Below are 115,343 nucleotides of genomic sequence, written 5' to 3'. Positions count from 1 at the left end.
GACTCGGGGACGTACCGCCAGGTCAACAGCAGCGCGGCCAGGCCGACCGGCAGATTGATCCAGAAGATCGCGCGCCAGCCGACCGATTCCACGAGGAGCCCGCCGATGATCGGGCCGGCGGCCATCGAGATGCCCACCACCGCACCCCAGATCCCGATCGCCCGCGCCCGCTCGCGCGGATCCGTGAACGTGTTGGTGATGATCGACATCGCGACCGGGTTGAGCATCGAGCCGCCGACCGCCTGCACCATCCGGAAGGCCACCAGCGATTCGAGGTTCGGGGCGAGGGAGCACAGCAGGGAGCCGATCGCGAAGACGACCAGGCCCGCCATGAAGACCCGCTTGCGGCCGATCCGGTCCGCGGTGGAGCCGGCCAGCATCAGCAGCGCGGCCAGGACCAGGGTGTAGGCGTCGATGGTCCACTGCAGACCGGCGAGGCTCGCGTCGAGGTCGCGCTGCATCGAGGGCAGGGCGACGTTCAGGACGGTGTTGTCCAGGCTCACGATCAGGAGGCTGGTGCAGCAGATCGCGAGCACCAGCAGACGGTGGCGGCGGCTGAGCTCGGGCATGCGCCCCATCGTACGCCTACTCAATAGTGCGCCTAACTAATGAATGGCGCCGGGCGGCGCGGGTGTGCGTCCGTGTGCGTGACAATGGGGAGATGTCCACGCCCTCGAACGCGCCCGCCCCGCCGCTCCGGATCGGCCCGCACACCGTCACCCCGCCCGTCGTCCTGGCCCCGATGGCCGGGATCACGAACGCGCCCTTCCGCACCCTGTGCAGGGAGTTCAGCGGCGGCAAGGGGCTGTTCGTCAGCGAGATGATCACCACCCGGGCGCTGGTCGAGCGCAACGAGAAGACCATGCAGCTGATCCACTTCGACGCGACCGAGAAGCCGCGCTCGATCCAGCTGTACGGGGTGGACCCGGCCACCGTCGGCAAGGCCGTCCGCATGATCGCGGAGGAGGGCCTCGCCGACCACATCGATCTCAACTTCGGCTGCCCGGTCCCGAAGGTGACGAGGAAGGGCGGCGGCTCCGCCCTCCCCTACAAGCGGAACCTCCTGCGCGCCATCCTCCGCGAGGCGGTCAGTGGCGCGGGCGACCTCCCGGTCACCATGAAGATGCGCAAGGGCATCGACGACGACCACATCACCTACCTCGACGCCGGCCGCATCGCCGTCGAGGAGGGCGTCACCGCGATCGCCCTGCACGGTCGCACCGCCGCCCAGCACTACGGCGGCACGGCCGACTGGGACGCCATCGCCCGCCTCAAGGAGCACGTCCCCGAGATCCCCGTCCTCGGCAACGGCGACATCTGGTCGGCGGAGGACGCGCTGCGGATGGTGCGCGAGACCGGCTGCGACGGAGTGGTCGTGGGGCGCGGCTGCCTCGGCCGCCCATGGCTGTTCGCGGACCTGGTGGCGGCCTTCGAGGGGCGCACCGAGGACATCGCGCGGCCCGTTCTCCGCGAGGTCGCCGACATCATGGTCCGGCACGCCACGCTCCTCGGCGAGTGGATCGGCGACGAGTCCAAGGGGGTCGTCGACTTCCGCAAGCACGTCGCCTGGTACCTCAAGGGCTTCGCGGTCGGCTCCGAGATGCGCAAGCGGCTCGCCATCACCTCCTCCCTCGCCGAACTGCGCGCCGGACTGGACGAGTTGGACCTCGACCAGCCCTGGCCCACCGGCGCCGACGGCCCGCGCGGCCGGACCTCCGGCAACAACCGCGTCGTCCTGCCGGACGGCTGGCTCAAGGACCCGTACGACTGCGCGGGCGTGGGCGAGGAGGCCGAACTCGACACGTCCGGCGGGTAGTTGCTCGGAACCATCCGTTCTGTCGGTGTTCCGGTCGTTGTGCGGCCGGTTTCCGTCATCTCGGAATGGGTGGGGAAATGTCCGGGTAGCGCCTTTTGGTGTGCGGAGCGAACGAGACACCGAAGAAGCCGGCCAGGGCAGCGTCGAAGCGGCCCTCGCGCAAACCGACGCCCCGGCCGACGCCCAGGCCATGTGAACCGGTCCGGCCGCCCGCCCCGCACACCCCGCCCCCGCCCCCGTCCTACGTCCCCCACTGCGCCCACCACGTCTCGTACGTCCTGACCGTCCTGGACCGGCTGGTCCCGGCCGGCACCCGCTGCGCGCTCATCGGGGCCCCGCTCCACTCCAACGTCGGCGACAGCGCGATCTGGCTCGGCCAGCGCGCCCTGCTCGGCGCGCTCGGCGCCGAGGTGCGCTACGCCTGCGACCTGATGTCGTACGACGCCGGGCAGTTGGCGGCCTGTCTCCCGGACGGCCCGATCATGCTGACGGGGGGCGGCACCCTCGGTGACCTGTGGGAGGACAGCCAACTCCTGCGGGAACGGGTGGTGCGCGACTTCCCGGACCGCCGGATCGTCCAGCTGCCGCAGTCCGTGCACTTCACGGACCGCGCCAACCTCACCCGGGCCCGCCGGGTCTTCGACGCTCACCCCGACCTGACGCTGCTGCTGCGCGACCGGCACAGCCTGCACCGCTGCCGCACCGTCTTCGAGGCCCCCTCGCTGCTCGCCCCCGACCTGGCCTTCGCCGTACCGAGGGACGCGCTCACGGGTGGCGTGGTCGCGCACGACGTGGTCTGGCTGGCCAGGGAGGACAAGGAATCGGCGAAGGGCCCACCGGCCGGGCGGGGCGCGGCCCGTGTGGGGCGCGGTGGCCCGTACGTCTTCGACTGGACCCGGGAGGGCGACGACACCGACTGGCGGCGGGCCAAGGAAGCGCTGTGGCGGAGCCGGGCCCGTGCCCTGTGCCGCGCCGGCTCGGGCGACCCGTCCGGCGCCGCGCCCGCGCTCCTCGCCGCCTACGACGGCCTCGCCCGCCTCCAACTAGCGCGCGGCTGCCGCCTGTTGACTGCCGGCCGCGTCGCCGTCACCGACCGCCTCCACGGCCACGTCCTCGCCCTCCTCCTCGGCCTCCCCCACGTCCTCCTCGCCGACCGCTACGGCAAGTCCCGCAGCCACTGGGACACCTGGACGACCCACCGCCCCCCGACAACGCAATGGGCCTGGACGGCAACGGAGGCGAGCCGGACAGCACAACGCCTACTGGAGACCGCCGGGGCCCCCTGAGGGGAAAGGCAAGGGGCGCAGCCCCTGCCTTTCAGGGGCGTGGGGAACTGCGCGAGAAGACCCACGCACCCGCACCCGCCGACGAACCCCCACCCCAACGGCCCCTAGGCACCCCGCCCCCGACGGAGTCCTACGCGCCGCCCACCGCCGTCAACAAAGCAAGCGGCGCCGCAGCGGACCGCGACTCCCGCACGCACGCGTGCGGATACGGCACCGGCGCCGGATGCGTGTCCCTCCCGTACCCGGCCAACACCTCCGGCAGCCGATGCCCGGCCGCCGACGCCGCGTCCACCATCCCGGAGGCCACCGCCCGCGCCTCGTCGTGCAGCCCGTACCGCGCCAGCCCCAGCGTGATCAGCGCGTTGTCGTGCGGCCACACCGACCCCCGGTGGTACGACAGCGGGTGGTACGCCGGCTGCCCGGCGGCCAGCGTCCGCACCCCCCACCCGGAGAAGAAGTCCGGCTCCAGCAGCCGCCGCCCCACCGCCTTCCCGTACTCCTTGTCCAGCAGCCCCGACCACAGCAGATGCCCCGCGTCCGAGGCGAGCGCGTCGACCTGCCCGCCCTCCGCGTCCAACGCCAGCGCGGGAAAACCGTGTCCGGGCATCCAGAAGTCCCGCTGGAACCGGTCGCGCAGATCACCCGCGGCCTGCTCCAGGAGGGCCGCGTACACCTCGTCCTCCCACACCGTGCGGGCCAGTACGGCGGTGCGGCGCAGCGCGTCGTACGCGTAGCCCTGCGCGCCGGCCGCCATCACCGGCCCGGCGACGGGCCGGCCGCCGTCGGCGGAGCAGATCGCGCCGGGGGAGTCCTTCCAGTTCTGGTTGGCGAGGCCGCCCTGGTCGGCGCGGTAGACGAGGTAGCCGCGCGAGGTGAGGCCGCCGTGGTCCAGCATCCAGCCGATCGCGGCCCGCGCGTGGGGTTCGAGCCGGCGGGCCAGGGTGACGTCCCCGGTCTGCTCGACGTACGTGCCGAGCAGGACGAGGAAGAGCGGCGTCGCGTCCACCGAGCCGTAGTAACGGCCGTACGGGACCTGCCCGAAGTGCGCCAGCTCTCCGTGGCGCATCTCGTGCACGATCTTGCCGGGCTGGGCCACCGAGTCGACGCCGACCTCGGTCGCCTGGGCGGCGGCGAGCGCGAGCAGGGTGGCGGCGGCCGGCTCCGGCCGGTAGGGCAGCGTGAAGAGAGAGGTCAGCAGGGCGTCCCGGCCGAGGAGGGTGAGGAACCAGGGCGCTCCGGCGGCGGGCACCCGTAGCGTCTCGCCGTCCGGACCGGTCGCCGGGACCTGGAGTGCGGCGAGATCGGCGAGGCCGCGCGCGCACGCGGCGGCCAGTTCGGGCCAGCCGGTGGGGAAGGCCACGCCCTCCACGAACTCGTCCTCCGCCGCGCGCAGTTGTTCGTGCACGGCGGCCGGCGAGCGCGGCACCCGCAGGGCCCGGCGGTCGCCGTGCGTCCGCGCCATCACCCGGCAGGTCAGCTCCGCCGAGCCGTGCGGCGCGACGTCGAGGGCCCAGACGAGCCGCCGCGCGCCCGTCCCGGTCTCCTCCACGCCGTCCGGCGCGGGTTCGGCCGTCACCGTCGTGCAGGACCGCCACTCGCCGCGCCGGTAGCTGAACTCCACCCCGTCGTCGAGGACTTCGCGCCTCCTGATGACGCCGCTCTTGGCGTACGTACGGAAGTCGGAGCGCAGCTCGAACTGGTCGGTGAAGTCGGCGTCGACGGTGATCGCGATCCGGACCGTCGTCGGCACCGGCCGGTTGCTGGTGACGCGCAGCGTCTCCACGAACGCGCTGTCGGAGACGGCCTGTTCACGGAAGAGCGTGTACGCGGGCGGCTCCCGGCGGCCGCCCCGGGGCACGAGCACACAGCGTGCGACGTCACCGTCCGTGACCGGGGTGAGCGTCTCGGGAACCGCGCCGTCGACGGTCAGCTGCCACCGGCTCAGATGCCGGGCGTCCCGGACGAACAGCCCGTCCGGTGAACTCCCGCCCCGCACCCCGCTGATGTCGCCGCCGTCGCTCACGGCGGCGAACGTCCCGCCGCGCACGAGCAGGTGATGCCGGTCCGTCATCCCCGGTCCCCTCCCTGGTCACTCATGCCGAACTTGGCCTCGTTGGTGTCGTGGTGCCGTGTCTGGTGCCGCTCCCGGCCGTGGTGGCGCTCCCGGGTGGGCGGGTGACCGTGGTCGTCCCGGTGCAGCAGGTCGAGGGTGAGCGCGGCCGTCCAGCCGAAGCCGGCCGCGCCGCAGGCCTCACCGGTGTACGGGTCCACGTACTCGGCGAACCCGGACGCCGCCGCCGTCTCCAGCAGCGCCGTGCGCAGCGCGTCGGCCCGCCCCGGCTCCCCGTGCAGCCTGAGTCCCCGCTCCAGCATCCAGTTGGTGTTGAACCAGGCGGGGCCGCGCCAGTAGCGGTGCGGATCGAAGGCCTCGCCGGTCAGGTCGTACGACGGTACGAGCAGGGTGGTGTCGCCGAGCCCGAAGTGCGGGCCGTGCATCGTGCGGACGAGGGCGGCGGCGATGTCCCGGGGCAGCCCCGGGAGCAGGAGGGGGATCAGACCGGAGACACCGCGCTCGGGCAGGAGGGTGCCGGTGGTGACGTCCCGGCAGAGGAACATGCCTTCCGCCGGGTCCCACAGCCGCTCCACCAGGGCCGCCGTCAGCCGTTCGGCGCGCGCGTGCCGGGCCGTCCCCGACGCGCCCAACTCCTTCGCGATCCGGGCGAGGGCGTGCTCGGAGGCGATGAGCAGCGCGTTGAACGCCGGATCCTCGACGGCGAACTCCCCCGCCCCGGCCCCGCTCTCCCTGCCCGGCCGATCCCCGCCTCCGCCGCCGACCCCGCCCCGGCTCCCCCCGCCCGGCCGATCCCGGTACCCCGCGTCCCGGTAGTCCGCCGCCAGTCGCACGTACCGCCCGTAGTCCAGATCCGTCGGCCGGTCCTCGGCCGCTCCGTGGTCGAGGTCGGCACGCCGGAAGGAACGGGCCGGGGCCGGGGTGATCCGGGCGAGGGGCGCGTCCCAGGCGGGGCTGTTGTCCATGCCCTGCTCCCAGGGGTGGACGACCGAGGCCAGTCCGCCCCCGCCCAGGTCACGGCGGTCCAGCAGATAGCGGTGCCAGGCGGCCAGCCCCGGATAGACGCGGGCCAGGAAGCCGCGCGCCCGGGACAGCTCCGGGTCGGCCAGGTGCACCAGCCACGCCGCCAGCGCGTGCACCGGCGGCTGCACGATGCCCGAGGTCTCGGTGGTGCGCGGGGCACCGGCGGCGCGCCCCGCGGTCGAGGAGCGCCAGAAGTCGGGGCTCGGGAAGTACGCGTCCAGCGGCACCGAGGGGTTGAAGACGATGTGCGGGATCCGCCCGTCCCCCCACCGCGCGGCGAGCAGCGTCTCCAGCTCGGTCTGCGCCCGCAGCGGCGACAGATGCCGCAGGCCGATCGCGATGAACGCCGAGTCCCACGACCACTGGTGCGGATACAGCGTGCGCGAGGGCACGGTGGACCGGCCCGTCCAGTTGGCCGCCAGCACCTCGGCCGCCGCGCGGTGCGTCGAACCGGGCGGATCGTATACGTCGACCCCGGCACGGATTCTCGTGCCGGGCCGGCGGGCGGTGAGCTGGGTTGTGCGGTCCACGCGGGGCTCCCTGAGGAGAAGGTGCCGACCAGTTCGGCGGTAGCTACCGTAGGGTTACGTCTACTTAACACGCAAAACTCAATATGTAATGCAGAGTTGGTGAACGCAAGAGGGTGAGCGGGAACGGATTCCCCGAGGGCCGCGACAATGGCGGCACCGAGGACGACAAGAGTGGAAGGGCCGTGAAGGTGGGCAGTCACGCCGGCGCAGGAGATCTGCTGGAGCTGGTCCGCAGCGGCCGGGCCACCACCCGTGGCGCGCTCCAGCAGGCCACGGGCCTCTCCAGGGCGACCGTGGGCCAGCGCCTGGATCGGCTCTTCCGCGCGGGCTGGCTCCGCGAGGGCGCCGGCGGCCCCGTCGACTCGCCGCTGGGCGGCCGCCCCTCCATCACCCTGGAGTTCGACGACGAGCACGCGGTCGTCCTCGCCGCCGACCTCGACACCCGCCACGCCCGCGCCGCCGTCCTCTCCCTCACGGGCGAGATCCAGGCCGAGCACACCGGCACCCTGGTCATCGAGGAGGGACCCGACGCCGTACTGGACGAACTGGGGCGCTGGTTCGCCGAGTTGCTGGAGAAGGCGGGCCGCCCGGCCGACGTGGTCTGCGGCATCGGCCTCGCCGTCCCCGGCCCGGTCGACATCGACACCGGCCGTGTCGTCCAGCCGCCGATCATGCCCGGCTGGGACGGCTACGACATAAGGGGCCGCCTGGCCCGCGCCTTCACCGACCACGCGTCCGGGCCCGCCGGGACACCGGTCCTCGTCGACAACGACGCCAACCTCATGGCGTACGGCGAACAGCGCGCGGGATACGCCGACTGCTCGGCGTTCGCGCTGGTCAAGGTCTCCACGGGTATCGGCGCCGGGGTCGTGGTCGGCGGCTCGATATACCGGGGGATCGACGGCGGCGCCGGCGACATCGGCCACATCCGGGTGCCGCAGGGCGCCGAGGCGCTGTGCAAGTGCGGCTCGTACGGCTGTCTGGCGGCGGTCGCGAGCGGCGGCGCGGTGGCCCGACGGCTGGCGGAGGCGGGGGTTCCGGCGGCGTCCGGCTCAGATGTGCGGGATCTGCTGGTCGCCGGCCACCCGGGGGCGACGGCGCTCGCACGGGAGGCGGGCCGGGCCGTGGGGGACGTCCTGGCGACGGTGGTGACCCTGCTGAACCCGGGCGTCCTGATGATCGCCGGCGATTTGGCCGGAACCCCCTTCCTCACGGGCGTCCGTGAACTGCTCTACCAGCGTGCCCTGCCCCGCTCCACGGCCCATCTGGACGTCGTGATCTCGAAGCTGGGGGAGCGGGCGGGTCTGGTGGGAGCGGGCGCACTGGTCGTCGAGCATCTGTACGCGCCGGAGCGGGCCGAGCAGCGGCTGGTCGCGCTGGGGGTGTGACGGGGGCGTTTCCGTCCCGTGGAGGGGTCCGCATGGTGAAATCGGGCCCTCTCGAACGGCGTGATTCTCGCCACCTCTGATAGCGGTTGCGCTCAGATGAGCGAATCGTGGGCGGCTCTGCGACTTCAAAGGGTGGCACTCGGTGCCACCCTTTGATCGTTCATCGAGCGAACTCAGGCGTGCCGAATGCCGCTCATGTGAGCGGAATGGTGGCCGAATGAGGGTGACCGCCTTCAAGAGGTGAACACATATCCGCTCCGTTCCTTGCCAAGCCTTGACTTTCGATCTCCTGGCGGACGGGTGGTTACAGGCGCATGACGCGCAAGTGGACGTACCCAGGTGCCTTCGATCTGGGTATGTTCCTCGCCGTCAGGGCAGCCACCGCGTCCTCAAGGAGTTGGGACCTGTGTCGGAAAACAAAGATCCCCACGTAGGCCACGTAGCTCAGAGCGTTGAGGGCGTGAAGTTTGTTTATGACTTCACCGAAGGCAACAAGGACCTCAAGGACCTCCTCGGCGGCAAGGGCGCGAACCTCGCCGAGATGACCAACCTCGGTCTCCCCGTGCCCCCCGGCTTCACCATCACCACCGAGGCCTGCAAGGTCTACCTCGACAGCGGCGACGAGCCCGCGGCACTCCGTGACGAGGTCACCGCCCACCTGGTCGCCCTCGAAGAGCGCATGGGCAAGAAGCTCGGCCAGGCCGACGACCCGCTCCTCGTCTCGGTCCGCTCCGGCGCGAAGTTCTCGATGCCCGGAATGATGGACACGGTCCTCAACATCGGCCTCTCCGACAAGTCGGTCCAGGGCCTGGCCAAGCAGGCCGGCGACGACCGCTTCGCCTGGGACTCCTACCGCCGCCTCATCCAGATGTTCGGCAAGACGGTGCTCGGCGTCGACGGCGACCTCTTCGAGGAGGCGCTGGAGGCGGCGAAGGCGGCCAAGAAGGTCACGGTCGACACCGAGCTGGAGGCGGCCGACCTCAAGAAGCTCGTCACCAAGTTCAAGAAGATCGTCAAGACCGAGGCCGGCCGGGACTTCCCGCAGGACCCGCGCGAGCAGATGGACCTCGCCATCCACGCGGTCTTCGACTCCTGGAACACCGACCGCGCCAAGCTGTACCGCCGCCAGGAGCGCATCCCCGGCGACCTCGGCACGGCGGTCAACGTCTGCTCGATGGTCTTCGGCAACCTGGGCCCGGACTCCGGCACCGGCGTCGCCTTCACCCGCGACCCGGCCTCCGGCCACCAGGGCGTCTACGGCGACTACCTGCAGAACGCCCAGGGCGAGGACGTGGTCGCGGGCATCCGTAACACCGTCCCCCTGGCCGAGCTGGAGTCGATCGACAAGAAGTCGTACGACCAGCTGATGCAGATCATGGAGACCCTGGAGAACCACTACAAGGATCTCTGCGACATCGAGTTCACCATCGAGCGCGGCCAGCTGTGGATGCTCCAGACGCGCGTGGGCAAGCGCACGGCCGGCGCGGCCTTCCGCATCGCGACCCAGCTGGTGGACCAGGGCCTGATCGACGAGGCGGAGGCCCTCCAGCGGGTCACCGGCGCCCAGCTCGCGCAGCTGATGTTCCCCCGCTTCGACGAGGACGCGAAGGTCGCCCAGGTCGGCCGTGGCATCGCCGCCTCCCCGGGCGCGGCGGTCGGCAAGGCGGTCTTCGACTCGTACACGGCCGTGAAGTGGTCGCGATCGGGCGAGAAGGTCATCCTGGTCCGCCGCGAGACCAACCCCGACGACCTCGACGGCATGATCGCGGCCGAGGGCATCCTGACCTCGCGCGGCGGCAAGACCTCCCACGCGGCCGTGGTCGCGCGCGGCATGGGCAAGACCTGTGTCTGCGGCGCGGAGGAGCTGGAGGTCGACACCAAGCGCCGCCGGATGACGGTGCCGGGCGGTCACGTGGTGGAGGAGGGCGACCTGATCTCCATCGACGGTTCGAGCGGCAAGGTCTACCTGGGCGAGGTGCCCGTCGTCCCCTCTCCGGTCGTGGAGTACTTCGAGGGCCGGATGCACGCGGGTGCGCAGGACGCCGACGAACTGGTCGAGGCGGTCCACCGCATCATGGCCTTCGCCGACCGCAAGCGCCGTCTCCGTGTCCGGGCGAACGCGGACAACGCCGAGGACGCGCTGCGCGCCCGCCGCTTCGGCGCCCAGGGCATCGGCCTGTGCCGTACGGAGCACATGTTCCTCGGCGACCGCCGTGAGCTGGTCGAACGCCTGATCCTGGCCGACACGGAGGTGGAGCGTGAGGAGTCCCTGAAGGCCCTGCTCCCGCTCCAGAAGCAGGACTTCGTCGAGCTCTTCTCCGCGATGGACGGCCTCCCGGTGACGGTCCGCCTCCTCGACCCGCCGCTGCACGAGTTCCTCCCCGACATCACGGAACTCTCGGTCCGCGTGGCCCTGGCGGAGTCCCGCCAGGAGCCCCACGAGAACGAACTGCGCCTGCTCCAGGCGGTCCACCGCCTGCACGAGCAGAACCCGATGCTGGGCCTGCGCGGTGTACGCCTCGGCCTGGTGATCCCCGGCCTGTTCACGATGCAGGTCCGCGCCATCGCGGAGGCGGCCGCCGAGCGCAAGAACGCCAAGGGCGACCCGCGCGCCGAGATCATGATCCCGCTCGTCGGCACGGTCCAGGAGCTGGAGATCGTCCGCGAGGAGGCCGACGCGGTGATCGCGGAGGTCGAGGCGGCGACGGGGGTGTCGCTGAAGCTGTCGATCGGCACGATGATCGAACTGCCGCGCGCCGCGCTGACCGCCGGTCAGATCGCGGAGGCGGCGGAGTTCTTCTCCTTCGGCACGAACGACCTGACGCAGACGGTGTGGGGCTTCAGCCGCGACGACGTCGAGGCGTCGTTCTTCACGGCGTACCTGGAGAAGGGCATCTTCGGGGTGTCGCCGTTCGAGACGATCGACAAGGACGGCGTGGGTTCCCTGGTGAAGCTGGCGGCGGAGGCGGGCCGCGCCACCCGCCCCGACCTCAAGCTCGGCGTCTGCGGCGAGCACGGCGGTGACCCGGAGTCGGTCCACTTCTTCCACGAGGTCGGCCTCGACTACGTCTCCTGCTCCCCGTTCCGCATCCCCGTGGCCCGCCTGGAGGCGGGGCGCGCGGCGTCGCAGTCGGTGGGGAGCGACCACCGGTAGCCTCCGGCTCCCACCAGCCCCGGAACCGCCGCTCGTCCCCGACCGACCCTCACCGATGGGCGGCGGCTCCGGCCCACGAAAAGAAGGCGGCACCCCGTGCGGGGGGTGCCGCCTTCTGTGTTGTGGGGCTTGGGGACTTTGGGTGGTTGTGCTTCTTGTGCTTCAAGATCACCTGTTTCGGTGGCGGTTGGGTAGATCGATCGTTTCTGTGTGAAGTTGGGGCGTTACAGTCCGTGATTCACGGTGGTTGTTGGGGCTGCCGGTCGACACGGAGGTACGCATGAAGAGGGCGATGGCCGGGGTTGTGGCTGCGGGGCTGCTTCTCGCGGGGGCGGGGGTCGCGCTTGCGGCGCAGCCGGAGCAGGGGAACATTCCGGTGCTCGATACGCGGGGCGTCAAATTCTTGGAGGGGCACTACAAGTTCAACCCGCCGGGCGTCAACCACGGATCTTTTGAGTGGACCGGGAAGCTCAGGGACGACAACGCGCGCGACGGACACAACGTGTACGTGCAGGTGAAGGTCGAGGGGCATGGCTGGGCCCGCTACTACGGGAAGCAGCGGAGGACGGTCGAGATGCATCACTCCAACTGGAGTGGCTCTCAGAGCTATACGGACGACGCGGACGTCCGAGTGTGCCGTGACCGCGGTTCTCTGCGCCCGGACAACTGCTCGCCGACCGTGAGCTTCCACTACAACCGCGACTGAGCTCTCCCGCACCCACAGCCCAGGCGATCCAGCCTGGGCTCCTGCACTTCCAAGGGGTATGAGATCAACACTTCAGAAGTACTTTCCGCCAAGGGGGTCGACCTGCTCTACGGGGAGACGCCCGCCGTCAGGGGTGCGGAGATCTCCCTGCGCCGGGGAGAGGTCGCGGCGATCACCGGGCAGAGCGGTTCGGGGAAGTCCTCCCTGTTGTACTGCCTGGCAGGAGTGTTGCCGGTGGCTCGGGGTGAGGTCCGCTTCGAGGGACGGCGTCTCGCGGAACTCGACGACGAGGAGCTCAGCCGGCTGCGCCGGGAGCGGTTCGGGTTCGTCTTCCAGTACGGCGAACTCCTCCCGGAGTTGACGGTGGAGGAGAACACCGCTCTTCCGCTGCGGCTCGCTGGACAGCGCAAGAAGGAGGCGCTCGCCACGGCTGGCGAGGTGCTCGGCCGCCTGGGTCTCGCGGACCTGCGGGAGCGACGGCCGTCCCAGGTGTCCGGCGGGCAGAGCCAACGTGTCGCTGTGGCACGGGCGTTGGTGCACCGGCCGGCAGTGGTATTCGCCGACGAGCCCACCGGCTCGCTCGACAGCTCCAACGCCACGGCTGTGCTGGAGGAGTTCCTTGCCCTTGCCCGGTCCCAGGGGACGGCGGTGGTGCTGGTGACACACGACTCCGAGGTCGCCTCCCGCGCGGACAGCCGCTTCACGATGTGCGACGGGGTGCTGTCGGCCGAGGTGCGGGAGGTGTCGTGAAGGAACTCCTCTTGGGGCTTCGGCTGCTCCTGGGGGCCGGGCGCGGGAGCCGGGTGCGCTTCCTCCTCATGGTCGGGGGCAGTGCGATCGGCGTGTGCTGTCTGGCTGTCGTCCTCGCCATCCCCGGAATCCTGGAAGCCCAGGACGCGCGCAAGGCGGCGCGTGTCCCGGACTGCAAGCGGGATGCCAGCGGGGTGAGGTGTGTGGTGACGGAGGGCGATCCCTTCGAAATCACCCGCATGGATCCCTATGGCTCGGAACCCCTCACCCGGGTCTTCGTGGCTCGGGGCACCAGGCGTATCGACCCTCCGCCGGGCCTGAGGGAACTCCCCGCCCCGGGCGAGATGTTCGTGTCCCCGCGGCTGCGCGAGGCACTTCAGCGGGAACCCGCGCTGGCCCAGCTTCTGCCAGGTGACGACAGCGGGACCATCAGCGCCCAGGGGTTGGCTCACCCCGACGAGCTGTATGCGTACGTGGGCGTCGGCCGGGAGGAACTCGAGGACGGTGGCGACCGTATGACGACCTTCGGCAGGGGCTACGCCGACTTTCCCACCCTGGAATCCTCGACGCTCGACATCGTGCGTTTCACTCTCGCCGGCGTCGTGCTCCTCCCCCTGGCCGTGTTCCTCTCCGTGTGTGCCAGGCTCTCGGCGGCGGCGCGCGCCAGGCGACTGGCCGCTCTGCGCTTGCTGGGCCTGAGCAGGAAGGGCACCCAGCGGGTCAACGCCGCCGAGACCGTCGCGGCCGCGTCGTTCGGTGCCGCGCTCGGACTGGGCGCCTACTCGATCACGAACCAGCTCGTTTCGCGCATCGGACTGCCCGGCTTCAAGTGGTACCCCGGCGACGGGGCGTTGTCGCTGTCCACGGTGTTGATCTGCGGCGTCGGCTGTCCGGCGCTCGCGTGGTACGTGGGCCGGGCCAGTGCGCGTAACGCGGCGGCGAACCCGCTGGCCGTCCGGCGGAGTGCCGTGGAGAAGGCCCCAGGGAAGTGGGGGCTGCTTCCACTGCTCCCGGGCATGGCGATCGTGATCGGTTACTGCGTGGCCGGGTTGACCGACAACGCACCCCGGGACACGACACTCTCGTCGTTCCTCATGCCCCTAGCCGTCGTTCTGGTCGGCACCGGGCTCGTGATGATGCTGCCGGTCTTCTCGCAGACCCTCTCGCAGCGGGTGGCCCGCGCCACCCACTCCGTCTCGCTCGGCCTTGCCATGCGGCGCAATGAGGTGGAACCCGGGGGCGCGTTGCGAGTGGCCACCGGTCTGGTGATGTTGGTCTTCGCGGCTTCGCTGGTGCAGGGCGTGCTGATCGAACTGGACCAGGTCTCGAAGAACACGTCCCCGATCCAGACCTACGACATCTCACTCGCGGGTACGACGGCAGACCGGCAGCGGGCCTGGGAGAACGTCGAGGGTGTTCGGGGACACGCGGTCGTCATGCAGTCGCGGTCGAGTTCCCAGTTCGGTCAGTTTGATCCGAGCCTGAATGTGGTGCTCGCCACGTGTGATCAGCTGCGGAAGCTGGTGAGCAAGGTCTCCGGCTGCGTGGACGGCCGCCCGATGCGGCTGTGGGACCCGAACCAGGTCGCGAACGAGCAGAGCAAGCCCGGAACTCGCTTCCGCTTCGATCTGCGGCACGAAGGCCATCGGCGCGTGATGCACGTGAAGGTGCCGCGAGAAGTCCTGCGGTACACCGACGACCACGAACTCCCGGTCATCGACAGCGGCTCCGTCCTGCTACCCCCCTCCGCAGTTCCCGCCGATCACCGCCCCGAGGCAGCCACCCTCACCCTCCTCAGCAGCTCCGCCCCCGAAACCGTCCGTGCCGTGCTCGACGGGATCGGGGGCGTGGATCCCACCACCGAGGTCGGTACGCCGGGGGTCGTCGTCACGTCTCTGCAGCAGATCACCGTGGTGAAGAGTCTGCTGGGCATCGGGATGGTGCTGGGGCTCGTCATCGGTGTCGCCGCATACCTCGTCGCCGCCACGGACCGCGCCGTGGAGCGGAAGCCCCAGGTCACCGCCCTGTCGCTGCTGGGGGCGCGGCCCCGTACGCTGCGGGCCGTCCAGGTCGCCCAGGTCGTCGTGCCGTTGGCCGTCGGCCTGGCCCTCGCCGTCGTGCTGGGCAAGCTCGCCGAGTCCAGCTACCTCGTGACCGGCGGCGGCGCCGTCTACTGGGACGGCGCCGGAATCCCCCTGTTGCTCGCCTGCGCACTCGGCGCGGTCGCCGTCGCCGCGCTCGGCGCCCTGCCGCTCGTCGGACGCCGTATCGACCCGGAACTGATCCGGCGGGATTGAACGACCGAAGGAACCACCGAAGGAATCACCGTCACCCAAGGAACACCCGAAGAGCACCGGAAGAGCCACCGAGGCTGAAGGGTCGGCCAGAGGCGGGCGGCGTCATCCACACAGGCGCCGCCCGCCGCCTTCCCCTCACCACCCGCTCACGACCGGCGCCCCCGGCTCGTGCCGCTGCCAGGCCTCGTTCAGGCGCCGGAGGCGGTCCGCCGCGGCGATGCCCCGCAGGGCCGCCACCTTGCCGTCCGCGACATCGAACGCCACCGCCCCCACGACCCGGCCCTCGACCACCGCGACGACGGCCGGCGAGCCGTTGACCGTCGCGATGTGCATCACCGGGGAACCGCCCGCCATCCGCCGCTTCGCCGCGGTCGGCTTGAAGCCGGCCCGCACGAGGGACGCGATCCGCTCCGGCGTCCTGTACCGCAGCAGCCGCCTGGCCAGCCCGGCCCCGTCCGAGACCGCGGTCGCGTCGGCGGTGAGCAGCGCCACCAGCCGTTCGGTGCGCCCCGACGTGGCCGCCGCCAGGAACTCTTCGACGACCCTGCGCGCGGACGCGGGATCCACCGCCTCGCCGCCGCGACGCTCGGCGGCGACCCGGCGCCGGGCCCGGTGCACATGCTGCTGGCTCGCGGACTCGGTGATGTCGAGGATCCCGGCGATCTCGGCGTGGGGGTACGAGAAGGCCTCGCGCAGGACATAGGCGGCCCGCTCCACCGGCGAGAGGCGTTCCATCAGGGTCAGCACGGCCAGGGACACCGATTCGCGCTGTTCGAAGGTCTCGGCGGGGCCGAGCATCGGGTCGCCCTCGAGGAGCGGCTCGGGCAACCAGTCTCCGACCGCGCGCTCGTGGCGGGCCTGCGCCGAGCGGAGCCGGTCCAGGCAGAGATGGGTGACGACCTTGGTCAGCCACGCCTCCGGCACCTGGATCCGGTCCCGGTCCGCGGCCTGCCAGCGCAGGAACGTGTCCTGCACGGCGTCCTCGGCGTCGGCCGCCGAGCCGAGCAGACGGTACGCGAGCGAGGCCAGCCGTCCCCGGCCGGCCTCGAATCGGTCAATGGCTGCGGTGTCCACGTACACGACCCTATGCGGCGGTCTTCACAGCAGTGCCTTCACCGCAGTGCCTGCACAACAGCGCCTTCATGGCAGTGCCTGCACAACAAGGCCTTCCTGTCGTGGTGTTCGCGTCGTCGGCCCTCACGCTGTCCCCGCCACGGTCACACCACTCCGGTCAGGTGCGGCCGTCAGCCGTCGCCCTCGCTTCGGTATGCCGAAGGTCGGGTGGGCGATGCCCAGAGCGGCTCCCCTGAGGACGCCCGCCTTGAGTCGGGCGGCGGTTCGGCCGCCCAGGTACCAGGACTTCGACCTGGCCTCCCCGTCCACCATCTGGAAGATCGCGTCCCGCTGCCCGAGGCTGATGTGGTTGCCGACGTACTTCAGCCCGACCGTCGGGACCTCACGGCCCGTCAGGCGCGCGATGATCGCGGCGGTCGCCTGCATGTTGGTGTAGCCGGCCGAGGCGCAGGACATCGGCAGCGGTCGGCCGTTGTCGCCGATCGCGTAGGCGCTGTCGCCGGCGGCGTAGACGTCCGGGTGCGACACCGAGCGCATGGTGCGGTCGACGACCAGTTGGCCGGTCTCGGCGACCCGCAGGCCGGCGGCGGCCGCGAGGGGGTGCACGGCGAATCCGGCCGACCAGACGGTCACGTCGGCCGCGAGGGACGTACCGTCGGCGCTGATCGCCCGTGTCGGCTCGACGGCGGTGATGTCGGTGTGCTCGTGGACGGTGACGCCCAGCCGGTCGAAGGCCCGGCGCAGGTGTCGGCGGGCCTTCGGGCTCAGCCAGGCGCCCAGCTCACCGCGGGCGGCGAGCGCGACCGAGAGGTCGGGCCGGGACTCGGCGAACTCGGTGGCGGTCTCGATGCCGGTCAGCCCCTCGCCGACGACCAGCACGGTGCCGCCCGCTTCCAGTTCGGCCAGGCGCTCCCGCAGCCGCACCGCCGAGGCCCTGCCGGTCACGTCGTAGGCGTGCTCGGCCACCCCGGGCACGCCGTGGTCGGCCACGGAGCTGCCGAGCGCGTAGAGCAGGGTGTCGTACGTGAGCCGGCCGTCCCCGGTCTCGCCCGTCACAGCGACCGTCCTGCTCTCGGGATCGATGCCGGTGACGCGCGCCACGCGCAGCCGCACCCCGGTGCCGGCGAACACCTGGGTGAGCGGGAGGGGCGTGAGGTCCCGTCCGCTCGCGAACTGGTGGAGCCGCATTCGCTCGACGAAGTCGGGCACGGCGTTGACGACGGTGATCTCGGTGTCGGCGGGGGAGAGCCGACGGGCCAGGTTCCCGGCGGCGAAGGCTCCGGCGTATCCGGCGCCGAGGACGACGATGCGGTGCTTCATGGCGATGCTCCTGTCTCGTTCGCGTGCCTCCTGAACGGGATGGCGCCCCGGTTGCTGACAGAAGTGGCGTGTGATGTGAGTCACAGGGTGTGGGTGGGCGGCCGAACCCCCGGGACGCCCGGCGCGGGCCGTATTTCCCGTGCCTCTCCCACCGCCGTGTCGGTAGTGTCGCCGCCCGGCGTGCCGAATCGCGGGCGCCGGGTTCGGAGAGTGGTGCGTTCCGTGAGCGGGCAGCGAGAGACGACGACCCTGTGGCGGCCGACCGGCCCCGTGGAGCTGGGATTGGTGCGGGAAGCCGGATGGCGGGCCTGGCCGCCCCGGCTCCCCGAGCAGCCGATCTTCTATCCGGTGCTCGACGAGGAGTACGCCGTCAAGATCGCTCGGGACTGGAACGTGAAGCACGACGGGGCGGGGTACGTCACGCGGTTCGAGGTCGAGACGGAGTTCCTGCGGCGGTACCCGGTGCGGCAGGCCGGCGGGCGGACGATTCTCGAGCTCTGGGTGCCGGCGGAGGAGCTGGAGGAGTTCAACGCGCACATCGTGGGCGAGATCGAGGTCGTGCACGAGTTCGGGTGAGGGGCGGTGGCGGCGGCAGGGCGACCGTTCGTCGCCTGCCGTCCGCCGTCCGCCGTCCGCCGCTCGCCCCCCGCCGCCCCTCGTCGTGGGGTCAGCTCCGCACAGTCGGCCTCTCCCGGGACGGGCGCGGGATGGGGACCGGCACGCTGTCCCGTTCGCCCGCGATCTCCCGTAGGACCCGTACGAGTTCGTCGTGGAGGGCGTCGCCGATCTCGTGTGCTTGGGGTGTGTCGACGTGCAGCATGTTGACGTGGAGGCCGGTCGCGGTGCGGTGGAACCAGTGGCTGATGCCGTTGCCGCGGGCCGCCCAGACGTGCAACATCGGCTTCCACAGTGGGTGTTGGGGCCCACCGGGGGTCCTGCGGAAGTCGATGTAGGAGAAGAAGTTCACCGGGTACGGCCAGTGGTGCAGCGCGAAGCTCTCCGGGGCCAGCAACTCCCACGCCCGTACGAAGGGGACCTCGGTGTGCCGCTGCAGCTCGCCGTACGCCGCGCGGGCCCGCGCGATGGTGGTGGCGTGGTCCGTGCCGCCCTCACCCACCCGGAACTCGATCGGCATCGTGTTCACGAACCAGCCGACGGAGTGCTGCCACGGGTTCGGCGCCGTTCCGTTCCGCCCCTCGTCCGTCCGTTCGCTGATGGGGAGCAGGCCCCGGTAGACCCCCGGCCCCCCGAAACGGTGCTGGGCCGTCGCCGCGGCGGCCAGTACGGCGGTGAAGACGCTGCCGCCCGAGGCGCGGGCACCCGCTGCCAGGGCTTCGGTGCGGTGCGGGTCAAGAAGGGGGAACGCCCGGTTCACCAGGGGGTACAGATCACCCTCCGGTACGCCCAGGTCGAAGGGGAACCGGGGGAAGAGGCCGCCGTTGCCGCGGATGAAGTCCTTCCAGTAGCGCAGGCGGTCGTCGTCGGGGCCGAGCGCGGCGTAGCGACGGCGCTGGTCGTCGGCGAAGGTCAAGTAGCTGGCGGCGGGCGGGAGTTCGGGGCTGCGCCCGGCCGAGAGGGCGGCGTACGAGGTCTGGAGTTCGTTCACGACGACGGGCATGGACAGGCCGTCGCACACGATGTGGTCGAAGCAGAGGTAGACCGTCGCGCCGTCCTCGCGGACCACCGCGCCCATCAGGAACAGCGGCCAGGAGAGCGTGTCGATGCTCTTGAACGTCTTGTCGAGGTGGATGTGCAGATCGTCCCCGCTGTGGAAGTGGCCGACCACTTCCGCCTCCAGGGCGATGGAGTCGGGCGCCAGCGCCGTGCAGTTCAGGTCACCGGCCAGACGCCGGAACCGGCTGCGGAGCACCTCGTGGCGCCGTACGAGGAGCAGCAGCGCCCCTTCGAGGGCGGCGGTGTCGGGTGCGCCCGCGATCTCGAAGGTGACCGTGATCGAACTGGCGATCCCGTCGCTCGTACTCCGGGTCGCCTCGGACGACGAATGGTGCTTGTCCTGATTGAACGAGGCCGATGTGCACGGGGCCGATTCGGTGGGGGAATTCCCCTCGTCGTGTGCGTCGTGGGGGGAGCGCCTCGTGTGCAGGGACCAGGAGATGACGGTCCCGGGCTCGATGGTGACGTCGGAGAAAGGGATTTGCAGCACTCGGGGGCTTTCTGTTCATGACTTGTGGGGGGAAGTCGAGGGGGAATTGACTGAGTTGAGTGGAGGGCGGGAGGGCGGGATCACCCGGCGTGGCCCAGTAGGGAATTCACCGCCGCGTCGACACCGTCCTCGGCCCGGACGAGGTGTGCGATCTCAGCCGCCCGGTGGGTCAGGTGGCGGTCCGTCACCGCCGTGCTGATCGCCTCCGCGAGCCCGGGCGCGGTGAGGGCGCGGGCGGTGAGGGGCGCGGGGGCGACGCCCAGGGCTCGCATCCGGGCGGACCAGTGGGTCTGGTCGCCCATGTGGGGGCAGAGGACCTGGGGGCGGCCCGCGGCGAGGGCGGCTCCCACCGTCCCCGGGCCGCCGTGGTGGACGATCGCGGCCGTACGCGGGAAGAGCCAGTCGTGCGGGGCCTGTTCGATCATCAGGATGTTCGACGGCAGCGGGGCGGAGTTCCTGGTCGGCGCGCCGATGCCGCCCCAGCCGGTCGCGACGACGGCCCGTACGCCGGTGCGGCGGACCGCCTCGGTGACCAGCGCGTGGTTCCGGCGGGCCCGGGTGCCGGTCATGCTGCCGAAGCCGATGTAGACGGGGGGCGGGCCCTCCTCCAGGAACCGGCTCAGCGCCCTGGGCGGCGTCCAGTCGGGGCGCGCCGGCAGATACCAGAACCCCGTGGTGCGTACGGACGCGCCCCACGCCGGGTCGACCGGGGTGATGTGCCGGCTGAACGGCTGGAACACCGGGCGCCGTCGGCCCTCGGGGTCCCGCAGCCACTGCCGGGCACCGTGCCGGCGTGGCGCCAGACCCAGTTCGCCCGTCCGCCAGCGTTCCACCTCGGGCGACCGCTGGGCCGCCGCGACCAGGGCGTACGTGCTCCGGTTCAGGAAGCGCGGCACCCGGGGGAGCGGCAGCAGCGGGCAGGGAAACGCGTCGGTGGGGATCCAGCCCGGCTGGAGCGCCACGACGACGGCCGGCACGCCCAGTATGTCGGCGACGTGCTGGACGGGGAACGCCGCCGAATGCACCACCGCCGCCACGTCACCGTGGTCGTGCGCGATGGCCGCCACGTCCCGCAGCGGGGCCAGCATCAGGTGTTTCAGCCGGGCGACGGTCCGCGCGGCCGCGATCTTCCCCCGCACCCCCGTCAGGCCGCCGTCGATGATCCGCCGGGTCGCCGTCTCGTCGAGGATCCGGGTCGGTCCGTCGTCGATCGCGGCGAATTCGACGCCGTACGCGGCCGCTTCGGGAGCGTATGCGGAAGGGGCCGCCAATAACGGCTGATGGCCGTGGCGACGCAGCGCCACGGCCAATGCGAGAAAGGGTTGTACATCCCCGCGAGTACCGCATGCAGCCAGAAGAACCTTGCGCGGACGGGCGCCGACTCCGAGGCTCTCCGGCCCCGATTCATTGGGCATGACCACGCGCTGAACCTAGCAGAAGGAAAATCGAACAAGTCTGGGATGACAATGAGTTCGATATTTCTTTCCGCGGTGTGTGTTTATGCGGTCCGGAAAGGACCCGTCACCTCGTACGTGATCCCGCCCGACGAACTGCCGCTGGTCCCGCGCTGGCTGGAGAAGTAGAGGCGGCGGCCGTCGGGGGAGAAGGCGGGACCGGTGATCTCGGAGGCGGACTGGCCTTCGACGCGGAGGAAGGGGGAGATCGTGTCGTTCGGGGTGATGAGGCAAATCTCCATGGAGCCGCCGTCCTCGGCGACGTAGAGGTCGCCCGAGGAGGTGCCCGTGACGTTGTCGACGCCGGTGAGCGGGGCCGTTCCACCGGTGACCAGCGAGTCGTCGTAGGCGAGTTCGATGGTCTGGGCGGCGGCGTTGTACTGCCAGACGCGGTTGTCGCCCTTCGTCGTGAACCAGCAGGTGTCGTCGGCGTAGTAGCAGCCCTCGCCGCCGTTGAAGCGCTTGGCGCCGGACACCTGGTTGCGGGTGGCGGTGGCACCGGTGGGGTCCGGGACCCGGGCCCAGGTCACCGGCCCGCTGGTGGCGCTGCCGGCCACCAGGACCTCCAGCGTGCCCGACGACAGGTTGCCCCAGGTCGTGGGCCGGAAGCGGTAGAAGCAGCCGTCGGTGACGTCCTCGGTCATGTAGACGACGCCCCGGGTGGGGTCGGCGGCCGCCGCCTCGTGCTTGAAACGGCCCATCGCGTCCCGGCGGACCGCCGCCTTCGTGCCCCACGGGTCCGTCTCGTAGACGTAGCCCCGGTCGACCTCCTCGCAGGACAGCCAGGTGTTCCAGGGCGTCTGCCCGCCGGCGCAGTTCTGCCGGGTGCCGGACAGGATGCGGTACGCCGACGTCACCGCGCCCGTCGACGAGAACCGCACCGCGCTCGCGCCCCCGGACGGATTGATCTCCGAGTTGGAGACATAGATCCACCCGGTGCCGTCCGCGTAACAGGCGCCGCCGTCAGGGGCGTTGTGCCAGGTGTACGACGTCCCGGGAACCGTCTGGCCGGAACGGGCGATCACCCGGCTGGTGAAGCCGCTCGGCAGCCGGATGCCGTTGGCGTCCGCCGAGCCGAGCGCCCCGTACGGGCCGGGACCGGGCTGGGCCGGCGCGGCGTACGCGGCGCCGCGCCACAGGGTGCCGCCGAAAGCGGTCGATGTGCCGCCGAGTACGGCCGCGCGCAGGAGAGTACGACGTTCCACAGTCGCTCCAAGGTGTGCCTTGACCGGCCCGCCGCACGGTCGGCGGCGGGGTCGCGCGCTGATGGAACTTAGGGGAGCAGTGTTGACGGGGCATGGACAATTCATGACGTCGTGGCGGACAGGGGCGCGACGGGGGCGCGAGGGGCAACGTCCGGGGCGCGACGGGGCTGGGGCGGGGGCGCGGGCGGTGTTCGCTCACGCCGGCAGCGGCGGGGCCTCACGGCGCCGTTGCCCCGGTCGGCCCCCGAACCCGTGCCCGTGCCCGTGGCCGTGGCCGTGGGCCGGTCCCGGCGGTTCGGCCGAGGGGAGGCGGACGACCGCGTCCAAGCCACCCGTGGCCGCCTCCCGCAGCGTCACCTCGCCCCCACTGGCGTGGGCGAGCCGTTGGACGAGGGAGAGGCCGAGCCCGGTGCCGCCCTTGGGTGCGCCGGGGGCGCGCCAGAAGCGGTCGAACGCGCGGGCGCGCTGCTCGGGCGTCATACCGGGGCCCTCGTCGGTGACATGCAGGTCGACCCAGCTGGGCCGGGCGTCGCGCAGTGCCCGGCGGGCGGGGACGAGGAGCCGTAGCTCCATGGTGACCGTGCTGCCGGCGGGGGAGGCGCGCAGGGCGTTGGAGAGGAGGTTGTCGAGGATCTGCTCCACGGCTCCGGGAACGGCCGTGACCGGGCCCACCACTCCGGCGAAGAGGACCAGGGACACCCCCTCGCGTTCGAACAACGGCCCCCACGTACGGTGCCGTTCCGCGCAGATCGCCCCCAGGTCGACCGGGGCGGGGATGGCCGCCGACTCCTCCAGGCGGGCCATCGCCAGCAGCCCCTCGACCATCCGGGCCAGCCGGTCGGTCTCGGTGACGGCCGCGTCGAGGCTCGGCCGGGCGCGCCGGGCGATGTCCGGTTCCAGGTTCTCCAGCCGCAGCCGCAGGGCCGCCAGCGGGGTCTTCAGCTGGTGCGAGGCCTCGCCGGCGAACGCCCGCTGGGAGGCCAGCAGATGTTCGAGGCGCGCCGCGGTCGTGTTGAAGGCCGCCGCGAGACTCCGCACCTCAGGCGGGCCGGAGGTGACCACCACACTGGTCGCCCTGCCGCCCTCGGCCAACCGGTGCGTGGCCTCCTCCAACTGACGGATGGGGCGCCCCGTCCAGCGCGCGAACGCGAACGCCACGGCGGCGACGCCGGTGAGCACGGCGAGCCCGACCAGCGCCAGCAGCAGCCACACCGCGAACACCCGGGCGTGCACCATCGTGGTCGGCAGCGTGATCCGCACGGCGCCCTGCGCGGCGGCGGCCGACGCGGTGTCCGAGCGGGTGGTCGTGAGGGGGCGGGTGGTGGCGTCCGAGCCGGCGGTCGTGAGGGGGCCGGTGTTCGAGACTGAGCCGGCGTAGGAGACCGGGGCGGTGCCCGAGCCGGGATCGCCTTCCGCGCCCGAGCCAGGCTCGCCCTCCGTGCCCGAGCCCGGGCCCGAGTCGTCTTCCGTGCCCGCGTCGGGGTCCGCTGTCGCGTGGCCCACCGGGGCCGCCACGGACAGATAGTGGACGCCGCCGGTCGTCGTCGTACGGACGTCCGTCGTGGCGCGGCCCCGGAGCGCGGACGAGATCTCGGGGAGGGAGGCGAGGGACTCCTTCTCCTCGGCGGACAAGGAGTGGGAGGACGCCAGCAGTTCACCGTCCGCGTCGACGATGACGACCTTGCCGCCGATGCGCTCGGCGCAGTGTCTGGCCCGTTCGGCGAGTTCGTCCGGACGGTGGGCGGCGAGCGACAGCGCGGCGAACGCGGCGACGGACTCGGCCTCGTTGTTGGCGGAGTTGACGATCCGCTCGCGCTCGGCCCGGGAGTAGACGAAACCCAGCGGGATCTCCAGGCCGAGCAGGACCAGGGCGGCGAGGCTGAGGTAACTCAGCAGCAGGCGCCGGGTCATGACGCCCTGGCCTCGGGTGTGCGGTGCCTCCCCGGCCCCTGCCCGGGCGTGCGTACGGCGAGCCGGAAGCCCACGCCGCGCAGGGTCTGGATCCACGCCGGGTCGCCCAACTTGCGGCGCAGCGTGGCGACATGCACGTCCAGCGTCTTGGTGGGGCCCTGATAGTGGTCGTCCCAGACCCGGTTGAGGATCTGCTGCCGCGAGTAGACGGCCCCGGGATCCTCGGTGAGCAGCGCCAGCAGCTCGAACTCCTTCGGCGTCAGCGCGACGGGCACCTCGCCCACCCACACCTGCCGGGTCCGCCGGTCCACGACGAGAGGACCGGGCGGCGGGGCCGACCCGTCCCCGGCCGCCGTGGTGCCGGACGGGGCACGGGGTTCGGGCGGGGCCTGCTCGTACATGGGGGGTTCGTAGACGGGGGGCTCGTACGCCGGGGGCTCGTAGGCGGGGCTGCCGTACGCCGGGGTGCCGTACGCCGTGCCGCCGGGGGCGGATGCGCCGGGCGCGGGGCTTCCGAAGACGGGGGTGCTGTGCGGCGGGCCGGCGTACGTGGGTGTCCCGTGCGCCGGGGTCTCGTACGGGGCCGACCAGTCGTACTCGGCTCCGGCGCCGACACTCGCTGCTCGACCGCCGGGCCCCGTGGCGTCGACATCCGTACCCGCCGCGTCGGCACCGGCTTCCCGGCGACCGTCCCCGATGCCCGAGCGACCCGCGCCGTCGTCCCCGACACGGCCCGAGCCCTCGCTTCCGAAGGCGTCTCCTGGCCGGTAGCGGTCCTCCGCCCGGTAGCGGCCCTCCGCCCCGACGTCACCGACGGCCGAGAAGTCGCTGCCGGCCCCGAAACGGCTTCCGGCCCGGTCCCTGCCCCCGAAGCCGGCCCCGGCCGCCGACCCCCGCCGACCCGAGGAGTCCGGCGCGGACTCCGGCGCGGACGCCGACCATGTGCCGTACGCCGAACTCCCGCCCAGGGTCCCGCCCAGCGCGTCGAACTCGGCCGCCCCAGCAGCCCCAGCCCCACTCCCAGCCCCGGCCCCAAGCCCAGATCCGTCACCAAATCCGGCCCCGAAGCTGTCCCCAACCCCGGCCCGGACCCCAGCCGTTCCCTCGGCGGCGGTCGCCCTCCCGACCTCCGCCAGGACCACCCCGGCCACCACTTCGCCCGTGACTCCGTCGCCTCCGTTGCCGGGGCGCTGGTGGCGGCGCGACACCGCCCGTATCCGGGCGACCAGCTCCCGGATGCTGAATGGTTTCGCCAGGTAGTCGTCGGCGCCGAGTTCGAGGCCCAGCACGCGGTCGGCCTCCTCGCCGCGCGCGCTGAGGATGATGATGGGGACGTCGGAGGTCCGGCGGATACCGCGACAGACGTCGATGCCGTCCATGTCGGGCAGGCCGAGGTCCAGCAGGACGACATCGCCGTGCGGACCTCTCAACCCGTCCGCGCCGGTCGCCACGTGGTGGACCGTCAGGCCGAAGTGCCGCAGCCCGTCGGCGAGCGGTTCGGCGATCGTCTCGTCGTCCTCGATGAGCAGCACTCGTACGCCCATGGCCGCCTGTCTCTCCAGAAAGTCGGGACAACACGAGAGCCGTGCTGTGGGGCGCCACGCTACAAGAGAACGAACAGCTGTGCGCAGGGAATCCGGAGCATTGTGAAATGACCCTCAGAAACCGCTTGTATTCGGTCGCCCGACCTGCGGTGAAGGGGTTGCTAGCCGAAAGATGTGGAGAATCTGGTCGCGCTTTAGTGTTCTCTTAACCTTCCTCTGTTCATCGCCCCTCTACGGTCGTAAGGGCTGGTCAGAGTCGTTGCAGGGAGGCATGATGAAGGCGTTGCTGGATCGCGCACGGTCGTTCAAGCGGCGGGTGGACTTCGAGAGCGACGAATATCGGAAACTCGCCGTCGGGCAATTCCCCGAGGCGCTGTTCATTACCTGCTCGGACTCGCGGGTGATTCCCGCCCTGATCACCGGGGCGCGGCCCGGCGAGATATTCGAGCTGCGAAATGCGGGCAACATCGTGCCGCCGCACGACGCGTACGGGGCCGCCTCCGGCGAGGCCGCCACCATCGAGTACGCGCTGGAGGTGCTCGGCGTTCAGGACATCGTGGTGTGTGGTCATTCCCACTGCGGTGCGATGGGCGCGTTGAAGTACGGCGCCGATCTGTCCGGCCTGCCCAGGGTGGACGCGTGGCTCGACTACGCCAGGCCCGCGCTCGAACCGGTCCTGGGGGCCGGAACGGGCGAGAACGGCACCGCCGGGGGCGACACCGGAAGCGGCGGCTCCGGGAGCGGTGACACCGGTAGCGGCGACTCCGGAAGCGGCGGCTCCGGCAGGGCCAGCGCCTCGTCCGAGGATCCCGGGCTGCGCGAGGTCGTCCAGCTCAACATCCGCAACCAGCTCGCCGTCCTGCGGGAGTACCCGGTCGCCCGGCAGCAACTCGACGCCGGACGGCTCCGGTTGCACGGCTGGTACTACGAGATCGACACCGGCAAGGTCCACGAGCTGGACGCGGACGGCGCCTTCCAGGTGCACGGCTCATGAGCGGCGCGCACGGCCGCCGGCACGCGGCGGGCGGCGGCGCCCACCGCTCCCGAGGGAACGGCCAGAGCGGCGGGCCAGGATTACCCGGGCACATCCCCGGCCCGCCCCCTTACGCGCCGGGCTTCCCCCCGAACCCCGCCCAGGGCGACGCCGATCCCCCGGAGTGGGCCGTCACCGAGTCCCTGGGCTGGGATCGTCCGCCCCCCGATGGCACCCCCGATGGCACCCCCGATGGACCCCCAGAGGCCGCCTCCGATGCCAAGGGCCCCCGCCCCGGAGCCTCCGCCGGGCGCGTCGACTTCGCCACCGAGATCACCGCCTCCCTCGTCGTCTTCCTGGTCGCGCTGCCGCTCTGCATCGGTGTGGCCGTCGCCTCCGGTGTGCCGGCCGAGCTGGGCATCATCTCCGGGGTGATCGGCGGTCTGGTGGTCGGCGCCGTGCGGGGCAGCACCCTCCAGGTCAGTGGCCCGGCGGCCGGGCTCGCGGCGCTCGTCGCGGAGACGGTCATGGAGTTCGGCGTCGCGATGCTCGGCGTGATCGTCCTCTTCTCCGGCATCCTCCAGATCGTGCTGGGCCTGGTGAAGCTGGGCCGGATGTTCCAGGCGATCTCCATCGCCGTCGTGCAGGGCATGCTCGCCGGCATCGGGCTGCCGCTGATGTTCAGCCAGCTGTATCCGATGTCCGACGCGAAGGCGCCGGGCACCCCCCTGGAGAACATGGCGGGCGTCCCCGGACTGATCGCCGACACCGTGACGAACCCGCAGGCGCTGATCGCGGCCGGGCTCGGGATCGTCACGATCGTGCTGAGCTTCGTGTGGAAGCAGGTGCCGGGGCCGGCCAAGAAGATCCCGGCCGCGCTCGTGGCCGTCGGGATCGGCATCGCGGTCGCCTCGCTGCCCGGCGTCGAGGTGAAGACGCTCCAGGTCGGCAATCTGCTGGCGTCCGTGGACGTACCCGGGCCGGACCAGCTGGCCGGGCTCGCCGACGTCGGGATCATCACGGCGATCCTCACCTTCACCGTGATCGCGTCGGCGGAGAGCCTGTTCACCGCCGCCGCCGTGGACCGGATGCACAACGGTCCGCGCACCCGCTACAACACCGAGCTCATCGCCCAGGGCGCGGGCAACACCGTCGCCGGCGTCCTCGGCGCGCTGCCCATCACGGCGGTCGTCGCGCGCAGCTCGGCGAACGTGCAGGCCGGTGCCAAGACCCGCCTCTCCCGTACGCTGCACGGCCTGTGGCTGCTCGCCTTCGCGCTGCTGCTGCCGCAGGTGCTGGCGCTGATCCCGATCTCGGTGCTCGCGGGTGTCCTCGTGCACAGCGGGTGGAAGCTGTTCGCGCCGGAGCAGTTCCCGAAGATGTGGCGGCAGGACCGGGGCGAGTTCGCGGTCATGACGCTGACGACGCTGGTCATCACGGCGACCGCGCTGCTCGAAGGGGTGCTGTTCGGGCTGGCGGCGGGTGTGGTGCTGGCCGCGCTGCGGATGTCGCAGACGGTCATCCGGCAGCACATCGAGGACGACACGGCGAAGGTCGTCATGGCGGGCAACGCGACGTTCCTGCGGCTGCCGAAGCTGATCGACGCGCTGGAGGGAGCGGCCGCGTCCGGCAAGCCGCGCATCCGGCTGGACCTGCTCGGGGTGACCCACCTCGACCATGCGTGCCGCAGCCAGATCGAGGAGTTCGTGGCGCAGCAGCGGGGGGCCGGGCTGCGGGTGGAGCTGCTGATGCCGGACCTCACGAAGGTGCCGGCGGCGGCGGAGCCGGGGGGCGCGGAGGAGGAGCCGGCGTTCACGGAGGCGCCGGGGCCGGTGTCGACGGAGGTGTGGGACTACGCGACGGTCGGTACGGCGGCGGTGGGGGGTACGGGGCCGATGCCGGGCGGGGGCGGGCCGGGGCCCGACGCCGAGTGGTTCTACCTGGACACTCGCCCGATGCCGGGGGCACCGGAGGCCCGGCCGCCGTTGTTGCGCCGGGGGCGCGACTGGGGGGAGTGACTGGGGGCTCTTGGGCGGGTGCGGGTCCGGTGGGGGCTGATCGCGCAGTTCCCCGCGCCCCCAAAAGACCAGGCCCTGCGGGCCTGAAAAGCACGGGGCGCAGCCCCGGCTTTTCAGGGGCGCGGGGAACTGCGCGACCAGCCCCCACCGACCCGCAGTCGCCCCACCTCCCGCAACCCCCCCACCCGGTCTACGCTGGAGCACACCCCAGGAACCCCTCGGGAAGGCGGCGGCGGTCATGACCGGCTGGAACGTGCGTGACATCCCCGATCAGCACGGCCGCTCCGCCGTCGTCACCGGTGCCAACAGCGGTATCGGATACGCGGCCGCCAGAGCGCTGGCCAGCCGTGGCGCGCATGTCGTCCTCGCCTGCCGGAGCGCGGAGCGCGGCGCCGCCGCGTTGGAGCGGATGAGTTCCGAAGTCCCGGACGGAAGCGTCGAGTTGATGCGCCTCGACCTCGGCGACCTGCGCTCCGTGCGGGAGTTCGCGGACGCCTACGCGCAGACGAGCGACCGGCTGGACCTGCTCGTCAACAACGCGGGTGTGATGGCCGTGGCCCGGAGCCGTACGGCCGACGGCTTCGAGACGCAGTTCGGGACCAACCACCTCGGGCACTTCGCCCTCACCGGTCTGCTCCTGCCGGCCCTCCTCGCCACCCCCGGCGCCCGCGTCGTGACCGTCTCCAGCCTGATGCACCTGCGGGCGAACATCGACATCGGTGACCTCAACAGCGAGCGCGGATACGGGCGTTGGCTCGCCTACGGCCGCTCCAAGACCGCCAACCTGCTGTTCACCCATGAACTGGCCCGGCGGCTCGCGGCGAACGGCTCGGACGTCGTCGCCGCGGCCGCGCACCCCGGCTACGCGTCGACCAACCTCCAGACGGCCGGCCCCAGCGCCGAGGGCCGCAAGGGCGTCGAACGCTTCATGCGAGTCGGCAACCGCTTCTTCGCCCAGTCCGCCGAGGGCGGCGCCCTGCCCACCCTCTACGCGGCGACCGCCCCCGACGTACGCCCCGACTCCTTCACCGGCCCGTCCTTCGCGATGTGGCGCGGCAGCCCCGCACCCTCCCTCCGGGCCCCCTGGAGCCGCGACGACCGCGCGAGCGAACGCCTCTGGACCGCCTCGGAGCACCTCACCGGCGTCACGTACGACGCACTGAAGGCCTGACGCCACGGCCGAGGCACCAGACGAGGCACGAGACGAGGCACCAGAACGCGCGCGGCGCGCGGACGTCCGTACCCTCGTACGGTCGTCCGCGCGCCACGCGCGACTGACGGGTGAGCGGCGACGGGCTACGCGGCCCGTACCTCGTACGCCGTGATCCGGACCGTCTCGTCGTCCAGGCACTGCCCGGTCTCCAGGTCGAAGCGCTGCTTCAGGAGCGGGGAGGCGACGAAGGGGCGGCCCTGGTGGCTGCCGGTGAGGCCCCGGGAGAGGACGGCGGCGCCGCCGAAGGGGTCGCGGTTGTCGATGGCGTACAGCTTGCCCGCGCGGTCCATGAAGAGCGCGGCCTGGTTGCCGTCGGGGAGCAGGGCCGCAACACCCCGGCCCGGGATCAGCAGGGCGAGGTCGCAGACCGTGAACCAGCCGTCCGCCAGCCGCAGTTGGACCTTGACGTCGATCTTCTCGGGGGCGAGGGTCATCGCTGGGCGCTTCCTTCCAGGACATCGGCGGGCCGCAGGCCGATGGACAGCAGGGGCAGGTCGGGCTTGATCTGGTCGCGCTCGGGGACGAAGCCGACGACCGGGTCCGGGGTGTCGGGGGCGTTGACGAAGGACACGAACCGGGCGAGCTTCTCGGGGTCGTTGATGGTGGAGGCCCACTCGTCGGCGTAGTGCGAGACGTGGTCCGCCATCAGGGACTCCAGCTCCTCGCAGATGCCGAGGGAGTCCTCCACGACCACGTCCCGGACGTGGTCCAGGCCGCCGGGGATCCGCTCCAGCCACGTCGAGGTGCGCTCCAGGCGGTCGGCGGTGCGGATGTAGAACATCAGGAACCGGTCGATCAGCTTGATGAGCTGGGCGTCGTCGAGGTCCTGGGCCAGCAGGTCCGCGTGGCGCGGGGTGGCGCCGCCGTTGCCGCCGACGTAGAGGTTCCAGCCGTTGGAGGTGGCGATGACGCCGAAGTCCTTCGACTGGGCCTCGGCGCACTCGCGGGCGCAGCCGGAGACCGCCGACTTCAGCTTGTGCGGGGAACGCAGGCCCCGGTAGCGCAGCTCCAGGTCGATCGCCATGCGGACCGAGTCCTGGACGCCGTAGCGGCACCAGGTCTGGCCGACGCAGGACTTCACCGTACGCAGCGACTTGCCGTAGGCGTGGCCCGACTCGAAGCCGGCGTCCACCAACCGGGTCCAGATGACGGGCAGTTGCTCGACCCGGGCACCGAACATGTCGATCCGCTGGCCACCCGTGATCTTCGTGTAGAGACCGAAGTCGCGGGCGATCTCGCCGATCACGATGAGGCCCTCGGGGGTGATCTCACCGCCGGGGATGCGCGGGACGACCGAGTACGAGCCGTTCTTCTGCAGGTTGGCGAGGAAGTGGTCGTTGCTGTCCTGCAGGGCCGCCTGCTCGCCCTCCAGGACGTAGCCGCTGGCGCCGATGGTCGGGGCGAGGGAGGCGATGATCGAGCCGACCGCCGGCTTGCAGATCTCGCAGCCGTCGCCGCCCTTGGCCTCGTCGCGGCCGTACCGGTCCAGCAGGCCCTGGTACGTGTTGATGCGCAGGGCGAGGACGATCTCGTACAGCTCCTCGCGGGTCTGCGAGAAGCAGCCGCACAGGCCCTTGTCGACCTCGACGCCGGACGCCTCCAGCTCGGCGGTGACCAGCTGGCCCAGCACCTTCACACAGCTGCCGCAGCCCGTGCCGGCCTTGGTGCACTTCTTGACCTCGGGCACCGTGGTGCACTGGTGGTCGGTGACCGCGCCGCGGATCGCGCCCTTGGACACGTTGTGGCAGGAGCAGATGATCGCGTCGTCGGGCAGCGCCGTCGGACCGAGCTGGGCGCCGCCGCCGGAGCCCGCCGGGAGCACCAGCGACTCGGGGGAGACCGGCGGGACGGACCCGGTGAAGGCCTTCAGCGTGCCGTACGCGTCCGCGTCGCCGACCAGGATGCCGCCGAGCAGTTCGCCGTCGCGGCCGATGACCAGCTTCTTGTAGATGCCGGAGCGGGAGTCGGAGTACACGACGTCCAGGCAGTCGGCGGTCGCGCCGTGCGCGTCACCGAAGGAGGCGACGTCGACGCCGAGCAGCTTCAGCTTGGTGGACATGTCGGCGCCGGTGAAGGCGGCCTCGTCGGCGGCGATCGTCGCGGCGGCCGTCTCGGCCTGCTCGTAACCGGGGGCCACCAGACCGTAGACCCGGCCGTCGGAGGCCAGCGCGCACTCGCCGATCGCGAAGACGTGCGGGTCGTTGACGGTCCGGCACTGCTCGTCGACGCTGATGCCGCCGCGCTCGCCGACCGTCAGACCGCAGTCGCGGGCGAGCTGGTCGCGGGGGCGGACACCGGCGGAGAACACCACCATGTCGGTGGCGAGTTCGGAGCCGTCGGAGAGCTTCATGCCGGTGACCGCGCCGTCCTCGCCGACGACGATCTCCTGCGTGCCCACACCGGTGTGGACCGACAGGCCCATGTCCTCGATGGTGCGCAGCAGCGCGGCGCCACCGCCGTCGTCCACCTGCACCGGCATCAGCCGGGGAGCGAACTCCACGATGTGGGAGGTGAGTCCGAGACCCTTCAGCGCGCCCGCCGCCTCGAGACCGAGCAGACCGCCGCCGACCACGGCACCGACCTCGGCCGTCTTCGCGTACTCCTCGATCGCGAGCAGGTCCTCGATCGTGCGGTAGACGAAGCAGCCGGCCGCGTCCTTGTTGGGGACCGGCGGCACGAAGGGGAACGAGCCGGTGGCGAGGACGAGGATGTCGTACTCGAAGACCTGCCCGGAGCGGGCGGTGACCTTCTTCGCCTCACGGTCGATCGTCTCGGCCGGGTCGCCGACGAACAGCTCGATGCCGTGCGTCTCGATGAACTCCATGTCGGTCATGGAGAGGTCCTCGGGCGTCTTGCCCGCGAAGTACGAGGTCAGTGCCACGCGGTCGTACGCCGGGCGGGGCTCCTCGCACAGCACGACCACGCGGTGCGTGGCGGTCAGGCCGCGCTCGGCGAGCGCTTCGAGGAAGCGCTGGCCGACCATGCCGTGGCCGACGAGCACGATCGTGGGGGTGGCCCCCAGGGTGGCGGACATTCAGGAGCCTCCATCGTTGGTGAGCAGGTGGAGCAGGGGAGCGCCGTTCGCGGGGAGCGGCTCCGCTCCCTCCCAGGCGCGGGCGAGCGCGCCCACGGTGCCGAGTTCGCCGACGAGCACCCCGCCGACCAGGCGGTCGTCGCGGACGACGACCTTGCGGTAGGTGCCGCGCGTGGCGTCGGCCAGTTGGATGACGTCGTCACCGGGCAGCGGCTCGGGCTCGCCGAACGCGGCGAGGTCGAGGAAGTCCGCTCCGGCGAGCGTCAGCCGGGTCAGGGCGCGGGTGCCGGTGTACCGGGAGTCGGTGTTCCCCGCGAGCAACTCGGCCAGCACATCGGCCTGTTCGAGCGCCGGGGTGGCGAGCCCGTACACCGTGCCCTCGAACTGGGCGCAGTCGCCGATGGCGTGGATGCGGGGGTCGGAGCTGCGCAGCTCCTCGTCGACGATGACGCCCTTGTGCACCGCGAGCCCCGCCTCCTGGGCGAGACCCACCCGGGGGTGGACGCCGCAGGCGATGACCACGAGGTCCGCGTCGAGCGCGTACCCGTCGGCCATCGACACCGACCGCACGGTCCCGCCGACGCTGCGCACGGCACGTACGCGCGTCTCGGTGTGCACCTCGACGCCGAGGTCGGTGAGATGCCGGCGGACCAACTTCGAGGCGGACGGGTCGAGTTGACGTTCCATCAAGCGCTCGCCCTGCTGGGCGAGGACGACCTGGGCGCCGCGCAGGGCGAGCGCGCGGGCGGCGGAGACCCCGAGGAGCCCACCGCCGATGACGACGGCCCGCGCGCCCGGCCGTACGGCCTTCGACAGCCGCATGCAGTCGTCCATGGTCCGGAAGGCGTGCACCCCGTCGGGGAACTCGTGCCGCTCCGGGTCCCAGAGGCCGCGCAGCGGCGGCAGCACCGGGTTCGAGCCGGTCGCGAGGACCAGCCTGTCGTACGGGATCTCCGCACCGTCCGCGAGATGTACGGCTCGCATCTCGCGGTCGATACGGACCACCCGGCCGCGCGTCAGCTCGGCCGGGGCGGGCAACGCGATGACCTCGGGCGCGTACCGCCCGGCCAGCACCTCGGCGAGCAGCACACGGTTGTACGGTGTGTGCTCCTCCTCGCCCACCAGCGTGGCGGGCATGCCGAGCTCTCCCAGCCGCCGGGCGAGACGTACACCCGCGAGGCCGGAGCCGATCACCACCACACGCTCATTCGAGGTCATGTCCTTGAGCGTGCGGTGCCGGTGTTACCCGACCGCATCGCATCTGTTTCCCACGAGGAACGCTGCCCTCCTCGTGGCCCCGAGCGGAGTGTGAGGGGTTTCCGTAAGGGCCGGGTGGGGTGTGAGGACGCCCGGCATCACCGCGCTGACCTGGCGATACGAGACTCATGCGGGCGTATACGGGAGCCGGGCCCGCCCCACCGGCGGCGAGGGCCCCGCCCCGTCGCGGTGCCGTAGGTCACGTTCGAGAGCCGCCACCGCCGAAACATTCCCCCGGCCTGCGCGCGCTACGGCTCCGCCGAGTGCGCGTGGGCCGGCTGCTGCGCGCCGGCTGTTCGCTCCTCGGCTGTCCACCCGGCGGCCGTCAGCCCCTCCGCTCCCCGGTGGCCTGTGACGGCTCGGTGGTGCGGTGGCCCGTGAGGTGGGCGAAGACGACCACGTTCCCCTGGTAGCCGGTCGCCCGCGAGTATCCGCCGCCGCAGGTGATGACCCGCAGCTCGGGCCTCGACGCGGCCCCGTACACCTTCTCGTCGGGGAAGTCCCGCGCGTCGTACACCTCCACCGCGTCCACCGTGAACAGGGCGGTCCCGCCGTCCCGCCGGTCCACCTCGACGGTCGCGCCCCGCCGCAGCGCGCCGAGCCGGTAGAACACGGCGGCACCGTCGGCGTTGTCCACATGCCCGGCGACGATCGCGGTACCCCGTTCACCCGGCGTCGTGCCGGCCTCGTACCAGCCCGCGAGATTCTCCTTCTCGGCGGGAGGGACGTCGAGGCTGCCGGTGGGTGTGAGGCCGAGCCCCATCAGCGGCGCGTCGACGTGGAGGGAGGGGATCCGGATCCGAGCCGGCGGGGAGGGCGGCAGCGCGGCGGCCGCCGGTCCGTCGCCCCCGGCCTTGCGCGACGTGTCCGACGTGCCTGACGTGCCCGCCGTCCCGGACGCACCCCCGGACCGGCTGTGGGCCTGCGCGGCCGACGGCTGCGGCGGCGCGTGCGACGCGGTGCCGCCGCGCAGCAACCATGCTCCCGTACAGAGGGCCACCACGGTGACCCCGGCTATGACGGCATTGGCGACCCGACGCACAGAAACCTCCTCAGGGGCCGACGGCGCCCGGCAGGGCACGCCGCGAGCTGGGTGCCCCCTGATTCCTCCCCTCCGGGTCGAGGGGCGTCGGGCCCGGAGGGGAGGAGGGGGCGGCGGTACCGGCGGACGGACGGCGGAGGGTGTCCGTCAGATCCCGTCGCCTCTCGCCCGGCGATGCAGGAGCCAGGTACCGCCCGCGGCGGCGACGGCCAGTGCCGCCACACCCGCCGCGGTCTGCACGGGGTCGGGGCCGAGTGCGCCACCGACCCCCGTCTTCACACTGCCTCTCGGATACGTCGGCTGCTGCCCGGTCAGGGTGCCGTTGAGCGAGACCACCAGGTCGCCGGTGATCCGGCCGTCCCCGTCCGTGCAGGCCGCGACGATCTCGTAGGTCCCCGGCTGCGCGCTGGGCGGCACCTCGAACCGCCCGCCGAGCCGCTGCCCGGCGACGGGGGTGAGCGAGAAGGAGCCGGCGCCGACCGCGCTGGCGTCCCCCGTCGCGGTACCGCCCGCGCCGCAGGCCCCCGTACGGACGGTGACCTCGTCACCGGGGACGACGGTGGCGGGGGACAGTTCCAGCAACTCGGTGCCCACACCGCCGTACGCGGGGGTGGTGGCGAGGGCCGCGACGGCGAGGGCGAGCGCGGTCGTGGTCAGCGGCCGGGCGGTACGTCGCATCGTGCTGCCTCCTCCGAGAGTCCTCCGTTCCCCTCCGAGGTAAGTGGCTCTCCGGCCCACGCGCTTGCTGATGGGCCATCAGAAAGGGGGTGGAAATGAGGTGAATGGGTGTCAGGGGGTGGGCGGGAAAAGCCGGGAGGGCGGGCGTTTGGGCAGGTCATAGGGGTGCGGGCGAGGGGCGCGAGGAAGGGGGAGGTGCTGGGTGACCGCTGAGGCTGTGAATGGGTGACCGAGGGGCGGGGGCGCGAGGCGAGGCGGCGTATGGAGACGGACTCGCGCAAGTCGGCGACGCGCCTTGACCTCAATCAAACTTGAGGTACCACGCTGATAGCCATGCAGACAGTCACGCACACCCACACGGAATCCACTCCGACGCCCGCCGCCGCTCCGTCCTCCGCAACGCCGGTGCGGGTGACGCTGGTCATCGGCAGCAACCGCACCGGCCGCTTCGGGTCGGTGATCGCCGACTGGCTGCTGGGCCGGGTCCGGGAGCACGACGGCTTCGAGGTCGACGTGGTGGACGTCGCCGAGGCGGACCTGCCGACGACGTTCGCGCCGACCGCCGAGGCCACGGCTCGGCTCGCCGAGATCACCCCGAAGCTGGCGGGGGCGGAGGCGTTCATCGTGGTGACCCCCGAGTACAACCACTCGTACCCGGCGGCCCTCAAGAACCTCATCGACTGGCACTACCAGGAGTGGCGAGCCAAACCGGTGGCCCTGGTCTCGTACGGCGGCATCTCGGGGGGTCTGCGCGCGGCCGAGCACCTCCGTCAGGTCTTCGCCGAACTCCACGCGACCACGGTCCGGGACACGGTCTCCTTCCACCACGCCCACACCGCCTTCGACGACACCGGCCACCCCCACGACCCGACCGCCCCCAACAAGGCGGCCCAACTGATGCTGGACCAACTCTCCTGGTGGGCCCAGGCCCTCCGAGAGGCGAAGAAGAGGCGCCCGTACGGCGAGTGACCCCCGGCTGCGCCCGCTCAGGGGTGCGGGCAACTGCGCGAGCAACCACGCACCCCCCGCCCACCCCCGAGGCACAGCCGGCACCAACCGAATGACGAACGCCGCGAAGGGGAGGTGAGGGGCACGGCTTCTGGGGAAGCGGGGCCGAGGCGCGGTGTTTGGGGAACCGGGCCGAGGCACGGCCTTTGGGGAACGGGGGAGAGGCACGGCCTTGGGGAGCGGGGGCGAGGCGCGGCCTTTGGGGAGCGGGGGCGAGGCGCGGCCTCTGAAAACGGAGGGCGGAGGGGCAGCGGGGCACCGCCCCCAGGGAGGGGGCCAAAAGGCACCGCTCTGAGGAACGGGAGGTCGAAGAGGCGACCTCCCTGGGAAGGGAGGTCGAAGGGGCACAGTCCCTGGGGAAGGGGGCGAGAAGCACTGCCCCTGAGGGACGGGGGCGAAGGGGCGCAGCCCCTAGGCGCGGTGGACTGAAGGGACGGCGTACCCCCTCGGGCTCGGGCGGGGGGTCGAAGGGGCGCAGCCCTTGGGGATGGGACGGGTAGGGGCGGCGGGGGCGAGAAAACCACACGCCCGCCCCACCGCCACCCCCACGACATCAACAACCGCCTCCAGGCCCCCCGACCCCACTCCCCGGATCCTCCGGCAACGGCTCCCCAGGCGGCGCAGCCTCCCCGCCCCCCGGCTCAACCACATCCGGCGGACCAGGCTCGTCCTCTACAGGTGGTTCCTCGACGGGCGGGGCTTCTTCCACGGGCGGTTCCACCACAGGGGGTTCCACCACGGGCGGCGCCTCCTCTACGGGTGGCTCCAGGACAGGCGGCCCCTCCTCCTCAGGCGGTTCCACCACGGGAGGTCCCTCCTCAGCCGGCGGCTCCACGACGGGCGGGGCTTCATCCACGGGTGGTTCCACGACAGGGGGTTCCACCACGGGCGGCGGCTGCTCTACGGGCGGCTCCACGACAGGCGGTTCCACCACGGGAGGACCCTCCTCAACCGGCGGTTCCACGACGGGCGGGGCTTCATCCACGGGCGGTTCCACCACAGGGGGTTCCACCACGGGCGGCGGCTGCTCTACGGGCGGCTCCACGACAGGCGGCTCCACCACGGGAGGACCCTCCTCAACCGGCGGCTCGACGACAGGCGGCACCTCCTCCACCGGCGGCTCCACCACAGGCCCAGCCGGCTCGGCAGGCCCCGACTCCTCACCCCCCGGCTCCTCAGCCCCCGGTTCCTCAGCCCCTGGTTCCTGGGCCCCCGGCTCCTCAACCCCCGGCTCCCCGCCCCCAGGTTCCTCCCCAGCCGCTTCCTCACCCCCCGGCGCCGCCACGACCTCCTCCTCATCCGCCCCCCGAACCGCCCCCCGCTCCACGGCCCCGCCGTCACCCTCCACCGCAGTCGAGTCGACCGCGTCCGTGAGGGCCCCCCGGCGCTCGACGACGTCAGGAGACGCGGCCTCGGGCCGATGCGGTGCGGGCGCCTGCGCGACCGGAACGCGCTGCGCGGGACCCGCCCCCGAGTCGAGGGGCCCGAGCACGATCCCGGCCACCACGGCGGCGGCAGCCGCGGCCGCCCCGACCGCCGCGACGGTGGGCACCTTCACCCCACCCACCCCGCCGGCCCCACGCCCCCCACTCGCCACCTGCCGCACGGCATGCAGCAACCCGCTACTCCCATGCGCACCCGCGGACCCGAACACCGCGGCCGTACCGGCGGAGCCCCCCGTGAGGGCCATCAGCACCTTGCCCCCACCCCCGCCCACGACGAACACCAGCAGAGCCGGACCGACGAGCGCGGGCAGCCGGTCGTTCGTGCGCATCAGCACGGCGAGCCGCGCCCGGCAGTCGTCGCAGGCGTCCACATGGCTGAGCAGTTGCTCGGACTGCCGGGCGGTCGCGGTACCGCGCACATACGCCGGCATGCGCCCCCAACGCACCTGACACGCCGGATCGATCGGCGCCCCGGGCTGCTCGCGCAGAAACGCCTGGCGCATCCCCTCGCGCGCCCGGTGCAGCAGGACCGCCGTCGCGCCCTGCTTCGCACCGATGCGCTGCCCGACCGCCTCCAGCGGCTGCCCCTCCGCCTCGGCCAGCCACAGCGCCTGGACCCACCGCTCGGGCAGCTGCCCCAGCACCCGCACCAACAGATCGACGGAGGAGACCTGTTCGGCGGGATCGGCGGCGTCGGCCACCCGCACATCGCCCTCGGCCCGCTCGGGAGCCGTCGGATCCAGCGGCGTCTCCCGCGTGGCGGTGGAGCCCACCGCCGCCGCGAGATGCCGCACGGTCGTCATCAGATACGCGGGCACGTTGTCGATCTCGTGCCCCCCGGAGAGCCGCCGCCACACCCGGAAGTGGGCCTCGGCGACGAGGTCCTCGGCGGTCCAGGAGTTCCGGGTGAGGGAGCGCGCGTACGCGACGAGGCGCGGGTGCTGCTCCTCGTAGATCCGGGTGTACGCGGCGGTCGCGGACCCGGAGAGGCCGTCGGTCATGGCGGGAAGGCTCTCCAGTCGCCTGCTGATGGGGTGACGACGATTTTGTATGCGGAGATGACAAAAATCTCAAGTAATTACACAAAGTGACTCGCGTCACAGCGGGTGACGTCCAAAGCGGCGTAATACATGGGGGCTTGGCGCGGTCGACAGGGTGTGACGCCCGAAGAAACATCTGACGAACGCATGAACCCGCAACAACCGAGCATCCGATGAGCCCGAACCCCGTGAAGAAGTCGAAGTGCCGCCCGCAGCGCCGTCCGAAGCGCCCGAACTGGAGACCGCCCATGCCCACCGCCCGGCCCGCCCGCCCGACGCCTCCCGCCCTCGAACAGACCGCCCGCGCCCGCCTGATCACCCCCGACTACGACGAGATCCCGGTCCGCACCACCCTGCGTTACATCGCCGAGGATCCCTTCGCCGTGCACATCGACTTCCCCTCCGGCGCCTCCGCCGACGACGCGGAGGTGACGTGGGCGTTCGCCCGCACCCTCCTGGCGGAGGGCCTGGCCGCCCCGGCCGGGATCGGCGACGTACACCTGTGGCCCTGCGGCCCGGCGCACACCGTCGTGGAACTCCACTCCCCGTACGGCATGGCCATGATCCGTTTCGACACCCCCTCGCTCCGCCGCTTCCTGCACCGCTCGTACGCCGTGGTGGCGCTCGGCGACGAGGACCTGGAGCCGGCGCTGGACGACGGCCTCACGTCTCTGCTGGGCGGGGTCTGACGCGTCGGTCCGGAGCGCCCGCTATGTTCGATCCGATCGTCCGGATATTCGGAGTGGACATGCAGAAGGCAACTGGACCGTGACCGACGCGCCCCCCGACACGAAGACGCCCCCGAACGCCGCGCCCCCGGCGCACGCGGATCACCCCCACCACCCCGACCAACCCGGCGAGCCCGACCAACCTGGCGAGCTAGACCAACCCGGCGAGCCCGACCACCCAGGCTCCACCTGGCCCCGGCACTGGCCCCTGCTGCTCCTCGGCGCGGCCGTCGTCCCCGGTGTCGTGCTGTTCGCGGTGGGGCGGTGGCTGGAGGATCCGGCGGTCCAGGCGTGGCGGACCGTCTGTCTCTCCATCACCGTGCAGGCGCTGCCGTTCCTGCTGCTCGGAACGGCCCTGTCGGGTGCCATCAACGCCTTCGTCCCGGCACGGGTGTTCACCCGGGTGCTACCCAGGAGACCGGCACTCGCGGTCCCGGTCGCCGGTGCCGCCGGCGTCGTGCTGCCGGGCTGCGAATGCGCCTCGGTGCCGGTCGCGCAGAGCCTGATACGCCGGGGAGTCGACCCGGCCGCCGCCTTCGCGTTCCTCCTCTCCGCCCCGGCCATCAACCCGATCGTCCTGACGGCCACGGCCATCGCCTTCCCCGGCAGCCCCGCGATGGTGCTGGCCCGGCTGCTCGCCTCCCTCGTCACCGCCGCCGCGATGGGCTGGCTGTGGCTCTGGCTCGGGCGCGCGGAGTGGCTCAAACCGGTCGCGCGGCACACGGGACACCGGCCCGGGCTGAGCCGCTGGGACGAGTTCCGGACCGGCTTCCAGCACGACTTCCTGCACGCGGGCGGCTTCCTGGTCGTGGGCGCGATGGCGGCGGCCACCTTCAACGTCCTCGTCCCGCGCACCGTGCTCGACACCTTCGCCGACTCGCCCTGGCTGTCGGTGCTCTTCCTCGCGGCGCTCGCCATCCTCCTGTCGGTGTGCTCCGAGGCGGACGCCTTCGTCGCCGCCTCCCTCACCGGGTTCTCACCCACCGCGCGGTTGACCTTCATGGTGGTCGGCCCCATGGTCGACCTGAAGCTGATCGCCCTGCAGACGGGCACCTTCGGCCGGGCCTTCGCGGTCCGCTTCTCCGCCGCGACGGTCGTCGTCGCGATCCTGTGCAGCGTGCTGATCGGAGCCGTACTCCTGTGAAACGACCCCTCCAGGCGCTCCTGCTCCTCCTCAGCGGCCTCGGCCTCCTGCACGCCACCGTCGTCACCGACCACTACCTGCGCTACGTCAAGCCGGGCATGCACCTCCTTCTCGTGGCCTCGGGCGCGCTGCTGCTCGTGCTGGGCGCGGCGGAGGCGTGGTCACTGTGGAGGAAGGCCAGGGACGAAGGTGAAGCCGGAGACGACCGACAAGCGGCCCCCACCCACGACGAAGCCGCCACCCACGACGAAGCCGTCACCCACGACGAAGCCGTCACCCACGACGAAGCCGTCACTCACGACGAAGCCGTCACTCACGACGAAGCCCACGCCCACGGCCACGACCACTCCACCCCGCCCCGAGTCGCCTGGCTCCTGCTCCTCCCCGCGCTGAGCCTGCTCTTCTACGCCCCGCCGGCGATCGGCGCGTACACGGCCTCCCGGGAGGCGCCCAAAGCGGTGGCGGTCACGGACCAGGACGACTTCGACCCCCTGCCGAAGACCTCACCGCTCCCGATCACCCTCACCGACTTCACCACCCGGGTGCAGCAGGACCGCGACCGGGCCATCGACGGCCGCACCGTGGAGATGACCGGCTTCGTCACCCCTGACAAGGGAGCATCCGCCGAGGGCGGCGGTGGTGACGAGGCCACCAGCTGGTACCTGACCCGCGCCATCGTCAGCTGCTGCGCCGCCGACGCCCAGTTCGTGAAGGTACGCGTCCACGGCGCCCCGCCCCCACCCGCCGACACCTGGGTCACCCTCACCGGCACCTGGCACCCCTCCGGCACCCTCGGCACGCGTACCGCCGAGGCCGCCCTGGACGCCCACACCGTGAAGAAGGCCCCCCGCCCACCCAACGCCTACGCCGACGCCGTCCCTCTCACCAACTGACCTTCACCTCTGATCCCTACGCACGCACCCGGGACTCGCAGACGATGGAAACGATCACGTACAGGCCGGGCCTGCTCCAGTCCGCGCTGCCCGTCGTGCTGGGGTTCCTGGGCGGCACGGCGCTGCTGTGGGCCGCCCTCGCCCTGACCCCCGACCCCATGGGCGGCGACTCGCTGCGGCAGTGCGTCGCGGGGGCGTTGACCGCCACCGCGGTCGTCGTGGTCCTGCGCCGGGGCGACGGGGTGACCCTGGCCGAGGACGCTCTCGTGGTGCGGGGCCTCCGGCGCCGGCGCATCCCCTGGACCGGCATCCGGCACCTGGAGGTCCGTCGCGTCGTCGGCGTACGCCAGATCACCGTTCACACCGCCGACGGCCACCGCACCACCCTGCGCACCCCGACGTCCCTCCTGGACAGGGAGTTCGACCGGAAGGTCGAGATCCTCACCCGGTGGTGGCACGCGCGACGCTGAGCCCTACCGGCTCGGCGCCGCGTATGCCAGCCCATCAGCCCATCAGCCCACCGCCACCGCACTCCACGCAGCCCCCACCGCGTCGTGCTCGGCGCTCCCCGCCCCGTACAGGTCGCGGGCCGCGTTCAGGGTCGCCGTACGCGCCCCGGCGTAGTCCGTGGACGAGGTCATGTAGACGGTCAGGGCCCGGTACCAGATCGCGCCCAGCTTGTCCTTGCCGATGCCGGTCACCGTCGAGCCGTCGCAGGTGGTGCTGGAGTGGCGAACGCCGCCGATGGTCCTGGTGCCGCTGCCCTCCGCGAGGAGATACGCGAAGTGGTTGGCGACGCCCGAGGAGTAGTGGACGTCCAGGTTCCGCACCGCCGTGCTCCAGCAGTCCACCGAGGAGCCGTCCTTGCTGGGCTGGTCCATGAACCGGAGCGCCGGCCTTCCGAGGCCGGGGCGGACGACCTTCTCGCCGACGAGCCAGTCCCCGGGGTCGGAGGCGTTCTCCGCGGAGAACTCGACGAGTGTGCCGAATATGTCCGAGGTGGCCTCGTTGAGGCCGCCCGGCTCGCCCGAGTACGTCAGGTCGGCCGTCGCGGAGGTGACACCGTGGGTCATCTCATGACCGGCCACGTCCAGCGAGACGAGCGGGCCGAGCAGGTTCCCGTCACCGTCGCCGTACGTCATGCAGAAGCAACTGTCGTCCCAGAAGGCGTTGTTGTAGCCGTTGCCGTAGTGGACCCGGTTGTACGAGCCCCGGCCGTCGCCGGCGATGCCGTTCCGGCCGTGGACCTCCTTGAAGTAGTCCCAGGTGGTGTCGGTGCCGTACTGCGCGTCGACGGCCGCGGTGGCGCGGTCCGTGGTCGTGCCCGTGCCCCAGTGGTTGTCGGCGTCGGTGAGGAGCGTCGCGGGCGCCCGCTGGACGCAGATGCCGAGGAGGCACAGGTCGGTCTGGTTCGCGGCGTCCCCGGTGTACGTGTCGCCGCGGGTCGGATCCTTCAGCTGGTACGTCGACCCGGAGACGGTCGTCTCCAGCGGGACCGTGCCGCCGTAGAGCGACCTGCCGTCGCCCGCGGCGCTCTCCAGCGCGTCCCAGGCGTCGATCTGCCTGCCCGTCGAGGCGTCCGTCACGACCGTGCGGGCGACCGGGTTGCCGGCCTCGTCCCGGGCGAGCGCATCCGTCCGCCAGGCCAGCCGGGGGGTGCCGTGCAGGGCGTCGACGACCAGTCGGGGCTTGGACGTCAGCCCGCGCAGCGTCTCGCCGACGTTCGCGGCGCGCAGCGCGGCGGCGGCGATGTCGGCGGCCCGGGGCGCCTTGACCGTGGGCGTGACGCTGGGGATGTCGAGGGCGCGGGCGGTCGCCCTGTTCGCACTTCGGAACTCGCCGCCGGGGTTGAGATGGACGACGAAGTCGCCGCCGAGGACCGGGAGTTCGCGGTAGGTCCGGTCGTAGCGCACGTGCTGCGCGCCGTCCGCGTCCACGATCACGTCCCGTACGGTGGTCTCCTGGGCGGAGGTGAGCCCCAGACTCGCCGCACGGTCCCGCAGGACGTCGGCGGCATGGGCGATCGCGGTGCTCCGGTCAGGTCTGTCGGCGGCACCCGCGGTGGGGGTGAGCGTCGCCGCCAGCAGCGCGGCGGCCGTGACGGCGGTGCCGGTGGTGGCGAGGTGCGGGCGTCGAAGGTGCCGTGCTCGGCGCATCTGTCTCCCAGGGACGAGGGGCGACGGTGGTCGTCGGGCCGACCACGATCTCGTCAGATTTAAGTGGGCATGACAGGTGCGGTCCAGGGGCGTCGGCGGGGGGAAGTGTGAGGGGTGAGAATCGTTTCTGCAAAGAGTCCCGATCCCCTCGGAGAGGAGAGGCGAGCCCGGTGCTGCCCTTCTTCGTCTACGGCACCCTCCGCCCCGGCGAGCCCAACCACGACCTCTTCCTGTGCGGCCGCACCGTCGCGGAGGAACCGGCCCGGATGCGCGGCATGGCGCTCTACGACGGCCCGGGGTACCCGTACGCGGTGGAGAGCCTCGGCGACGGTGCCGGGGAGGGGCGCGGGGGAGCGGTCGAGGTGAGCGGCGAGATCGTCACCGCCGCCCCCGAGGACTACGCCGAACTCCTGCGCGTGCTGGACCGGTTGGAGGAGTACGCCCCGGGCGACCCGGCGAACCTCTACGAGCGGGTGGAACGCCCGGCCATCCTCGCCGACGGCACCGCCGTACGGGCCTGGGTCTACGTCGCCGCACCGACCGTCGCGGCCGGACTGCGGGCCAGGGGGAAGCTCATCGAGAGCGGTGACTGGCGACTGCGTGGATGACGCCGGGGCCGCAGAGCCGCCGGGCCGCCGACACAGGATCCACGCCGACACAGGATCCACGCATCCGACGCGTGAATGTTCAAGTCAGTGGGGTAACGATGCTGATCACGACAGCGGCACCTGAGCCGCGAGCACGAGGAGCCCCCACATGCACGAGACAGCCCCGAACGCGACAGCCCCGAACGCGACCGTCCTGAACGAGACGGCGCCGCGCGAAACAGCCCTGAACGAGACGGCCCCGAACGCGACCGCCCTGAACGAGACCGTCCTGAAGAACGCGCGCCCCGAAGTGGAGGCGTGGCTCGCCGAGTTCGTCGAGCGCAACGGTGGCTTCGCCGGCTCCGTCCACCTCTCCGAGCCCGCCGAGGAGGGCGAGATCGTCCTCGTCGCCGCCTACAACCTGCCGGTCTCGGTGCGCAACGGCACCGCCGTGATCCCGATCGGCAAGGGCATGGCCGGGACGGCCGCGCAGCGCCGCGAGCCCGTCGCCGTCCCCGACTTCCAGACCGACACGACCGGCGTCGCCGTCCGCGCGGGCCGCGCCGCCGGCTCCCTGGGCTCCCTCACCCTCCCCGTCTTCGACCCGGCGGACGAGACCCTCGTCGCCGTCGTCGGCCTGGGCTTCACGGAACGCCGTGACTTCACCCCCGAGGAGACTGCGAAGTACGCCGAGGACGCGGCCACGGTGCGCATGACCCTCTGAGCCGCGCTCCGAGACCGCTCTCGACGGGCCGCGCCGCTCCGCCCTACTTCCCCACGGCCTCCACCCGCACCGCGCACGTCTTGAACTCCGGCATGCGGGAGGTGGGGTCGAGGGCGGGGTTGGTGAGGGAGTTGGCGCGGCCCTCGCCCGGCCAGTGGAACGGCATGAAGACCGTGTCGGGGCGGATGGCGGTCGTGATGCGGGCCGGGGCGACGGCCCGCCCCCGGCGGGAGACCACGGCCACCGGGTCGCCCTCCGCCGCGCCGAGCCGCTCGGCCAGCCGGGGGTGCAGTTCCACGAACGGCCCCGGCGCGGCGGCGTTCAGCTCGTCGACCCGCCGGGTCTGGGCGCCCGACTGGTACTGGGCGACCACCCGCCCGGTGGTGAGCAGCACCGGGTACTCGGCGTCCGGTTCCTCGGCCGCCGCCCGATGCGAGACGGGCGCGAACCGGGCCCGGCCGTCCTCCGTGGCGAACCGGTCGAGGAAGAGCCGCGGGGTGCCGGGGTGTACGTCCGGGACGGGCGCCGGTTCCGGCGCGGCGTCCGGCGCGGGCGCGGAGACCGGCGTGGGGCAGGGCCAGAACACCCCGTTCTCCTCGGCCAGTCGCCGGTAGGTGATGCCCGAGTAGTCGGCGGGCCCGCCCGCGCTCGCCCGGCGCAGCTCCTCGAAGACCTCCTCGGCGTCGGTCGGGAAGCCCTTCTCGACGCCCAGCCGGTCGGCCAGCTCGTGCATGATCTCCAGGTCGCTGCGGACCCCGTCGGGAGGTGTGATCGCGCGCCGCCGCAGCAGCACCCGGCCCTCCAGGTTGGTCATCGTGCCGGTCTCCTCCGCCCACTGCGTCACCGGCAGGACGACGTCCGCGAGGGCCGCCGTCTCCGACAGCACGACGTCGCACACGGCCAGGAAGTCCAGCGACTTGATCCGGTCCTCGATGTGCGCGGCGCGCGGCGCCGACACCACCGGGTTGGAGGCCATCAGCAGCAGGGACTTGATGTCGGTGCCGAGCGCGTCGAGCAGCTCGTACGCGCTGCGGCCCGGCCCGGGCAGGCTGTCCGGGTCGACGCCCCAGACCTCGGCGACGTGGCGCCGCGCCTCGGGGTCGACCAGCTTGCGGTAGCCGGGCAGCTGGTCGGCCTTCTGGCCGTGCTCGCGCCCGCCCTGCCCGTTGCCCTGCCCGGTGAGACACCCGTACCCGGACAGCGGCCGGCCGGCGCGGCCCGTCGCCAGCGTGAGGTTGATCCACGCGCCGACGGTGTCCGTGCCCTTGGACTGCTGCTCGGGCCCGCGCGCCGTGAGCACCATCGCGTGCTCGGGCTCGCAGAACAGCCGTACCGCCTCGCGGAGTTCGGGAACGGACACCCCCGTGATCCGTTCCACGTACTCCGGCCAGTGCGCCATGGCCGCCGCCCGCGCCTCCTCCCAACCGCTGGTCCGCTCGCGGATGTACTCCTCGTCCACCCGCCCCTCGGCCACGATCAGGTGCAGCAGACCGAGGGCGAGGGCGAGGTCGGTGCCCGGGCGCGGGGACAGGTGCAGGTCGGCCTGTTCGGCCGTACGGGTGCGGCGCGGATCGATGACGATCAGCGTGCCGCCGTTCTCCTTCAGCTCGGTGAGGTAGCGCAGCGCCGGCGGCATGGTCTCCGCGAGGTTGGACCCTACGAGGATCACGCACCCCGTCCTCGGGATGTCCTCCAGCGGGAACGGCAGCCCCCGGTCCAGCCCGAACGCCTTCGTCCCGGCGGCGGCCGCCGAGGACATGCAGAAGCGGCCGTTGTAGTCGATCTGCGAGGTGCCGAGGACGATCCGCGCGAACTTGCCGAGCAGATACGCCTTCTCGTTGGTCAGCCCGCCGCCGCCGAACACTCCGCACGCGTCCGGGCCATGTTCCGTCCGCGTGCGGGTGAGCCCCTCGGCGATCCGGTCGAGTGCCTCGTCCCAGGAGGCGGGTTCCAGGTTGCCCGCCCTTCTGACCAAGGGACTGGTCAGCCTGACCCGGGACGAGAGCACCGCCGGCGCCGTACGGCCCTTGCCGCACAGCGCTCCCCGGTTCACCGGGAAGTCCGCGCGCTCCGTGACCACTACGACCCCTTCGGTCCCGTCCGCACCGGGCGTCAGGTTCATCCCGCACTGCAGGGCGCAGTACGGGCAGTGGGTGGGCGTCGCGGAGTTCGGCATACCGTCCAGCGTGCGTCGCACGTGTTACGCGCCGGGGCGCCCCTCGTTACGCGACCGGCACGGGGACCTCCCGGCGGCATCGGCCCCGGCGTGAGGAAGTGTGCGGCGGGATGTCGCGCAGGCGTGTCGCCGAATGTCGAGGAGCGTGCCGCCGGATGTCGCGATTCTGTCACCGTATGCGGTCGCGTCACCGCTTTCCGTCCACCCGTTCGGGCCCCGCGTGCTAAGAACTACGGGCGCCACAGACACGGGGGTCGTGCCGCGAACCCCGTGTGGCGTACGACCTGTCACCCGGCCCGCACGCGGGCCGCAGGGGGAAGAGGACCATCACGTGAACCGTATGCGCACCACCGCCGCCGTCCTGGGTGCCGTCGGCGCCCTGACCGCCACTCAGCTTGGCCTCGCCGGAGCCGCCTCCGCCGCGCCGCAGGCCGCCGGCTGCCCGCTCGAACTCAGCTCGCCGAAGAACTTCACCCTGGACTCGAAGAACCGGGTGCAGGGCGGCCTCTACTTCGCGCTCAAGAACAAGAGCAAGACCGCGAGCTTCAAGGACGTCAGCCTGAAGGTCAGCAAGCCCGTCAACCTGACCTTCACCTACGCCACCGCCACCAAGGGCAGCAAGATCACCAAGCGGACCTCGAAGGTCGCCACCGTCTACACCAAGAAACTGAAGGCGAAGGGCACCACCGGTCTGCGCATCAGCGCCTACATGACCAACCGCAAGAAGCCCTACGAGGTCCGCTTCACCGTCCACGGCAAGACCGCCGCGGGCAAGCAGTGGGGCTGCGCCGTGGACCAGGGCTGGTGGGGCTCCATCAAGCACTGAGGCCCTCCCGCACCAAGGCGCGCTAAGCACCAAGGCCCGCGAAGCACCAAGGCCTTCGAGCACTAAGGCGCTTCCTCAGGGCTTCGCCCCGCCGACGCGAGTGCCTTCTCGACCCCCGTTTCCTCCGGTCCGAGGAAGCGGGGGTCCGGCTCGAACAGGGCGTCCAGGGAGGCCTTGCCCGCCGCGAACAGCTCCCGGGTGGCCCCGTAGTACCAGGTCGCGTCGTGCCGGTCCTGCACACCGACGCCGTACGACTCGACGCCCGCCTCCTCGCACAGCGCGACCGCCCGGCGTATGTGGAAGCCCTGGCTGACGAGGACCGCCCGGTCCACGCCGAAGATCTTCTTGGCGCGGACGCAGGAGTCCCAGGTGTCGAACCCGGCGTAGTCGCTGACGATCCGGTCGTCGGGCACGCCGTGCTCGGTGAGGTAGCCGCGCATCGCGTCCGGCTCGTCGTACTCCACGCGGCTGTTGTCGCCGGTGACCAGGACCACCTTGATCCTGCCCGACCGGTACAACTCGGCCGCCGCGTCCAGCCGGCGCGCGAGATACGGCGACGGCTCGCCCTGCCACAGCCCGGCGCCGAACACCACCGCGACCTCCGTGCGCGGCGCGTCGGCCGTGGTCCGCAGCCGGTCACCCGCCGCCGTGAACATCCAGGTCGACGGCAGCAGCGCCAGCACGCACAGCAGCATCACCACCTGCACGGCCCGCCGCCGCCCCGCCCGCGTACGCGGCAGCCGAACGGCGCGCACGACCCGCCCGATACGCCTCACTGCGCCCCCGTCCCGCCGAACCCGCTCTGTGTCCTGCTGCGCGTCCCGCCATGTGTCCTGCGTGTTTCCGGCGGACCCGTCCCGTGCCCGCTCTCCCGACCAACGAAGACGTCATCCGCGGAGATCCGGTTCACCGCCCAGCGTGACAAGCTTCACTCGAACGAGTCGAAATGCCAGGTCACGGAGGTTCACAGGCGCCTACCGCGCACGGTGAAGGGCCGGAAAAGACCCGTCACCACCGCGCAACGGGTAGGCAACGTCCTCCCGGCACCATCGGTGCATGACGGCGACGACGAGCAAGTCGAACGCGGACCTCGACAGTACGGCGCACATCATGAACCTGATCAGTGACCAGCTGGCCACCCAGCTCAGCCTCGTCTCCCGCGACGGAACCCGGCGCCCCGCCCCACCGGCGCTCGTCCTGGTCGCCCACGGCAGCCGCGACCCACGCGCCCTGGCGACCGTACGCACCCTCATGGAGCGCGTCCGCGAGCAGCGCCCCGGCCTCGCCGTGCACCTCGGCCACATCGAGCTGAACGAACCGCTGCTCCCCGACACCCTCGCCGCCCTCGGCGACCGGGAAGCGGTGCTCGTCCCCCTCCTCCTCAGCCGTGGCTACCACGTCAAGCAGGACATCCCCGAGATGGCCGCGGCCGCCGAGGCCCGCACCCGCCTGGCCGCGCCGCTCGGCCCGCACGCCCTCCTCGTCGAGACCCTGCACGCCCGCCTCGTCGAGGCGGGCTGGCGCACCCGGATGAGCGAGGCGCGCCGCCGCACGAGCGCCGTGGTGCTGGCCGCCGCGGGCTCCCGCGACCCCGAGGCCGCCGAGGACACCGGCCGCACGGCCCGCCTCCTCGCCGACCGCCTGGGCGTCCCGGTGATCCCCGCCTACGCCTCGGCCGCCGCCCCCACGGTCCCCGAAGCCGTCCGCACCCTCACCGCCCAGGGCCGCACCCGCATAGCCCTCGCCTCCTACTTCACGGCCCCCGGCCGCTTCGCCAGGGAGTGCGCGGAAGCGGCCCCGGGCATCACGGCGGCCCCCCTGGGCGCCCACCCGTCGATGGCGAGCCTGATCCTGCACCGCTACGACGAGGCACTGGCCGCCCCCGGGACGACGACGGAACGAGCCCTGGCAGTGGCATAGGGGCCCTGTGACTTCCGGCCCGCGGCAGCGCCCCTCCAGGGGCGCGGGGCTGTCTCGATATGCGGCTCCGCCGCGTGGGCGCGACCAGCCACATCCCACGCGCACCCGCCAAAGAACCGAACCCGGCAGACGAGTAGGCACCCGTTTGTCACCCCCTCCCCGTACTGTCGAATCATGGAAGGCACCACACCCCCCAGCCCTGCCACCCCGCCCACCCACGACACCCCGGCCGCCTACCCCCCGCCCTCCGCGGAGCGCTACGCCCCGGAGCCCGACAAACGCCCCGGCCGCACCGCCTTCCAACGCGACCGCGCCCGCGTACTGCACTCCGCGGCCCTGCGCAGACTCGCCGGCAAGACCCAGGTCGTCACCCCCGGCACCCGCAGCCAGGTCTGGGACGCGAGCCCCCGCACCCGCCTCACCCACTCCCTGGAGTGCGCCCAGGTGGGCCGCGAGCTGGGCGCCGCCCTCGGCTGCGACCCCGACCTCGTGGAGGCGGCCTGCCTCTCCCACGACCTCGGCCACCCCCCTTTCGGCCACAACGGCGAACAGGCGCTCAACGAATTCGCCGAGGACTGCGGCGGTTTCGAGGGCAACGCCCAGTCCCTGCGCCTCCTGACCCGCATCGAGCCCAAGCGCTTCGTGCGCTCCCCGGAGTCGGGCGACCTCGTCAGCGTCGGCCTCAACCTCACCCGCGCCGCGCTGGACGCCGCCACCAAGTACCCCTGGCCGCGCGGCGGTCACCCCACCGACCCCGCGTCGCCCAAGTTCGGCGTGTACGACGACGACCGGCCCGTCTTCGACTGGGTCCGCAAGGACGCCCCCGGCACCAGCACGACCTTCGAGGCCCAGGTCATGGACTGGTCCGACGACGTGGCGTACTCCGTGCACGACGTCGAGGACGGCCTGCACGCCGGCCACATCGACCCCAACTGCCTGCACGCGGAACCCGAACGCCAGGCGGTGTTCGAGGTGGCCCGCGGCCGGTACGTCCCCGCGGACACCGACCCGGCCGAACTCGCCGCCGCCCTCGACCGCCTCCTCGACCAGGAGTGGTGGCCGCACGGCTACGACGGAACGGCCGTCGCACAGGCCCGGTTGAAGGACGCCACCAGCCAGCTCATCGGCCGCTTCTGCCTCGCCGCCGAAGGTGCCACCCGGCAGGCGTACGGCAGCGGCCCCCTCACCCGGTACGCCGCCGAACTGGTCGTCCCGCGCGAGGCGCGGCTGGAGTGCGCCGTGCTGAAGGCCGTCGCCGACCGCTATGTGATGCAGCGGGCCGAGCAGGAGCGCCTCCGCGCCGACCAGCGGATCGTCGTCGCCGAACTGGCCGAGGCGCTCACCGCCCGCGCACCGGAGGGACTCGAACCCCAGTTCCGCGCGCTGTTCGACGCGGCCTCGGACGACCGCGCCCGCAAGCGGGTGATCGTCGACCAGATCGCTTCCCTGACCGACACCTCCGCCCGCGCGCTGCACGCGAGGCTGACGGGTCGGATGTGACAAAAACGTGACCCTCCGTGGCCTGATCGGGTCACTACCTCTTCCCGCATCACGCTCCGTGCGGGACGCTCGCATGTGGACGCACCCTTAAGAGGAGGCATCAAGTGGTCGACGCGGATCAGACATTCGTCATCGTCGGAGGCGGTCTCGCCGGCGCGAAGGCGGCCGAGACGCTCCGAGCGGAGGGCTTCACCGGCCGCGTGATACTGATCTGCGACGAACGCGACCACCCCTACGAGCGTCCGCCGCTCTCCAAGGGCTACCTGCTCGGCAAGGAGGAGCGCGACAGCGTCTTCGTCCACGAGCCGTCCTGGTACGCGCGCCACGACATCGAGCTCCACCTCGGCCAGACCGTCGACGCGATCGACCGCACGGCCAGGACCGTCCGCTTCGGCGACGACGGCACCCTCGTCCACTACGACAAACTGCTGCTCGCGACCGGCGCCGAGCCCCGCCGCCTGGACATCCCGGGCACCGATCTCGCGGGCGTCCACCATCTGCGCCGCCTCGCCCACGCCGAGCGCCTGAAGGGAGTCCTCGGGGCCCTCGGCCGGGACAACGGCCACCTGGTCATCGCCGGCGCCGGCTGGATCGGCCTGGAAGTGGCGGCGGCGGCCCGCGAGTACGGCGCGGAGGTCACCGTCGTCGAGCCGGAACCGACGCCGCTGCACGGCGTCCTCGGCCCCGAACTCGGCAACCTCTTCGCGGAACTGCACCGCGAGCACGGCGTCCGCTTCCACTTCGGGGCAAGGCTCACGGAGATCGTCGGCCAGGACGGGATGGTCCTCGCGGCCCGCACGGACACGGGGGAGGAGCACCCGGCGCACGACGTCCTCGCGGCCATCGGCGCCGCCCCGCGCACCGGCCTGGCGGAGGCCGCCGGGCTGGAGATCGCGGACCGCGCCCACGGCGGGGGCATCGTGGTGGACGCGGGGCTCCGCACGTCCGACCCCTCCATCTACGCGGCCGGTGACGTCGTGTCCTTCCCGCACGCCCTCTTCGGCACCCGGCTCCGCGTCGAGCACTGGGCCAACGCGCTCAACGGCGGCCCCGCCGCCGCCCGCTCGATGCTCGGCAAGGACGTCACGTACGACCGGGTGCCCTACTTCTTCTCCGACCAGTACGACCTGGGGATGGAGTACTCGGGATGGGCGCCGCCCGGCTCGTACGACCAGGTGCTGATCCGGGGCGACGCGGGGAAGCGGGAGTTCATCGCGTTCTGGGTGAAGGAGGGGCGGGTGCTGGCCGGGATGAACGTGAACGTGTGGGATGTCACTGAGCCGATCCAGAAACTGATCCGGTCCCGGGCGCGGGTCGACGTGGACGCGCTCTCGAATCCTCAGGTACCGCTGGAGAGTCTGATCGCCTAGACATCCGCGGGGTGGGGCGCGAGGGCGAGTGCGGGTGGTGTGTGGTTGCTCGCGCAGTTCCCCGCGCCCCCTTCGGGGCGCTGCCCTTGCCCCGAAGCTGTCAGTGGACCACCGTAGAATCTCCGCGTGGCAGGACGGATCAACGACGAGGACGTGAAGGCGGTACGGGACGCGGTCCCGATCGACGCCGTGGTGTCCGAGTACCTCCAGCTGCGCAACGCGGGCGGCGGGAACCTCAAGGGCCTCTGCCCGTTCCACGACGAGAAGTCGCCGTCCTTCCAGGTCAGCCCCAGCAAGGGGCTCTTCCACTGCTTCGGCTGCCAGGAGGGCGGCGACACCATCACGTTCGTGATGAAGGTCGACCACCTGTCCTTCTCGGAGGCCGTCGAGCGCCTGGCCGGTCAGGCCGGCATCACCCTGCGCTACGAGGAGGGCGGGTACAACCCCTCCCACCAGCGCGGCGAACGGATCCGCCTCGTCGAGGCGCACAAGATCGCCGCCGAGTGGTACGCGGAGCAGCTCGCCACCAGCCCCGAGGCCGACACCGGCCGGATCTTCCTCGCCGAGCGCGGCTTCGACCAGGCAGCCGCCGTCCACTTCGGCGTCGGCTACAGCCCCCAGGGCTGGGACCACCTCACCCGCTTCCTGCGCGGCAAGGGTTTCACCGACAAGGAACTGCTGCTGTCCGGCCTCTCCCAGGAGGGCCGCCGGGGCCCGATCGACCGCTTCCGGGGCCGCCTGATGTGGCCCATCCGCGACATCGGCGGGGACGTGGTCGGCTTCGGCGCGCGGAAACTGTACGAGTCGGACAACGGGCCCAAGTACCTCAACACCCCCGACACGGCGATCTACCGCAAGTCCCAGGTCCTGTACGGCATCGACCTCGCCAAGAAGGACATCGCCAAGGCCAGCCGGGCCGTCGTGGTCGAGGGCTACACCGACGTCATGGCCTGCCACCTCGCCGGCGTCACCACCGCCATCGCCACCTGCGGCACGGCCTTCGGCGGCGAGCACATCAAGATCCTCCGCCGGCTGCTGATGGACAACGGCAGCGCACGCGTGATCTTCACCTTCGACGGCGACGCGGCCGGCCAGAAGGCGGCCCTGCGCGCCTTCGAGGACGACCAGAAGTTCGCCGCCGAGACGTACATCGCGATCGCCCCCGACGGCATGGACCCCTGCGAACTCCGCCTGGCCAAGGGCGACGAGGCCGTCGCCGAACTGGCCGAACCCCGCACCCCGCTCTTCGAGTTCGCCCTCCGCCAGATCGTCGCCCGCTACGACCTGGAGACCCCCGCCGGCCGCGCCGCCGCCCTCGACGAGGCCGCGCCGATCGTGGCCCGCATCAAGAACAGCGGCGCCCAGCACGAGGTCGCCGTGCAGCTCGCCGGCATGCTCGGCATCCTCGACACCCAGTTCGTCGTCAAGCGCGTCGCCCAGCTGGCCCGCTGGGCCCGCGAGCGCGGCGGCCAGGGCCCGGCCCCGGCCGCCCAGCGCGGGGCGGCGCCCTACGAGTCCACGGCCCGGCCCCCGTCCGGCCCGGCCCTCACCCTGCGCAACCCGGTCTTCGCCACCGAACGCGAACTCCTCAAACTCGCCCTCCAGCGCCCCGAGTTGGTCGCCCCGGCGTTCGACGCGTACGGCGTCGACGAGTTCACCGCCGCCCCGTACGCGGCCGTCCGTGAGGCGATCATCGAGGCGGGCGGCGTGGAGTACGGCGCCGAGGACCCGCAGGAGTACCTGGTCCGCGTCCGCGAGGCCGCGCCGGACGACACCGTGCGGGCCATGGTGACGGAGCTGGCGGTCGAGGCGATCATGCGCAAGACGGTCGACGACGTCTACGCGGGCGCACAACTGGTCACCGTGCGCCGCCGGGCCGTGGAACGCCGGGTGCGCGACGTCCAGGGCAGCCTGGCGCGGGCCGCCGCCCAGGGCGACCCCGCCCAGCTGGCCGCCGTACAGAACGAGTTGTGGGTCCTCCAGCAGTACGACCAGGCGTTGCGGGAGCGGGGCGCGGAGGCGCTCTGAACCGGTGCCGGTGCGCGCCCCCGGCCGTGCACGTCCCCGGAGCACATGCCAATCCGCGCCGGAGCCACCCCGGTCCGTACGGCCTTCAAGCTGTTTGCGACCCGGCCAGCAGCGCACTCGTGGAACAGGTAACCGTGAGGTCACGGGCCGGACGCAAAAAGTCACCGCACGCCCCTCGTGGCGGCTGTGTGTCGTACTCCACACTGGGTTCCGGTGCCTGAGTCCTCGGAGCGCGGCCGACCCGTCCCCCATGGGTCCGAGATCCCCGCGGTTCCGCTCGATGAGTACGGGATGGACGGCGGAGAGGCCGCCCGCGCCATCCCAGACGTACCGCTGCCGTACGCCCTGGCAGCGACATTCCTGGAGGTCGCCCCCGTGCAGACCCAGACCCTCATACAGAACGACACCAGTACGGCCATCGGTACCGACGGCTCGGAGCCGGCCGAGGAGACCGATGTCATCACCGCGGTGCCCGCCCAGAGCCGCGCCGCGCACCACCCCGAGGCGGCCCCGGACGGCCCGCCCGACCTGGACGAACCGCCTGCCGCGGTGGTCGAGGCCCTGGAGACGGCCGAGCCTCCCGAGCCCGTGGAGCTGCCACGCGCCCGCCCGGACACCAGCGGACCCTCCTCCGACCTCTTCCGCCAGTACCTGCGTGAGATCGGCCGTATCCCGCTCCTGACGGCCGCGGAGGAGGTGGAGCTGGCCCGCCGCGTCGAGGCCGGCCTCTTCGCCGAGGAGCGGCTCGGCCACGCCCGCGACCTCGACACCCAGCTCGCCCTCGACCTCGACAAGCTGGTCGTCATGGGCCGCATGGCCAAACGCCGCCTGATCGAGGCGAACCTGCGGCTCGTCGTCTCCGTGGCGAAGCGTTACGTCGGCCGCGGCCTGACCATGCTGGACCTGGTCCAGGAAGGAAACCTGGGCCTGATCAGGGCCGTCGAGAAGTTCGACTACGCGCGCGGCTACAAGTTCTCGACCTACGCCACCTGGTGGATCCGCCAGGCCATGTCCCGAGCCCTGGCCGACCAGGCCCGCACCATCCGGGTCCCGGTCCACGTGGTCGAGTTGATCAACCGGGTCGTCCGCGTCCAACGCCGCATGCTCCAGGAACGGGGCTACGAGCCCACGCCCGAGGAGGTCGCCGCCCACCTCGACCTGGCGCCCGAGCGCGTCAGCGAGGTCCTCCGCCTCGCCCAGGAACCGGTCTCGCTCCACGCGCCCGTGGGCGAGGAGGACGACGTGGCCCTCGGCGACCTCATCGAGGACGGCGACGCGGCGAGCCCCGTGGAGTCGGCCGCGTTCCTGCTGCTCAGGGAGCATCTGGAGGCGGTCCTCTCCACCCTGGGCGAGCGGGAACGCAAGGTGGTCCAACTCCGCTACGGCCTCGCGGACGGCCGCCCCCGCACGCTGGAGGAGATAGGCCGCATCTTCGGCGTCACCCGGGAACGGATACGCCAGATCGAGTCCAAGACCCTGAACAAACTCAGGGACCACGCCTTCGCGGACCAGCTGCGGGGGTACTTGGACTGAGGGGACGCGTCGTCGGGCGGGGCTTCGGTGAGCCTGAAAAGCAGTGGGCGCAGCCCCTGCTTTTCAGGGGCGCGGGGAACTGCGCGAGCAGCCCCACCGGGCCCGCACCCGACAACGCACCCCAACCAGCCCCCACCCCTCAGTCCACCTCCGCCACCGCCTCCGCGAACTGCGCCTTGTACAACCGCGCATACGCCCCGTCCGCCGCCAACAACTCCTCGTGCGCCCCCTGCTCCACGATGGCCCCGTTCTCCATCACCAGGATCGTGTCGGCGTCCCGAATCGTCGACAGCCGGTGCGCGATCACGAACGACGTCCGCCCATGCGCCAGCTTCGCCATCGCCTTCTGGATCAACACCTCCGTGCGCGTGTCCACAGAGGACGTCGCCTCGTCCAGCACCAGGATCACCGGATCCGACAGGAACGCCCGGGCGATCGTGATGAGCTGCTTCTCACCCGCGCTCACCCCGCTCCCCTCGTCGTCGATCACGGTGTCGTACCCGTCCGGCAGCGTCCGGATGAACCGGTCCGCGTGCGCGGCCCGAGCCGCCTCCTCGATCTCGCCCCGCGTCACCTTCCGCGCGGCGGACGCCCCGTACGCGATGTTCTCCGCGATCGTCCCCCCGAACAGCCAGGTGTCCTGGAGCACCATCCCTATCCCGTCGCGCAGTTCGTCCCGCGACATGGACGCCACATCGACCCCGTCGAGCGTGATCCGCCCCCCGGTGACCTCGTAGAACCGCATCAACAGGTTCACCAGAGTGGTCTTGCCCGCACCCGTCGGCCCCACGATCGCCACCGTGTGCCCCGGCTCCACCACCAGCGACAGATCCTCGATCAGCGGCTTGTCGGCCTCGTACCGGAAGGACACGCCCTCCAGCGCCACCCGCCCCCGCAGCTCCTCGGGCCGCACCCCGGGCACCGCGTCGGCCTCCTGCTCCTCCGCGTCGAGCAGTTCGAAGATCCGCTCGGCGGACGCGACCCCCGACTGCACCAGGTTCGCCATCGACGCGACCTGCGTCAGCGGCATCGAGAACTGCCGCGAGTACTGGATGAAGGCCTGCACTTCACCGATGGACAGGGCGCCCGTAGCCACCCGCAGTCCACCCACCACCGCGACCAGCACATAGTTGATGTTGGACACGAAGAACATCAGCGGCTGCATGATCCCGCTGTTGAACTGGGCCTTGAACCCGGCCTCGTACAGCCGCTCGTTCTCCTCGGCGAACCGCCGCGCGGACTCCTCCTGCCGCCCGAAGACCTTCACGAGCGTGTGCCCGGTGTACATCTCCTCGATGTGCGCGTTGAGCTTGCCGGTCACCCGCCACTGCGCCACGAAGTGCGGCTGCGACCGCTTGCCGACCCGTGTGGCCACCAGGAACGACACCGGCACGGTCACCAGCGCGACCAGCGCCAGCAGCGGCGACACCCAGAACATCATCACCAGCACACCGATGATGGTGAGCAGCGAGTTGATGAGCTGCCCCATCGACTGCTGCAGCGTCTGCCCGATGTTGTCGATGTCGTTGGTCGCCCGGCTCAGCACCTCACCGCGCTGCCGCTTGTCGAAGTACGACAACGGCAGCCGCGACAGCTTCGCCTGGAGCTCCTCGCGCATGTGGTAGACGGTCCGGTTGATGGCCCGGTTGGAGAGTCGCGTGGCCGCCGCCATCAGCAGCCCCGCCACCAGGAAGATGCCGAGGGCAACCAGCAGTACCGTGCCGACGGCCTCGAAATCGATGCCCTTGCCCGGCGTGAAGTCCGTTCCCGCCAGCATGTCGGCGACCGCGCCGTCCCCACGCTCGCGCATGGACGCGAGGACCTCGGCCTTGGTGGCGCCCGCCGGCATCTCCCGCCCGACGACACCCGCGAACACCAGGTCGGTCGCCCTGCCGAGGATCCACGGCCCGAGCACCGACAGCCCGACGCTGAGCACCGCGCACACGACCATCGCGTACATCGTGAACCGCTCGGGCCTGAACTGCGCGAGCAGCCGCTTCCCGGACCCCTTGAAGTCCATGGAGTGCTGGTCGGGGGCCCCGGCCCCCGCCATCCGTGCCAACGGCCCGGCCATCAGGCTGCCTCCGCTTCCGTGAGCTGGGAGAGGACGATCTCCCGGTAGGTCTCGTTGTCCGCCATCAGCTCGTGGTGCCGGCCCGTGCCGACGACCCGGCCCTCGTCGAGGACGACGATCCGGTCGGCGTCCCGGATGGTCGCCACCCGTTGGGCCACGATCACCACGGTCGCGTCGGCGGTCTCCCGCGCCAGCGCCGCCCGCAGCGCGGCGTCGGTCGCGTAGTCGAGCGCGGAGAAGGAGTCGTCGAACAGATAGATCTCCGGCCGCTGCACCAGCGTCCGCGCGATCGCGAGCCGCTGCCGCTGCCCGCCCGACACGTTCGTCCCGCCCTGCGCGATGGGGGAGTCCAGCCCGTTCTCCAGCCGCTCCACGAACTCCTTGGCCTGCGCCACCTCCAGCGCGTGCCACAACTCCTCGTCCGTGGCGTCCGGATTGCCGTACCGCAGGTTCGTCGCCACGGTCCCGGAGAACAGATACGGCTTCTGCGGCACCAGACCCACCGTCCTCGCCAGCAGCTTCGGGTCGAGCGTCCGTACGTCGACGCCGTCCACCAGCACCTCGCCCTCGGTGACGTCGAACAGCCGGGGCACCAGCCCGAGCAGCGTCGACTTCCCGCTGCCCGTGGACCCGATGACGGCCGTCGTCTCACCGGGCCGCGCCACGACCTCGATCGACCTGAGCACCGGCTCCTCGGCACCCGGATAGCGGAACCCCGCGCCCCGGACCTCCAGGAACCCGTGGCGCCGCAGCTCCCGTACGGGCTCGACCGGCGGCACCACGCTCGTGTCGGTGTCCAGCACCTCCTGGATGCGCTCGGCGCACACCTCGGCGCGCGGCATCATCATGAACATGAAGGTGGCCATCATCACAGCCATCACGATCTGCATCAGATAGGCGAGGAACGCCGTGAGCGCGCCGATCTCCATCCCACCGCTGTCGATCCGATGGGCACCGAACCACACCACCGCGATCGACGACAGGTTGATCACCGTCATCACGATCGGGAACATCAGCGCGAGCATCCGCCCGGTTCCCAGCGACACGTCCGTCAGCTCGACGTTCGCCTTCCGGAACCGGTCCTTCTCGTAGTCGTCCCGCACGAAGGCCCGGATCACCCGGTTGCCGGTGATCTGCTCCCGCAGCACCCGGTTCACGGTGTCCAACCGCTCCTGCATCGTGCGGAACAGGGGGCGCAGCCGGCGCACGATCAGGCTGACGGAGATCCCGAGCACCGGTACGACGGCGAGCAGCACCCCCGACAGCGGCACGTCCAGCCCGAGCGCCAGCACGATGCCGCCGACGCACATGATCGGCGCCGACACCACCAGCGTGAACGTCATGAGCACCAGCATCTGCACCTGCTGCACATCGTTCGTGGTCCGGGTGATCAGCGACGGCGCCCCGAAGTGACCGACCTCACGCGCCGAGAACGACTGCACCCGGTCGAACACGGCGGCCCGGATGTCCCGGCCGACCGCCGACGCGGTGCGGGCGCCGTAGTACACGGCCCCGATGTTGCAGACGACCTGCACCAGCGAGATGCCGATCATCAGCGCGCCGAAGGACAGGATGTAGCCCGTGTCCCCCTTCACCACGCCCTCGTCGATGATGTCCGCGTTCAGAGTGGGCAGGTAGAGCGTGGCGCACGTCTGCACGAACTGCAGCAGCACCAGCAGGGTGATCGGTGTCCGGTAGGGACGTAGATGACTTCTCAGCAGACGTATGAGCACGCGAGATCTCTCGGAGTCGACGACGGGGTTCGGGACGCACCAGCACCCATCGTCGAACACTCCACCCGCGTTACCTCAACCGAATTAACCCGACGGTGAGGAATCGATGGCCGAACCATGTAGGTCGACCCGAGGTGCTCAGGTCCGGAACGCCCCGGGATGGGTCTGTTCCCGGACCGCCACGTACTGCTGCCGGACCGCCTGCCCCACCGCCAGCTCGTCCCCCGGCTCCAGCACCTGCGCCGCCGCCCCCGGCCACATCGGAGGCGTACGCGGATCGAGCGCCCCCTGCGAGACCCCGAGCGCCCACGCCGCCTGCCGGGCCGCGCCCACCGCCGCGTAGTCCGCCGGCTGCGGCACCACCACCTGCACCCCGAAGAGCGCCGGCGCCGCCGCCTGCACGGCCGGCAGCTCCGCCGCAGCACCCAGCAGGAAGATCCGCCGTACGTCCACGCCGCGCCCGCGCAGCACGTCCAGCGCGTCCGCGAGCCCGCACAGCATGCCCTCGAACGCGGCCCGCGCCAGGTGCTCCGGCTTCATCGACTCCCGCCGCAGCCCGGCGAGCGTCCCCGCCGTGTGCGGCAGGTTCGGCGTCCGCTCGCCCTCCAGGTAGGGCAGCATCACCAGTCCGTGCGAGCCGGGCGTCGACTTCATCGCCAGGTCGGAGAGCGCCTCCAGATCGGCCACGCCCAGCAGTTCGGCGGCCCCGCGCAGCGTCCGTACGGCGTTGAGCGTGGTGACGACCGGCAGATGCATGCCCGTGGCGTCGGCCAGCGAGGTGATCATCCCGGAGGAGTCCACGAGTGCCTGGGTGTGAACGGCCATGACGGACCCGGAGGCCCCCAGCGACACCACCGCGTCCCCGAGCCCGATGCCGAGCCCGAAGGCGGCAGCCATGGTCTCGCCGGTGCCGGCGGAGATGAGGAGCCCCTCCGGCGTCGTCCCGGCGGCGTCCGAGGGGCCGAGCACCTCGGGGAGCATCACCTGGTGTCCGAGCGCCATCTCGACGAGATCCGTGCGGTACTGGCCGGTCGCCGCGTTCCAGTACCCGGTCCCGGACGCCCCGCCCCGGTCCGTCGTCCTTCTGACCGGCCGCCCGAGCAGCTGCCAGACCAGCCAGTCGTGCGCCTGGAGCAGTACGGCCGTCCGCATCGCGGCGTCCGGTTCCGTACGGCTCATCCAGCGCAGCTTGGTCACCGGCTGCGCGGCCCCCGGCACACAGCCGACGGCCTCCGCCCACGAGCCGCGCCCCCCGAGCGCGTCGACGAGGTCGGCGGCCGCCACCTGGGTCCGCCTGTCGCCGCCGACCATCGCCGGACGCACGGTGTTGCCCTGTGCGTCCAGCGCGATCAGCCCGTTCTGCTGGGACGAGACCCCGATGGCCTGCACGCCCTCCAGCAGCCCGCCGCCGGCCGCCTCGCCCAGGGACAGCAGCCAGGCCTGCGGATCGACGTCCGCCGGGCGCCCCCCGCCCTCCGCCGGCTCCAACGGGTGCGGGGCATACCCCTGCCTGAGCACGGCCCCTGTGTCCGAGTCACAGACGACAATGCGCGTAAAATCGGGCGAACTGTCCAGCCCGGCGACTATCCCCATGGCAGAAATTCTGCCGCACGGGAAGGGGTGGGAGCGCCGCGCGCGGGTCCGACGGCTGCGATGGGGCCCCTATGTGTTGCTGGTGCCCCAGTCGTCCCCGGCCGAGCCGTTGGCGTTGCGTGCCCGCAGCGAACGGACCCGCTCGGCCACCAGATCGGGCATACGGTCACCCACCTTCTCGCTGACCACGTGGTAGGCCTTGCCGGCGTAGACCCGCCCCTGCTGGGCGGCCGACTCGGCGGTGTTCCGCACGGCGGGGTTCTGCGCGACCTGCCGTGCCGACTTCTTCAACTGCTCGTAGCGTTCGCGACCGGCCTTCGTGCCGAGCACGTACCCCAGGGCCAGTCCGGCAAAGAACGTGAGCCGATAGCGCATGGCGACCACCCTTCCCTTACGTCTGCGTCGGTCCCTTGCGTTGCCCTGCGCGGGCGACGGGCGCGGGGGATACCGATTGGCGGAGCACCCCCCTGCTTGCGCTAATGTATGTGTCGCAGCGAGCGCACGCCCCCTGGCGAATACCCAGGGAGGTACGTTCGATGCAGCGAGGCAATCCTCCGTAGCTCAATTGGCAGAGCAGCCGGCTGTTAACCGGCAGGTTACTGGTTCGAGTCCAGTCGGGGGAGCTTCGATCTTCCGTAGCTCAATTGGCAGAGCAGCCGGCTGTTAACCGGCAGGTTACTGGTTCGAGTCCAGTCGGGAGAGCCAACGAGGATGGACCGAGGAAGGACCCCGTGGGGGTCCTTTTTCATGTGCGGGGGAACCGTGTGCGCCGCGCAGAGGTCTTCAAGGTCAAGAAGCGCATGCGAAGGCCGACCATCCGAAGCAGGAGATCGTATGAGCGGCTATGCTGCGGCAGACGGCGCGCACACATGTACGCGACACGCCGTACGGGGCGGTAGCTCAGCCGGTTAGAGCAGCGGACTCATAATCCGTCGGCCGTGGGTTCGAGTCCCACCCGCCCCACCAGTGCAGGACTCTGACCTGTGGAAACGTTCCTTCGTGGCTGTCGGAGCGTCAACTGCGGCTGAACGGATTGAATCCGCTGCTCGCGAATTTGCCGCCAGGTCGGATTGGGCTTGCTGGAAACCTTCTGAGCTGCGCGGATGCGCGCGGGTGGGCAGTCGGCGAGACGGGCGGCGGAAGAGTCGCCGCGGCAAGCAGCCCGGGTGCCGGTGGTGTCGCCTCGAGGGGCCGTTCCGAGGTGTCGGCAACGCACTCATGGTGACGCAGGATCTCCGTGCGGCTGCACCGGGGAGTGGCTCGAACCGGAAACGGTCGCATCCCTGCGTGCGTGATCCGGAGCGCGATCGCCTCGCTCTCTGTTGGTGATGTACCGCAGGCATGTACATCATGGATGCTGGAGGTGTCCGAGGTCGGTGACCCAGATTGATCTCGATGACGAGGCGCTCGCGGAAGCCATGCGGCTCATGGGCACGACCACGAAGAAGGAGACTGTCAACGCGGCTCTGCGGGACTACGTGGCACGGATCAAGCGGCTTGAGGCGGCAGAGAAGCTGGCTGCGCGGGGCGCGCGGGGTGAGTTCGAGCAGGCGTCGGCGGCGCATGACGCGCAGAAGCGTGTGCGGCGAGCGGCCTTCGAATGATCACGTACCTGCTGGACACCTCTGCCCTGTGGCATCTGTTCCGCATCCCAGGTGCGCTGCGGCCCTGGGAGGGGCACATCGCCGCCGGCGTGTTCCACATCTGCGAGCCGACGCGAACCGAGTTCCTCTACTCCGCGACCAGTCCCGCTCACCGGGACGAGCTTGCCGAGGAGTTGGATGCTCTCTGTCTGCTCTCGCCGGTTTCGAAGAACGCCTGGCGCTGGGTCGAGACCGCCCAGTACAAGCTCACGCAACAAGGCCGGCATCGGGCAGCTGGGGCGCTCGATCTGCTGGTGTGCGCGACCGCGGTGCATCACGGGCACACCGTGCTCCACGTGGACAACGTCTTTGCGACGGTCGCCGAGGTGGTCAAGGAGGTCCAGCAACGCGACGTGCGTACCTGACACGGTGACGCGCAGTCAGCCCCGCACTTGGTGCAGCCGCTCCTGGTCCGCCGGTTCTGGGCGCAGGAGGCGAAAAGGGCGGCGCCGTCTGCTCACGGGCTGCGGAGGCTGCACGTTGTACGTGCCCGATCCTCTGTCTCCCGGACCCCCGAAGCGCAGTGACCATCGGCAGTCGGATGCCGGGGCGAGGCCGAAACGCTGATCTCCTCCTGCTGTCAAGAAGACCTCCGGCTCAGCGGCGCAAGGTGGTCTCCCGCTCCAGACGCGACAGCTTCTCGGGATTGCGCACGGCGTAGAGGCCGGTGACGAGGCCGTCGTCGATGCGCATCGCCAGGACAGTGTCGATCTCGCCGCCCAGCCGGACGATCAGTGCCGGGTCGCCGTTGACCAGTGTCGGCTGCAGCGACATCACGGCGGCGATCCTGCCCAGCACGTGGGCCACCTGGTCGGCCCCCACGACAGGCGCCAGTGCGGCCTGCACGACCCCACCGCCGTCGGTCAGCAGGACGACGTCCGGCGCGAGGATGTCGAGCAGACGTTGCAGGTCGCCCGTTTCGACCGCCCGCTGAAACGCCTCGACCGTGCGGCGAGTCTCGGCAGCGGAAGCGACCCCGCGCGGTCGGCGCGCGGCGACGTGGGCCCGGGCCCGGTGGGCGATCTGACGGACCGAAGCCGGGCTCTTGTCGACGGCCTCGGCGATCTCGTCGTACCCGAAGTCGAACACCTCGCGCAGCACGAACACCGCCCGCTCGGTCGGGGCGAGGCTCTCCAGAACCAGCAGCATCGCCATCGAGACGCTGTCGGCCAACTCGACGTCCTCGGCCACGTCGGGCGCGGTCAGCAGCGGCTCGGGCAGCCAGGGGCCGACGTAGGACTCCTTGCGCCGGCCGAGCGAACGCAGATGACTCAGTGCCTGCCGCGTGGTGACCCGGACCAGGTACGCGCGCTGGTCCCGCACGGTGTCGAGATCGACGCTTGCCCACCGTAACCAGGCCTCCTGCAGGGCGTCCTCGGCGTCTGCGGCCGAGCCGAGCATCTCGTAGGCGACGGTGAACAGCAGGTTGCGGTGGGCGACGAACGCCTGGGTGACACTTTCCATGCGGTCGCCACGAGTGCCCGCCTCGGATGAGTCCCTTGTCCAGTCGCTCATGGTTCGGTCCTTCATCGCCGGCTCCTGCCCGTTCGCTCTCCCCGCGCCGTACACCAGACGCCGGCCGCCACCGCTTTGTGACACCCGTGACCTGTGACCCACGCCACATCGCCGCGCTGTCACACGGATCGGGCCGTCGGCATCTTGTGTTCGTCCAGTGCAGCAGCACGGGAACACGCGACATCACGAGTGAGGACGACGTCATGGAGCCCCGTTTCAACCTGTTCGACAGCCCGACCGCCGCGAAGGTCGCCAAGCGGTTCTACAACACCTCGTTGGTCCTGGAAGGTTCTTCGCTGCCGAAGGCCCTGCGGGAACTGGTGGAGCTGAGGGTCGGCCAGATCAACGGCTGCGGTTTCTGCGTCGACGTACACACCAAGGAGGCCTCGGCCGCCGGTGAAACCGCGCTCCGGCTCAACCTGGTCGCCGCCTGGCGGCACAGCACCGTGTTCACCGAGGCCGAGCGGGCCGCGCTGGCGCTCGCCGAGGAAGGCACCCGGCTCGGTGACCACGGCGTGTCCGACGAGACCTGGGCCGAGGTGCGCAAGCACTACGACGACGACCAGGTCGGTGCGCTGGTCTGCCTGGTCTCCCTGATCAACGCGGCCACCCGGATGAACGTGATCGTGCACAACCCGGGGGGCTCGTACGAGCCCGGCATGTTCGCCAGTACGTCGAGCTGACCGCCATGCGAAACGCGGCCCGTCCCAGGATCGTTCGATCCGGGCCGGGACCGCGCATGCCACAGACGAAAAGGACGCGCACCGTCCCTTCTGCGAAAGGAATGGTCAGTTGGCCTACCAGGTGGTGGCGATCTTCAAGTTGGACTCGGCCGGGTGCGGGGGCCATCGGAGGAGCCGGCCGAGCTGAAGGCCCGCTCAGCCCCCACTCGGTACGCGCGGACGCAGACCGCTGTGTTCCGGCCTGTCAGGTGAGCCAACTCGCATGCAGGACAGGATGGTTGGAAGGATGGCCAGCAGGTCCGAGGGCCCCGCACTCCGCTGGGCCGCCCTGTGTCTCACGTAGAAGGAACGCGGTGGACGACGTAACTCAGCACACGACCATGACGGACACGACCGACAGGGATTCGGCGAGAGAGGAGCCCGCGTTCCGCCTCGAGGGCCTGCACAAGGTGTTCGGCGACTACACGGCGGCGGATCACGTGGATCTCACCGTCCGGCCCGGTTCCTTCTACGGCCTTGTCGGACCGAACGGTGCGGGCAAGACCACCACCCTCTCGATGGCCGTCGGCCTCCTGCGGCCCGACGCGGGCACGGCCAAGGTCCACGGCGTCGACATCTGGGAGGAGCCGCTGAAGGCGCGCCGCCTGCTGGGCGTCCTGCCCGACGGGCTGGCCATGCCCGAGCGGCTCACCGGCCGTGAACTGCTCACCTACCTCGGCCAGTTACACGGACTCGACGCCGCCGAGGTGGACCAGCGCGCCGACGAGCTCCTCGCCGTCATGGAACTCGACGGTTCAGCCGAACGCACCCTGGTCGTGGACTACTCCACCGGCATGCGCAAGAAGGTCGGCCTGGCCACGGCCCTGCTGCACGCCCCCCGGATGCTGGTGCTCGACGAGCCCTTCGAGGCGGTCGACCCGGTCTCCGCCGCCACCATCAAGCAGATCCTGCGGCGGTTCGTGGACCGCGGCGGTTCGGTGCTGATCTCCAGTCACGTCATGGCACTCGTCGAAGAGCTGTGCGACACCGTCGGTGTGATGGCCCGGGGCCGCGTCGTCGCGGAGGGACCGCTGGACGACGTGCGCGGCGGCCGCACGCTCGAGGAGACCTTCGTCGAGCTCGTCGGCGTGACGATCGGCGGCGGGGAGGGACTGTCGTGGTTGGCGTCCTGATCCGTATGAAACTGGCCGTGCTCCGCCACAGCACGTCCGACTCCAAGATGGCCCTGAGCGGCCTCGGCTGGTCCGCCGGGATCTGTCTCGCCGTCACCACCGTCATCCTGGCGTTCCTCGACTTCTCCCAGCCGCGGCTGCTGATGGACGTCCTGGCGGTCACCTTCGCGCTGTGGGCGCTGGGCTGGATCGTCGGGCCGATCTTCGCGGGCGAACCACCCCTCAACGGCGAGCACTTCCACCGCCAGCCGATCCCGCGCCGCACCCTGGCCATGGGCCTGCTCGCCGCCGCGCTGGTCGCCGTCACCACCGCGATCACCGTGCTGGCGTTCGGCGCGATGATCGCCTTCGCCGCCCGGCTGAGCTGGCAGGCCGTCCTGGTGTCGATCCCCGCGGTGGTCCTGCTCCTGCTGCTCGTGGTGCTGCTGTCCCGGGTGGTCACCCTGCTGTTCCGCGCCCTGGCCCGCTCCCGGATCGGCGGCGCCATCACCGCGACCGTCACCGCCGCGATCGTCTCCCTGTGCTCCTTCTCCTGGGTCCTGATGATCGGGATCTACCTGCTGCTCGAGTACGGCTTCCCGCCCACCTTCTCCACCGTGGTGCGGGCGCTGCCCTCCAGCTGGGGTCTGCTCGCCGTCGAGGCGGCGGGCCGCGGCGACTGGCTGTGGACGTTCGGGCCGCTGCTCGCGCTGGCCGTGCTGGTGGCGGCGCTGTTCGCCGCGTGGAGCGCGCTCCTCGGACCGCAGCGGCTGGCCCGCCCGGTCGTCCGGGGCTCCTCCGCACGCGAGGCCGTACGGCGTCCCCGGCTGTTCCGCGGCGACGTGGGGACGATCTGCCTCAAGGAACTGCGCACCTGGTGGCGCGACCCGATGCGCACCCAGAGCATCGTGCTCGGCCCGGCCTTCGCGGTCATCACCGCGCTGTTCCCGCTGATCTTCGACTTCACCGCAGCGTTCCCCTTCGTCGGCGCGGCCGGCGCGCTGATGGCCGCGGCGACCTGCGCCAACCTCTACGGCCAGGACGGCACCGCGCTCTGGCTGACCCTGACGGTGCCCGGGAAGGAGAAGGCCGACGTCCGCGCACGCCAGCTCGCCTGGCTGGTCGTCTTCGGCCCGCTCACGCTGCTCCTGACGCTCGCCGGATCGCTCCTGCACGGTGACCCCGACCTGGTGCCGTGGGCGCTCGCGGGTAACCTCGCCGCACTCGGCGGCGGTTCCGGCCTGCTGATCTGGGCCTCCGTCGCGGTCCTGGTGCCCGGCCCGGACCCGCACAAGAGCAAGAACTCGCCGATGGACCACGGCGACGTCACGGGCCAGTCGTTCCTGATGTTCTTCCTGGTCGCGCTGGCCATGTGCCCCGCGCTCGGGGTCGCCTGGGCGGGCCACGCGCTGGAGCAGCCCGCGCTGCTGTGGGCGAGCCTCCCGGTCGCCCTGCTCACGGGTGTGCTCAGCCATGTGCTGCTCGGCTCGGTGGCGGCGAAGAAGCTCCGGGACAACGGCCCGGAACTGCTGCACCTGATGCGCTCGGGCGCCCCCTCTTCGACGGCCGTCAGTGAGGAGGAGGCAGGCAAGTCCCCGTTCGAGACGATGTCCGCCGCACGCCAGACCCTCCTGTGGACGGCCATGGCCGTCGGCATCCTCGGCCTGTTCCCCCAGGGCCTGGCACCGCTGGGCATCAAACTCAGCGGCTCCACGGACAAGGTCTGGTTCCTCGCGCTGCACGTCTCCGACCCGTGGCAGTGGCCGGTGATCGTCGCCATGGTCCTGATCGGCGTCACGGGCTTCTGGGCCGCCTACTGGCTCTACCGCGCCGAGAAGAACCGCATCCGGTCGGCCGCGTGACCCGCGCCGCCCGTGCCGCGCACCCCTGAGCCGGCCGTGCCGCCGCCCCCTGGGCCAGGTGGTTCAAAGGGCCTCGTTGAGGCCTCGTCGAGGCCGCAAGGACAGGCACAGACTGACAGGGGGTGAGAAGCATCAGCAGAGGTTCACGTCTCTGACCTGCAAAGAAGCCGTACCGCTCGAAGTCGCCGTTGCTGATCACCGTGCGGCGCCTGAGACGGTCTCGGTCTCGGTCCCGGCCAGGCCCGCAGCGGGCGCCGATCCTCAGCAGTGGCTGCGCAACTCCTGCGTGGCCCGGCGCATCTCGTTCGCCAACCGCGTCAGGACCGCGGGGAGCGGAGCGTCGTCATGAGCCGTCCACGGCCGCCGCGCGTCTGCGGCGGCCTCGAGGTCCTGGCAGAGTTCCGCCGCGCGGGTGGCTCCCACGGTCGCGCAGCTGCCTTTGAGACGGTGCGCCAACAGGCGCGCCGCATCGAAGTCCCCGGTCTCCAGCGCCTCCCGCAGCCGACCGAGGACCTCGGGGGTCGAGGCCGCGAACGCGTCCGCGATGTCCGCGATGTCGTCGGCGGGCAGGCCGTCGAGCTCCGCCGGTAGGTTCCAGGTGTTCGGAGCGGCGGATTCGGCGGGCGGTTCCGTCGCCGTCCAGACGGCGACGCGGGCGAGCACCTGCGTCCAGTCCACCGGTTTGGTGAGGTGGTCGTCCATGCCCGCCTCGATGCACCGGATCCGGTCGTCCGGCATGGCCGCCGCCGTCATGGCGATGATCGGGACGCGCTCGGATCCGGCCTGGCGCCGCCTGATCTCGGCCGTCGCGGCGAGGCCGTCGAGTCCCGGCAGCTGGCAGTCCATGAGGACGAGGTCGTACCGGTCGCGGAGCACGGCTCGCACCGCGCGTTGCCCGTCGTCGACCACGTCGACATGGTGGCCCGCTTTCTGCAGGACGAGCCGTGCGACCTGGGAACTGACGTCGTCGTCCTCGACGACGAGGACACGGACCGGGCGTGCCGCGACGTCGGCATGATCGTGTGCTCCGCCGTCGTACCGGTGGGGGAGCGGCGCGGCGGGCTCGGGGGCGCCCGCCGTGCCGAGCGCGTTCTGCGCCGCCGCCAGCAGACGGCGCCGGCTCAGCGGGAGGGTCACCGACTGGACGATCCGGTCCTTGGTCCGGGAAGCGGCGGGCCATGCGGCACCGGTGCGTCCCGGAGTGATCAGCACGATGACGTTGGTCGCGTGGAGCTGGGGATCGGCGAGGACGGCGTCGGCGAGCGACCCGTTCTCGTCGTCATCCGGCCGGGCCGGACGCGTACTGTTTCCGGCGAGTGACATGTGGAGATCGATGACGGCCAGGTCGAACGGCGACTGATCGGCTGCGGCGGCCCGTAGCGCGGCTGTGGCTGCCGCGGCGTCCGCCGTTTCCTCCACCACCAGACCGGCTCCGGACAGCATGCGGCGCGCCAGCTCCCGGTTCTCCTCGTCCGCGTCGGCGATGAGGACGCGGCGACCGTTCAGTTCCTCGTGGGCGGGGGCGGTCCGGGCGAGGACGTCCATGGGCAGGGTCACCCAGAAACGGCTGCCGACGCCCTTCACGCTGTCCAGCCCGATCCTGCCGCCCATGAGCTCGACCAGCTGCCGGCTGATGGCAAGCCCCAGTCCGCTGCCGCCGGTGCGGCGCGTGATGGGGGAGTCGAGCCGACGGAAGGTCTCGAAGACCCGGTCCCGGTCCTCGGGGCCGACGCCGATGCCGGTGTCGCGGACGGTGAACCGCAAGGTCGCCCGGTCAGCGGTCGACGGGGCACCTTGATCGCGGTCGGGTTCCAGGGCGACCTCCAGGTCGATCCCGCCCTGGACGGTGAACTTCATGGCGTTGCCGAGGATGTTGGTCAGCACCTGCCGGAGCCGGACGGGATCGCCGACCACGTGCTGGGGGAGGGCCTCGGCCAGGTGGAGCGCCAGCCACAGGCCCTGCCGGTAGGCGTGCGGGGCGAACAGGGCCACGACCTCGTCGCACAGCCGGGGCAGGTCGAAGGCCACCTTCTCGATCCTCAGGCGGCCCGCCTCGACCTTCGACAGATCGAGGAAGTCGTCCAGCAGGCGGAGCAGGTTCTGTGCGGATTCCTGCACGGTGCTCGCGTAGTGCCGCTGCTCGTCGTCCATGCGGGTGTCGAGAAGGAGGGTGTTCATGCCCAGGACGCCGTTGACCGGCGTGCGGATCTCGTGGCTGACCTTGGCCAGGAACTCGGACTTGGCGGCCGAGGCCCGCACCGCCTCGTCCCGCGCCGTGGCGAGCGCGTCCGCGTACCGCGCCAGGGTCCGCTGCGCCCGTCGACGGCTACGGCTGGTGTGGATCTGGAAGCCGAGCCCGGCCAGGATCAAGGCGGTGAGCAGGACGGCCATGAACAGCACCCGGTCGCGCAGATGCGCTGCCGAGGCCAGTGCCTCGGCGGCGGGCACCTCGGCGGTGACCGTCCAGCCGATGCCCGGGATGGGTTCGGACGCCGAGAGCACCGCCCCCTCGTCACCGCGCCAGTTGGTGAAGACCCTGCGGCCGGCCAGCGCCGCGTCCACCCGGGCGTCCTCCCGCAGGGAGGTGAGCGCGAACAGGCGGCCCGCCGGGTCCGCCACCAGAACCCCTGCCCGGTCCGTGATCAGCAACCGGATCCCTTGCGCCTCGGCGGCCTCCGACGCGTACGCCTGGATCGCGTCCAGGCTGTAGACGGCGGTCAGGATGCCCAGCAGTTCATGGCCGTCCTCGCCCGGGATCGGCGCCGCGACGGCCACGGCACGGGAGACGCCCCGCATGGTGGGGGTGAACGCCTGCGACACGTACGGCTGCATGTCGTCGCGTACCGCGCGGTACCAGTCGGTTCCGCTGACGTCCTGGAACAGCTTGAGCGAGGGCTGGGCGTCGATCAGCCGGCCGTCGGGCGCGGCCATGATCACTCCGCTGATCCCGGGCCGCATCCGGGCCAGTTCCGCCAGCGCGTCGGGCAGACCGGACGCGGCCGCCCGGTCACCGGAGGTGACCGAGGAGCGTATGTCGGGCCGCTGGGCGTAGGCGCTGACGAGCTGCTTCAGCGAGCCCATCTGCTGCTCCACGACCACCCGGCTCACCGAGGCGGTCGTCTCCACCCGGTCCCGAACCTCGCTGCGGACAGCCTGATCGGACAGCGTCACACTCGTCGAGGTCAGCAGCCCGAGCGGCAGCAGGCCGAGCAGGGCCCACAGCCCGGCCACCGCGAACAACCAACCCCGGTCGCTGTCACCGCGGCGCGGGGACCACCGCAGACGCCGTCCGGTCCTGGAGAGTCGCCCTCCCAGCGCGCTCACCTCCAGGTGATCAGGCGAGTCATCGAGATGCCGCCGCAGTACAGAGTGGTTGACGGAAGGAAAAATAGTAGGTCGAGCGGTTGAAAGAGACATATGTGGTGAGCACAATGCACAAAATGCCGAGGGGACACCGCGTCGATTGGGAATCTGTGGGGTCGTCTGGACGGTCGCCGAAACGAGGAGCGTGGCGATGGCGTCGAAGGAGATAACCCTTCTGATTGTGGACGACGACCCTGTCGTCACCACCGCCCTACGGGCGCAGGTCAACCGGATCTCCGGGTTCCGGGTCGTGGCCGTCGCCCACACCGGACGCGAGGCGCTGGCCGCCACGCGCCGGTTCGCACCGCGCCTGGTGCTCCTTGATCTGCATCTGCCCGACATACCCGGCCTGGACGTGGCCCACCAGCTCCGGCGTCCCGACTACCCGCCGACGGACGTCATCGTGATCTCGGGCAGGAGGGAGTCCACCGCCGTACAGGCGGCGATGCAGCGCGGCGCCCTCTACTACCTGATCAAGCCCGCCCGGACGGGCACCGTGGAGCAGACCCTCCTCAGATACGCGGCGGCGTCGGCCCATCTGTCGGCCGGCGGCCAGATGGTGGAGCAGCGCGCGATCGACCGCGTCTTCCGTTCCCTGCACCTCGACGCGGTGGTCCGCCCCACCGGCATCTCGCCCACCACCGAGCAGGTGGTGCTGGACGCGCTGGCCGCCGCGGGACGGGACCTCTCGGCGCACGAGACCGCCGAGGCGGTCGGTATCAGCAGGGCCACCGCCAGGCGGTATCTCGAGTACCTCGCCGACCGTGGGGACGTCGTGGCGAACCTGCGCTACGGGTCGGCGGGGCGGCCGCAGCACCGCTACCGCTTCTGCGATTCATGACCTCCCGTCGCTCGATGCTGGCCGCGCTGACCTGTCTGGTGCTCGGCGCCTGCGGCCTGCCGGGGCCGGACTCCGGGGCACGGTTCCCCGAAGGCTCGACCATGGCCCGCGTCGCGGACCGGGGCGTGTTCACCGTCGGCATCAAGTTCGACCATCCGCTCTTCGGCTACAAAGATCCCTCCACCGGCCGGATCACCGGATTCGACGCGGAGATCGCCCGCATGGTGGCGAAGGACCTCACCGGCAGCGAGCGCGACATCCGGTTCATCGAGACCATGCCGCGCAACCGCGAGGACTTCCTCCGCCGTGGTGTCGTGGACATCGTCGTGGCGACGTACTCGATCAGCGAAGAGCGCCGCAAGCTGGTGGACTTCACGGACCCGTACTACTACTCCCGGCAGGACGTGCTGGTCCGCAGCGACGAGCGGGGCATCCGCGACCTCGCCGACCTCGCCGGCCGGGAGGTGTGCACGGCGGCGGGCTCCACGTCCGCGCAGCGGCTGCGGGGCGAGGTCTCGCGCGCCCGGCTGGTGATCGTCGACACCTACAGTGAGTGTGTGTCGGCGCTGGTCGACGGGCGGATCGACGCGATCAGCACGGACGAGTCCATCCTGCTGGGCGTGATGAGCCAGTACCCGGACACGGTCCGACTCGTCGGCAGGCCGTTCGGCAGGGAGCCGTACGGCATCGGTGTGCGCCGGGGCGACACCCGCTTCCGCGACCATCTCAACGGGCTGATCCGGCAGTACGTGAGCGACGGCCGTTGGGACGAGGCGTTCCGGGACACCATCGGCGTGATGAGCGTGTCCGCGAAGACGGCCAAGCCGTCCATCTCCCCCTCCTCACCCCCCACTTCCTCACCGTCCCGCTGAGCACAAAGCGCACAAGCCCTTCGCGGCGGTGCGCTCCTCCTACGGTTTCGCCATCGCCGCCGAGAACGGCACTGCGGCCGGCGAATCCGAGGAAGGGAGGGACGTGTTCCCATGATCGAAGTCATGTCCGCGACGCATCAGCGGGCGGTGCCGGGTAACCACCTGGTGGTGCTCGACAAGGTCAACAAGCACTACGGGCAACTGCATGTGCTGAAGGACATCGACCTGGCCGTGAGCCGCGGTGAGGTCGTCGTGCTGATCGGTCCCTCCGGGTCCGGCAAGTCCACGCTCTGCCGCACCATCAACCGGCTGGAGACGATCGACTCCGGCACCATCACCGTCGACGGAACGCCGTTGCCCTCCGAAGGCAGGCAGCTGGCACGACTGCGCGCCGAAGTCGGCATGGTCTTCCAGAGCTTCAATCTCTTCGCCCACAAGACCGTCCTGGACAACGTCACCCTCGCCCCGGTCAAGGTCTTGAAGCAGAACCGGAGGGCCGCCGAACAGCGCGCCCACGAACTCCTCGACCGGGTCGGCATCGGGGCCCAGGCCCACAAGTACCCGGCCCAGCTGTCCGGAGGGCAGCAGCAGCGGGTGGCCATCGCCCGGGCCCTGGCCATGGACCCGAAGGTGATCCTCTTCGACGAGCCGACCTCCGCCCTCGACCCCGAGATGGTCAACGAGGTACTGGACGTGATGACGGCCCTCGCCCGGGACGGCATGACGATGGTCGTGGTGACGCACGAGATGGGCTTCGCCCGCCGGGCCGCCGATCGCGTCGTGTTCATGGCCGACGGCCAGATCGTCGAGGAGAACACCCCCCACGAGTTCTTCGACCGCCCGCGCAGCGAACGCGCCCAGTCGTTCCTCGCCAAGATCCTCACCCACTGACACCGGGACCCGCCGGCCGTCCGAGGGCCGGGCGCCCCCGCACCTCCAGACCCTCTTCCCGTCTGCCCTCTCCCCGTCTGCCATCGAAGGATTCAGCATGTCCAAGAGACTGATCGGCGTCGCCCTCACCTCCGTGATCGTCGCACTGAGCGTCGGCGCCTGCGGAAACGGCGGCGACGACACCGGATCGTCCGTCGTCGACCGGGCCGCGAAGGACAAGAAGCTCGTCATCGGCGTGAAGGCCGATCAGCCGGGGCTCGGCCTGCGCACCCCGGACGGGACCTTCACCGGCTTCGACGTCGACGTCGCCAAGTACGTCGCCAAGGAGCTCGGAGTCGACGAGAAGGACATCACCTTCAAGGAGGCCGTGTCGGCCAACAGGGAGGCGTTCCTCCAGCAGGGCCAGGTCGACATGGTCGTCGCCACCTACTCCATCAACGACGCCCGCAAGCAGAAGGTCTCCTTCGCCGGGCCCTACCTGGTCGCCGGCCAGGACCTGCTGGTCCGCGAGGACAACAAGGACATCACCGGTCCGCAGTCGCTCAACGGCAAGAAGCTGTGCTCGGTCGCGGGCTCGACCTCCGCGCAGTTGATCAAGGACAAGTACGCCAAGGACGTCCAGCTCCAGGAGGAACGCACCTACTCCGCCTGCGTGGACCGGGTGCTCACCGGCCAGTTGGACGCGGTCACCACCGACAACTCCATCCTCTACGGCTACGCCGCCCAGCACCCCGACAAGTTGAGGGTCGTCGACTCGCCCTTCAGCGAGGAGAAGTACGGCATCGGGCTGAAGAAGGACGACAAGGTGGGCCGGGAAGCGGTCAACGACGCACTGGACAAGATGGTTTCCGACGGCTCCTGGAAGGTCGCGCTCAAGGCCAACCTCTCCGCCTCCGGATTCACCGTCCCGAGCCTCGAGCGGTACTGACGACGACATGGACGCACTGTTCACCGAGCGAGCAACGATCCTCGCCGCGTTCTGGATGACCCTGCGGCTCACCGCCGTCAGCGCGCTCGGCTCACTCGTGCTGGGCACCGTACTGACCGGGATGCGCGTCTCGCCCCTCCCGGTGCTGCGCACCGCCTCCCAGGCCTACGTGACGGTGGCCCGCAACACCCCGCTGACCCTGGTCCTGCTTTTCACCAGCCTGGGCGTGGGCGCCAATCTCGGTGTGGAGTTCTCCGCACAGATCAGCGTCAACAACTACTGGCTCGCCGTTCTCGGCCTGACGGCGTACACGTCGGCGTTCGTGTGCGAGGCCCTGCGGTCGGGCATCAACACCGTCCCCGTCGGGCAGGCGGAGGCGGCCAGGGCGGTGGGGCTCGGATTCGGTCAGATCCTGGGCTCCGTCGTTCTGCCCCAGGCGTTCCGGGCGGTGATCCCGCCGCTCGGCAGCATTCTGATCGCGCTGACCAAGAACACCACCGTCGCCCTCGTCGCAGGGGTGGCGGAAGCCTCCGTCCGGATGCGGGAGATGATCGAGATCTACGGCGACCAAGTGATCCAGATCTTCCTCGGCTTCGCGGCGGGCTTCGTGGCGCTGTGCCTGCCGACCGGCCTGCTGTTCGGCTGGCTCTCGCGTCGCCTGGCGGTGGCCCGATGAGCGGCTACTCGAATCTGTACGAGGTCCCCGGCCGCCGGGGAGTCATCCGCAACCGGGTGCTGGCGGCGGTGATCACCGTCGTCTTCGGCTGGCTCGGATACGTGGTGTACGCGCGGTTCGACGAGCGTGACCAGTGGGCGGCGGAGAAATGGCAGCCCCTGCTGCGCGCCGACGTCTGGACGACGTTCATCCTGCCGGGCCTGGAAGGCACTCTCAAGGCCGCGGGGCTGGGGATCGTGCTCGCGGGCGCCTTCGGGCTGGTCTTCGCGACGGCTCGGATGTCCGAACACGCCTGGATCCGTGTGCCCGCCGCGGCGGTCGTCGAGTTCTTCCGGGCCGTTCCCCTCCTGCTGCTCATCTTCTGCGCGTTCTTCGGCTCCTTCGCGATCACCGGAACGACCGTTTCCCCGTTCGCCGCCGTGGTCCTCGGCCTCACCCTCTACAACGGGTCGGTCATCGCGGAGACGCTCCGGGCCGGAGTGAACAGTCTTCCCAAGGGACAGGCGGAGGCCGCACAGGCGCTCGGCATGCGCAGGGGCCAGACGATGGTGCTCGTCCTGATGCCTCAGGCGATCGTGGCCATGATGCCGGCCATCGTCAGCCAGTTCGTCGTCCTGCTGAAGGACTCCGCCCTGGGATTCATCGTCGGCTACGACGAACTCGTCGACCGTGGCCTGAACGGCATCGCCGCCAACTTCTCCAACGTGATCCCGGCCGCCCTGCTCGTCGCGGCGATATTCATCGCGATCAACACGGCGCTCGACGCGTTGGCGCACTGGCTGCGGCGGCGGGTCAGCAAGGGCAGAAAGGTGACGCGCGAGCCCGGCGAGGGCACGGTCGTACCACCGTCCGCTGCCGTGGACAACGCGCTCGCCAAGCAGCTCTGACACCGGCGCGGGCGCGGAACCCCGGGGCCCCGGGGCCCCTCGCAGCCCACCGGACCACGGGGACGGGGGTCCCGACTCAGCCACCGCGCCGCCGGCCTGTCCCGAAGCCGGCGGCAGGACCAGCGGTGATCCGCCCAGATCAGGAGTACAACCCTTCATGGACGAGCAGTTCCGCTACGAACACGACCTCCTCGGCGACCTACCGGTGCCCCGGTACGCCTACTTCGGCATCCACACCCTCCGGGCGGTGCACAACTTCCCCATCACCGGCACCCGTATCTCCACCCACCGCGACCTGGTCGACGGGCTGGCGGCCGTCAAGCAGGCCGCGGCGCTGGCCAACCGCGACCTGGGGCTCCTGGACGCCGACAAGGCCGAGGCCATCGTCGCCGCCTGCGAGGAGATCCGCTCCGGCGAGCTTCACGACCAGTTCGTCGTGGACGTCATCCAGGGTGGCGCGGGCACCTCCACCAACATGAACGCGAACGAGGTCATAGCCAACAGGGCCCTGGAAATTCTCGGTCACCACCGCGGCGCCTACCACCACCTGCATCCCCTCGACGACGTGAACGCCGGGCAGAGCACCAACGACGCGTACCCGACGGCGGTCAAGGTGGCCCTGCAGGCAGGAGCTCACCGTCTCCAACAGGCCATGGCCACCCTGCGGCAAGCCTTCCGGGCCAAGGCCGACGAGTTCGCCGACGTCGTCAAGACCGGCCGCACGCAACTCCAGGACGCGGTACCCATGACCCTCGGCCAGGAGTTCGGCGCGTACGCGGTGATGCTGGCCGAGGACGAACAGCGCCTGGCCGAGGCGACCGCCCTGATCCGGGAGATCAACCTCGGAGGTACGGCCATCGGTACCGGCCTCAACTCCCACCCCCGCTACGCGGCACTGGCCTGCGCACACCTCAGCACCATCACCGGTGTGCCCCTGTCCACCGCCGCCGACCTGGTGGAGGCGACCCAGGACGCCGGAGCGTTCGTCCAGCTCTCCGGGGTGCTCAAGCGCATCGCCGTCAAGCTCTCCAAGACCTGCAACGACCTGCGTCTGCTGTCCTCCGGGCCTCGGGCGGGCCTCGGCGAGATCAACCTGCCCGCCGTACAGGCCGGCTCCAGCATCATGCCCGGCAAGGTCAACCCGGTGATCCCCGAGGTCGTCAACCAGATCGCCTTCAGGGCCATCGGCAACGACATCACCATCACCATGGCCGCCGAAGCGGGCCAGCTCCAGCTCAACGCCTTCGAACCGGTCATCGCCCACTGCCTGTTCGAGAGCCTGGGTCAGCTGGAGGCCGGTTGCCTGACGCTGGCCGACCGCTGCGTGAACGGCATCACCGCCAACCGCGAGCACCTGCGCGCGGTCGTGCACAACACCATCGGGATCGTCACCGCCCTCACCCCCGTCATCGGCTACGCGCAGGCCAGTGCCGCCGCACAGGAGGCACTGGACAGAAGCCTGCCCGTGGCCGACGTGATCCTGGCACGGGAACTGCTCACCGCCGACGAACTCCAGCGCGCTCTGCGTCCCGAGACGCTCGCCAAGAGCAATGACCGGGAGTCCTATGCCCGCGCGTCGGACTGACCTGCCGCCCTGCACGGACGCGGCCCGCCACACCGCGAGCACCATCACCACGAAGGCCCCGGCCCGAGGAACGCCGGCGCTTCCGCTCCTCCCGCACGGCGAGCTTGCTCCTCATGCCTACAAAACGGTCTCGATCCCAGCCGATGCTTGGGCGCCGACGGTCGCCCGGCAATCATGTGGCCATGCACCGGCCGCTCAGCCTCCACACCCCCGAGTGGTTCACGGCCGACGACTCGACCCTGAACGTCGCGCTCGTGTACCCGATGCAGGGGCCTGCCGGGATCTTCGGTCCCGCCTGCGAGGCGTGCGCGCGGCTGGCCGCCGAGGAGATCAACAAGGCCGGCGGTGTGCTCGGCAAGGAGCTCCGGCTGCTGGGGGTCGACGGGGGCGCCGACCCGCGGCAGGTCGCCGACGAGGTCGAGGCCCTGGTGGCGACCGGTGTGGTGCACGGTGTCACCGGCTGGCACATCTCTTCGGTCCGGCAGGCGGTGGCGCCGCGCGTCGCGCACCTGGTGCCGTACGTCTACACCGCCCTGTACGAGGGCGGGGAGCGCACCGACGGTGTCTTCATGACCAGCGAGACGCCCGACTGGCAGCTGCTGCCCGCCATGCGGCTCCTGGCCGAGACGCGTCGGGTGCGGCGATGGTTCGTCGTCGGCAACAACTACGTCTGGCCCCGGCGCACGGCCCGGGCGGCCCGTCGCTACGCCCGCGCCTGCGGGGGCGGGCGGGTCTGCGGTGAGGCGTATCTCCCGCTGGGCGCCGAGGACTTCCGTGACGTGCTGCGGCGCATCGAGCACGCGGACGCGGACGGCGTGCTGATGCTGCTGGTCGGCAGTGACGCGGTCCGCTTCAACCGGGCCTTCGCCGCCTCCGGCATCGACCAGCGGTGCCTCAGGCTGAGCACGCTGATGGACGAGAACATGCTGATGGCCAGCGGTCCGGAGGCGACCGGTGACCTCTTCAGCACGGCCGGGTTCTTCGCCTCGCTGGCGAACCAGGACACCCTGGACTTCCACGGCCAGTACGCCGACCGCTTCGGCATCGAGGCCCCGGCCCCCGGAAGCCTCGGTGAATCCTGTTACGAGGGCGTGCTGCTGCTCGCCTCACTCATCGAGCGGGCCCGCACCCTGGACGTCTCCGCGATCTCGGCCGCCGCCGAGACCGTCTCCTACGAAGGGCCGCGCGGTCTGCTCCACCTCCACGACCGGCATGTGCGCCAGCGCATCTACCTGGCGGAGGCGGACGGGCTCGACTTCAACGTGCTCGCCCAACTCCGCGCTCCGCACGACCTGGTGTGACACCGCCAGAGACGGTGGCGCCCCGGCCCGAGGCGCCCGGACCTTCCAGGGCCTCGGCCAGCCGTGCGAGCAGTTCGTCCAGCTCCTCGCTGGGGAGCGACTGCTCCAAGTCCACCCAGTCGGCCCGTACTTCACGGAGCAGCAACTGCCACCGCTGCATGCCTCGCGGAGTGAGGTGGGCCAGCACCCGACGCCGGTCCGCGGGGTCGACGCGGCGGTAGACCCAGTTCTGGTCGACGAGTTGGTCGACCAGCTTGGTGAGGGTCGGGGCCGGCAGGAAGGCGTGGTCGGCGAGGGCCGTCATGTTGTGCCCCTGTCCGTCGGACAGCAGGTCGAGCACCCTCCATGCCTCCACCGAGCAGTCGAACTCGTCCAGTACGGACTGCACTCGGCGCACGGCGAGACGTTCGGCCCGGGTCAGGAGGTGGAGCAGTTGCTGGGGCTGCCTCGCCATCGTGCTTCTCCGCTCGTGCTGTCGGCCGGTGTCCGAGCCTACCTGTGATCACCTGGCGCTTGACAAGAGGAACCGAGAAAACTGATCCTTTCTGCAGGAAGCATTAATTGCCGTCGCAGGGATGCCGTCAAACGCGCGTCGCCAGCGGGGGCCTTTTTGTTTTGCCCGCAATGTTGCTTCCACTGGAAACCATTCTTCAATTGCCGTGCAACGCACCGGAAACAGTTTCCTCGCAGGCTGTGGTCGCACTTCAGCGACCAGCCCGGACGCCACCCCGGAACGGCTGGGGAACCCGTGCGTCAACGCCGCCGCTTCTGAAGCGTGTCCCTCCCCTTCCCTCCCACGGCTCTTTCGAGCCACTCCGCTCTTTCGCTTCGCCCTTCGGGGCAAGGAGGTTGTGCATGTCCGGGCTCAGCATCAGCAGACGCGGTCTTCTGGCCGGCATATCGGCCGCCGGCGCGTCCGCCGCCCTCAGCGCCTGTGGCGCCAAGACCGGCACCGAGACGTCGTCGGGATCCGGCGCCACGGCGGACACGTCCGGCAGCACGGTCAAGGTCGGTCTGCTCAACTCACTGTCGGGCACGATGGCCATCAGCGAGGTCACGGTCCACAACTCGCTGCTGCTCGCCATCAAGGAGATCAACGCCTCCGGCGGTGTCCTGGGCAAGAAGCTCAAGCCCATCAGCCAGGACGGCGCCTCCGACTGGCCGACGTTCGCCGAGAAGGCCGAGGCACTCATCACCGACGACAAGGTCGCGGCCACCTTCGGCTGCTGGACCTCGGCCAGCCGCAAGGCCGTCAAGCCGGTCTTCGAGCGGTACAAGTCGCTGCTCTTCTACCCCGTGCAATACGAGGGCCTGGAGGAGTCGCCGTACATCTTCTACATCGGCGCCACCACCAACCAGCAGATCGTGCCCGCCCTCGACTACCTGAAGAAGCAGGGTCTGACCAAGCTGTACCTGGTCGGCAGCGACTACGTCTTCCCGCGCACCGCCAACAAGATCATCAAGGCGTACGCGAAGGCCAAGGGTCTGACGGTGGTCGGCGAGGACTACGCGCCGCTCGGCTCCACGGAGTTCAGCACCATCGTCAACAAGGTCAAGGGCTCCGGAGCCGACGCGGTGTTCAACACCCTCAACGGTGACAGCAACGTGGCCTTCTTCAAGGAGTACAAGTCCGCGGGCCTCACGGCCAAGAGCCTGCCGGTGCTCTCCGTCTCGATCGCCGAGGAGGAGGTCAAGAGCATCGGAACGCAGTACCTGGACGGCCAGTTGACGGCCTGGAACTACTACCAGACCACACCTGGCGCCGCGAACGAGAAGTTCGTCGCGGCCTACCAGGCGGCCTACGGAAAGGACAAGCCGACCTCCGACCCGATGGAGGCCGCCTACATCTCCGTCTACCTCTGGAAGGCGATGGTCGAGAAGGCCGGCTCCTTCGACGTCGCCAAGGTGAAGGCCGCCTCCGACGGCATCGTCTTCGACGCCCCCGAGGGCAAGGTCACCGTCGACGGCGCCACCCAGCACGTCTACAAGACGGCCCGCATCGGCAAGGTCGGCTCCGACGGCCTGATCGAGGAGGTCTGGAACTCGGGCAAGCCGATCAAGCCGGACCCGTACCTCAAGGGCTACTCCTGGGCCTCCGGCCTGTCCTGAGCCACGCCCCGCCCCATGGGATCGACCCGGCTCCGTGACGGGGCCGGGTCACGCCCATGGCGAGCCGGCACGTCGCCAGCCCGCACGTCCGTACCCGACCCGGAGCCGCTTTCATGACGGTCGTCCTCAACCAGTCCTTCACCGGCATCAGCATCGGTGCCGTCCTGCTTCTCATCGCGCTCGGCCTGACCCTGACGTTCGGTCAGATGGGCGTGATCAACATGGCGCACGGAGAGTTCATCATGGCCGGCGCCTACACGACGTACGTCCTGCAGAAGTCCATCAGCAGCGCCGGGGTCTCCCTCCTCGTCGCCCTGCCGCTCGCGTTCCTGGTCGCGGGAGCCATGGGCGCGCTGCTGGAATGGCTGCTCATCCGGCGGCTCTACACGCGCCCGCTGGACACCCTGCTGGTCACCTGGGGCGTCTCGCTGATGCTCCAGCAGCTGGCCCGGGACGTCTTCGGTGCCCCCAACGTGCAGACGGCCGCGCCCGACCTCCTCACCGGCAACATCTCGGCGGGCCCGGTCACCTTCGCCAACAACCGCCTGTTCATCCTGGGACTGGCGCTTCTCTGTGTCCTCGGCCTGACCCTGGTCCTGCGGTTCACCCCGCTCGGCCGCCGCATCCGGGCCGTCGTGCAGAACCGCGACCTCGCCGAGGTCTCCGGCATCGCCACCGGACAGGTCGACCGGATCACCTTCTTCATCGGCTCCGGCCTGGCCGGCGTGGCCGGCGTCGCGCTCACCCTGGTCGGGCCGATCGGCCCGACGATGGGCACCAACTACATCGTCGACGCCTTCCTGGTCGTGGTCGTCGGCGGCATCGGACAGCTGAAGGGCGCCGTCATCACGGCGTTCGCGCTGGGCGTGCTGCAGTCCGTCCTCGAGTACTCGACCACCGTCAGCGTCGCCAAGGTCGTGGTGCTGGTGGCGATCGTCGCCTTCCTCCAGTGGCGACCCCAGGGCCTGTACACACTGCGCACCCGGAGCCTGGCATGACGACCACGACCACGCCCCCCGCCACCGTGACCCCGCCCTCCACGCCCCTGCTGAACCGCTTCCGCGTGCCCGCAGGCTTCGCCCTCGGAGCCGTACTCCTGCTCGGCGTCGCCCCGCTCGCCCTCTCCGACTTCCGCCTCTCCCTCCTCGCGAAGTACCTGTGCTACGCGATCGTGGCCGTCGGTGTCAGCCTGGCCTGGGGCCGCGGCGGCCTCATGGTCCTCGGCCAGGGCGTCTTCTTCGGCCTCGGCGGCTACGCCATGGCCATGCACCTCAAGCTCACCGACGCCGCCGCCACCGGCGAGACGCTGCCGGACTTCATGCAGCTGTACGGCACCGGCGACGCGCTGCCCTGGTGGTGGAAGCCCTTCGCCGACCCCGGCTTCGCGCTCGCCATGACCGTGCTGCTGCCCATGGCGGTCGCCGCGCTGCTCGGCTTCCTCGTCTTCCGACGCAGGGTGAAGGGCGCCTACTTCGCGATCCTCAGCCAGGCCCTCGCCGCCGCCCTCTCCATCTGGCTGGTCGGCCAGCAGGCGACCACGGGCGGCACCAACGGCCTCACCGACATCCAGGGCTTCTTCGGCTACTCGCTGGACGACCCGGTCAACCAGCGGATGGTGTACTTCATCATCGCCGCCGTGCTGCTCCTGCTGATGGCCCTCGCCCGCCAGCTGTTCGTCAGCCGCTACGGCGAACTCCTCGTCGCCGTACGGGACTCCGAGGAGCGGGTGCGTTTCCTCGGCTACAACCCGGCGAACATCAAGCTCGTCGCGTACGTCGTCGCCGCAGGCATGGCGGGCCTCGCGGGAGCCCTCTTCGTCCCGGCCGTCGGGATCATCTCCCCGGCGCTGATCGGCATCGTGCCCTCCATCGGCTTCGTCATCGGCGCGGCGGTCGGCGGACGGGCCTCCCTGGTGGGAGCGGTGCTCGGCGCGGTCGCCGTGGCCTGGGCGCAGAGCACGCTGTCCGACGAGTTCCCCGCCGCGTGGACCTACCTCCAGGGACTGCTGTTCGTGCTGGCGGTCGGCTTCCTGCCCGGCGGCCTGGCCTCCCTGGGCGCCGTCCTGCGCAAGCGCCGCACCGGCGGCGGCACCCGATCCCGTACCTCTGGGGAGACAGCATGAGCGGCGACGGACTGACCGTCCGCGACCTACGGGTGACGTTCGACGGGTTCACCGCCGTCGACGGCGTCGACCTGGACATCCGCCCCGGTGACCTGCGCTTCCTCATCGGCCCGAACGGCGCGGGCAAGACCACGCTGGTCGACGCGATCACCGGCCTGGTGAAGGCGACCGGCTCGGTCCGCTTCGGCGACCAGGACCTGCTGGGCAAGCCCGTGCAGAAGATCGCACGGCTGGGCATCGGCCGTACGTTCCAGACGGCCAGCATCTTCGAGGAACTGACCGTGCTGCAGAACCTCGACATCGCGGCGGGCGCCGGGCGGGGCGTGTGGACGATGCTGCGCCGCCGCAAGGACATCCCCGAACCGGTCGCGAAAGCGTTGGAGACGACGGGCCTGACCGAGCTGCGCGACCGCCCCGCGGGCGTGCTCGCCCACGGGCAGAAGCAGTGGCTGGAGATCGGCATGCTGCTCGTCCAGGACGTGAAGCTGCTCCTGCTCGACGAACCGGTGGCCGGTATGAGCCACGAGGAACGGGAGGCGACCGGCGAGCTGTTGCAGCGGGTGAGCGAGGACCACACGGTCGTCGTCATCGAGCACGACATGGACTTCATGCGCTCCTTCGCCCGCAGCGTCAGCGTCCTGCACGCCGGCAAGGTGCTCAGCGAGGGCACGGTCGCCGAGGTCCAGGCCGACGCCAAGGTCCAGGAGGTCTACCTCGGGCGCGCCTCCGAACCCGAATCCGGAGCGACGCCCACCACACCCGTCGCCGTCACCGAGGAGGCCTGAGACCCATGCTGGAGATCAGTTCCGTACAGGCCGGCTACGACCGCACCACCGTGCTGCACGGTGTGACGGTCTCGGTGCCGAAGGACGCGGTCGCCACCGTGCTGGGCCACAACGGCGCCGGGAAGAGCACCCTCCTGCGTGTCGCCATGGGCCTGCTCAAGCCGAAAGGCGGCGCCGTTCTGCTGGACAGCGAGGACATCACGCGCCTCGCCCCGCACCAGCGCGTGGCCCGCGGCATGGCGTACGTCCCGCAGGGCCAGCAGTCCTTCCCGCATCTGACCACCGCCGAGAACCTCCAACTCGTCGCCGACGGACGCCCCGACGGCAAGGAGGCGACCGCCGAGGCCCTGGACCTCTTCCCCGTTCTGCGCGACCTGTCCGGCCGCCGCGCCGGCCTGCTCTCCGGCGGGCAACGGCAGCAACTCGCCATCGCCCGCGCCCTGATCACCCGGCCGAGGCTGCTGCTGCTCGACGAGCCGACCGAGGGCATCCAGCCTTCCGTCGTCGCCGAGATCGAGGAGACGATCCTCGCCCTCACCCGGCGCGGTGGCCTTTCGGTCCTCCTCGTGGAGCAGCACGTCGGCTTCGCCATGAGAGCCGCGCAGCAGTACTACGTCCTGGAGGCGGGCCGTGTGACGTCCTCGGGCGAGGGCGGCACGGGCGCCGAACAGACCGTACGCGCCGCGCTCAGCGTGTGAGGCCGGGCCGGTGAACGTGCGGCCCTCGACGGTGAGACCCCGACCCCCGTCGAGGGCCGTCCGCGTCCGTGCGTCGGCCGCCATACCGGGCGAGACTCAGGGGTGATGGTCGGGCTGCCCGGTGTCGGTACGGCACGCAGGCCGCCGCGTACCCCCGCCAGGACGGCCGACCTCCGCCGTGTCGGGTGTGTAAGTCGCGTCAGGGCGGATACTTGCACAGGCATGAGCAGCTATCCGGACGACAACGTGCGCAACCGGGCCGCCTTTCCGCCCGCGAGCACACGCCGCGACGGGGCGATGGCCGGAACGCGAGGCGGGGGAGCCGTGCCGCTGCAGCCCAGGCGGGACGGCGACGGGGGTCTGGCTCATGTCGTGGAGACCCTGCTGGACAAAGGACTGGTCCTCAACGCCGACATCATGGTCTCGGTGGCGGGGGTGGAACTGCTCGGCATCCGACTGCGCGCCGCCCTGGCCTCCTTCGAGACAGCCGCTCACTACGGGCTGGAGTTCCCCTCCGGTACGGACACGGAGACGGCCGCCTGGCGGCAGGCGCGGGTGGCGAAGGAGACATGCCCCCAGTGCGACAAGCGTGCTCCCGTCGAGCAACTGCTGCAGGAGTACTGTCCCTGGTGCGGTTGGCGCAGTGCCCACGCCCGGCTGACGCAGCAGGCCGTTACGGGGCCCGTCCCTCTCGACGGCTCCACCACTGACGGCGACCGCGCGAGCGTGGAGGCTGGGGCCTTGGACGAGGCGGCCCGGCGTGACGGCTGAGGCATCGCCCCTGCGTCCCACGCGTGACCCCCGGGTGACACTGGACGACCTGGTGGAGGTCCTGCTGAACAAGGGCGCGGTCCTGCACCTGGACCTCATCGTCGCCGTGTCGGACGTCCCGCTGATCGGGGTCAGTCTTCGGGCGGCCGTCGCCGGTATGGAGACGATGCTCGAGTACGGCATGATGCGGAACTGGGACGAGGCGACCCGGGCTTGGGCCGAACGGTCCACCGCACGCCGCTCCATCGACCTGCGGGACGGCGAAAGAGTCATCAGCCGCATGAGCGGCGGACACCTGCTGACCGAGGGACCGAGCCGCACGTGGCGGCCCGGCACCGTCTGGTTGACCGACCGGCGTCTGGCCGTGGTGCGGGACGAACCTCGGGAAGTCCTGTGGGAGAGCGAGCTCGGCGTGGTCCGGGGTGTCCGCCTCGCCCCGGAGGCCACGGTGGGCGGCGAGGAACGCCTGCGGGTACGGGTGGCGCTGGCCGACGGGACGGAGGAACTGCTGTCGGCCCAGGACCCCGAGCGGCTGCACGACCGTCTCACCGACGCGTGCGCGGGCCGACTGGACGACGCGTTCTGGCACACGTCGTCGGCCGTCGAGGAGCGGCCGCTGGCGGAGGGGCGGCTGTGGTTCCACGAACCGCGCCGCAGCGGCCCGTTGTGGCGCTGTGGGCAGGGGCGGCTCACCGGTGAGGCACTGACGTGGAAGTCACCCATGGATTCCCGACCCGCCCTGGTCGTACCCACCGCCGAGATCGCCGATGTGCGCCGTGCGGCGAACGGGACCAGCCCCGCCGGGGACGGCGAGGTGCTCGTCCTCCGTGCCACCGGGCGGGGCGAAGTGCTGCTGGCCGCGGGCGACTCGGTGCCTTGGGCGCAGGCGCTGACCACGGCGGGGTCCCTGCCACCGGCCGCATGACCCTACGGCGAACCGCGACACAGAAAGGCGGGCAGTCATGCCCCTGACCGTCGACGAGAAAAGCCTCAAGCACGGCGTGTTGTCTCTGGTGGTCACGCTGGTGGAGGTCATCCAGGAGGCGCTCGAACGCCAGGCTCTGCGCCGTATCAACGGAGGCGACCTGACGTTGGAGGAGAGCGAGCGCCTGGCCGACGCCCTGCTGGAACTGGATGAGGCGATGGACCAGATCAAGGACGACCACGGCATCACTTCCTCCGTCGCGGACCTGCACCGGGGACTGGACGAGGTGGTCGACGACGTGGTCGACAAACTGGTCAACCCTCGGCGCTGGGCCGAGGAGGCCGAGGCATGACCGGGGAACACGCCCTGTACGTGTACGCCTTGCTCCGTTCGGAGACGGCGACCACCTGTGAGGTCACCGGTCTCGACGGGTGTCCCACACGGCTCGTACACGCCCCGGGCACGGGCATCGCGGCGTTGGTGCACGACGCCCCCGCCAGCCCGTACCAGGGCGGTGACGACCAGGTCCGCCGCTGGGTGGGGCAGCAGAGCGAGGTCGTCACCACCGTGTGGGAACGAACCGGCAGTGTCCTGCCCATGACCTTCAATGTCCTGGTCGCCGATGAGCCGTCCCCGGAGGGCGGGTCCGCAGGCGGACGGAAGGCGGCGGAGCGACTGACGGAATGGATCGCCGAACGGGCAGCCGAGATCGACGAACAACTACGCACACTGGCTGACCGGTGCGAACTGCGCGTGGAGATAGCCCTGGACCGCAGAGCCCTCGGCGCCACACCGGCCCCGCACACAGAGGGAGCCTCGACGCACCGCTCGGCGGGAATGCGCCGTCTCCTCGCCAAACAGGAGGAACAGACCGCCAGGCAGACGGCCGAGCGGCTGGCCGACGAGGTGCACGCGGAAGTCCGCGGCAGACTGCTCGCCATCGCGGAGGACCTGCGTGACCGCGGCCGCACCCAGCAATCCCCGGACGAGACACACGTGTTGTCAGCCGCCCTCCTCACCCGGCAGGAGAACATCGACACCGTGGGGGGAGTCCTGAGCGAACTCCAGGCACGTCAACCCGCCGTGCGTATCCGCTTTTTGGGCCCCTGGCCTCCGTATTCCTTCACCGAACTGCCGGATCCCCCGACAACCGCAGCCCTGCTCGCAGGGCAGCGGCAGCCTTCGGCCGGTGCACGCCCCTGATCCGCCGTGACCGACGAATCCCGGCCGGATCGACGCCACGCCGGCGGCGATCTCCTCTGACGTCACCGCCCTCCATCGATCCCGGACGCACCGCCTCGCCGCTCCTGAACCGCGGCGATCACTCCGTCCGCCACCTCGGTCACCGGCTTGGACGCGTCGATGATCGTCGCGCCACGGCTTTCATAGATCGGTCGCATCCGAGGATTCCACTTCAGGGCCGCTGCGAGCTCTTCGGGATGGCGACCGAATGGGTTCGTGGTGCGGGTCGCGAGCCGGTGGCGGAGGATGTCATCGTTGATCACCAGGCACACGATGACGTCGAAAAGATCGAGGACATCCGCCTCGTTCTCCGCCGACCCGCACAAGAACGCGATGCGGGAACGAGACTTTTCGACGAGGGTCTCAACGCGCTCGCGGACGATCACCCACCCGTATCGATCGAGCCAGCCCCCGGGAACCGGATACGGAGGATCCGTCACGACCTCACCCGTAGCCCGGTCGATCCAGCGACTGAAGCCGTCCTCGTCGGCGTCGAGCGCGACGTGGCCACGCGCTCGCAACACCTCGCAGACCGTGGACTTACCAGTCCCTGAATTGCCCGTCACCCACACCACCGTCACGCCGCCAGCGTAGACATGACCACCCCGGTGCCGCGCCGCCCGCACGCGATTCCGGGTGGGGCGCGGAAGGCGTCCCACCCGGGCGGGTGTCATCGGATGTGCTTGGCCGGCTTGGTGGCGGCGTTGAGCAGGTGCTCCAGGGGGCCGCGGCGGAAGAAGCGCGACCAGACGGTGGCGAACAGGGTGGCTCCGAGGATGAACATGAGCAGCGGCACCCATGATTGCTGGGTGCTGGTCCCGGCAGGTATGGACAGCGCGGACTGTGCCAGGAAGTGGCCGACGTAGGCGGTCAGGGACATGGTGCCCACGGCGATGACCGGTGTGGCCAGGCGGCGCAGGCGCGGCAGGTGGTCCATCGCCACCGTCGCGCCCACGATCACGAGGATCGCCACTCCGACGCTGCCGATGATGTCGAACGTGGTGCCGCTGTGCGGTCCGGCCGTCAGGAGCGACGACGCCGGCATGTCGGGGAACGACCCCCCGTCCAGGGACGCCGACCCGCTGTCGAGGGCCGGTGCCCCGGAGCCGCCGGACGACGACCCGTCCTCCGCCATGCTCCTCAACGCGTCCCCGCCGGCCAGCAGCAAGGACATGCCGTACGCGGCCACAGTCAGGGCGGCACCGAGCGCGGCCAGACGCCGTTGGACGGTGCCGGAGGACAGGTCGAGCCGGCCCAGTGCCATGCCCGCTATCACGAACGACATCCACGTGAGCGCCGGGTAGAAGCCGCTGAGCAGCAGATCGAGCACTCCCACGTCGCTGAGCCGGTGGAGCGGGTCGTAGGTGTTGATGGTCTGCCGGATCGGCTCGGACAGCTGGGAGTTCAGGACGAACGCCAGCTGCGGTGCGACGAGCGCGAGCGCGGCCGCGATGATCGCGAGGGTCCTGGCGCGCAGTCGTACCAGAGGCAGGGCGAGGAGGAAGTAGACCCCGTAGAAGCCGAGGATGATCACTCCTCCGTACTCCGTGGCCATCGCGGTGCCCAGCGCCAGCAGGACGACGGCGCGGATCGCGATCCGGGCCTTCGCCTGCCTGCCGGCCACGCCGGTCCTGGGCTCGCGGCGGCCGGCGATCAGCATCAGTGAGAACCCGGCCAGGGTGGCGAACAGGACCGAGGAGTGACCGTCCGCTAGGTAACGGATCCAGCCGGCGACGCCGGTCGTGGCGGACAGTGGGGGGCCGATGTGCACGATGTACATGCCGAACACCGCCAGCGCGCGGGCCAGGTCCACCCCGACGAGGCGTCCCATCGAGGGGGCGGGCGAGGACGGCGTGGCGGACTCGGGGGAGTCCCGGGGCTGCGGATTCTCCTGCGGGGCCGATGTGCCCTGCGGAGCTGACGTGCTCTGCGGTGTCGTCGGTGTCTGTGGCATGTGGTGACTCTCGCGGCGCCGCTGGGCGCGGAACCATCCGGCAGGCGTCGGTGACGGCCCCGCCGACCGGCGGTTGCCCACCCGCCGACCGGCAGGGTCTGTTCCGCGTCCAGTTCCGGCCTGTCCGGTGCGAACGGGTGCGAACCGATGCGCACCGGTGCGACTCGACGACGATCTCCTTCAGCCACTCGGCGGGGGTGGACCCGAAGGTTGCCGGATGGGCGCACGGCGAGCGGGATTGCAGGCTGACGGCATGCCGGACTCGTCGATCGAGCCCGCGCACGATCACGCCCGCAGAAGAAAGGCAACACGTGAACACCCCGTCCGCCCCGACGACGGATGAGACCCACGAGACCCGGACCTCCCTGTCCGCCCGGGAGACGGTCCGAGCGCTGTACGCGTATGTACGGCCGCACCGGTGGGCGGTCGTCCTCGGTCTGCTGTGCGCCCTGGTCGGGGCCGCCGGGGGCCTGCTGCAGCCGTTGGCCACGAAGGTGCTGGTGGACCGGCTCGCCTCCGGCGAAACCATCGCCGGGATCCTGATCGCGCTCACCGTGCTGGTGGTGCTGGGCACGGCGGTCGAGGCGTTCGGCGCGTATGTGCTGGAGCGGACCGCGGAGTCGGTGGTCCTCGCCGCGCGGCGCACCCTGGTGGGGCGGCTGTTGCGGTTGCGGATCGCGGAGTGGGAGCGGATACCGCCGGGCGATCTGATGTCCCGGGTCACCTCCGACACGACACTGCTGCGGGCGGTCAGCACCCAGGCGGTCGTCTCCGCGGCCTCCGGCGCGGTGGCCTTCGTCGCGGCGATCGTGCTGATGGGGTTCCTGGACATCGTCCTGCTGGGGGTGACGCTCGGTGTGGTCGTGCTGGTCGGCGGAGCCGTCACGCTGGTGATGCCGAGGATCGCGCGGGCCACCGAGCGGGCGCAGGAGGCGGTCGGGGAGGTCTCCGTCGCGCTGGAGCGGGCCCTCGGGGCGTTCCGTACGGTGAAGGCGTCCGGTGCCGAGGAGCGGGAGACCGCTCGGGTGGAGGCGGCGGCGCGGCGGGCGTGGCGGCACGGCGTGAGGAGCGCGAAGTGGGAGGCCGTGGCGGGCTCGGCCGACGAACTCGCCGTCCAGCTGGCCTTCCTCGCGGTGCTCGCGGTCGGCGGCGCGCGCGTGGCGTCCGGGGAGATCCCCGTGTCCACCCTGATCGCCTTCCTGCTGTACCTCTTCTACCTGATCGAGCCGGTGTCCACGCTGGTCGACGCCGTGACCTCCTATCAGGAGGGGGCGGCCGCGCTGTCCCGGATCACACAGGTGGAACGCCTGGAGACGGAGCCGGCCGACCGTCGGGCGAGCACTCTGCCCGGGCAGGGGGCCGAGGTCCGGGGTCCGTCGTCGGTCCGCTTCGAGGACGTGTCCTTCCGCTACGGTCCGGGGCGGCCGTACGTCCACCGGCAGGTGAGCTTCGACGTTCCGGGCACCGGGATGACGGCCTTCGTGGGCCCCTCCGGTGCGGGCAAGTCGACGGTGTTCGCGCTCATCGAGCGGTTCCACGAGGCGACCGGCGGCCGTGTCCTGGTCGACGGCAAGGACGTACGGGACTGGTCGCTGCCCGAGCTGCGGTCCGCCATCGGGTACGTGGAGCAGGACGCCCCGGTGCTCGCCGGAACGCTCCGCGAGAACCTCGTCTTCGCGGCGCCCGGCGCGACGGACGACGACGTCCGCGACGTCCTGGCCCGTACGAAGCTCGACTCCCTCGTCGAGCGCCTGCCCCACGGCCTGGACACCCCGGTCGGCCACCGCGGTTCGCGGCTGTCGGGCGGTGAGCGGCAGCGCGTCGCCATCGCCCGCGCCCTGCTGCGCAGGCCACGCCTGCTGTTGCTGGACGAGGCGACCTCGCAGCTCGACGCCGTCAACGAGCTGGCGCTGCGGGACGTCGTCGCGGACGTGGCCCGCGAGACCACCGTGCTGGTGGTGGCCCACCGCCTGTCGACGGTGACGGGCGCCGACCGGATCGTCGTCATGGACGGCGGCCGTGTCCGGGACATCGGCACCCATGAGGAACTGGTGGCCCGGGACCGGCTGTACGCGCGACTGGCGGCCACCCAGTTCCTGGCCCCCGCGCGCTGACCCACCACGCGCAAGGCTGTCCGCTCGTCCGCTGCCGCGTTCCCGTGCGGACCCGGATTTGCACGGGTGCCGCCGCCCCGGTGCCCATGTCGTCCGCGGGTAGGCTTGCCCGGTCGGGCGAGGTCGGTGGGGACGAGGCATGGGCGGGGTCGAGAAGGCGCGGGGTGACGGGGGCGAGCGGGCGACCTCGCGGGATGTGGCCCGGCTCGCCGGGGTCTCGCACACGGCCGTGTCCTTCGTCTTCAACGGGCGCGCGCAGGGCAACCTCTCCGCCGAGACGCAGGAGAAGATCCGCAAGGCGGCCAGGCAGCTCGGTTACCGGCCGCACTCGGTCGCCCGGGGCCTGCGCCGCCGTCGTACCGCCGTGATCGGTCTGGTCACGGACGAGATCGCCACCTCGCCGTTCGCCGGGCGGCTGCTGCGCGGGGCCATGGACACCGCGTGGAACAGTGAGCACCTGGTGCTCACCGTCGACTCCGGCCAGGACCCGGCCACCGAGGACGCGGCCGTCGCCGAACTGCTCGACCGGAGGGTCGACGGCATCATCTACGCCGCGCTGTCGCTGCGCCGCGCCCGGGTCCCGGACGGGCTGCACCGCACGTTCGCCGTGTTCGCCAACTGCCTTCCCGAGGACGGCTCCCTGCCGGCCGTCATCCCCGCCGAGCGGGCCGGTGGCCGCAGTGCCGCCCGCGTCCTCCTCGACGCGGGCCACCGCCGGGTCGCCCTGGTCGGCGGCCTGGACGACATGGCGACCGCCGAGCGGCTGCGCGGCTTCCGGGACGCGCTGCGGGCGGCGGGGCTGACCGCCGAGAAGGACTGGATCGTGCGGACGGGAGGGGAGATCGCCGCCGGGTACGAGGGGGCGCTGCGGTTGCTGGACGGCGTGCCCGCCGACCGGCGGCCCACGGGCATCGTCTGTTACAACGACCGGGTGGCCGCGGGCGTCCTCCACGCCGCCGCCCGCCTCGGGCTCGACGTGCCCGCGGATCTGTCCGTCGTCGGCTACGACGACCAGGAGCACATGGCCGCCTTCCTCAGCCCGCCCCTCACCACGGTCGCCCTGCCGCACCGCGCCATGGGAGAGACGGCCGTCCGTCTGCTCCTGGACGCCATCGACAGCGGGGCCGCGCCGCCCGTCACCACCCGGCGGCTGGAGTGCCCGGTCGTCACACGGGGTTCGGTGGGACCAGCTCCCAGCCCGTGACCTCGACGTCCGTCCCCGACACGGCCAGCTCCGCGATGTCGTCGTCCCGTCGGTAGACCCGTTCCGTGGCCGCCGCCCGGTCGCCCGCGAACACCTCCAGCAGCGAGCCGTCCACGAGGATCCGTACGGTGAGGGGCTCGCCCGGCGAGGCCGGCAGGACCGGCAGGACCAGGGGCGCCGTGCCGTCCGGGCGGGAGCGCGGCCAGGCCGTGCGGTCCAGGGTCACCGTGCCGGACGCCGGGTCGAGGCGCACGGTCAGTTCGGCTCCGGAGGCGGTCCGCAGGAGCGTCACGGTCGCCTCCGAGCGGGCGGTCACCAGCAGGTCGTAGGCGTGGGGGAGTGGCCGGTGCGGTCCGGGTGCGGGCGTGAACGGGGCGGCGGCGCGGAGGAGTTCGAGCTCGGGGGCCGGTACGACCCTCAGCGTGCCGTCCTCGTGGGTGTCCACCACGCGGGGTGCCGTGAGGACCCCGGACCAGCCCGCGCGGTCCACCTCCTCGCTCGGGCGGGACTCCCAGGACCATCCCCAGAGCAGGGCGCGGCCGGACTCCGTGTCCTGGAGGACGGAGGGGGCGTAGAAGTCACGGCCGTGGTCCAGGGGGCCGCCCCCGCTGCCGGTCACAAACCTCAACTCACCGTCTGTTGAATGAATCAGACGCCCCGTCAGATAAGCCGTGTTCAGCGGGTCGCCGTCCCACAGTGCCACCGCCAGCACCCAGTCGCCCCCGGTGGTCTCCCACAGCTGCGGGCACTCCCAGCCGATCGCCCGGGTGCCGAGGACGCGGGCCGCCACCGGGTCGCGGCCGTCCAGCAGGACCCCGGCGAACCGCCACGCGTACAGGTCCTCGCAGTCGTACACCAGGACGGACGGGGTGCCGTCGGCGTGGCCCGCGCCCACCAGTGCCCAGCGGCGTCCGGCGAAGCGGAAGACGAACGGGTCCCGGAACATCGTCACGTCCAGGCCGGTCGGCGGCCCGGCGACCACCGGCAGCGGCAGTTGCTTCCACGCCCGGAGGCCGTCGTCCTCGGCCACGGCGAGACAGATCGTGCTCAGGCCCCGGTGGTCGTGGTCGATCCCGGAGTACACCGCCGTCGGTACGCCGTCGTCGTCGACCACGCAGCCGGACCAGCAGCCCGCCTCGTCCGGGCCGCCGGGTGCCGGGCGCAGGGCGATCCCGTGGTCCTCCCAGTGGGCGAGGTCGGGGCTGGAGGCGTGGCCCCAGTGGACGTTCGCGTGGACGGGGGCGTCGGGGTTGTGCTGGTAGAAGAGGTGGTACCGGCCGCCCCAGCGCAGCGGGCCGTTCGGGTCGTTCATCCAGTTGGCCGGCGGGCGGACCCGGAAACGCGGGCTGTGGACGTCGGTCGACCGGCTCGCGGAACTCAACGGTTGACTCCTGCGGAGGTGATGCCCTCACGCAGAGGGCGCTGGCCGACGACGAACACGGCGACGGCGGGGAGCATGGACAGGACGACTCCGGCGAGGACGACGGAGATCGAGCCGGTGCCGAGGTTGCCCTGGAGGGAGACCAGGCCCAGCGGCAGGGTGAGGTTCTCGGTGGAGGTTTCGAGGATCAGCGGGCGGAAGAATTCGTTCCAGTGGTAGTTGAAGGCGAGTACGCCGACGATGGCGAGGCCGGGGGCCGCGAGGGGCGCGTACACGGAGCGGAAGACGCGCCACGGGCCCGCGCCGTCGATCATCGCCGCCTCGCCCAGGTCCTTCGGCATGCCGAGGAAGTACTGCCGCATCAGGAAGGTGCCGAAGGCCGTCGGGAAGGCCGGGACGATGAGGCCGAGGAGGGTGTCGGTCAGCCCTATCTCCTTGAGTTCCAGGAAGACCGGGACCATCGTGACCTGCAACGGCACCATCATCGTGGCCAGGACCAGCGCGAACAGCGGCTTCTTGAAGCGGAATTCGAGGCGGGCGAAGGCGTAGCCCGCCAGGCCCGCGGTGATCATCTGGCCGGCCGCGATCAGCGCGGTCACCAAGGTGGAGTTCAGCGCGTACAGCCAGACGTCGATCTGGTCGAAGACCCCGCGATAGGCGTCGAGGGTGGCGTCCCCCGGGATGATCCTCGGCGGCAGGTCGAAGGACTCCGCCGGCGTGCGCAGCGACGTCGACACCGTCCAGATGACCGGGCCGAGCGTCAGCAGCGCGCACAGCGTCAGGCCGGCGATCCGGGTCAGGGGAGCGAGGCTGTGCCGGACGCGTGACGCGGCGGGGCTCGTGAGAGAAGTCGTACTCATAGGGCTCACCCGGCTCACTGGTAGTGGACGTAACGCCGGCTGAGCCGGAACTGGAGTGCGGTGACCGCCATGATCAGGGCGAAGAGCAGGACGCCCACGGCGGACGCCTCGCCGAAGCGGAGCTGCTCGAAGGCCGTCTCGTAGATGACCATCACGACCGTGCGAGTGGAGTCGCCGGGGCCGCCGGCCGTGAGGACGTACGGCTGCTCGAAGACCTGGAGGGCGTTGATGATGCCGACCACGGACGCCACCAGCAGTGTGGGCGACAGCAGCGGCAGGGTGATCGCGAGGTGTTTGCGCGGACCGCTCGCGCCGTCCAGCGACGCCGCCTCGTGCACCTCCTTCGGGATGGTGTTCAGGCCGCCGACGAACAGCAGGAACGAGAAGCCGAACTGCTGCCAGACGTACGCCAGGACCACGGCCGCCATCGCCCCGTTCTCCGAGGTCAGCCAGGGGACCGAGGGGATGCCGACCGTGCCGAGCAGCCAGTTGACGGGGCCGAAGTCCTGGTTGAACAGGTACTTCATCACCACCGAGAGGGACGCGGCGGACAGCACCAGCGGGAAGAAGAACGCCGAACGGAACACGGAGCGGAGCCACATGGGCATCCGGCCGTTCACCGCGATCGCCAGCGCGAGCGCGATCAGCAGTTGCAGCGCGACCGCGAGCACCATGAAGACGAGCGTGTTGCGGAAGGAGACGAGGACCGTCGAATCGGTCAGGATCTCGCGGTAGTTGGCCGCTCCCGCCCACCGCGGGTCCTCGATCACGTCCCACTGGAACAGGCTGAGGGCGATCGAGCCGACGATGGGGACGACCGTGAAGACGACGATGCCGACGACGGTGGGCGCGAGGAAGAGGACGGCGAGCAGGCGGGCGCCCCGGGAGCGGGAGGCGGGGGTCGTGGAGGTCGTGGACTCGGAGGGCTCACGGGACTGACGGGGCCCGCGGGTCTTGCGGGGACCGGCGGGCTCCGGCCGTACGGACCTGATCTCGGTGTTCGTCACACTTCACGCTCCATGGCCCGCTCCAGGTCCCCCTGCAGCCGGCGCAGGGCGGGGCGCACCGCTCCGGGGCTCGCGAGGGCGGTTCCGGTGTGCTTGATCAGCAGTTGTTCGACCTCGTTGACCTGCGGCGGGGCCGGGATCGGGCCGGTCGAGGGGATCTTGTCGAGGGTGTCGTAGAAGACCTGCCAGTGCGCCGGGCCGGTCTTCCGGTAGCGGGCCGCGTCGACCATGGAGCGGCGGGCCGGGGTGGTCTGGTTGGCCGCGAAGAGCTGGGTCATCACGTCCTCGCGGGCGGTGTACTTGATGAACTCCCAGGCCTCGTCCCGCATCCTCGACGTGCGCAGCATCGCGTACCCGGCGGCGCCGAACTGGTGACGCCGTGCGCGCCCGCGCGGGAAGTACCGGACGTCGTAGTCGGTCGGCTTCATGCCCGCCTCGTGCAGGCCGCCGGCCCAGAAGCCGCCCGCCGGGGTGACACCGACGCGGCCGGTGGAGAACACACCGACGAGGTTCCGGCCGTCGCCGCCCTCCGGCCGGGTGCACAGGTCGTCCTGGACGAGGGAGGCGAGGTAGTCGTAGACCTCCGCGACCCGGTCGGTGTCGGCCAGCGGGGTCGTCCACCGGTAGCCGCCGCCCCGGCCGCGCCGCTCCGCCTCGGGGTAGAAGGAGTTCCAGAGCCAGTCGCCCCCGGGGGCCTTGGACTCGGCGAGGAGGTTGGTGCCGCCCGCGAACAGCCAGGGGACCACTCCGCCCCACAGGCGGTTGGTCCAGAAGTACGGGGTGAATGCGGCGCCGTTGCTGCGTTTCATCGCGCGCAGCAGGGCCGTGAAGTCGTCGCGGGTCCAGTCGTCGTCGGGGAGTTCGGCGCCCGCGCGTTCCAGGACCCGGGTGTTGAGGTACATGTCGGCCGCGTTGAACTCGACAGGCAGCTGGTAGAGGCTCCCCTCGTACATCATCGACTCGACCAGCGAGGGGTGGACGTCGGCGAAGTACGTGCGCAGCTCGGCCGCGTCCCGCTTCGCCCACGCGTCCAGCGGGACGCCGAGCCGCCGGGCGAAGAGCTGCACGCCCTCGGTGGCCACGTACACGAGGTCGGGCGCGGTGCCCGCGGCGATCTGCGTGAGGATCTTGGAGAAGAAGTCCGACCAGTCGTAGGCCTGGACGGGGTTGATACGGATCCTGATGTCGGGGTGGACCTCGCGGAACCCGTCGCGGAGGGCGCGTTGCGCCTCGGGGTTGAAGGCGGAGCCGAGGGTGGCGATGACGAGTGAGCCGTCGTCGCGACCGGGGATGTCGGCGGCGGTGAGGCGGTCCCAGCCGGCCGCGACACCGGCGACGGCGGCGGCTCCGGCGCCGTACGCGCCGTAGCGCATCAGGCCACGGCGGGAGAGGAGCGAGTCGGTCATCGGCGAGCCTAACTCGAGTTAGCCGAAGGTGGTTCCCCGATGATGGGAACCCCCTCACGTCTCTGTCAAGGGATGTTGTCCGACGGGAAGTTGTGCGGACGGACGGTGTGCGAGGGCTTGACCTTTAACGAGTTAGGTATACGGTTCCGGCCACAGGAGCCGTGTTCCGACGACGACGTCGGGGAAGGGAGCCGCACCATGCGTGGCATGTCGAGGAGTTCGCTCGGGCCAGGGGGGACACCGTCCAGGCGGTCGCTGCTGGCGGCCTCGGCCGTCGGCGTCGCCGGTGCGCTGCTGCCGGGTGTCGGGAGACCGGCGGTGGCAGTGGCGGCGGCCGGAGAGGCGACCGCCGCGTGCACGGGCAGCTACCGCGCCGCGTACCACTTCACGGTCCCCGACCAGTGGATGAACGACCCGCAGCGCCCGATCTGGATCGACGGCGAGTACCACTACTACTACCTCTACAACCCCGACTACTCGACGGGCGGCACGACGGCCGGCACCGCCTGGCGCCTGGCCACCAGCACCGACCTCGTCTCCTTCACCGACCGGGGGATCGCCGTGCCGAAGGACACGACCCCCAACGGCGATGTCTGGTCCGGCTCGGCGGTCATCGACACGCACGACACGGCCGGGTTCGGCGCGGGAGCGGTGATCGTCCTCGCCACCATGGCGCCCGACGACCTCACCCAGGCGCAGTACCTGTACTACTCGACGGACGGCGGCCGCACCTTCACGAACCACGGCACCGCCCCGGTCCTCCCCAACCCCGGCGTACGGGACTTCCGCGACCCCAAGATCCTCCGGGACGAGGAGCGCGGGCGGTGGGTGATGCTGCTCGCCGAGAACGACAAAGTGGGCTTCTACCATTCGGCGGACCTCAAGTCCTGGACCTACGTCGGCGGTTTCATCAAGGGCGGCATCGGGGTTCTGGAGTGCCCCGACCTGTTCCGCGTCAGGGCGGAGGACGGGACCTGGAAGTGGGTCCTGGGCGTCAGCGCCAACGGCAAGGGCTCCGGGCTGCCGAGCACGTTCGCCTACTGGACGGGCTCCTTCGACGGCACGACCTTCACCGCGGACGCGCCCGACCCCCAGTGGCTGGACCACGGCTGGGACTGGTACGCGGCGGTCACCTTCGACAAACGCGACGCGAACGGGGCCCTGGACCCGGCCGCGCGGTACGCCATCGGCTGGTTGAACCACTGGGACTACGCCGGCACCACACCCACGATGGAGTGCGACGGCTTCAACGGCACCGACTCGATCGTCCGCGAGGTACGGCTGCGGCGCGCGCCGACGGGTACGTACTACCTGGCCTCCCGGCCGGTGGCGGCCCTGGACGACCATGTGTCGCGCACGGTGGAGCTCGGCGACATCATGGTCGACGGCAGCCGCCCGCTGGACTACACGGGCACCGCGTACGAGCTGACCTGCGACATCACCTGGGACCAACTGCTGGGCGCCGGGCTGCAGTTGCGGCGTTCGGCGGACGGTGGGCGGCACGTCGACGTGGGGATCTACGGCGACTACGCGTTCGTCAACCGCGGTTACACCGTGGGCCCTGACGCGTCCGGGCGCTGGCAGGAGAGCCGTACGCCCTTCGACCGGACCGCCGGCACGGTCCGCCTGCGCGTCCTCGTCGACCGCACGTCCGTCGAGATGTTCGTCGACGACGGCCGGTACACGCACTCGACCGTGGCCTTCCCCGACCCGTCCGACACGGGGCTGGCACTGTTCACGATCGACGGGCGGGCGGTGTTCCGGGATGTGGTGATCCGGGAGTTCGCGGTCTGATCCGATACGGGGAGTCGGCTGACCGTCAGTCCGTGGATCCGTGGGTCCGTGAATCCATGGGTCCGTGGGTCCGTGGGTCCGTCAGTCCGTGATGACGGCGTCGCGGTGGATCCAGGTGGGGTCGTGGGCCGCCTTGTGCAGGAAGTCGGCGACGTCCGCGCGGCTGATCGTCGGGTTGCCCCTCATCGGGAGACGGTCGTCGGCGAGGTAACTGCCCTTGGCGGGGCCCTTGGTCAGCATGGTCGGGTAGACCAGCGTCCAGTCCAGGTCGCTGGAGCGGATCGCCCTCTCGGAGAGCTCCTTGTTCGCGTAGATGTTCCGGAGGAAGGTGCGGTAGAAGAGCTTCTGTACGACGCTTGCCGACCGGTAGGTCTCACCCACCCCGAACGAGGACAGCCACACCAGCCGGGAGACGTGCTGCTCCCCGGCCGCGCCGACCACGGCGGCCGCGGCGCGGGTGAACAGGTCGTCGGCACGTATCGAGGTGCTCCTGCCGAGAGCGGAGACGACGGCGTCCTGCCCGACCATGGCTTTCGCGACGTCGCTCCGCGAGGTCGCGTCCCCGGCGACCACGGTCACCCGGTCCGCCAGGTCCTCCAGCGCCTCCGGCCTACGGGCCAGGACGGTGACGGTGTCGCCCGCCGCGAGGGCCAGGTCGACGACGTGGCGGCCGGTGGGGCCGGTCGCACCGAGGATCAGAAGATTCATGGAGGTGAGCCTGCTGGATCCGCGCCCCTCGGGCGAGCCCGTGGCACTTTCCTGCCAACGCCATACTGGGCGTATGGCACAGGTCATCGAACTTCGCGGTGAGGGCGAGTTCTGGGCCCGGGTCGGGCCCCTTGCGGAGTCGGACGCCGGGGAATGGGTGCACATCGCCCACGATCTCGACACCTGGCCCGGAGCCCGTGAGGCCGCCCGCCGTCAGATGCGCCTCGGCAAGGGGCCCATGTCACGCAAGCTGTACAGCCCCGCCGTGCTCGCCGACGAGGGGGACCGGGACGTTCTGCGGGAGATGGCCGCGCACGGCTTCCGGATCCGGATCGCCACGGCACCGCTGCCGCAGGGCACCGTCATCATCGACCGGCGGACCATGATCCTCACCGACCCGGCGGCCTCCGCGCCGGGCGCCCCGACGGCGCGCACGTACACGATGAGTGCCTCTCCGGCCCTGATCGGCGGCACCTACGCGCTGTTCGAAGCGGCCTGGGAGAGCGCGGCCGACCTGTCCACCTTCCTCGATCCGCAGCGGCCCCGGCTGGACGCCCGGACCTCCCTGGTCCTGAACGCCCTGGTCTCCGGCGCCACCGACGAGGTGGCCGCACGAGAGCTGGGCATGTCGCTGCGCACCTACCGCCGCCGGGTCGCGGAACTGCTCGTCAGCCTGGACGCGGCGTCGCGCTTCCAGGCGGGGGTGCGGGCGGGGGAGCTGGGGCTGATCCGGGGGTGAGGGGCGTCGGTGTCGGCGTCGGTGTCGACTGCGGGGGCGTGGGGCGAGCAGCTTGCGGCCGGGCAGCACACGGCCTGGCAGCTGGCGGCCGTGCGACTCGTGGCCGCGGGGGTTCCGGCTCGGCGTGACAAAATGGGGCCCACTGTTCGTCCGTCCCGCTGTCCTGCCATCCTTCCCATCCCTCCCCTACTTCGAGGTTCTCCGTGAGCAAGCCCGTGGCCCGCGAGCCGCTGCGCCGTAATTCGCGGTCCAACCGGGCGCGCATCCTGGCCACGGCCCGTGAGGAGCTGGGGCGGAACCCCGATGTCACGCTGGAGGAGCTGGCGCGGGCCGCCGGGGTCGTCCGGCGTACCCTCTTCGGTCACTTCCCGGGGCGGGCCGCGCTGCTGGAGGCGCTCGCCGAGGAAGCCGCCGAGACGTTGCGGAACACGGTGGAGGCCGGGCCGGAGTCGGGGGATCCGGCGGAGCCGGCCGAGCGGGCGCTGGCGCGGTTCGTGCTCCGGATGTGGCCCGTGGGTGACCGCTACCGGATGCTGCTGGCGCTCGCCCGGCGGGACCTCGGCGCCGAACGCGTCGCCGAGGTGCTCGCGCCGGCCCGGGATGCCGCCACGGGGATCCTGGAGCGCGGGCAGCGGGACGGCGTCTTCCACTCCCATCTGCCGCCCGCCGTGCAGAGCGCCGGTCTGGAGGCGATGCACGTCGCGCTCCTGGAGTCCGTCAACACCGGCGCGCTGGAGGACGACGGGCACCGGATCGCCACGGCCACCCTCATCGCGGCCGGCGTGCCGGAGGGGCGGGCGAGCGCGGTGGTCGAGGAGGTCGCGTCGGCGCTGGCTGTGGCTCCTCCGGCCGACGACGCCTGATTTCTCTCAGGCCGACCTGTTCGACGAGGTGTCCCGGGCGTCGTCGCGGCGGAAGGTGACCGACTCGCCGGAGAAATGCGCGGAGATGCCCTGCTCCGTGGTGGTGGCCGAGCGCAGCCGGAGGCCGTCGGGGATGTTGCGCAGCGCGATCGGCTCGGCGAAGACCTGATCGAGCAGCCTCTCACCCGCCTCGGGCAGGGCGACGCGGCCCGCGCCCTTGACGTCCGTGGACGTGCGTGTGAGTGGGGTACGGGCTCCCGGTTGGAGACGGGACTCGGGGTTCAGCCGGGACTCGGGGTTTCAGACGGGGCCCGAGGGCGACCCGGTCTTCCGTGCGTGAGCGACCTTCGTGGCGGCGGTGTCCGGGGCGACTCCGGCGGCGATCAGGGCGGCGGTGGCCGCTCCGGTGCCGTCGTCGGACCAGAGGCCTCGGTTGACGCAGTCGAGCAGGCCCAGCAGTTGGGCCTCGATGGCCCGGGTGAGCGGGGCGGGCGGGACGGTGGTCTGGAAGACGCCCTGTCGGCGGCCGTGCGCCAGGACGCGCGTGACCAAGTCGCGGGCGGGGGCCAGTAGTTCGTCGACGCGGACCGGGGCGAGGTCCTGGCCGCGGGCCAACCGGATGAGGGTGCGGTAGCGGTCGCCGACGGGCCACACCGTGAGGACGAAGCGCGCCAGGTCGGTGGCGGCGTCGGAGGTCTCTACGGGGGTGCCCGCGACGGCGCGCCGGATGGCGTCCGCCGCCTCGGCGGCCAGGCCCTCGACGAGCGCGGCCCGGCCGGCGAAGTGGACGTAGACGGTGCGCCGGGCCACACCGGCGGCACCGGCGATGTCCTCCAGGCGGCTGTCGGCGTCGCGGGCCAGCTCCCGCCGGGCCGCGTCGAGGATCCGGGCCCGGGTGGCCCGCGCGTCCCGCCGCTGCGCCGGAGCCGCGGCCGGACCGGGAGGGGTCGGCGCCTCGCGGGGCTCTGCCGGAGAAGGCCGCGCCGTCGGTGTTCGTGCTGGTCGGCTGGTCACGTCGGTACCTCGGGGGCGGGGGAGGGGGCGGGGGAGGGGAGGGAGTCATCGCGATAGTTGCACAGCAATGGGCAATAAACTAGTCTGCACATCGATGGGCAATTAAGTGATTCGCTCGTCCTTCCCTTCCTCCCCGTCCTCTTGGGAGCTTTCGATGCCCTTCCTCGCGAACACCCCCGTGGAGAAGATGACCGGGCCGTACGCACGGCGCTGGTGGGCGCTGCTCGTGCTGTGCCTGAGCCTGCTGATCGTGGTGATGGCGAACACGTCGCTGATCGTCGCCGCCCCCGACATGACCACCGACCTGGGCCTGAGCAGCAGTGACCTGCAATGGGTCGTCGACGGCTACACCGTCCCGTACGCGGCGCTGATGCTGGTGCTGGGCTCGATCGGTGACAAGTACAGCCGGCGTGGCGCGCTGGTGCTGGGTCTGCTGATCTTCGCCGGCGGTTCGGTGATGGGGAGCTTGGTCGACGAGACCTCGCTGGTCATCGCGGCCCGCGCGATCATGGGCGTCGGCGCGGCGGTCGTGATGCCGGCCACGCTGTCCCTGCTGGTCGCGACCTTCCCCCGGAGTGAGCGGGTCAAGGCCATCACCGCCTGGACCGCGACCTCGGGACTGGCGATCGCCGTCGGTCCGCTCGTCGCCGGCTGGCTGCTGGAGGACCACGCCTGGGGCTCGACCTTCCTGATCAACGTGCCGATCGCCGTCGTCGCCGTGTTCGGCGCGCTCGCCCTGGTGCCGCCGTCCCGGGCGGAGGGCATGGGCCGGATCGACTACGTCGGTGGTCTGCTGTCGATCGTCTCCGTCGGGTCGCTGGTGTACGCGGCCATCGAGGGACCGCACTTCGGCTGGGGCGCGGGGCCCGTCACGGCGGCGGTGGTCGCCGGTGTCGGTCTGGTCGCCTTCGTGGCCTGGGAGTTGCGGCACCCGCACCCGATGCTGGACGTCCGCAAGTTCGCGCTGCGGCCCTTCAGCGGCTCGATGCTCGCGGTGCTGTTCTTCTTCTTCGGTACGTTCGGCGCGATCTACTACTCGACGCAGTTCCTGCAGTTCGTGCTCGGCTACGACGCCCTGGAGACGGGTGTACGGCTGCTGCCGCTGGCCGGTGCGGTGTTCCTCGGGGCCGTGGTGACCGGGAAGCTGACGCCGAAGCTCGGGGTGAAGGCGATGGTGGTGACCGGCATGGTCATCGGCACGGCGGGCGTGTTCCTGCTCACCCAGATCGACAAGGGGTCGACGTACGGGGACTTCCTGGCGCCGATGATGATGCTGGGCTTCGCGATCGGGCTGAGCGTCTCCCCGGCGACCGACACGATCATGGATTCCTTCCCCGAGTCCGAACTGGGCGTCGGCGGCGGCGCCAACGACACGGCGCTGGAGCTGGGCGGGGCGCTGGGTATCGCGGTGCTGGGCTCGCTGCTGGGCACGGCCTACCGGGACGAGCTGACCGGCCTGGTCGGCGACCGGCTCCCGGGCGAGGCGATGGAGACCGCCAAGGACTCGGTGGGCGGGGGCCTCGCCGTCGCCGAGCGCATGGCCCAGGACCCGTCCGTCGGTCCGCAGCAGGCCCAGGCCCTCGTGGACGCCGTCCACCAGGCCTTCGCCCACGGCGTCGCCCAGACCAGCCTCATCGGCGGAATCATCATGGCCGCCGGAACCGCGATCGTCCTCGCGGTCCTGCCCGGCCGGCGCGGCTTCGCGAAGAAGAGCACCGAGCCGGGGACCGGGACGACGCCGAACGAGCCGACGGCGCCCGAGGCGGCGGCGCGGGAGCACGCCGGGTCCACCATCCGCTAGGACGCTCGGCGGGGCGCCCCCGGATCGCCGACGACGCGTCGGCCGGGCCGCCGGGCCCTCCATCCGCCGGGCCGCCGGCGACGCGCGGCCGCGGCGCCGGGTACCGCCTCGGCAGGGTCCCTGGCGACGCGGGGCCAGGTCGCCGGGTACCCGCCGGGTCGCCCGCCTAGTGCGTCGATCGCGCGCCCGTTGGTGCGAGCCGTGCGCGGCGCGGGCGTGGTCCAAGGGCGGCCCCGGGGTGACCGCCCGGTACTCGTCGTCGGTGACCGGCTACGGGTCTACGCGCTCCTCGGCGCGTAGGCCCGAAGTCAGCTGACGCGGGTCGTGTCTAGGCTGGCGTCGTGACCGATCTCGACATCAAGCGTGTGGACGGTGCGGCCGGGGACGAGGAACTCGAGGCCTGGCGGTACGTGCACAACACGATCATCCCGGCCCACCTCCTCTCCCTCGACGACGTCCGCGACCGCGCCGTACGCAACCACCTCGAACTCGCCTACGCCGACGGCGTCCTCGTCGGCAACTCGACCGTCCGTCCGCCCGAGGGGGACGGCGCCACGGCCACGGTGATCGCGCGCGTGCTCGCCGAACACCGGCGCCGGGGGTTCGGCGAGCAGCTGTACGGGCGGGCCGTGCGGCGGGCGCGGGAACTGGGCGCCCGGGCGATCGAGACGTGCGTACTGTCCTCGAACGAGGACGGTCTGCGGTTCGCGCTCGACCACGGTTTCGTGGAGACCGACCGCTATCTGCTGGACGGCGACACGATCCCGTGGATCGACCTGCGACTCGACGCCACGGGTCCCTCGTCCTAGCCCCCCGGAGCTAGAGCTTCCCCGCGATGTCCAGCGCCGCCACGTACCCGAAGGTCATCGCCGGGCCGATCGTCGAGCCGGCGCCCGCGTAACTGCGGCCCATCACGGCGGCGCTGGCGTTTCCGGCCGCGTACAGGCCGGGGATCACCGAGCCGTTCGGGCGCAGGACGCGGGCGCGGGCGTCGGTGAGGAGCCCGCCCTTGGTGCCGAGGTCGCCGGGGACGATGCGCAGGGCGTAGAACGGCGGCAACCACAGGGGCGCCAGGCAGGAGTTGGGCGCCACGGACGGGTCCGTGTAGTAGTGGTCGTACACGCTGTCGCCGCGCCCGAAATCGGTGTCGTCGCCCTGCCGCGCCAGGGAGTTGAAGCGGTCGACGGTGGAGCGGAGGGCGGCGGCGGGCACACCGATCGCGCCGGCCAGCGCGTCGAGCGTCCACTCCTTGTGGACGGCCCCGGCGTCGTACCACTCGGCGGGGAACGGGAAGGTCGGCGGGATGTCCTTGAACAGGTACCGGTTGCGGTAGTTCTGGTCGACGATCAGCCAGGCCGGGATGTGGGAGGCGGACGAGGTGTCCTTCTCGTACATCGTGTGGACGACATCGCTGTACGGGCCCGCCTCGTTGACGAACCGCGCACCGGCCCCGTTGACCAACAGCCCACCGGGCAGCGTGCGTTCGGCGAGGCAGAACCAGGCCTGTCCCGGGGTGTCGACGGCCGGCCCCCACCAGGCGTCGTCCATCAGCGCGAGATCGGCACCGGCGCGCTGACCGGCCCGTATCCCGTCGCCGGTGTTCTCCTTGGCACCCACCGACCACTGGGTCCCGATGGGCTGCTCCTGGTACCGCGCCCGCATGGCCGCGTTGTGCTCGAAGCCGCCGGAGCCGACGATCACGCCCCGGCGGGCGCGGACGAGACCGGCGGAACCGTTGCGGGTGACGACCACTCCCGTCACCGCCCCGTTCTCCACGTGCAGTTCCGTCAAAGGGGAGTTGAGCCACACCGGCACGTTCGCGCCGAGCAGTCCGGCCCGCAGCCCGCCCGCCAGCGCCTGCCCCATGGTGAGCGGCTTCTGCCCGAGCAGCGCGGCCTTCGTGCCCCGGGCGAGACACTCGGTGGCGACGGCCAGCCCCTTGGCGCTGACGGCGGTCAGGGCGAGCCACTTGTAGTCGGCGCTGAACACCACCATCCCGGCCGGTGTGGCCAGATAGGCGGGATTCAGCCGCGCCAGCTCCTCGCCCAGCAGGTTCCCGTCGAACTGGTCCGGTTCGATGGACCGCCCGTTCGGCAGTCCGCCCGGCAGCTCCGGGTAGTAGTCGCTGTACCCCTCCATCCACCGGAACCTGAGCGGGCTGTTCGCCATGACGAACGACAGCATGGCGGGCCCGTGGTCGAGGAACGCCTTCTGCCGGTCGGCGGGCACGTCGTCCCCGACCACGGCCGCGAGGTACTGCGCCGCCTTGGCCGGGGTGTCCGGTACCCCCGCCGCCTTGATCACGCTGTTGTTGGGCAGCCAGATCCCGGCGCCCGAGCGCGCCGCCGACCCCCCGAACGTCGGCGCCTTCTCCACGACGACACAACTCAGCCCCTGCTTCGCCGCCGTGAGCGCCGCGGTCATCCCGGCCGCGCCGGAGCCGACGACGACCACGTCGTAGGTGCCGAGGAGGGGCGGGGCGGCGGCGACGGCGGTCCCCGCGAGTCCGCCTCCCGCGGCGATCGCGGCGCCCGCTCCCGCGGCCGTGCCCAGCACCCGTCGTCGGCTCGGGCCCCCCTCGGCCCCCGTACGTCTCTCAGGATCCGCGCTCTTGGACATGCGGGACGCTCCAGCCTCACGAAGGGACGGGTGGCCGTGCTGATCCCCCGGCGGCAACGCGGCAACGCCCCCGTACGCCCCGGGCTGTGTGCGGAGCCTCGAATCTGACGTGAAGGCATGGTGAAGTCAAGACACGCGTAGGGCATGGTGCTTGTGGGGTGCGAGCCGGACGCACGCGCTCCTCTCCCCCGGGGAGGAGGGGCGCGTGCGCGGTTCGTTTCATGGGGTGGGCGGCCGGGAAATGTTCCGGCAGCGTGTTCTCGGCCCACGGGTCGAGGGAGGGGGAGCGCTGTGTATGACCTGGCACGGGCACCGACCCATGTCCGGGCGCCCGACGGGCGGTTGCTGAGGGTCGAGTGCTCGGGGGATCCCGCCGGTCGGCCCGTCTTCCTGTTCCACGGCATGCCCGGCAGCCGGGTCGGCCCCCGGCCGCGACCGATGTTCCTCTACCAGCGGGGGACCCGGCTCATCAGCTACGACCGCCCGGGGTACGGGGGATCCGACCGCAGACCCGGCCGACGGGTCGTCGACGCCGTCGAGGACGTCACCGTCGTCGCCGACGCGCTGGGCGTGGACCGCTTCGCGGTGGTGGGCCGCTCCGGCGGCGCCCCGCACGCCCTGGCCTGCGCGGCACTGCTGCCGCACCGGGTGACCCGGGCCGCCGCGTTGGTGACGCTGGCGCCGCAGGACGCCGCCGGACTCGACTGGTACGCGGGCATGGCGCCCTCCAACGTCCATGAGTTCCATTCCGCGCACACCGACCCCCAGGGCTTCACGGCCCGGCTGATCCCGCGCTCGGCGGCGATCCGCTCCGATCCCGCGCGGCTGCTGGAGCAGCTGCGCGACGACCTCACCGACGAGGACCGGCTGATCGTCTCCGACAACGGCATCCGCGCGATGCTGCTGCGCAACTACCAGGAGGCGGTGCGCACTTCACCGTACGGATGGATCGACGACGCCCTGGCGCTGACCTCCCCGTGGGGGTTCGAGCCCGGCGAGATCCGGGTGCCGGTGCTCTTCTGGTACGGCGCGAAGGACGTCTTCTCCCCGGCGGCCCACTCCTCCTGGCTGGCCGACCGCATCCCCCGCGCCACCGCCGTCCTCGAACCCGCCGCCGCCCACTTCGCCTCGCTCCGCGCCCTGCCGGGGGTCCTGAGCTGGCTCCTGAGAGGCACTCTGCTGTCCCTGGCCCCGCCGGTCTGACCGTCGAGTAGGGCCCCGCGCGGGGGCCCTCACACCGCCAGCGGCTCCAGGTCGCGGTAGACCCGACGACTCTGCGCCACCAGCTGGGTGACCCCGCTCCCCTCGCCCAACTGCCTTCTGAGCCTGGTGAGTTCGGCGACCACTTCCTCGCGCAGCCGGTCCGCCTCCGGCACCCGCCCGAGGGCGCGCAGCGTCAGTGTGGAGTTGGCGACCACCGCCAACGCCTCCGGATGGTGCTCACCGAGCACGTCCTTCAGGGCCTCACGGGCGGGCTCCTCCAGAGCCCACGCCTCCTCCGCGCGGCCCTGCTCGGCCAGGACGTTGGCGTAGTTGGTGCGGCAGAACAGCGTGTGCGGATGGTGGTCGCCCAGCACCTCGACCATGCGGAGCATCACCCGCAGGAACACCTTCTCCGCCTCTTCCGCGTCGCCGCAGGCCCAGTGGTAGACGCCCAGGTTGTTGAGCGCGGCCTGGGTGTACGGATGCTCCTCGCCCGGTACCTTCCGGTACTCGGCCAGCGCCTCCATCGCGATCCGGCGCGCCTCCTCCCGCTTGTCGGCGGCGTACAGGTCGGCCGCCAGGTTCAGGTCGCAGGCGAGCGAGTCGGGGGTGTGGGCGTCGTACTGCGCGTGGTACTGGTCCCGGGTCGCCTGCGTCAGACGGTGCGCGTCCTTGAACTCGCCCGCCCGCCGCAGCGACACGGCCAGCGACTTCGCGCAGCTGAGCGTGCCGGGGAAGTCCTTGCCGAGCACCCGCTTGTGGGCCTCGTACGCCCCCGACAGCAGGGTGACCGACTCGGTGTAGTGGCCCACCTCGCGCAGATCCCGGCCGAGACTGGAGGCGGACGACAGGGTGTAGGGATGGTCGGGTCCGAGGACGTCCTTGCGGCGGAAGTAGGTGTCCTGGTCGATGTCCCGGGCGTCGTCGTAGCGACCGACCATGCGCAGGGCCAGCGCCAGGTTGTTCGCCGCGCTCAGCGTCCTCGGGTGCGCGGGGTAGAAGGTGCGGCTGAACCCCTCCCGTGCCTCGCGGGCCAGCTTCTCCGCCTTGCCGTACTCGCCCAGGGCCGCGTAGTCGCTGGCGAGGGACGACGTGGTGATGTACGTGTGGGCGTCCGAGGGCCCCAGCACCCGGCGCTGACGCTCCAGCAGATCCCGGTCGATCTCCTCGGCCTCGACGTAACGCCCCTGCGAGCGGAGCACGTTGGCGAGCTGGCAGCGCAGATACAGGTACTGCCGGTGGTTCTCGCCCAGTGCGGGCTTCCAGTGCGTCAGCAGATCGTCGGCGAGGCGCTGGGCGCCGGGGAAGTCCCCGCGCTTCCACATGTACCGGACGCGGTCGATGAGCAGCCGGCGGGGTTCCGACTCCGTGCAGTTGCGGATGTCCGAGGCGCGCAGATGGGGCCAGATCACCTCGAAGCGCGGCCAGTCCTCGGGGTTGTCGGTGGGCTCGTCGTCGTCGGGCCGGGCACCCGCGAGCACGGTGTGGACGACGTGCCGGGCGTGGCGCTGCTCCTCCTCGGTGAGCTGCGAACGGATGACCGCCTGCACCAGCCGGTGGATCTGGACGCTGTTGCTGACCTGGTCGACCTTGGCGAGGGCGAGCCGGGCGATCTCGCTGATGGCCCGGCCCACCATCAGGCTCTCCTGGAAGGCGGGGTCCACCTTGCGCAGTTCGTCCCGCATCTCCTTGCTGTAGAGCAGGCGGGACGATATCGGCTCGGGGGCCATGAACGCGCACAGCTGCAGCAGCCGCACCGAGGCAGGAGAACGTTCCTGCAGTCGGGCGATGGAGATGTTCCAGGTCGCCGCCACCGTAGTGGGGTAGTCGGTGGGCTGGTTGAGGTCGAGCACATGGGTGGTCTGTTCGGCGAGCTCGCTGAGGTATTCCTCGACCGGCGTGGCCGTCTCGGCGAGCCAGGCCGCCGCCTGCTCGACGGCCAGCGGGAGGTCGCCCACCGCCTCCGCCACCCGGTCGGCCTCCTCGGCGCTGAGGCCGGGCGCCCGCAGGGAGAGGTGCTCCACGCTCTCCTGGCGCAGGAACACGTCGACGGGCAGCGACGCGCCCTGCTGCGCCCAGGCCTGGTTCCGGGAGGTGACGAGGATGTGCCCGCCGCCGCCCGTGGGGAAGAAGCGGGTCAGCTCCTCGGGGGTGTCGGCGTTGTCGAAGACCAGCAGCCAGCGCTTGGTCGGCACGCCCCGGCCCAGCATGCGTACGGCTTCCTGGCAGGCCAGGGCCATGTCGTCACCGCCGGGGGCGCCGATCCGGGCGCCCAGTTCGGCGAGCGAGGCGACCACGTTGTCGATGTGCTCGGCGGAGACCCACCACACCAGGTCGTAGTCGGCCATGAACCGGTGCACGTACTCCAGCGCCACCTGGGTCTTGCCGACGCCGCCGAGCCCGAACAGCGCCTGCGGGCGCGGCAGTACGACGGAGATGCCGCCGCGGAGCTGCTCCCGGAGCTGGTCGAGGATCACGCTCCGGCCGGTGAAGGTGGTGTTGCGCTGGGGCGCGTCCCAGATGTCGGGTGCCCGGCCCGGGAACCTGGCGTCCGAGCCCCCGGCGGTCACGGGCTCGGCCCGCAGCCGCAGGACCTCGTGGAGTCCGTCGGCGCCGTCCGCCTCGCCGAGCCGGTGCAGGTCCACCACCTCGCTGTAGGCGCCGGTCGGCCGGACCTCCTCGACCCGGGCCAGGGCCGGCAGGGCGGCCGGGGCGTTCTGGCCGGCCGTGGTGAGGGCCTGGCGGACCCGCTCCGCGTGACGGGACTTGTCGAAGGCGTGCGACAGCAGGAGCAGGACGCGGGTGTCCGGGGCGGGGGGCTCCGGCGGGCCGCCGGCCACGTCGTGCAGGGTGACGCGGCAACCGGACCGCTTGAGGACGCCCTCCACCCACTCGGCCCACATGCGGTTCTCCGCCGCGTGGACCACCAGGACCTCCACGGCCTGCGTCTGCGGCAGCTGCCGGGTGAACGCCTCCAGGCAGCGCAGCCGCACCTGTTCCGGTAGGGGCGGCAGCGAGGTGACCTCGTCGTCGGAGAGCACCGAGGTGAGGCGTTCGAAGGCGGACAGCAGGGAGTTCGCGTTGCCGCTCTTGTCGCCGACGGTCGCGAGGGTCTCCTCGTAGGCGTAGTAGGGGCGGTAGGGGATCTCGACCTTCCCCCAGTACGCGTTGAGCTCCTCGGGTGCCAGGTCCGCACGGTCGGCGCCCTTCGGTAACCCCTCGAACTTCAGCCGGGCCAGCGCCCGTCCCGCGTCGGCCTTCTCCTTCTCGGCCTCGTCGACCCGCATCGGCACGGGCAGCACCCGGATCCACCGCTTGCCGTACCCCTTCTCGGCGCTGTGCGCCACGGCGGCCGCGCCGTCCAGCGCCTGGCCGCTGAGGGTGAAGCAGTCGACCAGCACGTCGGGCATCTGGATGGTGCAGATGTCCGCGTTGTCGGACAGCCCCGTCCGGCTGTCGATGAGGACGTAGTCGTAGGACGCCTTCATGTCCTCGCGGAGCGTGTCCAGGAACAGGCCGCCGCCCAGCCGCTCGTAGAAGTTGTCCCACTCGAACGACGACACCGTCGCCGAGTACTCGCGGTTCTGCCGCCCGGCCGACAGGAAGTCGAGCGAACCGCCCTTCGGGAACGCCAGGTTGAGGCGCTCGGGGGCGAGCGAGATGGCATGGTCCTCGACACGGGCGTAGTCCCGGTGCCAGGCACCCGAACGCGGTCCGCCGGTGGTCGCGGCCCAGCAGTACTCGGTGATGATGTCGATCACGCCCGAGGTGGCGGCGAGCACGTTGGGGTCGAGGAACGGCTCGAAGAAGCGGTGCAGACCCGGTGCCTCCAGGTCCCAGTCGACCGTCAGGACCCGCTTGCCGTTCGCGGCGAGGATCCACGCCGTGTTGGCCAGGGCCATCGTGCGGCCCGTACCACCCTTGTACGAATAGAAGGTGATGATCCGTCCACGCTGCCCGGCCGTCATGCTTCTCCTCCGTGATCGGAACCCGCGGCGGGCTGCTGCGGGTAGGTGGGGCCCATGAGGCGGGGCTTCGGCAGCTGTGGGCCCTCGGGCGGATGCGCCTGCGCGTGCCTGAGGTACTGCCGGGTCGTGTGCGCCGCCAGAGCCGGCAGCACGTCGGCGAACACCTGGAGCGAGGGCACGCCGTTGGCCGCGATCCGGCAGTCGGTGCGGCGCCCCCGCTCCAGGATCAGGGGGAGGGTGCGTTCCAGCTTCGCCTTGACCTGCCGTCCTTCCGCGCCGTGGCACTCCTCGTCGCTGTGGTTCCAGGGGACGATCGCGCCGACCCAGGGGCGGGCGTTCGCGTCGAACGCCTTGAGCCTGCGCCGCCGGTCCTCGTCGAGGACCGCCCAGCAGTCGACCAGCAGGATCGCCGGGTGGCCGGTCGCGGGCTCCTCGGCCCCGGGCTGTCCGTCGGACCCGCCGGCCGCCAGGTCGTCGGTGGTCGGGTCCTCGTTGTCGAAGTCGGAGACGGTGATCCGGTAGTCCAGCGAGCGGATCAGTTCCTCCGCCAGCGTGGCGATGGGCCGTGGTGTCTCGTCACCGTAGGGGTTCCACTGCAGTGCGCTCTCGCCGTAGAGGCCGTTCCTGCGGGCTTCCGGGACCAGGTGACGGGCGGGGGCCGCCACGGTCAGATGGATACGGCGGGGTCCGTCCCCCGGGGGAGCGAAGGCGCTCGGCGTGGACTCGAACGGCCGAGGGGTGCTCGACGGCAGCGGCGTCTCCTCGGCGACCTGCACGATGCGCTGGGCGAGCATGAAGACCGTCTCGTCGTACTCGTCCCGCAGCCGCTGCAGTTTGATCAGCCCGTAGATCCCGTGGTCCAGATAGCGCTCCGGGAACGCGTTGCGCTCCACCTGCAGATGGCGCACCGACTCGGGCAGCCGGTCCATGCCGACGCGACTCCACAGCGCCGGCACGATCGCCGGGATGTCGCCGGCGCCCGCGTCCCGGGCCTGGCGTATGCGGTCGCTGAAGGCGAACCATTCCCGACCGCAGGCCTCGCTGCTGAAGTACCGCGGGGAGTACAGCGGCACGAACACCCGGCAGTGCGCCAGGTTGTCGCTGAGCCGGACCGGCCAGCCCTCTCCCGAGCGCATCTCCCGGTCCATGAAGCCCGGGGGGGTGCCCGCCGGCAGATCGGTGATGGCCAGGATGTCGGCGCACAGGTCCTTGTAGAGCTGGTAGACCCAGTGGTCCGGGTCCTTGCTGTCGGGCCCGGACGGAGTGTGGGCATAGCTCAGGAAGAAGTAGGGCCGGTTGTCCGGTGCGCCTCGCCCTCGTACATGTCTGTTCACGCGCCCCCCGCCTGTCGATGCCCTCTGTTCCCCCGCCGGAGAGTCATCTGGCCGGAACCAACAATGTGCCCGACCACCCCCGTGACCGCATGGCTTGTTTCACGTCATTTGTCAGCGATATCCGGACATGAGCCGGGC

Annotated in this window: 92 protein-coding genes, 3 tRNA genes and 1 pseudogene (2 of these 96 cut by a window edge); 57 read left to right on the top strand and 39 right to left on the bottom strand. The window is 71.3% G+C overall.

Annotated elements, in window-relative coordinates:
- On the bottom strand, positions 1-569 hold the beginning of the coding sequence (locus L3078_RS15025; RefSeq protein WP_239754129.1) for an MFS transporter. It extends 877 nt beyond the left edge of the window; 569 of the gene's 1,446 nt are visible here — the first part of the coding sequence; its start codon is at positions 567-569; its stop codon lies off the left edge, out of view.
- A gap of 92 nt (positions 570-661) precedes the next feature.
- Here L3078_RS15025 and dusB point away from each other — a divergent pair, with 92 nt between their 5' ends.
- Both dusB and L3078_RS15015 read left to right on the top strand, forming a co-directional pair.
- Complete coding sequence (dusB, locus tag L3078_RS15020; RefSeq protein WP_239754127.1) at positions 662-1,816, top strand: tRNA dihydrouridine synthase DusB; 1,155 nt, start codon at positions 662-664, stop codon at positions 1,814-1,816.
- Positions 1,817-1,914: 98 nt separating this feature from the next.
- Positions 1,915-3,102: a polysaccharide pyruvyl transferase family protein gene (locus L3078_RS15015; protein ID WP_239754126.1), complete on the top strand. Its 1,188-nt coding sequence runs from the start codon at positions 1,915-1,917 to the stop codon at positions 3,100-3,102.
- Positions 3,103-3,232: 130 nt separating this feature from the next.
- On the opposite strand, the gene L3078_RS15010 is transcribed toward L3078_RS15015, so the two are convergent.
- Positions 3,233-5,173 carry an amylo-alpha-1,6-glucosidase gene (locus L3078_RS15010; protein ID WP_239754125.1) on the bottom strand — a complete coding sequence of 647 codons (1,941 nt, stop codon included), beginning with the start codon at positions 5,171-5,173 and terminating at the stop codon, positions 3,233-3,235.
- Positions 5,170-6,726: an MGH1-like glycoside hydrolase domain-containing protein gene (locus L3078_RS15005; protein WP_420864062.1), complete on the bottom strand. Its 1,557-nt coding sequence runs from the start codon at positions 6,724-6,726 to the stop codon at positions 5,170-5,172. Before L3078_RS15005 ends, L3078_RS15010 begins: the two co-directional genes overlap by 4 nt.
- 188 nt (positions 6,727-6,914) lie before the next feature.
- On the opposite strand from L3078_RS15005, the gene L3078_RS15000 reads away from it, so the two are divergent.
- The 5 genes from L3078_RS15000 to L3078_RS14980 all read left to right on the top strand — a co-directional run bounded on the left by L3078_RS15000 (position 6,915) and on the right by L3078_RS14980 (position 15,021).
- Complete coding sequence (locus tag L3078_RS15000) at positions 6,915-8,114, top strand: ROK family protein (RefSeq protein ID WP_239760325.1); 1,200 nt, start codon at positions 6,915-6,917, stop codon at positions 8,112-8,114.
- A 406-nt stretch (positions 8,115-8,520) separates the two neighbouring features.
- Entirely contained in the window at positions 8,521-11,268 is a 2,748-nt protein-coding gene (gene ppdK, locus L3078_RS14995; RefSeq protein WP_391802609.1) for a pyruvate, phosphate dikinase, read from the top strand.
- A 280-nt stretch (positions 11,269-11,548) separates the two neighbouring features.
- On the top strand, positions 11,549-11,974 hold the full coding sequence (locus L3078_RS14990; protein ID WP_239754123.1) for a hypothetical protein: 426 nt from the start codon (positions 11,549-11,551) through the stop codon (positions 11,972-11,974).
- A gap of 102 nt (positions 11,975-12,076) precedes the next feature.
- Entirely contained in the window at positions 12,077-12,724 is a 648-nt protein-coding gene (locus L3078_RS14985) for an ABC transporter ATP-binding protein (protein WP_239760324.1), read from the top strand.
- The gene (locus tag L3078_RS14980) at positions 12,721-15,021 is read left to right on the top strand and encodes an ABC transporter permease (RefSeq protein WP_239754122.1); all 2,301 of its coding nucleotides are present in this window, start codon (positions 12,721-12,723) and stop codon (positions 15,019-15,021) included. Before L3078_RS14985 ends, L3078_RS14980 begins: the two co-directional genes overlap by 4 nt.
- 135 nt (positions 15,022-15,156) lie before the next feature.
- On the opposite strand, the gene L3078_RS14975 is transcribed toward L3078_RS14980, so the two are convergent.
- Both L3078_RS14975 and L3078_RS14970 read right to left on the bottom strand, forming a co-directional pair.
- Positions 15,157-16,095, bottom strand: a complete 939-nt coding sequence (locus L3078_RS14975; protein WP_239754121.1) for a sigma-70 family RNA polymerase sigma factor — start codon at positions 16,093-16,095, stop codon at positions 15,157-15,159.
- Positions 16,096-16,218: 123 nt separating this feature from the next.
- On the bottom strand, positions 16,219-17,415 hold the full coding sequence (locus tag L3078_RS14970; protein WP_239754120.1) for an NAD(P)/FAD-dependent oxidoreductase: 1,197 nt from the start codon (positions 17,413-17,415) through the stop codon (positions 16,219-16,221).
- A gap of 222 nt (positions 17,416-17,637) precedes the next feature.
- On the opposite strand from L3078_RS14970, the gene L3078_RS14965 reads away from it, so the two are divergent.
- Positions 17,638-17,991: a hypothetical protein gene (locus L3078_RS14965; RefSeq protein WP_239754119.1), complete on the top strand. Its 354-nt coding sequence runs from the start codon at positions 17,638-17,640 to the stop codon at positions 17,989-17,991.
- 91 nt (positions 17,992-18,082) lie between these two features.
- Here L3078_RS14965 and L3078_RS14960 read toward each other — a convergent pair whose 3' ends face one another.
- The 6 genes and pseudogenes from L3078_RS14960 to L3078_RS14935 form a co-directional block, all read right to left on the bottom strand.
- Entirely contained in the window at positions 18,083-19,579 is a 1,497-nt protein-coding gene (locus L3078_RS14960) for a condensation domain-containing protein (protein WP_239754118.1), read from the bottom strand.
- An 80-nt stretch (positions 19,580-19,659) separates the two neighbouring features.
- Complete coding sequence (locus L3078_RS14955) at positions 19,660-20,994, bottom strand: glycosyltransferase (RefSeq protein ID WP_275593143.1); 1,335 nt, start codon at positions 20,992-20,994, stop codon at positions 19,660-19,662.
- 83 nt (positions 20,995-21,077) lie between these two features.
- On the bottom strand, positions 21,078-22,238 hold the full coding sequence (locus L3078_RS14950; protein ID WP_239754114.1) for an alkaline phosphatase PhoX: 1,161 nt from the start codon (positions 22,236-22,238) through the stop codon (positions 21,078-21,080).
- 195 nt (positions 22,239-22,433) lie between these two features.
- Positions 22,434-24,149: a sensor histidine kinase gene (locus L3078_RS14945; RefSeq protein ID WP_239754113.1), complete on the bottom strand. Its 1,716-nt coding sequence runs from the start codon at positions 24,147-24,149 to the stop codon at positions 22,434-22,436.
- On the bottom strand, positions 24,146-24,550 hold the full coding sequence (locus L3078_RS14940) for a winged helix-turn-helix domain-containing protein (RefSeq protein WP_420864169.1): 405 nt from the start codon (positions 24,548-24,550) through the stop codon (positions 24,146-24,148). The genes L3078_RS14945 and L3078_RS14940 overlap by 4 nt, the downstream gene beginning before the upstream one ends.
- A 785-nt stretch (positions 24,551-25,335) precedes the next feature.
- Positions 25,336-25,693, bottom strand: a pseudogene (locus L3078_RS14935) (response regulator transcription factor); the annotation flags it as partial.
- Positions 25,694-25,967: 274 nt separating this feature from the next.
- On the opposite strand from L3078_RS14935, the gene L3078_RS14930 reads away from it, so the two are divergent.
- The 3 genes from L3078_RS14930 (at position 25,968) to L3078_RS14920 (ending at position 29,855) form a co-directional block, all read left to right on the top strand.
- The gene (locus tag L3078_RS14930) at positions 25,968-26,687 is read left to right on the top strand and encodes a carbonic anhydrase (RefSeq protein WP_239760323.1); all 720 of its coding nucleotides are present in this window, start codon (positions 25,968-25,970) and stop codon (positions 26,685-26,687) included.
- On the top strand, positions 26,684-28,684 hold the full coding sequence (locus tag L3078_RS14925; RefSeq protein ID WP_239754112.1) for a SulP family inorganic anion transporter: 2,001 nt from the start codon (positions 26,684-26,686) through the stop codon (positions 28,682-28,684). The genes L3078_RS14930 and L3078_RS14925 overlap by 4 nt, the downstream gene beginning before the upstream one ends.
- A gap of 238 nt (positions 28,685-28,922) precedes the next feature.
- The gene (locus tag L3078_RS14920) at positions 28,923-29,855 is read left to right on the top strand and encodes an oxidoreductase (RefSeq protein ID WP_239754111.1); all 933 of its coding nucleotides are present in this window, start codon (positions 28,923-28,925) and stop codon (positions 29,853-29,855) included.
- A gap of 125 nt (positions 29,856-29,980) precedes the next feature.
- Here the strand turns inward: L3078_RS14920 and nirD are convergent, their stop codons facing one another.
- The 5 genes from nirD to L3078_RS14895 form a co-directional block, all read right to left on the bottom strand.
- Positions 29,981-30,331, bottom strand: coding sequence for a nitrite reductase small subunit NirD (nirD, locus tag L3078_RS14915; RefSeq protein WP_033530114.1), 351 nt, complete (start codon positions 30,329-30,331; stop codon positions 29,981-29,983).
- Positions 30,328-32,931, bottom strand: a complete 2,604-nt coding sequence (gene nirB, locus L3078_RS14910) for a nitrite reductase large subunit NirB (RefSeq protein WP_239754110.1) — start codon at positions 32,929-32,931, stop codon at positions 30,328-30,330. The genes nirD and nirB overlap by 4 nt, the downstream gene beginning before the upstream one ends.
- Entirely contained in the window at positions 32,932-34,149 is a 1,218-nt protein-coding gene (locus L3078_RS14905) for an NAD(P)/FAD-dependent oxidoreductase (protein WP_239754109.1), read from the bottom strand.
- Between the two features lie 364 nt (positions 34,150-34,513).
- A complete protein-coding gene (locus L3078_RS14900; protein WP_239754108.1) occupies positions 34,514-35,230 on the bottom strand; it encodes a class F sortase in 717 nt (238 codons plus the stop codon).
- 147 nt (positions 35,231-35,377) lie between these two features.
- The gene (locus L3078_RS14895) at positions 35,378-35,908 is read right to left on the bottom strand and encodes a hypothetical protein (protein ID WP_239754107.1); all 531 of its coding nucleotides are present in this window, start codon (positions 35,906-35,908) and stop codon (positions 35,378-35,380) included.
- Positions 35,909-36,241: 333 nt separating this feature from the next.
- On the opposite strand from L3078_RS14895, the gene L3078_RS14890 reads away from it, so the two are divergent.
- Positions 36,242-36,877 carry an NADPH-dependent FMN reductase gene (locus tag L3078_RS14890; protein ID WP_239754105.1) on the top strand — a complete coding sequence of 212 codons (636 nt, stop codon included), beginning with the start codon at positions 36,242-36,244 and terminating at the stop codon, positions 36,875-36,877.
- 592 nt (positions 36,878-37,469) lie between these two features.
- On the opposite strand, the gene L3078_RS14885 is transcribed toward L3078_RS14890, so the two are convergent.
- A complete protein-coding gene (locus tag L3078_RS14885) occupies positions 37,470-39,362 on the bottom strand; it encodes a sigma-70 family RNA polymerase sigma factor (RefSeq protein WP_239754102.1) in 1,893 nt (630 codons plus the stop codon).
- Between the two features lie 287 nt (positions 39,363-39,649).
- Here L3078_RS14885 and L3078_RS14880 point away from each other — a divergent pair, with 287 nt between their 5' ends.
- From L3078_RS14880 to L3078_RS14865, 4 genes are all read left to right on the top strand, one after another.
- Positions 39,650-40,090, top strand: coding sequence for an SsgA family sporulation/cell division regulator (locus L3078_RS14880; protein ID WP_239754100.1), 441 nt, complete (start codon positions 39,650-39,652; stop codon positions 40,088-40,090).
- Positions 40,091-40,169: 79 nt separating this feature from the next.
- Positions 40,170-41,273 carry a permease gene (locus L3078_RS14875; protein WP_239754099.1) on the top strand — a complete coding sequence of 368 codons (1,104 nt, stop codon included), beginning with the start codon at positions 40,170-40,172 and terminating at the stop codon, positions 41,271-41,273.
- The gene (locus L3078_RS14870; protein ID WP_239754098.1) at positions 41,270-42,166 is read left to right on the top strand and encodes a TIGR03943 family putative permease subunit; all 897 of its coding nucleotides are present in this window, start codon (positions 41,270-41,272) and stop codon (positions 42,164-42,166) included. The genes L3078_RS14875 and L3078_RS14870 overlap by 4 nt, the downstream gene beginning before the upstream one ends.
- Positions 42,167-42,210: 44 nt before the next feature.
- Positions 42,211-42,636, top strand: coding sequence for a hypothetical protein (locus L3078_RS14865; protein WP_239754097.1), 426 nt, complete (start codon positions 42,211-42,213; stop codon positions 42,634-42,636).
- Positions 42,637-42,678: 42 nt separating this feature from the next.
- Here L3078_RS14865 and L3078_RS14860 read toward each other — a convergent pair whose 3' ends face one another.
- Positions 42,679-44,322 (bottom strand): M4 family metallopeptidase, encoded by a 1,644-nt coding sequence (locus tag L3078_RS14860; RefSeq protein WP_239754096.1) that lies wholly within the window; start codon positions 44,320-44,322, stop codon positions 42,679-42,681.
- Between the two features lie 170 nt (positions 44,323-44,492).
- Between L3078_RS14860 and L3078_RS14855 the strand changes: the two genes are divergently transcribed.
- Entirely contained in the window at positions 44,493-44,930 is a 438-nt protein-coding gene (locus L3078_RS14855) for a gamma-glutamylcyclotransferase family protein (RefSeq protein ID WP_239754095.1), read from the top strand.
- A 148-nt stretch (positions 44,931-45,078) separates the two neighbouring features.
- Positions 45,079-45,633, top strand: a complete 555-nt coding sequence (locus L3078_RS14850) for a GAF domain-containing protein (RefSeq protein WP_239754094.1) — start codon at positions 45,079-45,081, stop codon at positions 45,631-45,633.
- Positions 45,634-45,676: 43 nt separating this feature from the next.
- Here L3078_RS14850 and L3078_RS14845 read toward each other — a convergent pair whose 3' ends face one another.
- Positions 45,677-47,809: a molybdopterin oxidoreductase family protein gene (locus L3078_RS14845; RefSeq protein ID WP_239754093.1), complete on the bottom strand. Its 2,133-nt coding sequence runs from the start codon at positions 47,807-47,809 to the stop codon at positions 45,677-45,679.
- Positions 47,810-48,149: 340 nt separating this feature from the next.
- On the opposite strand from L3078_RS14845, the gene L3078_RS14840 reads away from it, so the two are divergent.
- Complete coding sequence (locus tag L3078_RS14840; protein WP_239760322.1) at positions 48,150-48,635, top strand: hypothetical protein; 486 nt, start codon at positions 48,150-48,152, stop codon at positions 48,633-48,635.
- 62 nt (positions 48,636-48,697) lie between these two features.
- Here L3078_RS14840 and L3078_RS14835 read toward each other — a convergent pair whose 3' ends face one another.
- Positions 48,698-49,411: a SanA/YdcF family protein gene (locus L3078_RS14835; protein ID WP_239754091.1), complete on the bottom strand. Its 714-nt coding sequence runs from the start codon at positions 49,409-49,411 to the stop codon at positions 48,698-48,700.
- A 280-nt stretch (positions 49,412-49,691) separates the two neighbouring features.
- Here L3078_RS14835 and L3078_RS14830 point away from each other — a divergent pair, with 280 nt between their 5' ends.
- From L3078_RS14830 to L3078_RS14810, 5 genes are all read left to right on the top strand, one after another.
- Positions 49,692-50,555: a sirohydrochlorin chelatase gene (locus L3078_RS14830; protein WP_239754090.1), complete on the top strand. Its 864-nt coding sequence runs from the start codon at positions 49,692-49,694 to the stop codon at positions 50,553-50,555.
- A gap of 174 nt (positions 50,556-50,729) precedes the next feature.
- A complete protein-coding gene (locus tag L3078_RS14825) occupies positions 50,730-52,055 on the top strand; it encodes a deoxyguanosinetriphosphate triphosphohydrolase (RefSeq protein ID WP_239754089.1) in 1,326 nt (441 codons plus the stop codon).
- Positions 52,056-52,159: 104 nt separating this feature from the next.
- Positions 52,160-53,425 carry an NAD(P)/FAD-dependent oxidoreductase gene (locus L3078_RS14820; protein ID WP_239754088.1) on the top strand — a complete coding sequence of 422 codons (1,266 nt, stop codon included), beginning with the start codon at positions 52,160-52,162 and terminating at the stop codon, positions 53,423-53,425.
- Between the two features lie 126 nt (positions 53,426-53,551).
- Positions 53,552-55,453, top strand: a complete 1,902-nt coding sequence (dnaG, locus tag L3078_RS14815) for a DNA primase (protein WP_239754087.1) — start codon at positions 53,552-53,554, stop codon at positions 55,451-55,453.
- Positions 55,454-55,666: 213 nt separating this feature from the next.
- Positions 55,667-56,986 (top strand): RNA polymerase sigma factor, encoded by a 1,320-nt coding sequence (locus L3078_RS14810; RefSeq protein WP_239754086.1) that lies wholly within the window; start codon positions 55,667-55,669, stop codon positions 56,984-56,986.
- A gap of 139 nt (positions 56,987-57,125) precedes the next feature.
- Here the strand turns inward: L3078_RS14810 and L3078_RS14805 are convergent, their stop codons facing one another.
- From L3078_RS14805 to L3078_RS14790, 4 genes are all read right to left on the bottom strand, one after another.
- A complete protein-coding gene (locus L3078_RS14805) occupies positions 57,126-59,060 on the bottom strand; it encodes an ABC transporter ATP-binding protein (protein WP_239754085.1) in 1,935 nt (644 codons plus the stop codon).
- Positions 59,060-60,793: an ABC transporter ATP-binding protein gene (locus tag L3078_RS14800; protein ID WP_239754084.1), complete on the bottom strand. Its 1,734-nt coding sequence runs from the start codon at positions 60,791-60,793 to the stop codon at positions 59,060-59,062. Before L3078_RS14800 ends, L3078_RS14805 begins: the two co-directional genes overlap by 1 nt.
- 138 nt (positions 60,794-60,931) lie before the next feature.
- Positions 60,932-62,386 (bottom strand): FGGY family carbohydrate kinase, encoded by a 1,455-nt coding sequence (locus tag L3078_RS14795; RefSeq protein WP_239754083.1) that lies wholly within the window; start codon positions 62,384-62,386, stop codon positions 60,932-60,934.
- A 69-nt stretch (positions 62,387-62,455) separates the two neighbouring features.
- Positions 62,456-62,761, bottom strand: a complete 306-nt coding sequence (locus L3078_RS14790; RefSeq protein WP_220648928.1) for a YtxH domain-containing protein — start codon at positions 62,759-62,761, stop codon at positions 62,456-62,458.
- Between the two features lie 175 nt (positions 62,762-62,936).
- Between L3078_RS14790 and L3078_RS14785 the strand changes: the two genes are divergently transcribed.
- The 5 genes from L3078_RS14785 to L3078_RS14765 all read left to right on the top strand — a co-directional run bounded on the left by L3078_RS14785 (position 62,937) and on the right by L3078_RS14765 (position 64,394).
- Positions 62,937-63,009, top strand: a tRNA-Asn gene (locus L3078_RS14785).
- A 6-nt stretch (positions 63,010-63,015) separates the two neighbouring features.
- A tRNA-Asn gene (locus L3078_RS14780) sits at positions 63,016-63,091 on the top strand.
- Between the two features lie 184 nt (positions 63,092-63,275).
- Positions 63,276-63,352, top strand: a tRNA-Ile gene (locus L3078_RS14775).
- A 362-nt stretch (positions 63,353-63,714) separates the two neighbouring features.
- Entirely contained in the window at positions 63,715-63,990 is a 276-nt protein-coding gene (locus L3078_RS14770; protein ID WP_239754081.1) for a type II toxin-antitoxin system VapB family antitoxin, read from the top strand.
- Positions 63,987-64,394 (top strand): PIN domain nuclease, encoded by a 408-nt coding sequence (locus tag L3078_RS14765; RefSeq protein WP_239754080.1) that lies wholly within the window; start codon positions 63,987-63,989, stop codon positions 64,392-64,394. Before L3078_RS14770 ends, L3078_RS14765 begins: the two co-directional genes overlap by 4 nt.
- Positions 64,395-64,626: 232 nt before the next feature.
- Here L3078_RS14765 and L3078_RS14760 read toward each other — a convergent pair whose 3' ends face one another.
- Positions 64,627-65,493: an RNA polymerase sigma-70 factor gene (locus tag L3078_RS14760; RefSeq protein WP_239754079.1), complete on the bottom strand. Its 867-nt coding sequence runs from the start codon at positions 65,491-65,493 to the stop codon at positions 64,627-64,629.
- A gap of 254 nt (positions 65,494-65,747) precedes the next feature.
- Between L3078_RS14760 and L3078_RS14755 the strand changes: the two genes are divergently transcribed.
- From L3078_RS14755 to L3078_RS14745, 3 genes are all read left to right on the top strand, one after another.
- Positions 65,748-66,227: a carboxymuconolactone decarboxylase family protein gene (locus L3078_RS14755; protein WP_239754078.1), complete on the top strand. Its 480-nt coding sequence runs from the start codon at positions 65,748-65,750 to the stop codon at positions 66,225-66,227.
- Between the two features lie 380 nt (positions 66,228-66,607).
- Positions 66,608-67,399: an ABC transporter ATP-binding protein gene (locus L3078_RS14750; RefSeq protein WP_239754077.1), complete on the top strand. Its 792-nt coding sequence runs from the start codon at positions 66,608-66,610 to the stop codon at positions 67,397-67,399.
- Positions 67,384-69,240 (top strand): hypothetical protein, encoded by a 1,857-nt coding sequence (locus tag L3078_RS14745; protein WP_239754076.1) that lies wholly within the window; start codon positions 67,384-67,386, stop codon positions 69,238-69,240. Before L3078_RS14750 ends, L3078_RS14745 begins: the two co-directional genes overlap by 16 nt.
- A 261-nt stretch (positions 69,241-69,501) precedes the next feature.
- Here the strand turns inward: L3078_RS14745 and L3078_RS14740 are convergent, their stop codons facing one another.
- Positions 69,502-72,564 (bottom strand): hybrid sensor histidine kinase/response regulator, encoded by a 3,063-nt coding sequence (locus tag L3078_RS14740; protein ID WP_239754075.1) that lies wholly within the window; start codon positions 72,562-72,564, stop codon positions 69,502-69,504.
- A 220-nt stretch (positions 72,565-72,784) separates the two neighbouring features.
- On the opposite strand from L3078_RS14740, the gene L3078_RS14735 reads away from it, so the two are divergent.
- The 8 genes from L3078_RS14735 to L3078_RS14700 all read left to right on the top strand — a co-directional run bounded on the left by L3078_RS14735 (position 72,785) and on the right by L3078_RS14700 (position 80,584).
- Positions 72,785-73,444: a response regulator gene (locus L3078_RS14735; protein WP_239754074.1), complete on the top strand. Its 660-nt coding sequence runs from the start codon at positions 72,785-72,787 to the stop codon at positions 73,442-73,444.
- Positions 73,441-74,316, top strand: a complete 876-nt coding sequence (locus tag L3078_RS14730) for a glutamate ABC transporter substrate-binding protein (protein ID WP_239754073.1) — start codon at positions 73,441-73,443, stop codon at positions 74,314-74,316. The genes L3078_RS14735 and L3078_RS14730 overlap by 4 nt, the downstream gene beginning before the upstream one ends.
- A 123-nt stretch (positions 74,317-74,439) precedes the next feature.
- Entirely contained in the window at positions 74,440-75,207 is a 768-nt protein-coding gene (locus L3078_RS14725) for an amino acid ABC transporter ATP-binding protein (RefSeq protein WP_275593142.1), read from the top strand.
- A 97-nt stretch (positions 75,208-75,304) separates the two neighbouring features.
- On the top strand, positions 75,305-76,135 hold the full coding sequence (locus L3078_RS14720; RefSeq protein ID WP_239754072.1) for a glutamate ABC transporter substrate-binding protein: 831 nt from the start codon (positions 75,305-75,307) through the stop codon (positions 76,133-76,135).
- Positions 76,136-76,142: 7 nt separating this feature from the next.
- Positions 76,143-76,811: an amino acid ABC transporter permease gene (locus L3078_RS14715; RefSeq protein WP_239754071.1), complete on the top strand. Its 669-nt coding sequence runs from the start codon at positions 76,143-76,145 to the stop codon at positions 76,809-76,811.
- On the top strand, positions 76,808-77,698 hold the full coding sequence (locus L3078_RS14710) for an amino acid ABC transporter permease (RefSeq protein WP_239754070.1): 891 nt from the start codon (positions 76,808-76,810) through the stop codon (positions 77,696-77,698). Before L3078_RS14715 ends, L3078_RS14710 begins: the two co-directional genes overlap by 4 nt.
- Positions 77,699-77,855: 157 nt before the next feature.
- On the top strand, positions 77,856-79,283 hold the full coding sequence (locus tag L3078_RS14705; protein WP_239754069.1) for an aspartate ammonia-lyase: 1,428 nt from the start codon (positions 77,856-77,858) through the stop codon (positions 79,281-79,283).
- Positions 79,284-79,465: 182 nt separating this feature from the next.
- Positions 79,466-80,584, top strand: a complete 1,119-nt coding sequence (locus L3078_RS14700; protein WP_239754068.1) for a substrate-binding domain-containing protein — start codon at positions 79,466-79,468, stop codon at positions 80,582-80,584.
- On the opposite strand, the gene L3078_RS14695 is transcribed toward L3078_RS14700, so the two are convergent.
- Positions 80,541-81,038, bottom strand: coding sequence for a MarR family winged helix-turn-helix transcriptional regulator (locus L3078_RS14695; protein ID WP_239754067.1), 498 nt, complete (start codon positions 81,036-81,038; stop codon positions 80,541-80,543). The two genes, L3078_RS14700 and L3078_RS14695, sit on opposite strands and share 44 nt — an antisense overlap.
- A 401-nt stretch (positions 81,039-81,439) precedes the next feature.
- Between L3078_RS14695 and urtA the strand changes: the two genes are divergently transcribed.
- From urtA to L3078_RS14650, 9 genes are all read left to right on the top strand, one after another.
- Positions 81,440-82,693, top strand: a complete 1,254-nt coding sequence (urtA, locus tag L3078_RS14690) for an urea ABC transporter substrate-binding protein (protein WP_239754066.1) — start codon at positions 81,440-81,442, stop codon at positions 82,691-82,693.
- A gap of 113 nt (positions 82,694-82,806) precedes the next feature.
- Positions 82,807-83,691 (top strand): urea ABC transporter permease subunit UrtB, encoded by an 885-nt coding sequence (gene urtB / locus L3078_RS14685; protein WP_239754064.1) that lies wholly within the window; start codon positions 82,807-82,809, stop codon positions 83,689-83,691.
- Positions 83,688-84,815 (top strand): urea ABC transporter permease subunit UrtC, encoded by a 1,128-nt coding sequence (gene urtC / locus L3078_RS14680; protein WP_239754063.1) that lies wholly within the window; start codon positions 83,688-83,690, stop codon positions 84,813-84,815. The genes urtB and urtC overlap by 4 nt, the downstream gene beginning before the upstream one ends.
- Positions 84,812-85,600 (top strand): urea ABC transporter ATP-binding protein UrtD, encoded by a 789-nt coding sequence (gene urtD, locus L3078_RS14675; RefSeq protein WP_239754062.1) that lies wholly within the window; start codon positions 84,812-84,814, stop codon positions 85,598-85,600. Before urtC ends, urtD begins: the two co-directional genes overlap by 4 nt.
- Positions 85,601-85,605: 5 nt before the next feature.
- Positions 85,606-86,298: an urea ABC transporter ATP-binding subunit UrtE gene (gene urtE / locus L3078_RS14670; protein WP_239754061.1), complete on the top strand. Its 693-nt coding sequence runs from the start codon at positions 85,606-85,608 to the stop codon at positions 86,296-86,298.
- Between the two features lie 222 nt (positions 86,299-86,520).
- Positions 86,521-87,069, top strand: coding sequence for a gas vesicle protein (locus L3078_RS44565; RefSeq protein WP_275593141.1), 549 nt, complete (start codon positions 86,521-86,523; stop codon positions 87,067-87,069).
- Positions 87,059-87,994 carry a gas vesicle protein gene (locus tag L3078_RS14660; RefSeq protein ID WP_239754060.1) on the top strand — a complete coding sequence of 312 codons (936 nt, stop codon included), beginning with the start codon at positions 87,059-87,061 and terminating at the stop codon, positions 87,992-87,994. The genes L3078_RS44565 and L3078_RS14660 overlap by 11 nt, the downstream gene beginning before the upstream one ends.
- Before the next feature lie 37 nt (positions 87,995-88,031).
- Entirely contained in the window at positions 88,032-88,346 is a 315-nt protein-coding gene (locus L3078_RS14655; protein WP_239754059.1) for a gas vesicle protein K, read from the top strand.
- The gene (locus tag L3078_RS14650) at positions 88,343-89,197 is read left to right on the top strand and encodes a GvpL/GvpF family gas vesicle protein (RefSeq protein WP_239754058.1); all 855 of its coding nucleotides are present in this window, start codon (positions 88,343-88,345) and stop codon (positions 89,195-89,197) included. The genes L3078_RS14655 and L3078_RS14650 overlap by 4 nt, the downstream gene beginning before the upstream one ends.
- 62 nt (positions 89,198-89,259) lie before the next feature.
- Here the strand turns inward: L3078_RS14650 and L3078_RS14645 are convergent, their stop codons facing one another.
- Positions 89,260-89,817, bottom strand: coding sequence for a P-loop NTPase family protein (locus L3078_RS14645; RefSeq protein WP_239754057.1), 558 nt, complete (start codon positions 89,815-89,817; stop codon positions 89,260-89,262).
- A gap of 89 nt (positions 89,818-89,906) precedes the next feature.
- Positions 89,907-91,067 carry a DUF418 domain-containing protein gene (locus L3078_RS14640; RefSeq protein ID WP_239760320.1) on the bottom strand — a complete coding sequence of 387 codons (1,161 nt, stop codon included), beginning with the start codon at positions 91,065-91,067 and terminating at the stop codon, positions 89,907-89,909.
- A 434-nt stretch (positions 91,068-91,501) separates the two neighbouring features.
- Here L3078_RS14640 and L3078_RS14635 point away from each other — a divergent pair, with 434 nt between their 5' ends.
- Positions 91,502-93,304, top strand: coding sequence for an ABC transporter ATP-binding protein (locus tag L3078_RS14635; protein ID WP_239754056.1), 1,803 nt, complete (start codon positions 91,502-91,504; stop codon positions 93,302-93,304).
- A 139-nt stretch (positions 93,305-93,443) separates the two neighbouring features.
- On the top strand, positions 93,444-94,508 hold the full coding sequence (locus L3078_RS14630; protein ID WP_239754055.1) for a LacI family DNA-binding transcriptional regulator: 1,065 nt from the start codon (positions 93,444-93,446) through the stop codon (positions 94,506-94,508).
- Here the strand turns inward: L3078_RS14630 and L3078_RS14625 are convergent.
- From L3078_RS14625 to L3078_RS14610, 4 genes are read right to left on the bottom strand one after another with little or no spacing between them, the layout of a single operon-like run.
- Positions 94,471-95,889 carry a glycoside hydrolase family 32 protein gene (locus L3078_RS14625; protein WP_239754054.1) on the bottom strand — a complete coding sequence of 473 codons (1,419 nt, stop codon included), beginning with the start codon at positions 95,887-95,889 and terminating at the stop codon, positions 94,471-94,473. The genes L3078_RS14630 and L3078_RS14625 overlap by 38 nt on opposite strands.
- Positions 95,886-96,749, bottom strand: coding sequence for a carbohydrate ABC transporter permease (locus tag L3078_RS14620; RefSeq protein WP_239754053.1), 864 nt, complete (start codon positions 96,747-96,749; stop codon positions 95,886-95,888). Before L3078_RS14620 ends, L3078_RS14625 begins: the two co-directional genes overlap by 4 nt.
- 14 nt (positions 96,750-96,763) lie before the next feature.
- Complete coding sequence (locus L3078_RS14615) at positions 96,764-97,756, bottom strand: carbohydrate ABC transporter permease (protein ID WP_239754052.1); 993 nt, start codon at positions 97,754-97,756, stop codon at positions 96,764-96,766.
- Entirely contained in the window at positions 97,753-99,162 is a 1,410-nt protein-coding gene (locus L3078_RS14610; protein WP_239754051.1) for an ABC transporter substrate-binding protein, read from the bottom strand. The genes L3078_RS14615 and L3078_RS14610 overlap by 4 nt, the downstream gene beginning before the upstream one ends.
- A gap of 207 nt (positions 99,163-99,369) precedes the next feature.
- Between L3078_RS14610 and L3078_RS14605 the strand changes: the two genes are divergently transcribed.
- Positions 99,370-100,956, top strand: coding sequence for a glycoside hydrolase family 32 protein (locus L3078_RS14605; protein WP_239754050.1), 1,587 nt, complete (start codon positions 99,370-99,372; stop codon positions 100,954-100,956).
- An 81-nt stretch (positions 100,957-101,037) separates the two neighbouring features.
- Here the strand turns inward: L3078_RS14605 and L3078_RS14600 are convergent, their stop codons facing one another.
- Positions 101,038-101,664 (bottom strand): NAD(P)-dependent oxidoreductase, encoded by a 627-nt coding sequence (locus L3078_RS14600; RefSeq protein ID WP_239754049.1) that lies wholly within the window; start codon positions 101,662-101,664, stop codon positions 101,038-101,040.
- 73 nt (positions 101,665-101,737) lie between these two features.
- Between L3078_RS14600 and L3078_RS14595 the strand changes: the two genes are divergently transcribed.
- Positions 101,738-102,403 (top strand): helix-turn-helix transcriptional regulator, encoded by a 666-nt coding sequence (locus tag L3078_RS14595; protein WP_239754048.1) that lies wholly within the window; start codon positions 101,738-101,740, stop codon positions 102,401-102,403.
- A 203-nt stretch (positions 102,404-102,606) separates the two neighbouring features.
- Positions 102,607-103,266 carry a TetR/AcrR family transcriptional regulator gene (locus tag L3078_RS14590; protein ID WP_239754047.1) on the top strand — a complete coding sequence of 220 codons (660 nt, stop codon included), beginning with the start codon at positions 102,607-102,609 and terminating at the stop codon, positions 103,264-103,266.
- Between the two features lie 300 nt (positions 103,267-103,566).
- Here L3078_RS14590 and L3078_RS14585 read toward each other — a convergent pair whose 3' ends face one another.
- The gene (locus L3078_RS14585; protein ID WP_239754045.1) at positions 103,567-104,280 is read right to left on the bottom strand and encodes a TetR/AcrR family transcriptional regulator; all 714 of its coding nucleotides are present in this window, start codon (positions 104,278-104,280) and stop codon (positions 103,567-103,569) included.
- Between the two features lie 154 nt (positions 104,281-104,434).
- On the opposite strand from L3078_RS14585, the gene L3078_RS14580 reads away from it, so the two are divergent.
- Both L3078_RS14580 and L3078_RS14575 read left to right on the top strand, forming a co-directional pair.
- Positions 104,435-106,081, top strand: a complete 1,647-nt coding sequence (locus L3078_RS14580) for an MFS transporter (RefSeq protein ID WP_239754042.1) — start codon at positions 104,435-104,437, stop codon at positions 106,079-106,081.
- Between the two features lie 341 nt (positions 106,082-106,422).
- Entirely contained in the window at positions 106,423-106,890 is a 468-nt protein-coding gene (locus tag L3078_RS14575; RefSeq protein ID WP_239754041.1) for a GNAT family N-acetyltransferase, read from the top strand.
- Positions 106,891-106,900: 10 nt separating this feature from the next.
- Here the strand turns inward: L3078_RS14575 and kstD are convergent, their stop codons facing one another.
- Positions 106,901-108,700 (bottom strand): 3-oxosteroid 1-dehydrogenase, encoded by a 1,800-nt coding sequence (kstD, locus tag L3078_RS14570; protein WP_275593140.1) that lies wholly within the window; start codon positions 108,698-108,700, stop codon positions 106,901-106,903.
- Between the two features lie 291 nt (positions 108,701-108,991).
- Here kstD and L3078_RS14565 point away from each other — a divergent pair, with 291 nt between their 5' ends.
- On the top strand, positions 108,992-109,903 hold the full coding sequence (locus tag L3078_RS14565; protein ID WP_239754040.1) for an alpha/beta fold hydrolase: 912 nt from the start codon (positions 108,992-108,994) through the stop codon (positions 109,901-109,903).
- 29 nt (positions 109,904-109,932) lie between these two features.
- Here the strand turns inward: L3078_RS14565 and fxsT are convergent, their stop codons facing one another.
- From fxsT to L3078_RS14550, 3 genes are all read right to left on the bottom strand, one after another.
- A complete protein-coding gene (gene fxsT / locus L3078_RS14560) occupies positions 109,933-113,871 on the bottom strand; it encodes an FxSxx-COOH system tetratricopeptide repeat protein (protein WP_239754039.1) in 3,939 nt (1,312 codons plus the stop codon).
- Entirely contained in the window at positions 113,868-115,205 is a 1,338-nt protein-coding gene (locus tag L3078_RS14555) for a TIR-like protein FxsC (protein WP_239754038.1), read from the bottom strand. The genes fxsT and L3078_RS14555 overlap by 4 nt, the downstream gene beginning before the upstream one ends.
- Before the next feature lie 111 nt (positions 115,206-115,316).
- Positions 115,317-115,343, bottom strand: the 3' portion of a protein-coding gene (locus tag L3078_RS14550) for an AAC(3) family N-acetyltransferase (protein ID WP_239754037.1). Its footprint extends 756 nt past the window's final position; 27 of the gene's 783 nt are visible here — the last part of the coding sequence; the start codon falls outside the window, past its right edge — the gene reads right to left on this strand; it ends in the stop codon at positions 115,317-115,319.

Origin of the sequence: Streptomyces deccanensis, assembly GCF_022385335.1 — a bacterium.
In the GTDB taxonomy this organism is placed as follows: Bacteria; Actinomycetota; Actinomycetes; order Streptomycetales; family Streptomycetaceae; genus Streptomyces; species Streptomyces deccanensis.
Note: the sequence above shows the minus strand (reverse complement) of the source record. Positions and strands in the feature narration are given on the sequence as shown.

Coding starts and splice junctions, on each gene's coding strand:
- L3078_RS14955 (WP_275593143.1), bottom strand. CDS start 20,994: ATGCCCAATGAATCGGGGCCGGAGAGCCTCGGAGTCGGCGCCCGTCCG.
- L3078_RS44565 (WP_275593141.1), top strand. CDS start 86,521: ATGAGCAGCTATCCGGACGACAACGTGCGCAACCGGGCCGCCTTTCCG.
- L3078_RS14890 (WP_239754105.1), top strand. CDS start 36,242: ATGCAGACAGTCACGCACACCCACACGGAATCCACTCCGACGCCCGCC.
- L3078_RS14795 (WP_239754083.1), bottom strand. CDS start 62,386: ATGGGGATAGTCGCCGGGCTGGACAGTTCGCCCGATTTTACGCGCATT.
- L3078_RS14710 (WP_239754070.1), top strand. CDS start 76,808: ATGAGCGGCTACTCGAATCTGTACGAGGTCCCCGGCCGCCGGGGAGTC.
- L3078_RS14860 (WP_239754096.1), bottom strand. CDS start 44,322: ATGCGCCGAGCACGGCACCTTCGACGCCCGCACCTCGCCACCACCGGC.
- L3078_RS14805 (WP_239754085.1), bottom strand. CDS start 59,060: ATGGCCGGGCCGTTGGCACGGATGGCGGGGGCCGGGGCCCCCGACCAG.
- L3078_RS14650 (WP_239754058.1), top strand. CDS start 88,343: ATGACCGGGGAACACGCCCTGTACGTGTACGCCTTGCTCCGTTCGGAG.
- L3078_RS14700 (WP_239754068.1), top strand. CDS start 79,466: ATGCACCGGCCGCTCAGCCTCCACACCCCCGAGTGGTTCACGGCCGAC.
- L3078_RS14630 (WP_239754055.1), top strand. CDS start 93,444: ATGGGCGGGGTCGAGAAGGCGCGGGGTGACGGGGGCGAGCGGGCGACC.
- L3078_RS14600 (WP_239754049.1), bottom strand. CDS start 101,664: ATGAATCTTCTGATCCTCGGTGCGACCGGCCCCACCGGCCGCCACGTC.
- L3078_RS14850 (WP_239754094.1), top strand. CDS start 45,079: ATGCACGAGACAGCCCCGAACGCGACAGCCCCGAACGCGACCGTCCTG.
- L3078_RS14620 (WP_239754053.1), bottom strand. CDS start 96,749: ATGAGTACGACTTCTCTCACGAGCCCCGCCGCGTCACGCGTCCGGCAC.
- L3078_RS15010 (WP_239754125.1), bottom strand. CDS start 5,173: ATGACGGACCGGCATCACCTGCTCGTGCGCGGCGGGACGTTCGCCGCC.
- dusB (WP_239754127.1), top strand. CDS start 662: ATGTCCACGCCCTCGAACGCGCCCGCCCCGCCGCTCCGGATCGGCCCG.
- L3078_RS14695 (WP_239754067.1), bottom strand. CDS start 81,038: ATGGCGAGGCAGCCCCAGCAACTGCTCCACCTCCTGACCCGGGCCGAA.
- nirD (WP_033530114.1), bottom strand. CDS start 30,331: ATGACCCTCGCCCCCGAGAAGATCGACGTCAAGGTCCAACTGCGGCTG.
- L3078_RS14925 (WP_239754112.1), top strand. CDS start 26,684: ATGAGCGGCGCGCACGGCCGCCGGCACGCGGCGGGCGGCGGCGCCCAC.
- L3078_RS14640 (WP_239760320.1), bottom strand. CDS start 91,067: ATGGGACGCCTCGTCGGGGTGGACCTGGCCCGCGCGCTGGCGGTGTTC.
- L3078_RS14920 (WP_239754111.1), top strand. CDS start 28,923: ATGACCGGCTGGAACGTGCGTGACATCCCCGATCAGCACGGCCGCTCC.
- urtC (WP_239754063.1), top strand. CDS start 83,688: ATGACGACCACGACCACGCCCCCCGCCACCGTGACCCCGCCCTCCACG.
- L3078_RS14730 (WP_239754073.1), top strand. CDS start 73,441: ATGACCTCCCGTCGCTCGATGCTGGCCGCGCTGACCTGTCTGGTGCTC.
- urtE (WP_239754061.1), top strand. CDS start 85,606: ATGCTGGAGATCAGTTCCGTACAGGCCGGCTACGACCGCACCACCGTG.
- L3078_RS14720 (WP_239754072.1), top strand. CDS start 75,305: ATGTCCAAGAGACTGATCGGCGTCGCCCTCACCTCCGTGATCGTCGCA.
- L3078_RS14905 (WP_239754109.1), bottom strand. CDS start 34,149: ATGACCTCGAATGAGCGTGTGGTGGTGATCGGCTCCGGCCTCGCGGGT.
- L3078_RS14750 (WP_239754077.1), top strand. CDS start 66,608: ATGACGGACACGACCGACAGGGATTCGGCGAGAGAGGAGCCCGCGTTC.
- L3078_RS14895 (WP_239754107.1), bottom strand. CDS start 35,908: ATGCGACGTACCGCCCGGCCGCTGACCACGACCGCGCTCGCCCTCGCC.
- L3078_RS14605 (WP_239754050.1), top strand. CDS start 99,370: ATGTCGAGGAGTTCGCTCGGGCCAGGGGGGACACCGTCCAGGCGGTCG.
- L3078_RS14885 (WP_239754102.1), bottom strand. CDS start 39,362: ATGACCGACGGCCTCTCCGGGTCCGCGACCGCCGCGTACACCCGGATC.
- urtB (WP_239754064.1), top strand. CDS start 82,807: ATGACGGTCGTCCTCAACCAGTCCTTCACCGGCATCAGCATCGGTGCC.
- L3078_RS14865 (WP_239754097.1), top strand. CDS start 42,211: ATGGAAACGATCACGTACAGGCCGGGCCTGCTCCAGTCCGCGCTGCCC.
- L3078_RS14840 (WP_239760322.1), top strand. CDS start 48,150: ATGCGCACCACCGCCGCCGTCCTGGGTGCCGTCGGCGCCCTGACCGCC.
- nirB (WP_239754110.1), bottom strand. CDS start 32,931: ATGTCCGCCACCCTGGGGGCCACCCCCACGATCGTGCTCGTCGGCCAC.
- L3078_RS14765 (WP_239754080.1), top strand. CDS start 63,987: ATGATCACGTACCTGCTGGACACCTCTGCCCTGTGGCATCTGTTCCGC.
- L3078_RS14880 (WP_239754100.1), top strand. CDS start 39,650: ATGCCCACCGCCCGGCCCGCCCGCCCGACGCCTCCCGCCCTCGAACAG.
- L3078_RS14705 (WP_239754069.1), top strand. CDS start 77,856: ATGGACGAGCAGTTCCGCTACGAACACGACCTCCTCGGCGACCTACCG.
- L3078_RS14825 (WP_239754089.1), top strand. CDS start 50,730: ATGGAAGGCACCACACCCCCCAGCCCTGCCACCCCGCCCACCCACGAC.
- L3078_RS14830 (WP_239754090.1), top strand. CDS start 49,692: ATGACGGCGACGACGAGCAAGTCGAACGCGGACCTCGACAGTACGGCG.
- L3078_RS14715 (WP_239754071.1), top strand. CDS start 76,143: ATGGACGCACTGTTCACCGAGCGAGCAACGATCCTCGCCGCGTTCTGG.
- L3078_RS14930 (WP_239760323.1), top strand. CDS start 25,968: ATGAAGGCGTTGCTGGATCGCGCACGGTCGTTCAAGCGGCGGGTGGAC.
- L3078_RS14655 (WP_239754059.1), top strand. CDS start 88,032: ATGCCCCTGACCGTCGACGAGAAAAGCCTCAAGCACGGCGTGTTGTCT.
- L3078_RS14755 (WP_239754078.1), top strand. CDS start 65,748: ATGGAGCCCCGTTTCAACCTGTTCGACAGCCCGACCGCCGCGAAGGTC.
- kstD (WP_275593140.1), bottom strand. CDS start 108,700: ATGTCCAAGAGCGCGGATCCTGAGAGACGTACGGGGGCCGAGGGGGGC.
- L3078_RS14725 (WP_275593142.1), top strand. CDS start 74,440: ATGTCCGCGACGCATCAGCGGGCGGTGCCGGGTAACCACCTGGTGGTG.
- L3078_RS14595 (WP_239754048.1), top strand. CDS start 101,738: ATGGCACAGGTCATCGAACTTCGCGGTGAGGGCGAGTTCTGGGCCCGG.
- L3078_RS14845 (WP_239754093.1), bottom strand. CDS start 47,809: ATGCCGAACTCCGCGACGCCCACCCACTGCCCGTACTGCGCCCTGCAG.
- fxsT (WP_239754039.1), bottom strand. CDS start 113,871: ATGACGGCCGGGCAGCGTGGACGGATCATCACCTTCTATTCGTACAAG.
- L3078_RS14945 (WP_239754113.1), bottom strand. CDS start 24,149: ATGACCCGGCGCCTGCTGCTGAGTTACCTCAGCCTCGCCGCCCTGGTC.
- L3078_RS14940 (WP_420864169.1), bottom strand. CDS start 24,550: ATGTACGAGCAGGCCCCGCCCGAACCCCGTGCCCCGTCCGGCACCACG.
- L3078_RS14970 (WP_239754120.1), bottom strand. CDS start 17,415: ATGAAGCACCGCATCGTCGTCCTCGGCGCCGGATACGCCGGAGCCTTC.
- L3078_RS14790 (WP_220648928.1), bottom strand. CDS start 62,761: ATGCGCTATCGGCTCACGTTCTTTGCCGGACTGGCCCTGGGGTACGTG.
- urtA (WP_239754066.1), top strand. CDS start 81,440: ATGTCCGGGCTCAGCATCAGCAGACGCGGTCTTCTGGCCGGCATATCG.
- L3078_RS14990 (WP_239754123.1), top strand. CDS start 11,549: ATGAAGAGGGCGATGGCCGGGGTTGTGGCTGCGGGGCTGCTTCTCGCG.
- L3078_RS14610 (WP_239754051.1), bottom strand. CDS start 99,162: ATGACCGACTCGCTCCTCTCCCGCCGTGGCCTGATGCGCTACGGCGCG.
- L3078_RS14580 (WP_239754042.1), top strand. CDS start 104,435: ATGCCCTTCCTCGCGAACACCCCCGTGGAGAAGATGACCGGGCCGTAC.
- L3078_RS14770 (WP_239754081.1), top strand. CDS start 63,715: ATGTACCGCAGGCATGTACATCATGGATGCTGGAGGTGTCCGAGGTCG.
- L3078_RS14760 (WP_239754079.1), bottom strand. CDS start 65,493: ATGGAAAGTGTCACCCAGGCGTTCGTCGCCCACCGCAACCTGCTGTTC.
- urtD (WP_239754062.1), top strand. CDS start 84,812: ATGAGCGGCGACGGACTGACCGTCCGCGACCTACGGGTGACGTTCGAC.